General features: G+C 60.6%; 87 protein-coding genes, 9 pseudogenes and 1 other annotated feature. Of the genes and pseudogenes, 30 read left to right on the forward strand and 66 right to left on the reverse strand.

The genetic code is table 11. The annotated features are described in order from the left end of the window. Positions 1-183: transposase (locus tag NKI35_RS22770; protein WP_352741550.1), on the forward strand; the 183-nt coding region annotated here is incomplete at its 5' end. 126 nt (positions 184-309) lie between these two features. Here the strand turns inward: NKI35_RS22770 and NKI35_RS22775 are convergent. The 4 genes from NKI35_RS22775 to pdxR all read right to left on the reverse strand — a co-directional run bounded on the left by NKI35_RS22775 (position 310) and on the right by pdxR (position 5,872). After that, positions 310-2,706: a transketolase gene (locus tag NKI35_RS22775; RefSeq protein ID WP_352514721.1), complete on the reverse strand. Its 2,397-nt coding sequence runs from the start codon at positions 2,704-2,706 to the stop codon at positions 310-312. A gap of 51 nt (positions 2,707-2,757) precedes the next feature. After that, complete coding sequence (locus NKI35_RS22780) at positions 2,758-3,708, reverse strand: PDR/VanB family oxidoreductase (RefSeq protein WP_352514722.1); 951 nt, start codon at positions 3,706-3,708, stop codon at positions 2,758-2,760. Positions 3,709-3,714: 6 nt separating this feature from the next. Continuing rightward, entirely contained in the window at positions 3,715-4,206 is a 492-nt protein-coding gene (locus NKI35_RS22785) for an MOSC domain-containing protein (RefSeq protein ID WP_352514723.1), read from the reverse strand. A gap of 160 nt (positions 4,207-4,366) precedes the next feature. Further along, positions 4,367-5,872, reverse strand: coding sequence for a MocR-like pyridoxine biosynthesis transcription factor PdxR (gene pdxR, locus NKI35_RS22790; RefSeq protein ID WP_352741569.1), 1,506 nt, complete (start codon positions 5,870-5,872; stop codon positions 4,367-4,369). 74 nt (positions 5,873-5,946) lie between these two features. On the opposite strand from pdxR, the gene NKI35_RS22795 reads away from it, so the two are divergent. Next, positions 5,947-7,179: a trans-sulfuration enzyme family protein gene (locus tag NKI35_RS22795; RefSeq protein ID WP_023692489.1), complete on the forward strand. Its 1,233-nt coding sequence runs from the start codon at positions 5,947-5,949 to the stop codon at positions 7,177-7,179. A gap of 52 nt (positions 7,180-7,231) precedes the next feature. Further along, positions 7,232-8,134, forward strand: coding sequence for a dihydrodipicolinate synthase family protein (locus NKI35_RS22800; protein ID WP_352519756.1), 903 nt, complete (start codon positions 7,232-7,234; stop codon positions 8,132-8,134). A 34-nt stretch (positions 8,135-8,168) separates the two neighbouring features. On the opposite strand, the gene NKI35_RS22805 is transcribed toward NKI35_RS22800, so the two are convergent. Beyond that, positions 8,169-8,558, reverse strand: a complete 390-nt coding sequence (locus NKI35_RS22805) for a hypothetical protein (protein ID WP_352741551.1) — start codon at positions 8,556-8,558, stop codon at positions 8,169-8,171. 748 nt (positions 8,559-9,306) lie between these two features. On the opposite strand from NKI35_RS22805, the gene NKI35_RS22810 reads away from it, so the two are divergent. From NKI35_RS22810 to NKI35_RS22820, 3 genes are all read left to right on the forward strand, one after another. Further along, positions 9,307-9,765: a (2Fe-2S)-binding protein gene (locus tag NKI35_RS22810; protein WP_023708041.1), complete on the forward strand. Its 459-nt coding sequence runs from the start codon at positions 9,307-9,309 to the stop codon at positions 9,763-9,765. A gap of 3 nt (positions 9,766-9,768) precedes the next feature. Beyond that, on the forward strand, positions 9,769-11,979 hold the full coding sequence (locus NKI35_RS22815) for a xanthine dehydrogenase family protein molybdopterin-binding subunit (protein WP_352514725.1): 2,211 nt from the start codon (positions 9,769-9,771) through the stop codon (positions 11,977-11,979). A 1,139-nt stretch (positions 11,980-13,118) separates the two neighbouring features. Further along, positions 13,119-15,182 (forward strand): carbamoyltransferase family protein, encoded by a 2,064-nt coding sequence (locus NKI35_RS22820; RefSeq protein ID WP_352596297.1) that lies wholly within the window; start codon positions 13,119-13,121, stop codon positions 15,180-15,182. 149 nt (positions 15,183-15,331) lie between these two features. On the opposite strand, the pseudogene NKI35_RS22825 reads toward NKI35_RS22820, so the two are convergent. The 3 genes and pseudogenes from NKI35_RS22825 to NKI35_RS22835 all read right to left on the reverse strand — a co-directional run. Then, a pseudogene (locus NKI35_RS22825) lies at positions 15,332-15,993 on the reverse strand (transposase); the annotation flags it as partial. 798 nt (positions 15,994-16,791) lie between these two features. Next, complete coding sequence (locus NKI35_RS22830) at positions 16,792-17,430, reverse strand: FMN-binding negative transcriptional regulator (protein ID WP_023783766.1); 639 nt, start codon at positions 17,428-17,430, stop codon at positions 16,792-16,794. Positions 17,431-17,479: 49 nt separating this feature from the next. Next, the gene (locus tag NKI35_RS22835) at positions 17,480-18,124 is read right to left on the reverse strand and encodes a helix-turn-helix domain-containing protein (protein ID WP_352596190.1); all 645 of its coding nucleotides are present in this window, start codon (positions 18,122-18,124) and stop codon (positions 17,480-17,482) included. Positions 18,125-18,278: 154 nt separating this feature from the next. Here NKI35_RS22835 and NKI35_RS22840 point away from each other — a divergent pair, with 154 nt between their 5' ends. After that, the gene (locus tag NKI35_RS22840) at positions 18,279-19,358 is read left to right on the forward strand and encodes a trans-sulfuration enzyme family protein (RefSeq protein ID WP_352741552.1); all 1,080 of its coding nucleotides are present in this window, start codon (positions 18,279-18,281) and stop codon (positions 19,356-19,358) included. Positions 19,359-19,906: 548 nt separating this feature from the next. Further along, the gene (locus NKI35_RS22845) at positions 19,907-21,553 is read left to right on the forward strand and encodes an MFS transporter (RefSeq protein ID WP_352514727.1); all 1,647 of its coding nucleotides are present in this window, start codon (positions 19,907-19,909) and stop codon (positions 21,551-21,553) included. 159 nt (positions 21,554-21,712) lie between these two features. Here the strand turns inward: NKI35_RS22845 and rlxS are convergent, their stop codons facing one another. From rlxS to NKI35_RS22890, 9 genes are all read right to left on the reverse strand, one after another. Then, the gene (gene rlxS, locus NKI35_RS22850; RefSeq protein WP_352514728.1) at positions 21,713-23,683 is read right to left on the reverse strand and encodes a relaxase/mobilization nuclease RlxS; all 1,971 of its coding nucleotides are present in this window, start codon (positions 23,681-23,683) and stop codon (positions 21,713-21,715) included. A 187-nt stretch (positions 23,684-23,870) separates the two neighbouring features. Further along, the gene (locus NKI35_RS22855) at positions 23,871-24,557 is read right to left on the reverse strand and encodes a lytic transglycosylase domain-containing protein (protein ID WP_352514729.1); all 687 of its coding nucleotides are present in this window, start codon (positions 24,555-24,557) and stop codon (positions 23,871-23,873) included. Next, positions 24,545-25,093 (reverse strand): S26 family signal peptidase, encoded by a 549-nt coding sequence (locus tag NKI35_RS22860; RefSeq protein WP_352514730.1) that lies wholly within the window; start codon positions 25,091-25,093, stop codon positions 24,545-24,547. Before NKI35_RS22860 ends, NKI35_RS22855 begins: the two co-directional genes overlap by 13 nt. Beyond that, positions 25,090-25,359 carry a helix-turn-helix transcriptional regulator gene (locus tag NKI35_RS22865; protein WP_023672373.1) on the reverse strand — a complete coding sequence of 90 codons (270 nt, stop codon included), beginning with the start codon at positions 25,357-25,359 and terminating at the stop codon, positions 25,090-25,092. The genes NKI35_RS22860 and NKI35_RS22865 overlap by 4 nt, the downstream gene beginning before the upstream one ends. Before the next feature lie 170 nt (positions 25,360-25,529). Further along, complete coding sequence (locus NKI35_RS22870; RefSeq protein ID WP_023672372.1) at positions 25,530-25,853, reverse strand: DUF736 domain-containing protein; 324 nt, start codon at positions 25,851-25,853, stop codon at positions 25,530-25,532. Between the two features lie 547 nt (positions 25,854-26,400). Further along, a complete protein-coding gene (locus NKI35_RS22875; RefSeq protein WP_352562163.1) occupies positions 26,401-28,122 on the reverse strand; it encodes a ParB/RepB/Spo0J family partition protein in 1,722 nt (573 codons plus the stop codon). A gap of 79 nt (positions 28,123-28,201) precedes the next feature. Beyond that, entirely contained in the window at positions 28,202-28,621 is a 420-nt protein-coding gene (locus NKI35_RS22880) for a DUF2958 domain-containing protein (protein WP_023694855.1), read from the reverse strand. Positions 28,622-28,869: 248 nt separating this feature from the next. Then, complete coding sequence (locus tag NKI35_RS22885) at positions 28,870-29,832, reverse strand: ArdC family protein (RefSeq protein WP_352741553.1); 963 nt, start codon at positions 29,830-29,832, stop codon at positions 28,870-28,872. 372 nt (positions 29,833-30,204) lie between these two features. Further along, complete coding sequence (locus NKI35_RS22890; protein ID WP_352741554.1) at positions 30,205-30,438, reverse strand: helix-turn-helix domain-containing protein; 234 nt, start codon at positions 30,436-30,438, stop codon at positions 30,205-30,207. A gap of 104 nt (positions 30,439-30,542) precedes the next feature. On the opposite strand from NKI35_RS22890, the gene NKI35_RS22895 reads away from it, so the two are divergent. Next, entirely contained in the window at positions 30,543-30,824 is a 282-nt protein-coding gene (locus NKI35_RS22895; protein WP_352519782.1) for a DNA -binding domain-containing protein, read from the forward strand. Between the two features lie 94 nt (positions 30,825-30,918). On the opposite strand, the gene NKI35_RS22900 is transcribed toward NKI35_RS22895, so the two are convergent. The 13 genes from NKI35_RS22900 to NKI35_RS22960 all read right to left on the reverse strand — a co-directional run bounded on the left by NKI35_RS22900 (position 30,919) and on the right by NKI35_RS22960 (position 45,089). Next, positions 30,919-32,829, reverse strand: a complete 1,911-nt coding sequence (locus NKI35_RS22900) for a putative bifunctional diguanylate cyclase/phosphodiesterase (protein WP_352741555.1) — start codon at positions 32,827-32,829, stop codon at positions 30,919-30,921. Positions 32,830-33,121: 292 nt separating this feature from the next. After that, positions 33,122-34,303 (reverse strand): 5-demethoxyubiquinol-8 5-hydroxylase UbiM, encoded by a 1,182-nt coding sequence (gene ubiM, locus NKI35_RS22905; protein ID WP_352741556.1) that lies wholly within the window; start codon positions 34,301-34,303, stop codon positions 33,122-33,124. 418 nt (positions 34,304-34,721) lie between these two features. Continuing rightward, positions 34,722-34,838, reverse strand: a complete 117-nt coding sequence (gene ccoS, locus NKI35_RS22910) for a cbb3-type cytochrome oxidase assembly protein CcoS (protein ID WP_502896567.1) — start codon at positions 34,836-34,838, stop codon at positions 34,722-34,724. A 101-nt stretch (positions 34,839-34,939) separates the two neighbouring features. Continuing rightward, positions 34,940-35,707: a CBS domain-containing protein gene (locus NKI35_RS22915; protein WP_352741557.1), complete on the reverse strand. Its 768-nt coding sequence runs from the start codon at positions 35,705-35,707 to the stop codon at positions 34,940-34,942. Between the two features lie 66 nt (positions 35,708-35,773). After that, positions 35,774-35,944: a cbb3-type cytochrome oxidase assembly protein CcoS gene (gene ccoS / locus NKI35_RS22920; RefSeq protein ID WP_023697810.1), complete on the reverse strand. Its 171-nt coding sequence runs from the start codon at positions 35,942-35,944 to the stop codon at positions 35,774-35,776. Continuing rightward, a complete protein-coding gene (locus NKI35_RS22925; RefSeq protein WP_352741558.1) occupies positions 35,941-38,229 on the reverse strand; it encodes a cation-translocating P-type ATPase in 2,289 nt (762 codons plus the stop codon). The genes ccoS (NKI35_RS22920) and NKI35_RS22925 overlap by 4 nt, the downstream gene beginning before the upstream one ends. Then, positions 38,226-38,723, reverse strand: a complete 498-nt coding sequence (locus NKI35_RS22930) for a FixH family protein (RefSeq protein WP_352741559.1) — start codon at positions 38,721-38,723, stop codon at positions 38,226-38,228. Before NKI35_RS22930 ends, NKI35_RS22925 begins: the two co-directional genes overlap by 4 nt. Continuing rightward, positions 38,720-40,279, reverse strand: a complete 1,560-nt coding sequence (gene ccoG / locus NKI35_RS22935; protein WP_352741560.1) for a cytochrome c oxidase accessory protein CcoG — start codon at positions 40,277-40,279, stop codon at positions 38,720-38,722. The genes NKI35_RS22930 and ccoG overlap by 4 nt, the downstream gene beginning before the upstream one ends. Before the next feature lie 128 nt (positions 40,280-40,407). Next, a complete protein-coding gene (gene ccoP, locus NKI35_RS22940; RefSeq protein WP_023694866.1) occupies positions 40,408-41,271 on the reverse strand; it encodes a cytochrome-c oxidase, cbb3-type subunit III in 864 nt (287 codons plus the stop codon). A gap of 2 nt (positions 41,272-41,273) precedes the next feature. Further along, positions 41,274-41,423 (reverse strand): CcoQ/FixQ family Cbb3-type cytochrome c oxidase assembly chaperone, encoded by a 150-nt coding sequence (locus tag NKI35_RS22945; protein WP_023766610.1) that lies wholly within the window; start codon positions 41,421-41,423, stop codon positions 41,274-41,276. A gap of 11 nt (positions 41,424-41,434) precedes the next feature. Next, the gene (gene ccoO / locus NKI35_RS22950; protein ID WP_023808094.1) at positions 41,435-42,166 is read right to left on the reverse strand and encodes a cytochrome-c oxidase, cbb3-type subunit II; all 732 of its coding nucleotides are present in this window, start codon (positions 42,164-42,166) and stop codon (positions 41,435-41,437) included. 11 nt (positions 42,167-42,177) lie between these two features. After that, complete coding sequence (ccoN, locus tag NKI35_RS22955) at positions 42,178-43,788, reverse strand: cytochrome-c oxidase, cbb3-type subunit I (RefSeq protein ID WP_023808093.1); 1,611 nt, start codon at positions 43,786-43,788, stop codon at positions 42,178-42,180. A gap of 554 nt (positions 43,789-44,342) precedes the next feature. Beyond that, complete coding sequence (locus NKI35_RS22960) at positions 44,343-45,089, reverse strand: Crp/Fnr family transcriptional regulator (RefSeq protein ID WP_031209009.1); 747 nt, start codon at positions 45,087-45,089, stop codon at positions 44,343-44,345. 152 nt (positions 45,090-45,241) lie between these two features. Here NKI35_RS22960 and hemN point away from each other — a divergent pair, with 152 nt between their 5' ends. Continuing rightward, a complete protein-coding gene (gene hemN / locus NKI35_RS22965) occupies positions 45,242-46,591 on the forward strand; it encodes an oxygen-independent coproporphyrinogen III oxidase (protein ID WP_352652410.1) in 1,350 nt (449 codons plus the stop codon). Between the two features lie 236 nt (positions 46,592-46,827). On the opposite strand, the gene queE is transcribed toward hemN, so the two are convergent. From queE to queC, 3 genes are read right to left on the reverse strand one after another with little or no spacing between them, the layout of a single operon-like run. Further along, positions 46,828-47,562, reverse strand: coding sequence for a 7-carboxy-7-deazaguanine synthase QueE (gene queE / locus NKI35_RS22970; RefSeq protein WP_023713158.1), 735 nt, complete (start codon positions 47,560-47,562; stop codon positions 46,828-46,830). Beyond that, positions 47,559-47,915, reverse strand: a complete 357-nt coding sequence (gene queD / locus NKI35_RS22975; RefSeq protein ID WP_023807034.1) for a 6-carboxytetrahydropterin synthase QueD — start codon at positions 47,913-47,915, stop codon at positions 47,559-47,561. The genes queE and queD overlap by 4 nt, the downstream gene beginning before the upstream one ends. Further along, on the reverse strand, positions 47,915-48,613 hold the full coding sequence (gene queC, locus NKI35_RS22980; protein WP_023807035.1) for a 7-cyano-7-deazaguanine synthase QueC: 699 nt from the start codon (positions 48,611-48,613) through the stop codon (positions 47,915-47,917). The genes queD and queC overlap by 1 nt, the downstream gene beginning before the upstream one ends. Before the next feature lie 556 nt (positions 48,614-49,169). Between queC and NKI35_RS22985 the strand changes: the two genes are divergently transcribed. Further along, complete coding sequence (locus NKI35_RS22985) at positions 49,170-49,559, forward strand: hypothetical protein (protein WP_023747260.1); 390 nt, start codon at positions 49,170-49,172, stop codon at positions 49,557-49,559. 450 nt (positions 49,560-50,009) lie between these two features. Here the strand turns inward: NKI35_RS22985 and NKI35_RS22990 are convergent. Beyond that, a pseudogene (locus NKI35_RS22990) lies at positions 50,010-51,162 on the reverse strand (IS1380 family transposase). Between the two features lie 97 nt (positions 51,163-51,259). Next, positions 51,260-51,361 (reverse strand): annotated as a pseudogene (locus tag NKI35_RS22995) (LysR family transcriptional regulator); the annotation flags it as partial. A gap of 575 nt (positions 51,362-51,936) precedes the next feature. On the opposite strand from NKI35_RS22995, the gene NKI35_RS23000 reads away from it, so the two are divergent. Both NKI35_RS23000 and NKI35_RS23005 read left to right on the forward strand, forming a co-directional pair. Then, a complete protein-coding gene (locus NKI35_RS23000) occupies positions 51,937-52,212 on the forward strand; it encodes an acyl carrier protein (protein WP_031206078.1) in 276 nt (91 codons plus the stop codon). Next, on the forward strand, positions 52,213-53,418 hold the full coding sequence (locus NKI35_RS23005; RefSeq protein WP_023808085.1) for a beta-ketoacyl-[acyl-carrier-protein] synthase family protein: 1,206 nt from the start codon (positions 52,213-52,215) through the stop codon (positions 53,416-53,418). Here NKI35_RS23005 and NKI35_RS23010 read toward each other — a convergent pair. The 6 genes and pseudogenes from NKI35_RS23010 to bluB all read right to left on the reverse strand — a co-directional run. Continuing rightward, positions 53,405-53,569: pseudogene (locus NKI35_RS23010) on the reverse strand (LysR family transcriptional regulator); the annotation flags it as partial. The gene NKI35_RS23005 and the pseudogene NKI35_RS23010 sit on opposite strands and share 14 nt — an antisense overlap. Positions 53,570-53,737: 168 nt before the next feature. After that, positions 53,738-54,620: pseudogene (locus tag NKI35_RS23015) on the reverse strand (IS1380 family transposase); the annotation flags it as partial. A 684-nt stretch (positions 54,621-55,304) separates the two neighbouring features. After that, positions 55,305-55,559, reverse strand: coding sequence for a helix-turn-helix domain-containing protein (locus NKI35_RS23020; RefSeq protein ID WP_031197535.1), 255 nt, complete (start codon positions 55,557-55,559; stop codon positions 55,305-55,307). Between the two features lie 452 nt (positions 55,560-56,011). Further along, positions 56,012-57,832, reverse strand: a complete 1,821-nt coding sequence (glmS, locus tag NKI35_RS23025; RefSeq protein ID WP_352741561.1) for a glutamine--fructose-6-phosphate transaminase (isomerizing) — start codon at positions 57,830-57,832, stop codon at positions 56,012-56,014. A gap of 386 nt (positions 57,833-58,218) precedes the next feature. After that, positions 58,219-58,371 carry a class I SAM-dependent methyltransferase gene (locus NKI35_RS23030; protein ID WP_023807044.1) on the reverse strand — a complete coding sequence of 51 codons (153 nt, stop codon included), beginning with the start codon at positions 58,369-58,371 and terminating at the stop codon, positions 58,219-58,221. Positions 58,372-58,700: 329 nt separating this feature from the next. Beyond that, entirely contained in the window at positions 58,701-59,336 is a 636-nt protein-coding gene (gene bluB, locus NKI35_RS23035) for a 5,6-dimethylbenzimidazole synthase (protein ID WP_023808081.1), read from the reverse strand. Between the two features lie 1,031 nt (positions 59,337-60,367). On the opposite strand from bluB, the gene NKI35_RS23040 reads away from it, so the two are divergent. The 3 genes from NKI35_RS23040 to NKI35_RS23050 all read left to right on the forward strand — a co-directional run bounded on the left by NKI35_RS23040 (position 60,368) and on the right by NKI35_RS23050 (position 62,538). Further along, entirely contained in the window at positions 60,368-60,634 is a 267-nt protein-coding gene (locus NKI35_RS23040) for a hypothetical protein (protein WP_352741562.1), read from the forward strand. Between the two features lie 823 nt (positions 60,635-61,457). Beyond that, on the forward strand, positions 61,458-61,670 hold the full coding sequence (locus NKI35_RS23045) for a hypothetical protein (RefSeq protein WP_155921670.1): 213 nt from the start codon (positions 61,458-61,460) through the stop codon (positions 61,668-61,670). A 112-nt stretch (positions 61,671-61,782) separates the two neighbouring features. Continuing rightward, entirely contained in the window at positions 61,783-62,538 is a 756-nt protein-coding gene (locus NKI35_RS23050) for a Crp/Fnr family transcriptional regulator (RefSeq protein ID WP_286456141.1), read from the forward strand. Between the two features lie 437 nt (positions 62,539-62,975). On the opposite strand, the gene NKI35_RS23055 is transcribed toward NKI35_RS23050, so the two are convergent. The 7 genes from NKI35_RS23055 to panB all read right to left on the reverse strand — a co-directional run bounded on the left by NKI35_RS23055 (position 62,976) and on the right by panB (position 68,250). After that, entirely contained in the window at positions 62,976-63,950 is a 975-nt protein-coding gene (locus NKI35_RS23055) for a hypothetical protein (protein WP_023708080.1), read from the reverse strand. A gap of 169 nt (positions 63,951-64,119) precedes the next feature. After that, positions 64,120-64,530, reverse strand: a complete 411-nt coding sequence (locus NKI35_RS23060; RefSeq protein ID WP_023808079.1) for a DUF2285 domain-containing protein — start codon at positions 64,528-64,530, stop codon at positions 64,120-64,122. Between the two features lie 58 nt (positions 64,531-64,588). Continuing rightward, entirely contained in the window at positions 64,589-64,963 is a 375-nt protein-coding gene (locus NKI35_RS23065; protein ID WP_352627105.1) for a transcriptional regulator domain-containing protein, read from the reverse strand. Positions 64,964-64,985: 22 nt separating this feature from the next. After that, a complete protein-coding gene (locus NKI35_RS23070) occupies positions 64,986-65,618 on the reverse strand; it encodes an acyl-homoserine-lactone synthase (RefSeq protein ID WP_031206361.1) in 633 nt (210 codons plus the stop codon). 92 nt (positions 65,619-65,710) lie between these two features. Beyond that, entirely contained in the window at positions 65,711-66,436 is a 726-nt protein-coding gene (locus NKI35_RS23075; RefSeq protein WP_286456140.1) for a LuxR family transcriptional regulator, read from the reverse strand. 93 nt (positions 66,437-66,529) lie between these two features. Then, positions 66,530-67,393: a pantoate--beta-alanine ligase gene (gene panC, locus NKI35_RS23080; RefSeq protein ID WP_023808077.1), complete on the reverse strand. Its 864-nt coding sequence runs from the start codon at positions 67,391-67,393 to the stop codon at positions 66,530-66,532. After that, the gene (panB, locus tag NKI35_RS23085) at positions 67,390-68,250 is read right to left on the reverse strand and encodes a 3-methyl-2-oxobutanoate hydroxymethyltransferase (RefSeq protein WP_023707031.1); all 861 of its coding nucleotides are present in this window, start codon (positions 68,248-68,250) and stop codon (positions 67,390-67,392) included. The genes panC and panB overlap by 4 nt, the downstream gene beginning before the upstream one ends. Before the next feature lie 162 nt (positions 68,251-68,412). Between panB and NKI35_RS23090 the strand changes: the two genes are divergently transcribed. The 11 genes from NKI35_RS23090 (at position 68,413) to groL (ending at position 80,400) form a co-directional block, all read left to right on the forward strand. Next, positions 68,413-69,381, forward strand: a complete 969-nt coding sequence (locus NKI35_RS23090) for an NUDIX hydrolase (protein WP_023673634.1) — start codon at positions 68,413-68,415, stop codon at positions 69,379-69,381. 67 nt (positions 69,382-69,448) lie between these two features. After that, entirely contained in the window at positions 69,449-70,423 is a 975-nt protein-coding gene (gene nadA, locus NKI35_RS23095; RefSeq protein ID WP_352741563.1) for a quinolinate synthase NadA, read from the forward strand. Then, positions 70,420-71,961, forward strand: a complete 1,542-nt coding sequence (locus tag NKI35_RS23100; RefSeq protein WP_352741564.1) for an L-aspartate oxidase — start codon at positions 70,420-70,422, stop codon at positions 71,959-71,961. The genes nadA and NKI35_RS23100 overlap by 4 nt, the downstream gene beginning before the upstream one ends. Then, positions 71,961-72,815 (forward strand): carboxylating nicotinate-nucleotide diphosphorylase, encoded by an 855-nt coding sequence (gene nadC / locus NKI35_RS23105; RefSeq protein WP_352447893.1) that lies wholly within the window; start codon positions 71,961-71,963, stop codon positions 72,813-72,815. The genes NKI35_RS23100 and nadC overlap by 1 nt, the downstream gene beginning before the upstream one ends. Positions 72,816-72,907: 92 nt before the next feature. Beyond that, entirely contained in the window at positions 72,908-73,921 is a 1,014-nt protein-coding gene (gene bioB, locus NKI35_RS23110; protein WP_352741565.1) for a biotin synthase BioB, read from the forward strand. Next, complete coding sequence (locus NKI35_RS23115) at positions 73,918-75,069, forward strand: 8-amino-7-oxononanoate synthase (RefSeq protein WP_352445632.1); 1,152 nt, start codon at positions 73,918-73,920, stop codon at positions 75,067-75,069. Before bioB ends, NKI35_RS23115 begins: the two co-directional genes overlap by 4 nt. Continuing rightward, positions 75,066-75,701 (forward strand): dethiobiotin synthase, encoded by a 636-nt coding sequence (gene bioD / locus NKI35_RS23120; RefSeq protein WP_352447895.1) that lies wholly within the window; start codon positions 75,066-75,068, stop codon positions 75,699-75,701. Before NKI35_RS23115 ends, bioD begins: the two co-directional genes overlap by 4 nt. Then, entirely contained in the window at positions 75,701-76,966 is a 1,266-nt protein-coding gene (locus NKI35_RS23125; RefSeq protein ID WP_352741566.1) for an adenosylmethionine--8-amino-7-oxononanoate transaminase, read from the forward strand. Before bioD ends, NKI35_RS23125 begins: the two co-directional genes overlap by 1 nt. Continuing rightward, complete coding sequence (gene bioZ / locus NKI35_RS23130; protein WP_352741567.1) at positions 76,963-77,946, forward strand: 3-oxopimeloyl-[acyl-carrier-protein] synthase BioZ; 984 nt, start codon at positions 76,963-76,965, stop codon at positions 77,944-77,946. Before NKI35_RS23125 ends, bioZ begins: the two co-directional genes overlap by 4 nt. 429 nt (positions 77,947-78,375) lie before the next feature. Next, positions 78,376-78,672: a co-chaperone GroES gene (groES, locus tag NKI35_RS23135; protein ID WP_019863563.1), complete on the forward strand. Its 297-nt coding sequence runs from the start codon at positions 78,376-78,378 to the stop codon at positions 78,670-78,672. 63 nt (positions 78,673-78,735) lie between these two features. Then, positions 78,736-80,400 (forward strand): chaperonin GroEL, encoded by a 1,665-nt coding sequence (groL, locus tag NKI35_RS23140; RefSeq protein WP_286460910.1) that lies wholly within the window; start codon positions 78,736-78,738, stop codon positions 80,398-80,400. Positions 80,401-80,991: 591 nt separating this feature from the next. Here the strand turns inward: groL and NKI35_RS31365 are convergent. The 14 genes and pseudogenes from NKI35_RS31365 to NKI35_RS23215 all read right to left on the reverse strand — a co-directional run bounded on the left by NKI35_RS31365 (position 80,992) and on the right by NKI35_RS23215 (position 93,020). Further along, positions 80,992-81,156: a hypothetical protein gene (locus NKI35_RS31365; protein ID WP_502896854.1), complete on the reverse strand. Its 165-nt coding sequence runs from the start codon at positions 81,154-81,156 to the stop codon at positions 80,992-80,994. Between the two features lie 171 nt (positions 81,157-81,327). Then, positions 81,328-82,004 (reverse strand): annotated as a pseudogene (locus NKI35_RS23155) (IS6 family transposase). A 177-nt stretch (positions 82,005-82,181) separates the two neighbouring features. Beyond that, complete coding sequence (locus tag NKI35_RS23160) at positions 82,182-82,868, reverse strand: response regulator (protein WP_023679590.1); 687 nt, start codon at positions 82,866-82,868, stop codon at positions 82,182-82,184. A 718-nt stretch (positions 82,869-83,586) separates the two neighbouring features. Continuing rightward, complete coding sequence (gene virB11, locus NKI35_RS23165) at positions 83,587-84,627, reverse strand: P-type DNA transfer ATPase VirB11 (protein WP_352515378.1); 1,041 nt, start codon at positions 84,625-84,627, stop codon at positions 83,587-83,589. Beyond that, positions 84,611-85,750 (reverse strand): type IV secretion system protein VirB10, encoded by a 1,140-nt coding sequence (gene virB10 / locus NKI35_RS23170; RefSeq protein WP_352515379.1) that lies wholly within the window; start codon positions 85,748-85,750, stop codon positions 84,611-84,613. Before virB10 ends, virB11 begins: the two co-directional genes overlap by 17 nt. Further along, positions 85,743-86,627, reverse strand: coding sequence for a TrbG/VirB9 family P-type conjugative transfer protein (locus NKI35_RS23175; protein ID WP_352515380.1), 885 nt, complete (start codon positions 86,625-86,627; stop codon positions 85,743-85,745). Before NKI35_RS23175 ends, virB10 begins: the two co-directional genes overlap by 8 nt. After that, on the reverse strand, positions 86,624-87,337 hold the full coding sequence (locus tag NKI35_RS23180) for a type IV secretion system protein VirB8 (RefSeq protein ID WP_023785251.1): 714 nt from the start codon (positions 87,335-87,337) through the stop codon (positions 86,624-86,626). The genes NKI35_RS23175 and NKI35_RS23180 overlap by 4 nt, the downstream gene beginning before the upstream one ends. Next, complete coding sequence (locus NKI35_RS23185; protein WP_081726271.1) at positions 87,334-87,492, reverse strand: type IV secretion system lipoprotein VirB7; 159 nt, start codon at positions 87,490-87,492, stop codon at positions 87,334-87,336. The genes NKI35_RS23180 and NKI35_RS23185 overlap by 4 nt, the downstream gene beginning before the upstream one ends. Positions 87,493-87,519: 27 nt before the next feature. Continuing rightward, a complete protein-coding gene (locus NKI35_RS23190; protein WP_352515381.1) occupies positions 87,520-88,407 on the reverse strand; it encodes a type IV secretion system protein in 888 nt (295 codons plus the stop codon). 55 nt (positions 88,408-88,462) lie between these two features. After that, positions 88,463-89,146 (reverse strand): TrbJ/VirB5 family protein, encoded by a 684-nt coding sequence (locus tag NKI35_RS23195; protein ID WP_352652367.1) that lies wholly within the window; start codon positions 89,144-89,146, stop codon positions 88,463-88,465. Between the two features lie 13 nt (positions 89,147-89,159). Continuing rightward, positions 89,160-91,529 (reverse strand): type IV secretion/conjugal transfer ATPase VirB4, encoded by a 2,370-nt coding sequence (virB4, locus tag NKI35_RS23200; protein ID WP_352515383.1) that lies wholly within the window; start codon positions 91,527-91,529, stop codon positions 89,160-89,162. Beyond that, positions 91,529-91,855: a type IV secretion system protein VirB3 gene (locus NKI35_RS23205; protein WP_023679584.1), complete on the reverse strand. Its 327-nt coding sequence runs from the start codon at positions 91,853-91,855 to the stop codon at positions 91,529-91,531. Before NKI35_RS23205 ends, virB4 begins: the two co-directional genes overlap by 1 nt. Continuing rightward, complete coding sequence (gene virB2, locus NKI35_RS23210) at positions 91,855-92,160, reverse strand: pilin major subunit VirB2 (RefSeq protein ID WP_023673707.1); 306 nt, start codon at positions 92,158-92,160, stop codon at positions 91,855-91,857. Before virB2 ends, NKI35_RS23205 begins: the two co-directional genes overlap by 1 nt. A gap of 74 nt (positions 92,161-92,234) precedes the next feature. Further along, complete coding sequence (locus NKI35_RS23215; RefSeq protein WP_352515384.1) at positions 92,235-93,020, reverse strand: type IV secretion system lytic transglycosylase VirB1; 786 nt, start codon at positions 93,018-93,020, stop codon at positions 92,235-92,237. A gap of 1,293 nt (positions 93,021-94,313) precedes the next feature. Here NKI35_RS23215 and virG point away from each other — a divergent pair. Then, positions 94,314-95,039, forward strand: a complete 726-nt coding sequence (gene virG / locus NKI35_RS23220; RefSeq protein ID WP_023685159.1) for a two-component system response regulator VirG — start codon at positions 94,314-94,316, stop codon at positions 95,037-95,039. Positions 95,040-95,720: 681 nt separating this feature from the next. Here the strand turns inward: virG and virD4 are convergent. The 3 genes and pseudogenes from virD4 to NKI35_RS23235 all read right to left on the reverse strand — a co-directional run. Next, complete coding sequence (virD4, locus tag NKI35_RS23225) at positions 95,721-97,466, reverse strand: type IV secretion system ATPase VirD4 (protein ID WP_352653413.1); 1,746 nt, start codon at positions 97,464-97,466, stop codon at positions 95,721-95,723. Positions 97,467-97,712: 246 nt separating this feature from the next. Beyond that, positions 97,713-98,489 (reverse strand): hypothetical protein, encoded by a 777-nt coding sequence (locus NKI35_RS23230; RefSeq protein ID WP_352515483.1) that lies wholly within the window; start codon positions 98,487-98,489, stop codon positions 97,713-97,715. Between the two features lie 301 nt (positions 98,490-98,790). Continuing rightward, positions 98,791-99,093: pseudogene (locus NKI35_RS23235) on the reverse strand (integrase core domain-containing protein); the annotation flags it as partial. 30 nt (positions 99,094-99,123) lie between these two features. On the opposite strand from NKI35_RS23235, the pseudogene NKI35_RS31370 reads away from it, so the two are divergent. Beyond that, a pseudogene (locus tag NKI35_RS31370) lies at positions 99,124-100,554 on the forward strand (IS30 family transposase). Here the strand turns inward: NKI35_RS31370 and NKI35_RS23250 are convergent. After that, positions 100,533-101,456, reverse strand: a pseudogene (locus NKI35_RS23250) (IS3 family transposase); the annotation flags it as partial. The pseudogenes NKI35_RS31370 and NKI35_RS23250 sit on opposite strands and share 22 nt — an antisense overlap. Continuing rightward, positions 101,057-101,173: a sequence feature (AL1L pseudoknot), on the reverse strand. It overlaps the preceding pseudogene by 117 nt. 504 nt (positions 101,457-101,960) lie before the next feature. On the opposite strand from NKI35_RS23250, the gene NKI35_RS23255 reads away from it, so the two are divergent. Further along, positions 101,961-103,347: KUP/HAK/KT family potassium transporter (locus tag NKI35_RS23255; RefSeq protein WP_352741568.1), on the forward strand; the 1,387-nt coding region annotated here is incomplete at its 3' end.

Raw genomic sequence — 103,347 nt, forward strand, 5'->3', positions numbered from 1 at the left:
CCGCCTTACAGCCCCGACTTTAACCCGATCGAGAATGCCTTCTCCAAGCTGAAGTCGATCCTCAGGAAAGCCGCCGCACGCAACATCCCCGAGCTTTGGGACGCAATCCGCGACGCCTTGCCACGCTTCACCGCCGAGGAGTGCTCAAACTACTTCTGCGCCGCAGGATACGAGCCTGAGTGATCAGATTCTGCTCTAGCGCGATCAGAACGTCCACAGTGTCCCTGGCCCTGTCCGCTTTGAAGCGAACCGGAACGCCCGTGGAAACAGCCGATCCGTACCGGCCACTGACCGTCCGGTAGCTCATGGTCAAGGCAGCGCCTTCCGGTAGCGAACAGCCGGTCCCGCACTCACCGCCTGTGCCGCATGTACGATGGCGTTGGTGTCCAGGCCGTGGTGACGGTAGAGGTCCGCAATAGTCCCCGTCTGGCCGAACTGCTCGACCCCGAGCGCCTTCACGCGATGCCCGTGAACCCCACCGAGCCACGCGAGCGTCGCCGGGTGGCCGTCGATCACGGTGACGATGCCGCAGTCACGCGATAGCGGCGCGAGCAGCCGCTCGATATGACTCAGGGCGCCAATCGCGCCACGCTGCCGGGCTCGTTCCGCCGCCTGCCAGCCCGCATTAAGCCGGTCCGCGGAGGTGATCGCGAGCAGCCCGACATCGCGCCGGTCCTCCGCCAGAAGACCCGTCGCGGCAATCGCCTCCGGCGCGACAACGCCTTGATAAGCAATGACGACACTCGCGTTCGGCCCGGGCGGACGCAGCCAATAGGCGCCATTGACGATGTCCCGCGCGAGCGCCGGGTTCATGTCGCGCAGCGGCTGCTCGAGCGGCCGGGTTGACAGGCGAAGATAGACCGATCCTCCGGTCTGATCACGCAGCCACGTCGTCTCATCCGGATCCCCCTCGCCATTACGTTGCATGTAATCGAAGGCAAAGCGCATGATCACGGACAGTTCGTCGACGAAGGCCGGTTCGAAGGCGCAAAGCCCATCCTGCGCCATGCCGATCAATGGGGTGCCGATCGACTGGTGTGCCCCGCCCTCGGGCGCCAGCGTCACGCCCGAGGGCGTTGCGACCAGCATAAAGCGCGCATCCTGATAGCAGGCGTAGTTTAGCTGGTCGGCCGATCGGTAGATGAAGGGATCATAGACTGTCCCGATCGGCAGCAGGCGCACGCCATTGATCGAGTGCGAGAGACCGAGCGCCCCGAGCATGATCATCAGGTTCGACTCGGCGATACCGAGCTCGAGGTGCTGCCCCTTCGGCCCAAATTCCCAGGTAAAGGTCGACGGAATGCGTTCGGCCTTGAAGGTGTCCGCCATGGTCTCCCTGGCGAAAAGGCCGCGCCGGTTGACCCAGCCACCGAGATTGGTCGAGACCGTCACATCGGGCGAGGTGGTCACAATGCGGTCGGCAAGCAGACTGCGCTCGCGTGCGATGTCGTTCAGGATCTGGCCGAAGCCCATCTGGGTCGAGAGCGGCTTGCCGGGCTGCCCCGGTGACGGAAGGGTTTCGGGCACCGGCACCGAAGGCGCAGACAGCCTCCTACGCCCCTCACTGAAGAACGGCGCTTTTGCGAAGAAGGCGTCAAGTTCCGCTTCCGGCAAGGTGGCGGCCGCCCATTTGTCCCACTCCTCACCCCGCTTTACGCCCATCTGCAGGCGGTAGTCTTCCATCTGCGTGGGCGTCATCTGCCCCGCGTGGTTGTCCTTGTGTCCGGCAAGCGGCAGACCGTAGCCCTTGATGGTGTAACAGATGAAGCAGACGGGACGGTCATGCCTGGACGCCGCCTCGAAGGCTTCGAGGAGGCTCGGCATGTCATGCCCGCCAAGGTTCGTCATCAACGCCTGCAACTCGTCGTCGGAGCGGCGTTCGATCAGAGTGGTGACCGGCCCTTGGTCTCCGATCTCGTCGAGCAGCCGCTTGCGCCAGGCAGCCCCCCCTTGGAAGGTCAGCGCCGAATAGAGCTGGTTCGGACAGCGCTCTATCCACTCGAGCAGCTTCTCGCCCCCCGGCTCGGCAAAGGCAGCCTCTTGCAGAGCGCCGTGGCGCAGGACCATCACGTCCCAGCCGAAGTTGCGAAAAATCTGCTCGAACCGCTGCCAGAGGCCCTCCCGGATCACGGCGTCGAGCGACTGGCGATTGTAGTCGACCACCCACCAGCAGTTCCTGAGCCCGTGCTTCCAGCCTTCGATCAGGGCCTCGTAGATGTTGCCCTCATCCATCTCGGCGTCGCCGATCAGGCTGACCATTCGGCCCTCGGAACGCTCCTTCATCCAGCCGTGACCCGAGACGTAGTCCTGCACCAGCGACGAGAACAGCGTCTGAGCAACGCCGAGACCCACCGACCCGGTCGAGAAGTCGACATCGTCGACATCCTTCGTCCGCGAAGGATAGCTCTGCGCGCCCTTGTAGCCGCGGAAGTTCATGAGCTTTTCATGGGTCTGGTTGCCCGCCAGATACTGAAGTGCATGGAAGATCGGCGCCGCATGGGGTTTGACCGCCACCCGATCCTGCGGGCGCAGGACCGAACCGTAGAGCGCGGTCATGATGGTGCTCAGCGACGCGGACGAGGCCTGATGCCCCCCGACCTTGATCTCATCGCCCTCGCGGAGGTGGTTGGCGTGGTGGATCGTCCAGGCTGCGAGCCAGGAGACGCAGCGCTCGATCTCGTTCAGATATTCCAGTTTCCTCGTCATTCAGTTTCCCGCAAATCAGCTGCCGGTCTCACAGGACCCCCGCCCAAATGGTCAAAGATCGAGCTTCAACACACCTGTCGCGCGCGACACGCAGGGGATGAAGCGGTGGCCGCGTGCCTCTTTGGACAGGACGGCATCCCGATGGATCGGCTGTCCCGCCAGCATTGCGCATTCGCAGGTCCCGCACACCCCGTTCTCACACGAGGCCATCAACGGCACACCGGCCGCACGCAAGGCGGCCAGTGCCGTGGTCTCAGCCGAAACCTCAACCACCCTGCCCGCACGGAGTTCTATGACGAATGGTTCCGGTGGCGCGCCATCAAACTCGGGAGGCTGGAAAGTTTCGAAATGAACCGTGCCCTCGGGCCAGGGTTCAGCCGCCCGCCCCACGGCGGCCATGAATCCGGGCGGCCCGCAATAGTAAACCTGAGCCTCGGCCGAACGGTTCGCCAGCAGCGCGGCGATGTCCTGGCGGGTCGCCGGCTCGTCGTCGAAATGGAACCGAACATTATCGCCAGGAAGATCGTCCTCGATTACCTCCAAGAGTGGCGTGAGCGCCCGGCCGCGGGTGAAATAGTGCAACTCGAAGGGCTTGGCCTGCCGGGCGAGCGCGCGCGCCATGGCCAGAACCGGGGTGATCCCGATCCCCCCTGCCAGCAGCAAAGTCGGCCCCTCGCCTGGCTTGAGAGCAAAATGGTTGCGTGGCGTGGAGACAGGCAGTGTGGAGCCGACGACAATGGTTTCGTGGATCCACGCCGAGCCGCCACGGCCGTCATTCTCGCGCTTCACCGCGATGATGTAGCAGCTGAGCTCGGTCGGGTCGCCGCAAAGTGAATACTGACGTACCTTTCCTTCGGGAAGATGGACATCAACGTGAGAACCCGCTTCGAACGCCGGCAGCACAGGTTTGCGTGGGTGTTTCAGGTCGATGACCAGCACGTCGCCCGGCTCCTTGCGGACAGCGGTCACGGTCAGCTTCATGATAATACGCGGCGAGGCCATGGCGTTTCACTCGTCGATGGGCAAGATCAGATCACCGGGGCGGATCACGCCCCCGACCTCGATTGTGCAGTTCAGGCCGGAGCGGTTCAGAAGCCCCTCGTAGAGACCCGGAAGCCCCAGCAACTCCTCGATATACTTGCACGGCACATTCATCCGGGCGGCTCTGAGGATCGTTTCCCCGACCCGGAAGCGTTTGCCGACAAGATGGCCAAGCGGAACGCCTCGTGTCGTCAGATTGCGCCGGTGATCTTCGGGTGCGAGCTTGGCCTTGAAGCCCGGAATCCTGGGCTCGCCCTTCGCGATGGTGTCCAGAACTTCAGCTTCGATCAGTGTCACCTCCCGAACGTCAGGACGCGCCGAATAGGTCCCCGTCCCCAGGTAGTAGCGGTCTCCGACAATGCCTTGGCCGGCAATAAGCTGCGCCTGCGCCAGCTCCTCCATTTCATAGGAGGCAGCGGGCGCGATATGGATGTGAAGCAGCTTTCCTTGCCAGATCATGCATCGCTCTCGGAAATTCGTCTCGCACCAAAATCTGCCGCCAAACTGGCCTGATCAACAGCACCAGTTGCATGGCGTTTTCCCAGTCCAGTTGGCTTTGCCACGAAATGTGGGTGGGCCTTAGGATTGCTTGCAGCGCCAGCTTTCGACGTCCCCCGTCTCAGTTGTTCCGCACCGGCATCGCGTCTTGCACCTGCTTGACAACCTCTCGCAGGACCTCAACGCCCTTCCCGATCTGCCGAATGCTCAAGGCGGCATAGCCCATGACAAGTCCGACGCGATCGGTGCGGCCTTCGTCCGATGGCCGTTCGTAGAGCGGCGAGATCAGGTGTAGCCCCAGGCCAGCGTCGCGGGCGGATTCGACCAAGGCCGTTTCCCGCGATCGTGGCAGGTCATTGAACCAAATCGCGACGTGCAGTCCCGCATCAGCTCCCTGGACAGTGATGCGATCCCCGAAGCTGTGCTGCAAGGCATCCAACAACATTTCCCGACGCTCGCCGTTCAGCCTGCGCACACGGCGCACATGGCTTTCGTAGCCGCCGCTCTCGACCAAAGATGCCAGCGCTTCCTGTTCAGCGACCGGCGAATGCCGGTCTGCGAATTGTTTGGCGTTTGCGAAGACCTCCTGCAATTCGGGTGGGACGACGAGGTAGCCGATGCGCAGCATTGGCGAGAGCGTCTTGGATATCGTGCCGAGATAGATGACAGCCCCGTGGTCCTCGAGACTGTGCAGCGGTGGAACCGGATTGATGTCGTAGCGATATTCGCTGTCGTAGTCGTCCTCGATCACATAGGCGTTGTTGTGCCGCGCCCATTCCAAGAGTTGGTGGCGGCGCGCAATAGGCATAACGCCACCCAGCGGAAACTGATGCGATGGCGTGACATAAGCCAGTCGTGCCCCGATCCCCGCCAGCAACTCGGTCTTCATCCCGTCTTCGTCGACGATGACCGGGATGGGTGAGGCACCCGTACTGGCAAAGACCTGACGCGCCATCCTGTAGCACGGATCCTCGATGACGAAGCGGTCGGCGGGATCGAGAAGCAGGCGCGCGCACAGATCAAGGCCCTGCTGCGAACCGCTGACGATGATGATCTGGTCGAGGTCGCAGCTCAGGGTCCGGGCGCGCCAGAGATATCCTTGAAGCGCCTGGCGGAGCCGGCGCGAGCCGCGAGGATCGTCATAGGCAAGACGCAGCGGGCGCTGCCCCATCGCCTCGTTCATCGCGCGTTTCCAGACCAATGATGGGAAATCCGACGGTGCCAGGTCCCCATAGCGGAACTCGACCTTCAGCCCAGTCGGCAGATAATCTGGCCAGGGTGACGTCGCGCGCAGCCGCTCGCCATATGCGGACAGGTGGATTGGGCCGACCCGTTTCGCGTGAGTGCGGCCCGTCTCATGGCCAATCAACGAAGACGCAACGCGAGGTCGCGCGCCTTGACGGGCTTCGATGAAACCTTCCGCAGCCAGTTGCTCATAGGCGACCGTTACCGTGGTTCGCGAAACGCCGAGGTCATTTGCCAGGGCCCGGGAGGATGGCAACTGACTGCCGGTTTCGTAGACGCCGCCGAGGATTTGCTCGCGAAGGGCTTCGTATATCTGGCGTGCACCCATCGCGTGCGAGCGCGCTGCAGACCCGGCACTTGAAGACTGGACCATCTCTTTCATCGCCAACTGGATATTTCACATCGGCCAGTTTGCCGTCAATGTTTTCGGAGCCCAAGAAAGATCTCAGAGGCCGAATGACCCGCAAATATCAATCCGAAACCGATGCTCCAACGGGGTCTCTCAACCGCACCAGCCCCGGATTTGCCACCCGGGCGATCCATCATGGCTACGATCCGGCCGGCTTTTCTAATGCCGTCCAGCCGCCAGTGTTCCTGACGTCAACCTATGGGTTCGAAAGCGTGGCAGCAAACGAGGCCGCCGCCGCTCTTGGTGGACGGCTCTATGCGCGCGAATACAATCCGACGACCGAGATCCTCGAGCAGCGGCTCGCCAATCTGGAAGGAGCCGAGGCGGGGCTGGTTGTTGCCTCGGGGATGGCGGCCTTCGGCACGCTGATCCTGTCGCTCCTGTCCCAAGGCGATGAACTCATCGTCCACAAGACGCTTTATGCGAACACGCTTGCCATGGTCGAACAGGCGGTCCCCCGCTTCGGCATCAAGGTCGTCGCGGTCGATCTGTCCGATCCCCAAAATCTCGATGCCGCGATCACCGAGCGGACGCGGCTGGTTTTCTTCGAGACGCCGGTCAATCCGCTGAGCCGCATCCTCGACATCGCGGCAATTGCCGAGCGCGCTCACGAGCGCGGTGTAAGGGTTGCAGTCGACAGCACCTTCGCCTCGCCCGCGCTCCAGCGACCGCTTGAGCACGGGGCGGACATCGTGCTCCACTCGCTGACCAAGTACATCAATGGTCATGGCGATGCCCTTGGCGGAGCGCTTCTCGGCGACGCGCAAACGCTCCGCACGCTGCATGAAACCGGCCTGCGCTACATCACCGGCGCAGCGCTCTCGCCCATGTCAGCTTTCCTGATCCTGCGCGGTCTGAAGACGCTGACGCTGCGCATGGAACGGCACAGCGCCACGGCCCTTGCGGTGGCTCGGGCGCTGGAAGCGCACCCGGCAGTGGCATTTGTGAGTTATCCCTTCCTCGACTCGCACCCTGATCAGGTGACGGCGCGAAAACAGATGTCCAACGGATCGGGCATGTTGGCCTTTGGCCTCCACGCTGGATACGAAGGAGCGCGCCTGATGATGGACCGGCTCAACCTGATCACTCGCGCCGTCAGCCTCGGCGATGCCGACAGCCTTATCTATCATCCAGCAAGCCTCACCCGTGCTCGGCAGCCGATCCGCAAGGATGCCCATTTGGCCGATGGAGTGGGCGAGGACCTCATGCGTCTCTCGGTGGGTCTTGAAGACGCCGATGACCTCATCGCAGACCTGCGGCGCGGTCTGGACGGCTTATGATGACCTGTCGTGTGGCCACCCTTGCGCTCACGCATGAACCTGGAGCCTTGCCATGGCATTCCTGAGCGGTCTTTCCGCGTTCCCCATTACGCCGACCGATCGTGACGGCCGTGTCGATAGCGTTGGTCTGCGCAAGCTGATTTCTCGGCTTGGCGCCGCTCAGGTCCATTCAATCGGTCTTCTCGGCAGCACCGGCACATACATGTATCTGTCGCGGGAGCAACGGCGGCGGGCGCTCGCCGAGACCTTGGACGAAACCGCAGGGCGAATGCCGGTCGTGGTGGGTATAGGCGCGCTGCGCACCGACGAAGCCGTGAGGCTCGCGCAGGACGCCAAGGCCCTTGGAGCTGCCGCGGGTTTGCTTGCCGCCGCCTCCTACACCCCGCTTACTGATGACGAGGTGTTCGAACATTTCTCCACTGTGGCGCGCGAAAGTGGCCTGCCGATCGTCGTCTACGACAATCCAGGAACGACGCATTTCCATTTCAGTCCACCCCTTGTCAGCCGCCTGGCAAAGGTGGCTGGGATTGTCGCCATCAAGAATCCGACAGACAAAAGCGATGCGATCAAGAACCACCTGACCGCCCAGAGGCGCACACTGCCGGAAGGGTTCTCGATTGGCTACAGCGGCGACTGGAACGCCGCCGAGGCCATGATCGCCGGCGCCGACACATGGTACAGCGTCCTCGCGGGCATCCTGCCCGAGGTCTGCATGACGATCGTCACAGCGGCGCAACAGGGCGATGCGGCCGAAGCGCGACGGATCGATGCCGCGCTGGTCCCGATCTGGAGCCTCTTCAAGGAGTTCTCGAGCCTTCGCGTCGTCTATGCACTCGCTGAATTGCTCGACATTTGCCGCGCCGACCCCCCGCGTCCCATCCTGCCTCTGCCCCCAGCAGCGAAGCGCCAGATCGCCGCCGCGTTGGAACGCTTGCCATCGGATGCCAGCCGGTGAACAGCAAACCCCGTTCGGCAAGTGAAAGGAAGTGTCATGTATTTACCCGCTCATTTCGAGAACTGATCGAAAACAACGCACTCGGCGTGCTGATAGCCATGGCTGGAGCGGTCTCGACGCCAATCACACTCCCTTCGAACTCGACAATCGACTGCGGAGGTACAGACTGCGCAGGGCACTCCGCCCATGCCGCACCGTTCGCCTTCAAACTAGGAATCGGTGGTTTATCCATTGGAATGGCATCGAGCCGGCGCTTTACTTCCGGCCCGGTGCGCGCATTGAAGCCGGTGCCAATGCCGCCGGCGAACACCAGATTTCCGTCCTCGACATTCGCCAGAGCACGCTTCCCGACCGCCGTAATGTTGCCGGGTTCGCAGCCGATGACGATGAACTCATCACTCAGCACGCATTTTGTCTCACCCATTCTTGGCGCCGGCCGGATCGATATGGACTGACACGCAGCTTGGAGACGATGCCGTCGAGGCCGAACTGGGAGACTTGCGCGAGAATGTCGCTGCCGCCGCTGATCTCGTCGCTCAGAACGATGCCGTTTGGCGGCGTCTCAGCAGGTTAACTAGCGGTTTGCGCCGATCGACGAGTGGCCGATCGCGAAGACCCTCGCCGTCGATCTTGAGCAGGTCGAAGCCGGCAAGCATGGTCCTGACGTCTCCCGCCGCGGCCAAGAGCCCGCTGAAGACTAGGAATGCGCGACAAGCCTTCTGGTCAACGACGAACGCCTCACCGTCTATTATCGCGTCCGAGGCGCCGAGCTCGGCCACCGCCCGGGACGATAGCCGGAAACCTGAGGGTCCAGTCGTGGAGGTTGCGGGTCGAGGTAGGCCCCCATCGATAGTCGTCCCATTTCATTTCGTGTAGCCAATCAGGGCCCTGCCGGACGCGGCCGACCAGCGGTCGATGTTCGCGACGACCCGAATGTCCAGTCTCGTGTAACCCAGCCTAAAGCGGCCTGTCCGCCCAAAAAATGACATTCAGTTGCCTCCAGCCTTTCGACACGACCCACTTCACGATCTCGTAACTCGCCAACCTAGCGGCTTGTTGCTTGAGCTGCGCGTTCCTAGGGTGTGGTCGGCTAGGCCTCAGCAACAAGAGCTCGGTTGCCAGGCGGGCGGAGGCTCAACGAGATAGCCAGCTCAGGACAAGGAGAGCAAGCAATGGTCGCTTTTACCCTCAATGGCGAGGCGCGAACACTCGACGTCGATCCAGAGATGCCGCTGCTCTGGGCGGTCCGTGACGTCATCGGACTCACGGGAACGAAATTCGGTTGCGGGCTTGCCCAGTGCGGCGCTTGCACGGTTCACGTTAATGGCATGCCAACGCGCTCGTGCCAGACCGCAGTCGGCGACATCGAAGGAGCCTCGATCACCACCATTGAGGGTGTGTCGGGCAAGATAGGCGAAACGGTCCAGGCCGTATGGGCCGAGTTCGACGTACCTCAATGCGGCTATTGCCAGTCTGGCCAGATCATGTCGGCCGTGGCCCTCCTTACAGAGACGCCTAAGCCGTCGGACGATGATATTGATTCGGCGATGAGCGGCAATCTCTGCCGCTGCGCCACCTATCATCGCATCCGCGCGGCCATCCACGAGACCGCCAACCGGCTGGAGACTTGAGGCATGTCGCAGTTTCTCTCGAAGCATAACTCCGTGCGGCCCACGCGCCGCCGGTTCCTCGTCGGCGCGGGTGTCACCACCGCTGGCCTCGCCGTGGGCTACCGGCTAGTGCTGGCGGCGTCCGACATCGCACAAACGACTACTGCAAAGGTTCAGGCGAACCCCTTCCAGACCTATGTCGAGATCACAAAGGAGAACCGAATCATCATCTACTCCTCGCAGTTCGAGATGGGACAAGGCTCCTATTTCGGCATCGCCACCCTGGTTATGGAAGAGCTCGACGGCGACTGGGCGCAGGTGGACGTGGTCGGCGGATATGGCAATACCGCGCTCTACGGCAATCTCGCCTGGGGCGGGGCCGCACAGGCAACTGGTGGCTCCACGTCGATGAGTTCGTCGTGGGAACGCTACCGCAAGGCGGGTGCTGCCGCACGGGCCTTGCTGGTGGCAGCCGCGGCGCAGCGGTGGGATGTGCCAGCCGGCGAGATCAAAGTCGCTTCCGGGGTCGTGTCGCACGCCTCAGGGATGCAGGCGCGCTACGGTGACCTGGCTGAAGCCGCAGCGGGAATGCCGGTTCCCGACGACGTGCCGCTAAAGCCGCGCGACAAGTGGGTCCAGATCGGATCGGACAGCCTCAAGCGCTACGATTCCGCCGGCAAGACCAATGGCGCGCAGACCTACACGATCGACCTCATGATGGAGGGACTCCAGACGGCCGTTATGATCCATCCGCCGAAGTTCGGCGCCGAGATCGAGAGCTTCGACGCAACCAAGGCCAAGGCACTCGACGGCATTGTCGATGTCGTCCAGACGCCGCGAGGCATTGCCGTGGTTGGCAGGGACACCTGGACGGCGCTCAAGGGCCGCGACCTCGTGGAGGTGACCTGGAACGAGGAGAAGGCCGAAGGGCGCGGCACGGCCGAGATCATGGCCGAATACAACAAGGCAGCAGACGATCTGGGCGCGGCCACCGCGCGCGACGACGGTAACACTCCCGCAGCGTTCGCCAGTGCTGAGAAAATCATCGAGGGGCACTACGAATTCCCCTATCTTGTCCATGCTTCGATCGAGCCACTCAACGCGGCCGCCCGAATCAACGAAGACGGCACCATCGACGTCTGGGGCGGACACCAGATGCCCGACCTTTATCAGGCGGCTGCCGCTCAGGTAGGCGGCACCACGCCGGACAAGGTGAGGCTGCACGTGATGAAGACCGGCGGCAGTTTCGGCCGCCGCGCGGTCTTGGATGCAGATGTCATTATCGAAGCTGTTTCCACAGCGCGTGCACTGGGACGCGGCAAGCCAGTGAAGGTGCAGTGGACCCGCGAGAATGACATGCGGGGTGGGCGGTACCGGCCGGCCTATGTGCACGCAGTCAAGGCGGGGCTCGACAAGAAAGGCAATGTCGTCGCTCTCCATGACCACATCGTGGGCCAATCGGTCTTGGGCGGTTCGACCTCTGCGGCGATGATCAAGAACGGCATCGATCCAACCTCCGTAGAGGGCGCCACCAACCTGCCCTATGCGATCCCGAACCTGAAGGTCGAGCTGACCACCACGGACGTGAACATCCCGGTGCTGTGGTGGCGTTCGGTAGGCTCCACCCACACCGCTTACGCGGTGGAAACCCTGATCGATGAGCTCGCCGCCGCTGCGAACCGTGATCCGGTCGACTTCCGCTTGTCAATGCTCGGTCACCATCCACGGCATGCCGCCGTGCTTAAAGTGGCTGCTGAGAAGGCAGGCTGGGACAAGCCTCTGCCGGAAGGCCGTTTCCGCGGCGTGGCCCTGCATGAAAGCCTCTCGACCTATGTCGCCGATGTGGTGGAGATCACCCTCAACGATGAAAATGGTTTCAAGGTCGACCGCGTCGTCTGCGCGGTAGATTGCGGCACCGCGATAAATCCTGACCAGATTCGCGCTCAGATGGAGGGCGGTATCGGCTTCGGGCTAGGCGCGATCCTCCAGGAGGAGCTGACCCTGAAGGGCGGTGTCGTAGACCAAGAGAACTACGATACCTATACACCGCTCAGGATCGAGCAGATGCCGCGAGTCGAGGTGCACATTGTGCCGTCCGAGGAGCCGCCCACGGGAGTTGGTGAGCCAGGTGTGCCGCCGATCGGCCCGGCCGTCGCCAACGCGCTACGGGCGGCGACGGGCAAGACTATCCGCAAGCTGCCGATTATAAAGAACATGTCAGGAATGACACCATGAAACAGCCGCGATGAAGATCGCGCCGTTTTCGAACGCCTCCTGACAGGCGCTCATCTCCATGGGTCAAATTCCGGCGGCTGCCCGCTCCAATATCCGGTTTGGAGACGGCACCCCGTGTTCTGAACGACCACAGACGGGCCTTGGCGCCGGTTCCACTGAAGAACCGCTTTCGAGACGCAAATGCGTCCACTCCATGAAGAGCACAACCGTATAGCACCAGGAAGGCTAGCTACCTCCATCGCTTCGGAGACCCAGGAACCCTCAGAAAACCGAACCTCCCGAGCTCAGAGGCGCTCGTGATCACAATCGCGCTGGTGCGTGGATCATTGTTCAAGGGTTTGCCGATAGGCAGGCGAGATGGCCGATCGACATGATCTTCGCCCGATGCCCTACAAACACAATGCCAGCCGCTGTCACGGAGTCGCGAAGACGAAGGCAATGAGGGTCGACGCCGATACTCATCGTTTAGTTGACAGAGCGCTTGGAATGCCATGCGCTTCACATCGGAGTAGCCATCCGGGAAGCCTGAAGCGCTTTGAAACGCATTTGCTGCGGCTACTATTCATAGCGTGGATGACTTTGATCAAAACAATCGATTTCATCACTCTTCCGGAATCGTGCATGGACAAAAAAGAGCCTCACGCACCAATCACACGCTGCTCTATCGCGTGACGAAAGCTGCCTTAGGAATAATCCAAAGGAGAAAATCTTCGATGCGCCCTGACGTGCAGTGGAGGTCGTGCCGAGAAAGTGAGTTGCAACTGGCCGACAAAGTCGGGCGGTGCGACCATGGTCGCTTCGGAGAATGAAATCGGGCCAGTTCACGGGGGCGGTACTGTTATTCGTCGACGGCCGCCCTTCCCAAGAACAGGCGGCATCGCTAGTTGGTTCTGCCGATGAAAACGACATCGCCGGATACATGTCAGCAGCCGCTCAGGATTGGATGATCCAGCCAAGCTCTCGGCGTGATGGCACTGTAGGCGTCACAGTCGAAGCATCTCATTGATCGTTTATGAGGCTTTCTTCGATGCCGCTGATGCCTGACGGGCGGTCGCAGCTGCAGGCGACAACACGGCCTATTTAGTTGGAAACAGTCGAGGTAAGCCAATTTGGCTTCCCGTTACTATTTGGAGAAAGAAATGCTGTGCCTAGGAATCAGCGGCGGACTTGACCAAGTCCATGAAAACCGATTCGAGCGTCCGAACGCCTTTATGCACGATGGCGCCGCGGTGCTCGTCCGAGACGGAAAGGTGATAGCCGCCGTAGAAGAGGAACGCCTCAATCGAATCAAGCACTCGAACAAGCTGCCAAGTGGTTCGATTCAATACTGTCTCTCGACGGCCGGGGTTCAGCTCAGCGACATTGATCGTGTCGCGGTCTACGCCAGCGAGCCCTATGCCAACGCCATGCTTGAAGGTATGTCCGCTTCCCAACCGGACATTCTCTCCACTCCGTTGGATGCTAAAATGTTGGTGCAGAACCTGTTAGCGCGTGAGTTCGGCACTAAGTTGGACAGTTCGCGTATTTCATTCGTAGGTCATCATCAGGCGCACGCCGTGAGCGCCTTTGCAATGTCGGGCTTCGAACAAAGTCTCATTCTAGCGATTGATGGCTGTGGTGATTTCCTGTCGGGCCTTGTGGCGGTAGGGTCTGGCACAGAAATTACGCAAATCGAGGCTTTCCCGGAGGACAATTCTCTTGGGCTGTTTTATCTCGAGACGATCCGCTGTCTCGGCTACGGCATGTTCGACGAGTATAAGGTAATGGGACTCGCGCCCTATGGCGACCCCGCTCCCTATCGCGAGCTCTTCGAGCAGTTCTACGAGCTCTCCGCCAACGGTGGCTACCGTGTTCACCTCGACCGCATCGGTCCGGCGTTGCTCCGCAACATCGAGATCAGGCGAAAGGGAATGCCTTTCACCCAGCAGCATCGAGATGTGAGTGCGTCACTGCAGGAAGCGCTTGAGCGGATCGTGTTCCACATTCTCCGGCACCACCGTGAGGCCACCGGCATGAAGCGGTTGTGTCTGGCGGGAGGGGTAGCCCACAACTGCACGATGAACGGCAAGCTGCTGTATTCAGGGCTTTTCGAAGATATCTTCGTGCAACCCGCGTCTCACGACGCTGGCTGCGCATTGGGAGCTGCGCTGATAGTCTCTAACGAGATGGGCCGCCCCGCGCCGCGTGAGCGACTGCAGGAGGTCTATTGGGGTCCTGATCTCGGGAGCGACCGCGCCGTGGAACAGGAACTGAATGCATGGTCCGGACATCTCGAGGTTGAACGCTCTTATGACGTAGCGAGCAGTGCAGCCCACTGGATCACCAACGGCGCCGTGATCGGCTGGGTGCAGGGTCGTTCGGAGTTTGGGCCACGTGCGCTGGGCAACCGCAGCATTCTTGCCGACCCTCGGCCCGCTGCAAACAAGGACCGGATCAATGCCATGGTCAAGAAGCGCGAAGGCTATAGGCCTTTCGCACCATCTGTGCTGGAAGAGGATGCGAGCGAATTTTTCGACCTCCCGGACGGTAAGCACGAATTTCCATTCATGAATTTCGTCGTTCGCGTGCGTGACTCAAAGCGCGCCTTGTTGGGTGCCATTACGCACGTCGACGGTACGGCTCGGCTGCAAACAGTATCGCGCGATGCCAACCCCGCTTACTGGGAGGTCATCAATGCGTTCAAGAAGCGGACAGGCACTCCAATTCTGCTCAATACGTCCTTTAACAACAATGCTGAACCGATCGTGGATACGGTTGCAGACGCGATTGCCACATTTTTGACGACAGAGCTGGATGGACTTGTGGTCGGGCCCTTCTTGGTAAAAAAACGGGCTGCAACGCTGCAGGATTGGACTGCGCTTGCGATTTCATTGCCTCCCTCAGTCTCCCTCCATCAAACCCGTGCTTACACAGCGCGAGATCATCAGGAGACTGTCTGCGAGATTATTCCGAACCACTCCAGCATTGACAGTGTGCGAATTTCAAACGACCTGTTTAATCTGCTGATGCGGATTGAGGGCGAAGCCGTGTTAAGCGATCACCTCAATATAATTGCGCCGGATCAGGCTAAGCATGAAGCTCTGCTGGAGGACCTGCGAAGACTGTGGGAGCAGCGCCTGGTTCGGCTGCATCCCTCACAAGCTGCTCGGATGGATCATGGGTCCGATAAAACGCCGGACCAGCCTAATAGGCTATCAATGTGATAGAGATGCCGCTCAAGCTCGGCCAATCAATAGTGTTCATCGACCCCGCCTGCGAGCTCACCGCTGTGATTAGGGGGGTCGAGGTCGCCCTGGCCAGTATGCTTAGGAATGCTATTGAATGGGTCGTGTGCCTGGGTTGGAAAGGCGGGTCTGGCCTCACCGGACTTCTGTGTCGAGAGGTCCAGCCCGCAAAACTTTAGAAACTGGCGATGATGACCTAAGCGGCGAAGATCGCCGGCTTCGGCAATGACGGTCAATGCCTCGATCGGTCCGATGCCCGGGATTTGTCGCAGGAGCTGATAATCCTGGCTGTGCCGCAGCAGATCGTCGGCCTGTGCTTCGATCTCATTATGTTGCCGGATCAGGCTGCGTGCTTCGTCAATGACCATCTGGAACATGCGAATGGCAGGCGCATCAAGTCATCCAGTGGCAGCGGCAATCCGATCGATGGGCGCGCCGTCTCGAAAATATCCATCAGAATCTGTGTCTTGCTGACCTTGCGGCCGACGGCATCCCAAGCTGCTGCCACAAACTCCTCCTTCGTCAGCGCCGTGATGCTTGCTGGGGTCGGAAAGGCATGGAGGAAGGCAAAGAACCGATCGCTGCGGCTGTTCCCCCGGAAGCGATCGATCTCGGGAAAATACAGCGGCTGGTAGTGTGTCAGCATGCGGTGCTGGATCTCGGTCTTGGCCCTGGCGATCGCTTCATGTGTCTTCGACAGTTCATGCACTTCGTTGATGCCGGCTCGCAGCGGATCATGGTAGACCTGCGTCGCCTGTATCCTGAGCATGTGTAGGATCACCTGGGCATCGATCTTCTTGCCGAATATGACGCCGAAGGCCTTAAGAAGCCCAGGCATCTGTTCGCTGACGAGAAGGTCACGTGCCGACAGCAGCACCCGCACGACACAGGTGCCGTGGCTCTTGATGCGAACCTGCTTAAACCATCGGGTCCGTCCGATCTGAGCAAGGCCCGCCGCTCGTGGCGGCCCGATTTGTCCGGCATCATCGAGAGGGCGGCGCTTGACACGATCGGAAGTCCGCGCTTCCTTAACTCGTTCCAGAGCCAGATCGCAAGCGGTCACGGCTCCATGCCGATCCGCTCCGTCTCCGCAGCTCCACAGTCCCGCCCGCATCTCCCAGTCGCGCCCGGGTAGCCATTGCGCTGCAAGGCGGGTCTGATCGCTACGGCGGCGCCGCCACCATCTCCATCAGTCGGTTCGGCGACAAAGCCAATCATCTCCCGTAAGAGAAGTGCTTTCGGGCAAGTTCCGCAGGTTCAAGGAGATCGTTGACGGGGCCGCACTTGGAGCTGCGTCGAGCGCATGGTCGAGCTTGCCGCCCAAGGTACGTGGCTTCGAAACGCGTGCGATTGCGCCTCATAAACCGCTGCGCGGCTGGTCGCGGACATACGAGGGGGCGCAGGCGCCTGAAACGAACCCGTCGGTCACGACGGAGCAATCCTGCCGCCTGACCAGGCGCGTGGAAAAGTATCACAACGGTGACCACAGCGTCGCTTCAGGCCGTCAAAAGCTATTGCCGTGCGTCAAGGCGGGCTAGGTGACCCGTCGGAAGCCGGCACCAGCGGCTTTGTCGGGACAAGACACATGCTATTGGGATTTGGCCGCCGCAGCCGCGAGCATCGCTTCTCCCATCGCAATGGCCCCTTGGGCACGCAGCATTTCACCAGGGTTCTGAATGTCGCGCAAGTCTTTGTTCTGGCTGAGTTTTGATTTTCCAACCAGGCCGGTGATCTCGATCTCCAGGGCGACGATTGCCTTAACCATCGTGTCGATGAAGTCCTTCGGCGCGTCGCCCATCTTCCACGGGGCAGGCTGCGAGGCTTCTTGCATATGAGTGAGCTTCGCCACGTTACGGCGTACATACCGCTCATCATCCCGGACAGTGATGCGTCCGTGGGCGTGGACGACGAGATAGTTCCACGTCGGCACCTGCTTGTGGAGTTCGTGCTTGCTTGGATACCAGTTCGGCGAGATGTAAGCGTCGGCCGCACGGAAGATTACGAGAACCTCATCGCCATTGGCGACTTCCTCCCAGACTGGGTTCTTGCGAGCGACATGGCAATTGAGAACGCCCTTGTCTCCCTTCGAGCGGTCAAGCTCGAAGGGGAGGTGGTTCGCGTCCAGTGTGCCTTTGCTTTGGGTGACGAGGATACCAAGCGGGTGTTTCTCGATAAGCTCGAACAGGGCGTTCTGATCAGGGACGGCAAAATGAGGCGGAACGTACAACGGTTTATCTCCTGTCGCGAATGTGCGGTTGCTAGTAATCGGCGGAGCCTTACGGAACGGGCTCCTGAATCTTCGCTGCCGTCGACGAGTGCCCCGGATCTCGGTGTCCACCACGCTCAAGAACCGCCATCGAGAAATGGGCGGGCACATCAGATGCCGCCGCGTATGAGTGCGGTTGGTCAGTGACAAGCCGCGCACTCTCGCCTTCGCTTAAAATTACCACATGGGTACCTACCACAACGCTCAGGGCACCCTGACTGACCGAGATCAACTCGCGCGTATCCGGACTATGAGCATCCGCGGAAAACACGTCGCCCGGCATAATGACCCAGCTCCACAATTCGAACATCGTGCGTCCCGAGGTCGACGAATGCAGTTGTGCAGAGCTTCCCTTGGCGCTCGTCCAAAGCCTCCTGGTCTCTGTCCGCTCGATGGGAAGGCACACCGTGGAAGGGTGCTCGTTCAACAAATCGGCCACCGAGAGCGAAAACGCCGCCGCCAGCCGACACAGTATGCCGATACTGGGGTTCGCCCTACCCTGCTCCAGCGCGACCACGGTTCCCTTGGACAGGCCGCTCAGTTTTGCCAGTCGATCCAGGGTCAGATTTTGGTCGCGCCTCAAGTCTCGGATTCGAACCGCTATCGCTTTGCCAAGCACCTGCTCGGAACCCATCGCTGTCGTAACATCGGTCATTATATTGACTTAGGACCTCGGCTCACCTATTGCGGTCAGTATAATGACCGGGGCGAAATTGCAACTGCCCGTTAGGAAGGAAATAACCGATGCGTTTTGAGACGAAGGCGATACACTGCGGCCGAGGGGTCGACGAGTCCACGGGGCCGTATCCATGCCGCTGCACACCAGCACGACGTTCGAACGCGGTGTCAACGGGTCATTTCCGTCCGGCTTCGAATACACAAGGGATGGAAATCCTACACGCAATGCGTTCGAGGCGGCCATGGCGATGCTTGAGGGAGGGGAAGACGGCATCGCCTTCGCTTCGGGCATGGCCGCAATCGCTGCAGTTTTCGAGAGCCATCCGTCGGCGGGTCGGATCGTTCTGCCGGATGACATGTATTTCGGCATTCGTTCGCTGATCGAAGAGACCGACATTGGGTCTCGCTTCGACTTTGCCCCAGTCGACATGCGCGATTTGGACGCTTTGCGCGCCGCGGTGACATCGAAGCGGACTGGCCTCGTCTGGATCGAGACGCCGTCAAACCCGATGATCCGCGTTGTCGACATTGCGGCCATCTGCGCAATCGCGCACGAGGCCGGTGCCTTGGCGGTGGTGGACAACACCTGGGCCACCCCAGTGCTTCAACTGCCACTCGAAATCGGGGCAGACGCGGTAATGCACTCGGCGACAAAGTACATTGGCGGCCACTCGGATTTGATGGCCGGAGTAGTCATTGTCCCAAACGCGTCACCCCTCGGTCGCCCATTGCGGATGGTCCAGAAACACAAGGGCAGCGTCGCAGCGCCCTTCGACTGTTGGCTGGCGTTGCGGGGCCTGCAGACATTGCCGGTCCGCATGCGCGCCCATTGCGAAGGCGCCCAGAAAGTGGCCGAGGCCCTGGCGTCTCATCCGCGCGTCGAAAAAGTGCTCTTTCCTGGTCTGCAAACTGATCCGGGACACGATCTTGCTACGCGGCAAATGAGCCATTACGGAGCGATGCTATCCTTTATCGTCGAGGGCGGAGCCGATGCTGCAATGGCCGTGGCCGGCCGCCTGAAGATTGTTGTCCGGGCGACAAGCCTTGGCGGGACGCATTCTCTGATAGAGCATCGCGCATCCGTTGAAGGTGCGAAGTCCAAAGCGCCAGGCGGATTGCTGCGAATTTCTGTAGGGCTTGAACATCCTCAGGACATTATCGATGACCTGATGCAGGCCCTAGGCGAAACCTGCAAAGCGGGAGTCCAATGACGCGTGCAAGAACTCTGGCGCCGCTTTATGTGGCTGCTGGCGCAGCCGACGATCGGCAGAACAATGTTCCTGCTGAGCAGAACGCACGTCCTCTGGTGAACCGCTATCGCCGTGTCGCATCGTCTCGGGCGCGTGGTCGCATGGGTGATGAACGTCTTCGGGTTTCTGGACGATGGCCACGCGCTCGACCGGAAGCGGAAATACCCAGATTTGCCGTTGACCTACTGCTGCTCGACCTCGTCGGAGATCGCGTTCAACAGATGGGATGGATGTGCTGGCACTACGGCAGTTTGACAAGCCGGCCATCGGGGCGCTAGCACCGTCCAAAGCCAAGAGTCGCAGGGCAGAACCGACCGCACCAAGCGGGCTGCGGGACCCATCAGCTAACGGCCAGGTTGGTACCTCAACGCGCATCAGCACCGTGGATGCGACATTGTCCTTGTTGCGAGCGCGATCTCGGAACTTCGTTGTGACGCAGTCTGTGCAGAGAGCGCACCGCTGGTAAGCAAAATGAGCGGAAGAACGACACCCAGTGGAGGCGAGAAGTGATGCGGCGTCAAGATCCTCCGCGCTTTGCGGCAAACACACTGATCCCTCTTCACAACCCGGTCTTTCGTTCTATCTGGACAGCCACGCAGATATCCAGCCTTGGCTGGCTGGTGCAGAGCGTGGCTATAAGCTGGCTCATGGCCACGATTTCAGCCTCCGATCTGATGGTTGCGCTCGTACAGGCTGCATCGACACTGCCCGCGTTCTTCTTGTCGATCCTTGCTGGAGCCATTGCAGACAGCTTCAGCCGCCGTGGCGTGATGCTTGCCGGACACTGCCTGATCGCACTGGCATCCACGGCGCTGGCACTCTCTGTGGGACTGGGCTTTGCTAGTCCATGGCTAATCCTGGGACTGAGTTTCTTGGCCGGATGCGGCTTTGCCTTGAACGATCCAGCCTGGCACGCCTCGGTCGGCGATATCCTGGAAAAGCGCGACATACCCGCTGCAGTGACGCTGATGTCGGTGGGGTACAACGTGGTTCGCAGCATAGGACCGGCGCTGGGCGGTGTAATCTTAGCTTTGCTGGGCCCCCTTACGGCTTTCGCCCTCGCTGCGCTAAGTGACCTGGTCCCGTTGAGCGCTGTTCTGCGCTCACAATGGCAAGTTCGCTCTTCGCCTCTTCCGCGCGAGCGGATGACTACGGCCATTCATGATGGCATGCGATTCACGGCGATATCCTCAGAGATCAGAGTGGCGATCGTGCGTGCAACCCTGTTCGGGCTATCAAGCATCTCGATCCTTGCTTTGCTCCCCCTCCTGGTTCGCGACCAGCTGGCGGGAGGGCCAGTTGTGTACGGCGTGCTATTGGCCGGCTTCGGTACAGGCGCCTTCATCGCCGGCATTGGCAGCAGCTACTTGAGACGCATCACGTCCCAGAACCGATTGATCACGCTCGCATCCGTTGCTTGCGCAACGTGCTGCCTTTTGATGGCCCTCACATCGTCGGTGGCTGTGGCGGCGATCGCGCTTGCAATCGGTGGCGCTGGCTGGGTTGTCACCTGGACCGGAACCGACGTGTGTGTGCAGTTGGCAAGCCCAAGGTGGGTCGTTGGTCGCACCCTGTCCATCTATTACGCCCTGACCTACGGCGGCATGGCAGCGGGTAGCTGGATCTGGGGTGCTGTCGCGCAGTACTATTCGCTGACGTGGGCTTTGGAAGGTGCTGCAGCGGCACTGTTGCTGGTCGCGGCTGTGGGAAAGCTATTGCCGGTGCGGCTATGGGAGGAATCGGATCAAGCGGCCGTCGACTTCAGGCCACCAGAACTGGCCCTCCCTTTGAAGCCCAGGAGCGGTCCGATCGTGATCAAGATGGAGTACTCGATACTCGAGGAGAGTATCGATGAATTTCTGAGCTGCATGCGCGAAAGGCGGCGCGTTCAGAGCCGCGCCGGTGCGCGGGGCTGGACCCTCCAGCGCGACCTTCAGAAGTCGACGCTTTGGACCGAGACATTCCGCACGCCGACATGGACGGACTATCTTCGTCTAAACCATCGGCTAACGGTGAATGACAGGGAGGTAGGCGAGCGCCTTGCCGCTCTGCACATGGGTGATTCTCCGCCTCGCATCTCACTTTCCATCGAGCGGTCGACAAGCCCCGCCTCCGACAGCCAAGTCCAGCCTGTGCCTTTTGTATCGCGCCCGTGAGAAAACCAAGGCTTGTCTGGGCTTGGACACGGAACGAGCTACTCCTTAGTGCAGAACACTGACTCTCCGCCAAATGAATGCTGCGAGCAAGCAGCAGGCGGAGGAACTCCGTCTGGGCTGAGTATGTGTTTCAACGCGGACAAATAAATTGTAGCCAGTTCACGAAACGCCGGGCCCGCTCCTCTGGCGTCCGATCGTCCAGGAAATCCCCTCGGCGCGCACCACGCCAGACACCTCCTTACCGATATGATGCTCAAGCACCGGCCGCCAAGGCACCAGCGTGAACTCGCGCGATTTCTCGATGACACCGTATTTTCCGCCGGCGAGCTCGACGCAGCGGCGCAGCGTTCCGTCTATTCGATTGCCATGCTGCGCTTCAGAATACGAGAGCCCGAGTTCGTCCGAGAGCTGACTGGCAACACGGTTCAGCTCTCGTTGGCGCAGCATTGAAAGCATGTTGGCGCGATAGATGACCCGATCCTGCGCATCATGGGCAAGACCTTGCGCGATCAGCCACTGCTGTCGGCGGGCCTGGACCTGACGTACTTCGCGACCGAAGCCAGAGTCGCACAAGGGCTCAGGGTGGGCTGATACCAGCTCCTGGTCGATCCAGGTGGCGCCGTCGAAGCCTACTTGGCTCTCCAGCGGCATTGATGAGAGCTTGTCGACGACAACAGGCTGGGCCCTCGCTCGTTGACGCTCGTAATCCGCGACGCGGTTGAGATGGTCAGGCGCGACTGTCCATGTGCCGTCCGGCTCGCGCTCGACGCCACCGGTCGCACGGCGGATCGCCTCCAGTCGCCGCACGTGCGTTTCGGCAAAGCGTTCGGTGGCCGAGGGGTCATGCTTGAGATGGATATCGATGCTGTAGCGCCCGTCGTTGACCGTGGCGATGCCGGCAATTGTGCGGTCGACTTGCCTGGGCCCGGCGTCCCTCGGCCTGACCCGCACTATGCAGCCCTCTGGCGTGGGTTGGGTAGCCTCGCCTTTGCCGATATCAACATAGTGGCTTTTGCCGTCCACGCCGTCGACGACGAGGTAATGGCGGTCAGTGATTTCGTCGGCCAGCCCGCGCCCGACGACACGTCCGACCACGGTTTGGGCCGACCCGTCGGATCGATCGTGGATAAGATAGTCGGCGGCACTGCGGACGAGCCCCTTGCCGGTCAGCTCGCGATGGATGGTCTTGATAATGTCACCGCGCTCGCCGATGCGGCGTAGCGTGGCTTCGAGCTCATCCTCCAGGCGCCAGCGACCCGAAGGCATCTCCTCGGCGAGGCCCATCCGCTCGAGCTTGCGCAGGCGGCCCTGGTGCAGCGTCTGGCGAAAGGTGTCTCGGCTGGCTGGTGAGACATGCCCCTCATCGTCGCGCATGCGCATCAGCTGCCGGTCGATGCTGGTGAAGCGTTCCTGCTCCATCTCCTGGCGCAAGCGCTGCTCGATCTCGCGGTCGGTGCGCGGGCCAAGGTCGAGGCTAACCAGTTCGGCTGCGCGCTCGCGCAGGCCAGAGGAAATGTAGTCCCGCGCGATGACGAGGTTTTCGCCGTAATCGTCCCTGCCGCGCACGATGATGTGGGTGTGAGGATGGCCGGTGTTGAAATGGTCGACGGCCACCCAGTCTAGCCTGGTGCCGAGGTCTTCTTCCATTTGCGCCATGAGGCGCCGGGTGAGCGGCTTCAGGTCATCATACTCGATACCGTCTTCAGGGGCGACGATGAAGCGGAACTGATGACGGTCACCGTTCGCGCGATCGAGAAAGGCCCTGCCGTCGGCGCGGTCATTGTCGGCAGCGTAGAGCTCGCCACGCTCGCCTTCCCGGGTGACGCCGTCGCGCTGGAGGTAGCGGAGGTGCGCACGAGCTCCGTCGACTCCCTTGCCGGCCAGCTTGACGATGCGTGCCTTGACGACTGCGCGCCGCTGCCGAAACGCCGCGTGGCGGTCGCGCGCTCTAAGAACGGCGGCAGCAGCCCCGCCGCGCCCCACCCGGCTACCGATGAAGCGGCTGCCGCGTCCGCTCCTGCCGCCTGCTCGGTTGACCGCGGCCTGGACCTGGCCAGCGTAGCGTTTGCCCGCCTTCGAGCCGCGCCAGCCAATTTTGCCGAGCCTCGGCGTGAATTCGTCATCCTGCATGCGGCCTCCGATGAACCAGCAGCAAAATCAGAGGCTTGCGCGCCAGACCCTCCTGGACCCGCAGGCAACCTCCTGGGAAAACGATGTGCAGACAAACACTTCGCCGCCTCCAGGAGGCGATGCCTTTATCTTGCCTTCCGCGGACCTGCCTCCCTGCCCCCCGCCCGAACCACGGTAGCCGCCGCCCTCACCGGCCATCCGGCCGCCCTGACCTTGCTCGCTCCGATCCGAGCGGCACCAGGATTTGGCCATTCGGGCCGGTCACGGAAACACCGTTTCGGAGGAAAAACAGCGACTGCCCGGACGGGATTCCCGGCGCTTTTTCGGCACGGGATTTGCCGGTGAACGCGTCCATGTCGGCGGCCGAAATGCCCGCCGCCTTGACCTCTTCCAGATACGAAACCGTCTCGCTGGGCAGTGGCCGCCCACGCTGCAAATGCTGTTCGTAGCGCTCCGGCCCGGCGTTATAGGCTGCAAACAGGCCTGGAAATCCGAAGCGGTCATACATGGCGCGCAGATAGGCAGTGCCTGCCAGAATGTTGTCGCGAGGGTCGTGCGGGGCGGCTCCCAGGCCAAGCTCTGCGCGCAACTCCTCGTAGGTGCCTGGCATCACCTGCATCAGGCCAATGGCACCGGCGCTCGACGTGACCGGCCGCCCATTGAGCGTCGTCTGCCCCCGGCTTTCGGCATCCATGACGGCATAAATCCAGGTCTGTGGAATGCTGAAACGCCGGCTTGCTTCGGCTACGAAGGGCTGCCATCTTGCAAGCTGCGGACTATGGGAGATGACGACCGGCTTCGTGTTGGTCGCGGCGGAACAGGCGCATGGTGCGAGAGACACCATGCCCAGCATAAGGAGGGTCACTCGGTCCATAGCGGCACGAGCCTCCCGATGATATTTTTGGTCGGCACCGGCCCGAAATAGCGGCTGTCGAACGAGCGATTTTTATCGCTGCCGAGTAGGAAAACCTCGGCATCGGCGAGCTTTCGGCAGGCATTCCACCAAGGCAGCGGACGGTGCTGCGTGTCGGTTGCAAGCCGGCGCGCGACAATCTCGCCGCCGATGATGATGGCGTCGCCGAAGGCGCAGACATGCTCGCCAGCCAGCGCGGCAAGGTGCTTGACCAGCGGCACGTTGCTGGGCAGATAGAAGCGTTCGGCGGCCAGATCGACGACCGGTTTTGGCGGGCGGACGAGTACGAGATCACCAAGAGCCGGCGATCCGGACGCGACGCGATAGAGGCCGACCGGCGCACTCGCCGAGGCGTTCCAGACCAGCCAGGGCGATGGTTTGCCGAAGGCGGCGAAGCCGATCAGGGCAAGGCCCATCGTGGCCACGGCGATCGTCTTGCGGGCTCGAATGCGCCGCAGATGGCTGCCGATCAGATGGATGGTGGGACGCCGGCTCATGAGCGGCCTCCCTCGCCGGCCGAGCCGGAATCGTGCCCGCCGTCCTCGGGCCCGGTCTCCTGCGCGTGCCCCTTCGACCAATCGTCGAGTTCGTCGATGTGATAGCGGACATAGCGGCCGTGCTTGCGGAATTGCGGGCCGCCGCCTTTGAGGCGCATCTTCTCCAGCGTGCGCTGGGACAGCCCGATATAGAAGGCCGCCTGCGCGGTATTGAGAAACGGACTGCCCTTCTTGGCGCGGGCTGCGCGTTCGTTTTCGTCGTCCATGATGATCCTCGTTTCGCTACGGACAAGCGAAGGCGAGGATCGGCGAGCGAGATCGTTTTGGGGACGGGCGAAGAGTGGGGGGCGAGTTTTCGCCGCCCCCTTCGGCGGCCTCACGGGTCCTGAGAGAGGCCCCGCGCCGGTGGCGGCGCGGGGCTTTCCGGATCGGCCGGTCAGTCGACCGGGTTCCAGATGATGGCGTAAGTGTCGTCGTCATCCTGGCCGGCGGCGCGGCCGAGATTGGCGTAGAGCTTGCGGGGGCCAAACTCGGGGGCGGCAATCGACAGGCTCACATAGTCCTTGCCGGAGGTCTCGCCGGTGCGGATCCAGCCCGCACCCACTTCGACCCCTTGCGTCAGCACCCGGAAGTCGGGATGGGTGTCGGCGCTCTTTGCCTGATTGGGCACGATATCGATGTCGGCGCGGACGCTGAGCGTCTTGAGCTGGCCCTTGTAGCCGCCGTTTTCCTGTTTGGTGACGTATCCGATCGCGGTCATTTCCAGTCTCCTCTTGGTGCTCGCAGGGGACCATTCCCCTGCGATGGCGGACCGTGATGGGCGCGTCCGGACCGCCGGAACCGGGACGGCCGCAGCGATAGCGGAGGACCCGCGCGGGCAGCTTTTTTGAAGCGAAGCGGCGCGAGGAAGCCGCCGCAGGCGGCGGGGAAAAAAGCTGCCGGCGAGGGTTTCGGGCGGGCCGGATCCGCCCATAGGTCGACAAGCCAGCCGCAGGGGAATGGTCCCTGAGACACAATGGAGACAGGTGGCGCGATCGGTGACACAAGAAGCCGGCGGCAATGCAGAGCGCCGGCTGCGCGGGCTCTGTCGGCAACCGGATCGGACAATTGGCCCCATGCGCCTTTGGCGCCTCAGCAAGCAACCCGGCGCGGTGCGGGGCTGCCGAAATGGGGCGAACTGGCGTCGGAATTTCTCGCGCGCGGCACTGGCTCGACAAGACGCCCAATCGGCAGCCGGCGTGGCCCGTAGCGGCGCGCGCGACCTGAGCGGCGGTAATCGAGAGAACCGCCGCTCGGGCCCTGATCGACTATTCGCGCACGAACAGCGGCTGCACCTGTGTCCACTGATCGGCGGTGCGGAAGCCGCCGCGGCTGGTGTAGCTTTCGGCCGGGAATTTCATCCAGCGCGGCAGCCAGGTCTCGACCCTGGGGCGGCCATTCTCGCCCGCCAGGAAGTCGCGGATGATGTTCTTTTGCGTCTTGACCTTCTCGGCGACATTGCCGTCCGCGACCAGCTTGCCGCCGACGTCGGCCAGCATCGAATTGGCGATTTCCTTGTCGCGCAAGAGGTCGAAGAAGGCATCGTCCGGTTGCCACCATATGCCCATGTCGACGTTCAGGTGGTTGCCGAGCGCCTCGATGACGGCGCTGCCGGCTGCAAGCGTCTCGGCCATGACAAGGGTGAGAACGCGCATGACATCGTCGTCGCAGAGCGCCAAGAGGCGCGCGAACACGCCGGCGATAGCAACGGCGTCGCCATTGCCGCCGGCGACCAAGCTATCCTCATCCGGTGATCCGAGCAGGGCCAATACCTCGCGCCGCTTTTTGCCGAATGCGGCTTCAGCCTTGCAGCCGGCAAGGCTGGCAGTCACCGTCTCGTTGGCTGCGCGCTGCGGCTCGGGCCGCACCTGCCACAGGCCCGAACCGGTGATGGCGTGCGCCACCACGAGGCGCAGCGCCACGGCGGGATGGTCGAGCATGGCCGCGCGCACGGCGGCATGGCGATGCAGATCGATATAGTTCTGCATCGGGCCGGTGACTTCGGGGCGCGGCAGCTTGGCGGCTGTTTCTTCTTGCTCGCCGCCCTCGCGGGCGCGGCGGGCTTCCTTGCGTGACAGCCAGCCCTCGTGACACTCGACCTCGCCGCGATGCGAGACAGTGATGACGATCTTGCCGCCCTTCTTCTTCGGGGTCTTCTCGTGGTCCCATGCGTGGAAATACTGGCCCGGTTCCAGCAGCACAACCTCGCTCCAGCCCTCGTTGAGATAGGTGTCGCGTTTGGTGGCAATCGCTTCGTTCTGCTTTTGCCAGAACAGGTCGGCATCGGCGAAATAGCTGTCCTCGCCGAACAAGTCCGAGGTGATCAGGCCGGGATACTCCTCGATGGCAAACAGCGCCACCTTGGTGGAAATCGACTGGCCGCCGAACAGCCATTGCTTCAATTGATAGCCACGCGGCGCGTATTGATCGGGATCGGCACAGAGTGCCAGCCAGTCCTTCTGCTGCGCCTTGGAAGCCATGGTGAGATGGCGCACCGTCTCGGTATCGATCTCCTCGCGCCGATAGGCTTCGCGGATTTTGGGCAAGAGGTCGCCAAGCGCCAGAATGCGTTTGACCTTGAGATCAGTGATGCCGAAGGTCACAGCGATGTCGGGAACGGTGCGGCCTTGCCTGACAAGCCGCGAAAACGTCTCCCATTGCGATACTTCGTCAGGATCGAGGCGGGCGAGGTTTTCGATCAGCGAAGCTTCCAGCGCATCGGCGTCGTCACCGTCCTCCATGATGGCGCAGGGCAAGGGATCGCCTTCGCCGCGCTCGTCGGCAAGCGATTTCGCGGCGAAATAGCGCCGCCTGCCGGCGACGATCTCGAAGGTTTCCGGCTGGCCGTTCGGCCGCACAAGGAGTGGCACCAGCACGCCGCGCGCACGCACGGAGGGCAGGATGTCGGATATGTCGGGCGCGCGTTTTCCATGGCGCATGTTGAGCGCGGAAATGTTGAGCTGATCCAAGGGAATGTGGGCAAGCTGCATGGTTACTCTCCTTTTGCTTTGGTTAAGGTTGTCCCCGCCGCAGAGGCCGAAGGCCGGCACGGCGGGACGGTTTTTGCGCCTATCGGCGCTGCTGTTCCGCCGTGTCGGGCGGAAGCTCGGAATGGGGCTTTGATAGGGCGTCTGCTGCTTGCCGCAGCAGTCGCTCGGCCTCGCTGACGTGGCCGCAAATGCGGGCGGCTTCGGCATAGACGGAGAGCGGAAAGCGCGCTTGGAAATGCAGGTCGCGCTCTATGCCGAGGCCAAGCGGACCTTTTACGGATGCAAGCTCGGCCAGACTGACGCTGCCAAGTTCGGGGAAGCCGAAGCCGAGATCGCAAAGACCGAACAGAGTGTCGCCATCGGCGTCGAGTTCGCTCAGAAGCCAGGTCGCGGCACCTGTCGGATTAAACAGTTTCACAACGGGAAAATGGTCGATGTCGGCGCCGGCGGCGCCATGGGCGAGCAGTCGTGCGCGCAGTGGATTGGTGATCAGGATCATGGAAAGACTCCTTGTCAGAACGGGTCGCGTTGATTTCTTGCGTCCGGCGGGAGAAAGGCTCCCTGGACCTTCCTCTGATCCGCCTCACCATTAAGAGGCCGACTTCGAGCAGCTTTGCGCCGCGCGCGGACACATCGGCGCGTCCATCAGGAGGGTTTGCCCGCGTGGTGATGGGCTGGACGCCAGGAATGAGCATCTGCTCCTTTGCGGCGTCGGCTCGGTCGCGGCCAGTTGAGGATCGCGCATCGTCATGCCGCAATCCCTTCTTGCGCCTCGCCTTCGGCATCGGCCTGAAGGCCAAGCAGGAAATCGGCGGCCTTCGAGGCGAGGCTGGCGGCACGGAAGATGGCGCGGTTGTCCTCGCGCAGCACCTTCAGCCATGAGCCGATGTAATCGGCGTGACGCACGATCGGCTCGATACCGAGATTGCCGCAGACGAAGGCGGCAGCGATTTCGGCGACCAATTCTTCACGCGCGTAGGCCTTGGAGCCGAACGAGCCGGAGAGGTCGCGAGCAAGTCGCGTCGGGTGGCCGGTCCAGTGGCCAAGCTCGTGAAAGCATGTTCGGTAATAGTCGATCTGCTGATGGAACGCCGGCTGCGGCGGCACCTGAATGTGGTCGCTGCCCGGCATGTAGAAAGCGCGATCGCCGCCGACCCTGAAATCCGCACCGCTGGCGCGAATGAGCGTCTCGGCCTGCGGCACGATCTCGCACTGAGGCAGCGGCTCGGCGGCGGCATGGAGGTGTTCCGGAAGATTGTCGCACTGCGCGACATTGAAGACCGTGAAGCGCTTCAAAAAAGGCACCGCCTGTGGTGCATCGCCCTCGTGGCGTGCGCGCTCCTTCTCGTCCTTGGGGACAAAGCGGTCGGCATGCACGATGGTCGTGCCGCGCTCGCCCTTCCTGACATTGCCGCCAAGGGCAAGCGCCTGCCGGAAGGTCAGCCAGTTCTGGCTGGGATAGCTGCGCTCGATGACGGCGCCCCACAGGATGAGGATATTGATGCCGGAATAGGTGCGTCCCGTGGACGCATTCCTCGGCAGGCCAAGGCCTGCTTTTGCGCTGCCCCATGGCTTGACCCATGGCACGGTACCGCGCTCCAGCTCGGCAATGATGCGGTCGGTGATCTCCTGATAGAGGCTGCCGCCCGGGCGCCTGCCCTTGCCTGCGCCAGCCTCTGTGCTGGTGGTACGCTTGCTGTTTGCACGCATATGTTATCCTCCGCTCACCAATCGCCGCGCTTTCCCCGGAAGCGGGGTGGGCGGCGAGTCGCGACCGGAAAGGCCCGCCGTGGTAGGCGGACCGCATCCGAAGGACCGGAACGAAGAGGAGGACCCTGAGCGGCACGCGAAGGGTTGCGGGCTGCCGCGGCGGGCCTAGAAGGGAGTGCCGCCCACCCCGCGCCCACCGGGAAAGGCCAACCGACAAACCGCGCCGCCCGCAAGGGCGGCGGCCGTCTCAGCCCGAAGGGCTGCCCACGCCAAGGGGCGAAGCCGAATGGCCGAGACCGCCTGAGCTTGCCGAAGAAAAGCGGGCTCGGTTCACGAGCACCTGGTGCGCGTCGTCAGGCGCGCGGGCGCCCGCTAGGACCGGAGGCTGGACAGAATCTCGCACGGATCAGCGTCAAGGGCCGCAGTTATGTCGAGAAACTCGATGACGTCGAGACGCCGCTCTGCGCCCTCGTACTTGGCCACGAAGGATTGGGGACGACCAAGCTTGTCAGCCAGCTGCGCCTGGGTCAGGCCTTTGGCCTTGCGCAGCGAAACCAGCTGGGCCAGAAACCGCTGGTGGCGGGGCGATCGAAGGGATTTGGGCATGGAGGCGAACCGGTCGGGTAAAGACCGGATCAGCGACTAATCCCGGTTTCGGATTATCCCAGTTTGGGATATGCTGCGTGCGCTCACAGGCGAGATCCGCAGGCATGAATGGACCAATGGGAACAGATGAGACGCGAAGCTCAACTTTGAGCGATGAAGTCCCCTGGTCGGAGAACCTCACGAGCTACGACAGGGAGCATTTCAAGATCTACCTGCGGATCCTGGATGCCTGCGCCGACAATGCCAGCGAAAAGGAGATGGCCGAGCGCATTCTCGGCATAGACCCGTCCATTGACCCGGTCCGCGCCCGCAAAGCTCTTCGCAGCCATATCGACCGTGCGAACTGGATGGTGACGACCGGCTACAAGGAACTGTTCGCCGGCTGATGCACAGCGCCCACTGCCACGTGTTTCGAGCAGGCAAGTCTCTGTAGCCAAATTCGGCGGCGCACGGCCGCGACAGCCGGCGCTGCGGGAGCGGTCACAACTGGTTCGCGTGCTGTTTGACTGCCATTTCCAGTGCTTGCATCAAAGGCACAGCCTTGGAGAAGAGGAAGCCTTGAGCGGTTCGGCAGCCAAGCTTGTGCAGGGTTTGCCGATCCGCCTCTGTTTCGACGCCCTCGGCCATGACCTCGATCCCGAGCATGTCACCGAGTTCGATGACCGATTTGACAAGCAGTCGGTCCTCTCGGGACTTCGCCAGGCCGCGAATGAAGCCCTGGTCTATTTTCACCTTGCGTATCCGACGGTCCTTGAGAGATGCCAAGGTAGAAAAGCCGGTGCCGAAGTCATCGAGCGCGATGGAAATACCGGCATGTGAAAGCCGTCCGAGCTTTTCATCCACTCTGTCCGGGTCCACCGGCGATTCTTCGGTAATCTCGATTTCGAACATCGTTGCAGGCAGGCCTCTTGCCGCCAGACCATCCAGAACCATGTCGTCGATATCGCCGGCTTCCAGTTCGCGCGGGGAAACATTCATCGCCACACGAATGTTACGACAGTCAGCTTTCACCAAGCCGTCGATAAAAGCACAACAGTCGGCAAATACGGTTTGCGTCAGCAGCTGAAGCATTCCGGTTTCGCGTGCGGCTGTGATGATTTCGGGTGGAGAGATGGCACCATGCGTCGGATGGGACCATCTCAGCAAGGCTTCAAAACCGACCACGGTCTCGGTTTCGAGTTTCACGATCGGCTGGAACCAAGGTTGCAATCTTCCCGTCTTTATCGCCGAATGAAGATCCCGTTCGATGGACTGGCGACGTTGCAGTTCCCTGTCGAGTTCGGCATCGAACAGGCAAAATTCGTTCCTGCCATGGCGCTTGGCCGTATACAGGGCGATATCCGCCCGCAACAACATTTCAGTCAGACTCGGCGTCTGCGCCAAGTATATCCCTATCGATGCCCCGACCCGCACGGACGCGACCTCGATATAGGGGCGAGCAATTTTGGCTATGATATTGGAGGCGAGATCACTGGCAGAAAGCGAAGCTCTCGTTGAGGGAAAAACCAGCACGAATTCATCGCCGCCGATACGAGCGAGCGTTGAGCCTTCCGGTGCTTCCTGCTCTATGCGGCGGGCGATCATGACAAGCAGTTCATCACCGGTCCTGTGACCGTAGGTGTCGTTGACAGATTTAAAGCCGTCCAGATCAATCAGCATTGCCACGAATGGGCCATCCGCGGTCTTGAACCGACCGATGGCGTGTTCAAGGCCCCGCCTGTTGAGAAGGGCGGTCAGATGGTCCTCCCTGGAGTTGCGCTCCATTTCCGACGCAAGTCGCTCTGCCTCATGTCTCAGTCGGCTTGCTTCGCGGAAGCGCGCCTGCCCAACAAACGAAGCTCGGACCAAGCCGCCCATGAAGAGCAGAACGGTGAAAGCCAGAATGTAGCGTTCAAAATTGCCTTTCGCCAAAAGGCACGCCACCGTGATGAGGAGTGGAGGTGTGATGAAGCTGGTCGCCGCCGCGGCATACGAACTGCCATATGTAACCGCACCAGCTGAAATGCCCGCCAGTATGACCAGATGCATCGGTGCTTGTGGTGTTGTGTATCCAACAGTCAGCACGGCCGGGAAGGACCAGGCAAACCCTGCCAGAAGGGCAAGGACGCCAAACATGCGAAGGCGCGGCAAAACGCCAAGCAAATCCTGGTGGCGCCCCGTTTCCTTTAGCTGAAAACGGGCGAGGGCAAGCCGGACGGCATTTAGCGCATTGACGACCAGGAACCAGCTTGCAGCGGCAAAGCCGCCGCCAGAAAGGGCCTGCACCCCGCAAATCAGGCCTGACAGGATCGCGCTTATCGGCATCGACACGAACAGCCCGGCCCTCAGGTCAGCAAGCTGATCCTGACGGATTTTGGCCTCCAGCGATTCTTCTTTCTTTAGGGGTGCCATGAATGGATCAGCTTGCTTCCGTCATTGTTCGCGAGGACCAAACCTATGCAAGCCCACTGAAGGACGAGTTAACTACCAGCGAGGGTAACCAGTGCGCTCACCATGCTTCGGGTCACACCTTTGGCTTAGCATTGCCGAATCATCAAGGCTTCGCCCGCGCGCGTGCCTTGATCCGAATCATGCCATGATCGGCAACGTCACCAGGAAGCAACCTGGCCCGCGACGCCGCGGGCCAGCAAGACAAAGAGGCCGCGCCGAGACAGCGCTCCAGAGCGGTAGCGCTCTGTGCGATTCACCGCCTGAGCATGGCCGAAATGCCATGGCGGACAAAGGGAAGATGTTGGGCAAAGCGGAGCCCAGCATGTCTTGCAAGCCGTGCCGCCGGGTGCTCGCTTGAGTAAAGACCGACAAGCATGTTGGTGGCATGATAGAGCGGCGCCGCCGACAGCCGCAGCCGGCTTTCGTATCTGCCGAGCATGTCGGGATCGGCAATGTCGCGGCGGGCGCGACATGCTGTCAGTATTTTATGAGCGAGTTGCTTCTGGCCGCTGAGGCCGATGTTGAAGCCATGCGCGGTCACCGGGTGCATGCCGATGGCAGCGTCTCCTATCAGTGCCGCACTCGGTGCCGAGAACTTGTGCGCCCAGGTCGTGACCAGCGGATAGGCATGGCGTGTGCTTGCCAGGGTCATCTGCCCGAGGCGTCCTCGACACCGGTTCATCAATTCCATGAGGAACAATTCGTCATCGAGAACAGACAGTCTATCGGCCTCGATTGAGCGCAAAGTCAGAAGCAGCGACGACACGCCTTCCATGAGCGGCAACATCGCTATGGTCTGATGGTGGTCGAACCATTCGACCGCGATCTGGTGATGGAAGCGCTCGTGCCTCACTCGGCAAATCAGCATGGAGTGGCCAAGCGGATGGATGTTGGCGCCAATGCCGAGCAGGTCGCGCATCGCGGACAAACGCGAATCCGCTGCGACGAGCAGCCGAGCGGCCAATTGCCTGCCATCAGAAAGCGCTATGACCGCCTCGTCGTCGCTGGTTGTTGCATTGACGACCGAGTTGCCGCACAGCAGCCGGGCATGATCCTGGAAGTAGACAACTTTGAACAGGGCATCGCGGATCCGACAATTTGGGACCAGAAATCCGAGTGGTTCCCCAGATCCGCTGGGAGTATCGAAGCACAGGGCGAAAGGGCTCGATCCGTTGAGCACGCGCGCGCCATGAAGCGGTGATTTGTCCGATGCGGGGATGGCATCCCAGGCGCCGAGCTCGCGAAGGATTCTCACCGATGCGTGGGTCAGCGCGATCTCGCGACCGTCGAAAGCCGGATTCGCCAGGCTGTCGAGCGACTGCCGTTCAACCACTGCCACCTTGAGTCGGCTCCGGGCGAGCGATGCTGCGAAGGCAAGTCCGACCGGCCCAGCTCCGACGACAATGATGTCGAATGTCTCGACAGAGCCGGCCATCAGCGTGCCGCCATGGCGGCTATCTGCGATACGAAGCGCTCTTGAAGCATCGCAATCACCCACGGTTTGCCGCTCATCTCCCCATCGTCGATAGACATGCGTTCTCCGTTGGAAGCCTGGTCAATGAAACCACGCCGATGAAGAGATAACGCTGATCTGGATCAACCAGGCTCGACAAACCCGGCAACGGCGGGTTCACGGTCGAGTGGTCGATTGCCGCGAAAACGTTGCATGTCTAGTCATTCTGAATGGTCGGCTTCCCAATCGCGTGCCCCTCCTGGCCAAAGGTTCGGCAACGTATTGTGGCTGATCCGTTCTTCGCACGCGCGCCGATATCGTCATGATGCGGGCAATCGCCAGCAAAGATTCGGTCGACTGACGACCAGCATCCGCACAGTCGTTGGCGCCGCCAACCGGTTCAGCCTCGCGGCTCTTCCCGATCGATAAGGATCCGCTGGGCGGAGCCGTCGAGATCTTCGTATTGGCCGCTCATCAAGATCCACAGGAAGCCCCGGTCCAAGCCCCACCAAAACAGGCGGCGGCCATCGCATTCCCTCAGGACGGGCGTCTTCGCTGCCGACAGCGTGCTCGCCAACCATGACGGGCGCTATACGCCGAAGGAACTCGCCGACGGCCTCATGTCCAAGTGATGTGGGAAGGGAGCAGAACCAAAGGGACTCTGCTTGGCGTCCCCGCTTTTTTCGCAGCTATGAAACCGTCACCGAACGGATCCGTACTGAGGAGGAGGCCGTCCTTGACTTGCCCGACGCCGGCAACCTTCTCAGCCGCAACAATCGCTGCCTTCCGCTGACGCTCGTCGACAATCGCCCCCTTCAGTTCGACAAGGCCGTCGCTGACCCTCACATCGATCAAGTCACCACCGCTCCAGGTTTGTGACTGCAGTTCGGCAAGTATCGCGTTGCGGATCAGGTCGTCATCGGGTGGAGTGGTTCCCTGTTTCGGCATGGCGCGGATCAGGACAAGCAGCAAATCAGTTCGCGTGATGATGCCGACGACCCTTTCCCGATCGACAATCGGCACATTGTTGATGCGATGTTGCATCATCAAGTCGACAATATCTGCAATCGAGGCGCCAGGAGGCGCCGAGATGACGGGTGTGGTCATCACCTGATGGATGATCCGTCCGTTCGAGCGCACATAGTCATTAGCGGTTGTGCCCGGGCCAAGATCAAACTCCAGCCAGCGCGGACGCACACGCTGGGTTCCGAGTTCCTCTCGGCGCAAGAAGTCGCTTTTGCTTACAATGCCAATCAGGGTGCCGTCGCTGTTCGCTACCGGCAGGCAGCTGACCTTGTTTGAAAGCATGCGCTCGACCGCTTCGGCGATCGTCGCGTTCGCATGCGTCGTGATGACTGGCTTTGTCATGATGGATTCGGCTTGCATCCTCACCCTCCTGATCTTTCGTCGGACGACGATAGGACATCCCGACGCGCGGCGCGTTGATCTGAGTCACTTGGAACGAGGAGGATTCTCCGCGCCGTCGTCGCGGTCGATAAGAATGCGCTCCGCCGCGCCATCGAGATCGTCGTACTGGCCGCTTCTCAATGCCCACAGGAAGCCGGACAGGCCGAGTGCGCCAAGGAACAGCGCCACCGGAATGAGATAGGCGAGCGTCGTCATGAGGATTCGGCCAAGGCGCCGCCCCGCCCGGGCCTGTCTTGCCGCGCGGTTTTGGACGACGCGCCCATTGCGAAGCCTTGCAGGCGCATGGCATTTCCAATCACAAGCAATGACGAGGCAGACATCGCGACCGCCGCGATGAGAGGCGTAACATGACCCAGAATGGCGATCGGCACGGCAACAGCATTATAAACGATCGCAATTGTTATGTTCTGTCGGATCAGGCTTCCCGCCTTGCGCGACACGTCCAGCGCCAGCGGGATCGCCAAGCGGCTTTCGCGCAGAAAAACGAAGTCGGCTGCATTGCGGCCAATGTCGGCGGCCGTGGCGGGTGCGATCGAGACATGCGCGGCGCTCAGCGCTGGTGTGTCGTTGAGCCCGTCGCCAACCATCAAAACCTTGTGCCCGTCTCTCGCCAGGCTCTCGATGCATTCAACCTTGCCGGACGGTAGCAGGCAGGGAACGAAGTCATCGACACCAAGCATGTCGGCAACCTCGGCGCAGGCTTTCGCGGTATCGCCCGACAGCATTTCCACGCACATACCAGCGTTGCGCAGTTGATCGATCGCTGCCCTGGTGTCGAGGCGTAGCGCGTCCTCGAAAACGAAGGATGCGACAATCATGCCGTTTTTCGTCAGGACTGTTCCGCCATAGCCATGTTTGGCTTCGCCGCCGGTTCGAGCCTTCCAGCCAGCCCATCCGCGTCTACCCAGCCGCCAGGTGCTACCGGCGGCTGTGGCTTCGATCCCGAAACCCGGGTGCTCGGTCACCGCGTCGAATTTGTGCTGGCTGCTGCTGACGGAAAAGCTGGCAATGGCCTTTGAATATGGATGACGCGAATGCGCGGCCAAGTCGGCAGCGATTGCCAGCATGGCGGGATCGATCGACGACGTGTTGACGAGCCTGGGCTGGCCAAGCGTGAGCGTGCCGGTCTTGTCGAACACCGCCGTGTCGATTGTCGCCAGGCGTTCCATGGCCGAGCCATCCTTGACCATGATGCCGTTCTCGAACAGGCGCCGCGCGGCGACCACCTGAACGATTGGAACGGCGAGGCCAAGCGCGCACGGGCATGTGATGATGAGAACAGCGATGGCGATGGTCATCGCCCGGTGCCAGTCGCCAGTCACCGCCATCCAGCCCAGGAAGGTTGCCAAGGCGGTGAGATGAACCACGGGCGCGTAGAGTGCCGACACGCGGTCGGCGATACGGCGATACCGGGCGCGACCACCTTCGGCGGCCTCCATCAACCGAACCATTTCCGACAGGAATGAATCCTTGGCGGCCGCTGTCGCCTCAATCGTCAGCGGACCGGTGAGGTTGAGGACACCGGCCTGCACAATCTCCCCTGGCGCGACGTTTCGCGGCGTGCTCTCGCCAGTGACCAGTGAGCAGTCAAGATCCGACGCTCCATGAACGATCGTGCTGTCGACGGGGATTCTCTCGCCGGCTGCAATGAGCAGTTGCATCCCCGGTTCGATTTCGCCAACCGGCAAATAGTCCCGTGCGCCATCGCCGCGCAGCACCATCGCGCCACGCGCGGCCAACTGTGACAGGTTCTTTACCGCGGTCCGCGCGCGTTCGCGCATCACGTGATCGAGCGTGCGGCCGATCAGGAGGAAAAACAGCAGCGACACCGACGCATCGAAATAGGCGTGGTCGCCATGGGTGATCGTCTCATAGAGGCTCATTGCGTAGGCTAGCGCAACGCCGACGGCTATCGGCACGTCCATGTTCATGCGGGCATGGCGCAGTGCATTCCACGCCGACTTGAAGAAGATGCCGCCGGCGAAGGCCAGCGCAGGAATGGCGATCAGAGCCGAGACCCAGTGGAACAGGTCGCGGGTGGCGCCCTCGGCGCCGGACCAGACCGACACCGAGAGCAGCATGATGTTGCCCGCAGCAAAGCCGGCAACAGCGACGGCGCGGATAAGCTCCGAAAGCATCTTGTCCTTTGCATCAATCTCGGCTTCGAACAAATGCGCCTGATAGCCGAGCCGGCCGAGCACAGCGACCAAAGGTGGAGCCTCGTCGCCGCGCCAGCGGACTGAGACCCGCTTGGTTGACAGGTTCACGCGAGCTGCCTCGACGTGACCGAGTTTTCCCAAGGCCGTCTCGATCGTCTGGATGCAGGCGCCGCAATGAACGGTCGGCACCGAAAGGTCGATCTGATGAAGGTCGTCGCCAAGCGATCGGCTGGCCAGCCTGACCTCCTGGCTGGACGGCAGAACTGAAGTGGCGCTGACAAGATCCAGCGCGACTTCCGCGCCCGGTGCACAGCAGCTCATTTTAGCGCTCCATTGGAAATCATGACCCTGCGCACGTCGCGATAAGGTTTTGCCAGGCCGGCATCGGCGTCTATTTCGATGATCCAGACACCATTCCTTGGCACGTGTTGTGCTGCAAACTCCTGGCCAGAGACCAGGGCGAGCGTGACGGACTCATCCTCTTTCTCGTAAGCCGGATGGCGAAACAGCACCTTCACGCCATGCAGGGAAACCGGTTTGCCCGCGGCGTCGATGATGCGATAGCGGACTTCGCCCCATGCGATGGTCAACTGGCCGGTCCAGCCAAGCGCTGCCTGCGCACGGCCTTCCTCGGCCTTCTTGTTGAATTGCTGGCTCGCCACATAGGTATTTTCGACGACAAGGCCGGTCCAGCTTGTGTTGGCAAGCGTCGCCATCGTGAGATTGACCGCGATGACCACGCCGAAAAAGGCAAGGATGGTGGCCAACATGTGCCTGCCGGTGAACTCGCGGGGTTTTCGCGTGGTGGCGTTCATCTGGCGATCTCCGGCGAGTTGAAGGTGGCGGTGTATTCGTTGGACTCGAAGCTGACCTTGTCTTCGACCCGGAATGTGAAGGTCTGCGCCTGGCCATGAATCTGGTCGGCGGGCAGGCGCACGAAAACCTTCAACATCTTCAGCCGGTCGGGTTCGACCTGGACTGCAAAGGAGCGATCGGCGGGGAGATCGACGCCAACGATGCTCATCTCCGCGCCTGGCAAACCCCCGAGGGTGACGATAATCGTTCTCGGTTCGGGGATCATGTTTAAGAGCTTGACGGTATAGCCATTGCGGATCGAGCCGTCCGAGAGCGTCACGAATTGCGGGTTGCGGTCGTGTAGGACATTGATTTCGAGCCGGTCGCGCGTCAGCAGCGAAAAGAGCAGGCCCAGCCCGATCAGCGACCACATGGCCATGTAGACATAGGTTCGTGGCCGAAAGATCTTGCGGATATGGAAATGCGCCACCCTGTCCGAAAACAGGCCGTCATCCGTCCTGACCAGTGATGGATCGACCGAGCTGGCGCCGCCGGCGGTGGCCAGCATCATGTTGGCGTTGTAGTCGGAGAGCGTCGCGTAGGAGATCAGTCCTCGCGCTTTGCCGAGCTTGTCCATGACGCCGTCACAGGCATCGATGCAGAGCGCGCAGGTGATGCATTCGAGTTGCTGACCGTCGCGTATGTCGATCCCCATCGGACAGACGGCGACACAGGCATTGCAGTCGACGCAATCGCCGACGGGATGCCCTGCGGCAAGAACCTTCTTGGCGTGACGCGTGCGCGGTTCGCCGCGCCAGTCATTGTAGGTGACGGTGAGCGAGCTCTCGTCGAGCATGGCTGCCTGGATGCGCGGCCATGGGCACATATAGGTGCAGACCTGTTCGCGCATCAGCCCGCCAAACGTGTAGGTCGTCGCCGTCAGGACCGCGATGGTGATGTAGGCGACAGGCGCTGCCGTGCCGGTGAAGAGTTCGCCGAGCAGCGTCGGCGCATCGGCGAAATAGAAGATCCATGCGCCACCAGTCGCTACGGCTATGACCAGCCAGATGACGTGTTTCGATGCCCGCAGCACAAGCTTACGAGTGGTCCAAGGACCGGCATCGAGCTTGATGCGTGCGTTGCGGTCGCCCTCGATCGCGCGCTCGACGACCAGGAACAGATCGACCCATACGGTCTGTGGGCATGTGTAGCCACACCAGGCACGGCCAACAGTCGATGTGATCAGGAAAAGACCGACGCCGGCCATGACCAGAAGGCCGGCGACATAGTAGAATTCCTGGGGCCATATCTCGATGAAGAAGAAATAGAAGCGCCGGTTGGCGACATCGAGCAGCACCGCCTGGTCGGGGGCAAACGGACCGCGGTCCCAGCGCAGCCACGGCGTGAGATAGTAGATGCCGAGCGTGATCGCCATCACGATCCATTTGAATCGGCGAAAGCTGCCAGAGGCCCGCTTCGGGAAGATCTTCCTGCGCGCGGCATACATTGGCTGGCGCACCTGGGCGGAGTTGACCGTCGTGGGTTCGATCCGTTCTATTTGCGTGTTATCGAGCACGAGAAGCTCCAGTCACCAGCGACGATTTCGCCGGAAGCCGACTCATCGGTTCTGGATGATGCCGAGGCCCGGCTTGCGCCGGGCCTCGTCGCTTGGCGGGAGGGGGAGGACGAGAATAGGCTTCTTTCCTATTCTCCGCCGCCAAGCGAATGGATGTAGACCGCCAGTTCCTTGACCTTGATCTCGCCGAGGCGCGCGCCCCAAGCCGGCATCACGCCGTGTTTCGGTGCGGTTACCTGGGCGGCGATGGCCGCTTCGCCTGACCCGTAGAGCCAGATGGCGTCGGTCAGATCTGGAGCGCCGAGTTCCTTGTTGCCTTTTGCATTGTCGCCATGACAGGCCACGCAGTTTTCGGCAAAGACCTTTGCGCCCGGCGCGACCAATGCTTGATTGACGACGGCCCCCGACAGACTGGCGACGTAGGCGCTGACCTGTTTGATCTGGTCGGCGGTGATGATGTCGGCAAAAGCGGGCATTTCCGACAGGCGCGTATCCGGATCGGAGGCGAAGCGAATGCCATGGGTGATCGTCTGCTGAATCTGGTCCGCCTTGCCGCCCCACAGCCAGTCGTCGTCGTTAAGGTTGGGGAAGCCCTTGGAGCCCTGGGCGCCGGAACCATGGCACTGCACGCAATTGAGCTTGAACGCGGCACCGCCGGCGGCGACGGCGAATTCGCGCAGCGTGTCGTCCGCCGCGATCTCCGAAACACTTTTCGCTTCTATCGCGGCGACATATTTGCCCTTGGCCGCTTCAGCCGCGGACAACTCGTTCCCGACATCGTTGCGGCTGGAGTAGCCGAGCACCCCCTTGGTTGCCGTGTGCAGCAGAGGCCATGCCGGATAGGCGATGGTGTAGCCGATCGCCCAGACTATGGTGATGTAGAACGTCCAGATCCACCAGCGCGGAAGCGGGTTGTTGAGCTCCCGGATGCCGTCCCACTCATGACCGGTGGTTGAGATGCCGGAAACCTCGTCAATGTGATCGCTGCTCATGATCAGTCCTCCTTCAGAGGAATTTGAGCTGCTTCGCCGGCTTGCCTGCGGCTGCCGGGACGAAGTGCAAAGGCAACGGATCCGATGAAGAAAAGAGCCATGGCAAGTAGGCCCCAGCTGTCGGCAAACTCCCGCATGAAATTGTACGTCATCGCCATTGTCCTCAGCGGTAGCCGGCGGTCTCATCGTAGTTCTTGAAATCGACCAGCGTGCCCAGCATCTGGAGATAAGAAACCAGCGCGTCCATTTCGGTGACTTGCTGCGGGTTGCCGTCGAAGTCGCCGATCTTGGCCTTGGGGTAGCGGGCCTCGAGGCCGGACGTGTCGGCGTTGGGATCAGCCTGCGTCATCAGATCGGCGTTAGCATGCGCGATCATGTCATCGGTGTAAGGGGCACCGACACGCCGGTTTGCGACCAGATGCGTCGAGAAGTCCTTCACCGCGATCGGCTTGTCCTTCAGGAAGGCATAGCTCGGCATGATCGATTCCGGCACCACGGACCGTGGATCTGTCAGGTGATCCACGTGCCACAGGTTGGAATAGCGGTCGCCAACGCGGGCGAGATCCGGTCCGGTGCGCTTCGATCCCCACTGGAACGGGTGGTCGTACATCGACTCGGCCGCCAGGCTGTAGTGGCCGTAGCGCTCGACCTCGTCACGGAACGGCCTGATCATCTGGCTGTGGCAGAGGTAGCAGCCCTCGCGGACGTAGATGTTGCGCCCGACCAGTTCGAGCGGCGAGTAAGGCCGCATGCCTTCCACCTTCTCGATCGTGTTATCGAGATAGAAGAGAGGCGCGATCTCGACGATGCCGCCGATTGTCACGACCAGCAGCGACCCGAGGAGAAGAAGTGTAGCGTTCTTCTCGATCAGTGCGTGTCTGTTCATCAACCTCATTTTCTGTCTCATCATCGCGCAAGCTGGAGGGCGGGGGTGGAGCGCGGCAGCGGATCCTGCTCGCGCCGGTAGCCGAGGATGGTCATGGCAATGTTCCAGGCCATGATCAGGGCGCCGAAGAGGTACATGGCCCCACCGATGGCGCGCATGATGTAATAAGGATGCATGGCGGCCACGGTTTCGGCGAAGGAGTAGACCAGGAAGCCCTGCTCGTCGTATTCGCGCCACATCAGGCCCTGCATGATGCCGGACACCCACATCACCGCGGCGTAGACAACGATGCCAAGCGTCGCCAGCCAGAAGTGCCAGGTCACGAGGCGCAGCGAGTAGAGCCGTTCACGGTTCCACAGCTTCGGCACCATGAAGTAGATTGCGCCAAACGAGATCATGCCAACCCAGCCGAGTGCGCCCGAATGGACGTGCCCGATGGTCCAGTCGGTATAGTGCGACAGAGAATTGACCGTCTTGATTGACATCACCGGGCCCTCGAAGGTGGACATGCCGTAGAAGGCGATGGCCATCACCATCATGCGGATGATCGGGTCAGTGCGCAGCTTGTCCCAGGCGCCCGACAGCGTCATCAGGCCATTGATCATGCCGCCCCATGACGGCATCCACAGCATGATCGAGAACACCATGCCGAGTGTCTGCGCCCAGTCAGGCAAAGCGGTGTAGTGCAGGTGATGGGGCCCGGCCCAGATGTAGAGGAAGATGATTGCCCAGAAATGGACGATCGACAGGCGGTAGGAATAGACCGGCCGGTTGGCCTGCTTGGGCACGAAATAATACATCATGCCCAGGAAGCCGGCGGTCAGGAAGAACCCGACGGCATTGTGGCCGTACCACCACTGCGTCAGGGCGTCCTGGACGCCGGAAAATGCGGAATAGCTCTTGGATCCGAGGAAGGAGGCCGGCATCGAGAGGTTGTTGATCACATGCAGCATCGCGATGGTGACGATGAAGGAGAGATAGAACCAGTTGGCGACGTAGATGTGCGGTTCCTTGCGCTTCAAGATCGTGCCCAGGAAAAGGATCAGGTAGGCGACCCAGACGATGGTCAGCCAGATGTCGACATACCATTCGGGTTCCGCATATTCGCGGCTCTCGGTGATGCCGAGCAGATAACCGGTCGCGGCCATGACAATGAAGAGCTGGTAGCCCCAGAACACAAACCAGGCGAGATCGCCACCGAACAGCCGAGCGCGGCATGTGCGTTGGACGACATAGAGAGACGTGCAAAGCAACGCGTTGCCGCCGAAGGCAAAGACGACGCCCGAGGTGTGCAGAGGCCGCAAGCGGCCGAAGTTGAACCAGGGCTGTATGTTGAGATCGGGATAGGCAAGCTGCAGCGCGATGACCACGCCGACAAGCATGCCGATGACACCCCAGAACATGGTGGCGATGGCGCCATAGCGGATTGGACCATCCATGTAGGCGGACGGGTCGATCGGAGCGGCAGGCTTGAACTCAGTGTTACGCAGTAGGATCGCAGTGAAGCCAGCCAAGGCGAAGAACAAGACCCACATATGCTGGCGAAAGGGTTCATCCACCCCAGCGCCAGCCGCCACCAAAGCCGCGAATGCGAACAGGCTTAGAAGCACGATTTCTTTGCCGAATTTCATCGCAAGCCCCGATTTCCAATTCCGGCGGATGCCAAACCGCGGTGCCTTATTGCGCAGCCGTCGCCTGCTCGCCCTGATCCATGTCAGAGCCGCACCATTTTGCTCGAGCAGCATCGAGTTCGGTGCGATCAGACTGCGACGATCGAATGTGGAAGCGCACCACCGGCCGCCCGTTTATGGATGGGGCCTGGCGTCCCCGGTCGGGCCCCGGGTGAGGAGGCGACCGCGGGCGTGTGGGGGAGCGCACCTTCTGCGACGCTGGAAAGCAGGTCGACGCCTTACCGAACCCCGCGTTCAATGCCTTGGAACAGCCAGCGCCAGCGTTACGCTGCCGTCGTGACATTCATGGCTTTGGGGAGACGGCGATTTTCCCCTGCGGATGAGGCGTATTGACTTCGGCCAAGTGTGGATGCTTCGCCCACGAGCCGAAAGGCAACTGGCGCATACGATCGGATGGAGAACGGGCGTCGCTACGCGACTTCTTCTGAGCCCAACGCGAGCATGCCCTGCCCCCAATGAAGTAAGTGACGGGGGCCATGCAGCTTCTGCGTCATTCAAACGACTGTAGCGCCTCGGCCGCCGCAGCGCCGTTCCAGCCGGCTCATGCTGTCCACGGTGACGCGGCGGTTGTTCTCGATCCGAATCACGCCGTCCAACCTCAGGCTGGTCAGCTGACGGCTCACGGTCTCGTTTGTGATTCCAAGGAAATCAGAAATGTCGGCACGCGTCATCGGCAGCTCGAAGCACGTCGAGCTAGCCGTCGGGTCAACATTGGAGCCGATGTTCCGGGCAATCATGAGGAGAAAGCTCGCCACCTTCTCTGGTGCGGTCTTGCGCCCCAGAGTCACCATCCATTCGCGTGCCTCGTCAAGTTCGTTCAGCGCCTGCTTGAGCAGGCGATGCACAAATTCGGGTGACTGCTTCATCATCCGTTCGATGGCCGCTCTGGGAAACGAGCATAGCGAGACAGCTGTTGCCGCTTCCGCATTGATCGCACTTTTCATCTTGAAGGGCCGACCCAGAAAATCCGGGGCGAACTGCAGGCCGACAATCTGTTGGCGTCCATCTGACAGGCTCTTCGTGAGCTTCACCACGCCTGAAAGCACGTTCGAATAACAATCGACCGCCTCGGCGTCGCCGATCAGTTCGACCCCCGGCTCGATATTGTGCCGCGACGACGTCTTGGCGAGCTGAGCCAAATGGTCTGGCTCTAGCGCGCCACAGACACCGCGGCGCCGTGCCTCGCAAGACAGGCAAAGAACGGGGATGCCGGAACTGTGAATATCCTGCCGTAATGTCATTCGATCGCTCTACCGGTCCGTGCGGGCAGGATAGCATCCACGGTAGAAAAATCCTTGCGGCAGTTTGTCCGTGCTGAAGGTTGATCGAAATCAGGGCTTAGGCTCATCCAAGCATCCACAGTTCGGGCGACGCAAACACGGTGGACCACGACATGCGACAAAAGCTAGTTGCCAGATTTGGCGAGAACGTCCCGCGCTACACGAGCTACCCGACCGCGCCGCATTTCCATCCAGGCGTTGATGCTGCCGTTTGTCGTGGCTGGCTGCAAGCGCTCGGCGGTGGTGACGAGATCTCGCTCTATCTGCACATCCCTTACTGCGACAAGCTTTGCTGGTTCTGTGCCTGCCATACCAAGCAGACACGCCATTACGAACCGGTGACCACATATCTGCGCTCACTGCATGCCGAGATCGCCACCGTCGCCAGTCTTGTCGCAGGCAAGGGTCGCGTCCGTGCCGTCCATTTCGGTGGCGGTTCGCCGACCATCCTCAAACCCGAAGATATGGTGGCGCTGGGAACCGCCCTGCGCAACAGCTTCGGCTTTCTTCCCGGCGCCAAGATCAGCGTTGAAATCGAACCCAACGATATGGATGGAGCCCGCCTCGATGCGCTTGCCGAAATCGGCATGACTCGTGCGAGCCTCGGCGTCCAGGACTTCGATCCGAAGGTTCAGAAGGCAATCAACCGCGAGCAGAGCTTTTTGCAGACCAAAGCGGTAGTCGACGGTGTTCGTTCGCGCGGCGTCGAATCCGTCAATCTAGACCTGCTGTACGGCCTGCCGCACCAGACCAGGGCGAGTGTTTCCTCAACGGTCGCGCAGGCACTGACCCTGGAGCCGGACAGGATAGCGCTTTTTGGCTACGCCCATGTGCCGTGGTTCAAGAAACATCAGACGATGATAGACGAGGCATGGCTGCCCGGTCCCGCGGAGAGATTTGCTCAATCGCAACTGGCGGCGCGGGCGATCGTGGACCAGGGGTACGAAGCAATCGGCCTCGACCATTTCGCCAAACCCGGCGATGCCCTGGCCCTTGCCGCCCGCGCCGGAACACTGCACCGGAACTTTCAGGGTTACACCGACGATTGCTGCGAAACCTTGATTGGGTTAGGCCCATCGTCCATCAGCCAGTTTCGGCAGGGCTATGCGCAGAACATGCCTTCGACCAGCGAATATCGATGCACGGTTGATGACGGCGGGCTGGCCGCTGTTCGGGGTATCGCACTTTCCAACGACGACCGCGTTCGCGGCTGGATCATCGAGCGTTTGATGTGCGACTTCGCCTTCTCGGCCATCGATCTGGTGGAACGCTTCGGCGAGGCCGGCCAGAGGCTCCTCCTTCAGTCAAGTTCCATGGCCCTCCACGATCCGGTTCGATTGCTTGAACTTGATGGCGACAGATTCGTTGTGCCGGCTGAAAGTCGCCCTTTCGTCCGAAGCATCGCGGCCAGGTTCGACAAATATTTCGAAGCTGGAACGGCCAGGCACTCGGCGGCAGTCTGAGCACTCAGAGGAACGGTCATGCCTCTCAGTCGATCATGGACCGCGGTACGTTTGTTGATCGGCGACCGTCTATCGAGACAAGATTCGGAGCGGACCAGACGCGTCTTGGCGCAGCGACGATATCGTCCGCTCGAGCCCTGCCTGTCGGATCATGGTTGTAGGCGACAGCTCCCTTCGACCTGAACCACCCGTTCACCCGAATTCTGCCGGCGCAGTTCCAGTGGAACGGGCCTGGGCTAGACGGCTCTCTTGTTACCCCAGAGCACAACGTGCAGCTGCGGTAGCACGCGGGCCTCGAACCATCGGTCGCGGGTCACGCTGTCAACCAGCCACTCCATGCGCTTCAATATTCCGTCAAGGTCGACAGGCGCGTCATCATTTGTGGGGTGTGGCGGCGTGTGATTGCCAGGCTGCAGATAGATCGGAAGTTGCGGAAATTGCGCAGCGGCGTCTTTCGCGTAGGTGTAGTCCCTTTCGTCGAAAACAATGAGCTTGAGCACGACTTGGGGCTTGCCTTGTGCCGCCTGGAGGCACGCCTCGACAGCGGCCCAATCTGTCGTCATTTGGCTTGACGGCGGCTTTGGGCTGAGGATCAGCACGTCAAGCTGCGCAAACCAGTCCCTGGCAAGCGACCCTTGGGTTTCCAGCGCAAAACGGTAACCGTCACCATGGCCCCGGTCGATGAGCGCGCCGAGCGGCTGGATGGCCGGATTGCCGCCTGATAGCGACACCATCAGCGGGCGGCCACCGGAAAGGGCAAGCACATTTTTCCACACCGCGCCAACGGACATCATCTCCCATTCATGGCGGAATTGATTGTCCACAGCATGGAGGCTGTCGCACCAGGAACAGCGATAGTCACACCCGCCGGTTCTGACGAAGATCGTCGGCAAACCTATGAGCACGCCCTCGCCCTGGATCGTCGGCCCGAAAATCTCGCTAACGCGGATTGCGGGATGAGTATTCGTCATGGCCGGTATTCCGCCCAGGTTTTCGGCGTTTCGCTCACCCGCACGGCCGCGGTTTCGCTCAGGCGTGCCTTGCACCATTCGTAGAAATGTCTGGCCAGATATTCCGCCGTGACTTGCTCGTGTCCCAGCACGTCGTTGAGATGTCGGTGGTCGAAGCTCTCGTCGATGTAGCGTTTGAATGGCGCCAAGTCGTGGTAGTCGCGCACGAAGCCGTGATCGTCCAGTCCATCCGCTGAAAGCTCCACTTCGACGATGTAGTTATGTCCGTGCAGGCGCGCGCATTGGTGATCGGGTGGCAATGAGGTGAGCTGATGCGAGGCTGAGAAGTGGAATTCCTTGGTGATGCGGAACATTACGCGGTGGTCCTTCGCAGCGCTCCGAGCCAGAAGTCGGAGTCCTCATACTCCGTTGGGTCCGGGTGCCCAGCGATGTGAAACGCCTCACGCCGCTCGACGCAGGTCCCGCACCTCCCGCAATGACGCTCGGCGCCCTTGTAACAGGACCAGGTCTGCGCAAACGGCGTGCCGTATGTGGCTCCATCCGTAACAATGTCCGCCTTCGCCAAGTTCACATAGGGTGCATAAAGGCGAATCTGCGCGTAGCCGTCGAGCGCGTGGTCCTGCATCATCTGGAAAGCGTCGATGAAGGCCGGACGGCAATCGGGATAGACAACGTGATCCCCACCATGCACGGCCGTCGCCACTGCGTCAGCGTCTTGCGCTGCGGCGAGGCCGAAGGCAATGGCCAACATGATGGCGTTCCGGTTGGGCACCACGGTTATCTTCATCGTGTCTTCGGCATAGTGCCCGTCGGGCACGTCCACATTGTCGGTCAGCGCGGAGCCGGAAAGGCCGCCGCCGATCTCGTGGATATCGATGATTCGCTGCGGGACACTCAGGCGCTCCGCGCAAAGGGTGGCGAAGCCCAATTCCTTCCTATGCCGTTGGCCGTAATCGAACGATAGCAGGCCGGTAAGCTGGTGCTCCGCTGCCACCTTGTGGGCAAGAGTAACGGAATCCAATCCGCCGGAGCAGACGACGAGAGTCTTCATCGTTGGGTCCTTGTTTTAACCGGGTAGGCTGCGACCGGAGATTTCTCTGCGCTCAAGTACTTCAGGAAAACCATTTTGTGAAGTGAACGGAGACCAATTCGTGCGCTTGCGTGCGATGCGCAAAAAGCCTTCGCGGTGAGCTGCAAGGACACGGACGAGACGTCACCCTTGAGCGGAATGCTCAGAGTCGAACGCTTCTCGGGGACAAAGTTCTCGACGAGCAGAGCCTGGCGGTCCCGAGCGCCGAGCGACGCCGGTGCAACGGTTTCGGGGTACAAAGCCGAGATGGGCTTGCCGCAAACAGCTCACTAATCAGGGATGTTCAGCGATGCCGAAATCCAGATATTGGGGTGGATTATGAGGTCAATTGTCGCGACAGCTTGGCTGGCCTGCTCCTTGCGTTTCGTAGAAGCAGCGCATTCCACTTCAGGAGCATTTTGATGAGCACGCCCTCAATGGATGACCGGCGAACCCTGAATAACCGGTCGTGAGCCGACATCTGTGAACAAGCGGTGTGGTCGATTGCAATCACCCATGTCTTGCGCACAGGTACCTCATGGCAGTGGATGAACTGAACTTGATGGTTTTACAGATGGCAGTCGAAAGCGTCCGCTCGCTCTCGTTGAGCTTCGCTGAAAAAGCCGCCGAGATAGCCACCAGGAGCCGCGGCAGCCTGCTTTTCGACGTTCGGATCGACGGTGACGCGCAGGTCCAGCGGGTCGCAGCCATCCGATATCACGGCGGCCAATTCGGCGTGCTGGCGTTAGACGGACACGGCCTAGTTACCCACTATTGCATCGTTAACGGTATGTTCTCACATTACATTGCGGCCTTGGAGAGCTGGCACAGGATGCCCCTGTCGATGCAGGCCAAGATGGATGCCAACGGCAATGCCCGTCTTTTCGTAGCGGCGTTGCGGGATGCCGGACATATGCTGGGCACCTAGCATATGGCCAAGTGCATCTCTGAATTTGCATGTGCATCACTGCGATGGCGCCGGCATGATCGTGATGCTCGAAAAGGGCTGCGGCGGCCGTGGCAAAGCGGTCGCCGCGATGATGGTGTCAACGGCGTTGCATCGATGCGAGCGTTTAGACAGAGGTCTCCTCCTGGCATAGCGCGCATGCAAGGAGCTACGCAAGCGCAAATGTATCAAGTATTTTGAAGCGACGACCCCTCATGCCTATGGAGCTGCGATGCACGGGCGGCATAAGCCTCGTTGCCATCTAGCCGCCTTGATGCACGGCGATGAGCTTTCGGCGGCCTGCATCGGCGATCTGGCCGCCCTGTGCATTTTGACAAGCCTCGTCGGGTGCCGGCGATGATCCGTCGTGATGGCAGGCGGGGGTTTACAGGTTGCGGTCGGCGGGTTCGTTTCGGGCGCCTGCGCCCATCGTTATGTCGCGAGTTGGGGGATGCGATCGAGGACGATGCGCAGGATGCGCTGGTCGGGGCACGATGTCGGCAGGTGCAGGCGGATTTGCGATTTCATCTCGACCACCCGCGCAGCGATTTTGATGAGGCGCAATCGCAGCGTGTCGAATTGGGCGACGGCAAAGCTCGAGCGCCTCGGCATCGCGGCCCGCAAGCCCCACATCAACCAGTAAGCACCGGCATGCAGGAATAGCCGGAACTGGTTGGCCGTCGCTCTGGTGCAGGATGTGCGGTCGGCGGCAAGATGCGTCTTCCACGATGTGGTTCTCGGCCGCGCCGCGCCGGCAGTAGACATCCTCGTAGAGCGCCTTGGCCTTCCCACCGGCAAGGTTGGTGACGACGAAGCGGATATCGCCACCGTGGGCGCCGACCTCGACCCGCGCGATGATGCGCTCGACGCGGCTCCAACTAGCGGCGCCGTCAACGAACTCCTTGAACCTGCGGACCTTGCCTGTCTTGGCCGACGCTTCGAAGCGCGCCGTCGTGCTGGCATCCAGATCCGCGACATGCTTGCGCAGGGTCGTGGTGGACGCGAGGCTAAAGATGAAGTCGACGTCGTTGGCGCGGCACCAGTCGATGACCTGCGGGTTGCAATAATGGCTATCGCCGCGGAGCAGGATACGAATGTTCGGCCAGTTGATCCGGATCGCCCGCACCAGACGGCGCAGGTGGGGGCGGATCTCAGCCCCACTCGGCCGCTTGGCCGGTCGCAGGATCGCGCTGACGAACCGTCCCGCACCAACACGACGATCCGGCTGGAAGCCGTACTCGTTATGGTGGGCATTGAACAGGCGAAGCTGTTGGCCTCCGTGCACAGCGTCGAAGGTGTCGAGAGCGCGGCGCAGCCGGTTGGCGTCGTTGCCGTCCTCGTAGCCGGCGGCGATCATCTTCATGCGAAAGCCGATCATGTCCGCCAGGCTGTGGACGACCTGGTCCGGGCAGCGCGGATCGTCGATGCAACGCGGCAGACGCTCGGCCATCCGCAACCGCTTTTCCACCTCGGCCAAGGCCAGAACGCCGCTGTTGGACGACAGCATGCCGCCGTCGAAACGGGCGACGACGGACTTGCCGCCGACTGATGACAAACCGCTCAGCGGCAGCGCAAGATCGTTCATGGTGGGTGTGTTCTCGGGAAATGGTTCGGATCGGCTTAAGCAACCAAATCCTACGTCATTTCAACGGGCTTGCGCCACATCCACCAACCCCCATGAATTTGGCTAGGTTGATGCGGCGTGCCGCCGCCGTGAGGCTGCGCTCGCTCAGCAGCGCGTCGAGAACGACGAGAAGATTCAGATCGAGCCCTTTGAAACGCATGTCTTAGCTATCCATAGCGTGGATGAATTTGATTGAAACAAAGGATTTTACCAATTTTCCGGAATGTCGCATGGACCTGGCAGGATCTCAAGTGCGCCGATCACTGCCCCTATCGCGTGGCGAGTCCCTTGAGAAGAGCCCGAAAGAGGAAATCTGTCGCGTGCGGTGGAGATTGTACTGGAAATGAGAGGCAGCGCTCCGATCATGTCGAACTCTCCGACGAATGGCGGACCGGTACAATAGTTGATCGCAACTGGTCCGGAGCTATGAAACATCTCGATTACATATGAGGTGCCGAGTGAATACGCTGACAGCACCCACCGTCGCAGCGTTTAGCTGACGTTTGACGACGGTTCCTATCCATTTACACGCAGATTCTTGATGTGCTGGCGCAAAAGCGGGAGGCCGGCGACTTTTCTTCGTCATCGGGCTGACGCCGCAGAAGCCGGAACTCGTCCGGTTCCTATGGGCATTGGGCTTGGTCGGCGCACAGGGCTCCATGAGGGGCAATTTTGGCAACGCGACGCGACTCGGGTTTTGAACGACGCCGAAAACGCAAGCTGGAAAGGAACAAGATGGCAGATCAACTCGCCAACGAAATAATCGCCATGATCAAGAAGCGCGCCGCGTCGGAGGGCGGCATAGCGCCTGCCACAGGCGGCGAGATAACGGCTGCCACGAGACTGACTTCGCTCGGTATCGATTCACTGGGATTGGCGGACGTTCTCTGGGACCTGGAGCAGGCCTACGGCATCGAGATCGAGATGAATACGGCCGAGGCATGGTCGGATCTCCAGAATGTTGGGGACATGGTGGAAGCCGTGCGCAGCTTGCTCGCTACGGGGGTGTGAATGGACAGGCGCGTCGTGATTACTGGGATTGGCGGGATTTGCGGGCTTGGGACCAACACCGCCGCCATTTGGACAGAGATGCGAGAAGGCCGCTCCGCCATCGGCCCAATCGTCAACTCCGAGCTCCATGAATTGAGGGTCAGGATTGGTGCCGAGATCAAAGCGCTGCCGGAGCATGACATCGACCGCAAGCAACTCATCTCCATGGACCGCTTCAGCCTGCTCGCTGTTCTTGCGGCGCGCGAAGCCATGCGTCAGGCCGGACTTTCCTCCAAAGAGGGAAATAGCTATCGCTTCGGTGCGACGGTGGGCGTTGGCGGCTGCGGGTGGGATGCGATCGAGCAAACCTACCGCGCCATCCTGCTGGGCGGTAAGCGTGCCGCTCTCTTGACTGTACCCAAGGCGATGCCGGGTGCCGCTGCCGGCCAGGTCAGCATGAGTCTCGGCCTGCGCGGGCCGGTCTTCGGCGTCACGTCCGCCTGTTCCTCGGCAAACCATGCGATTGCCTGCGCGGTGGACCAGATCAGGCACGGCCGGGCCGACGTGATGCTTGCCGGCGGCAGCGAAGCGCCGCTCATATGGGGTGTGCTGAAGGCATGGGAAGCGATCCGCGTGCTTTCGCCCGATGCTTGCCGGCCATTCTCGGCCGATCGCCAGGGCCTATCGCTTGGTGAAGGCGCCGGCATGGCGGTGCTGGAAAGCTACGAGCATGCCCTGGCTCGGGGCGCCACCATCCTTGCCGAAATTGCCGGTGCCGGCCTTTCCGCCGATGCGTCCGACATCGTCGCGCCGACTGTCGAGGGGCCGGAGGCAGCAATGCGGGCCTGCCTTGCCGATGCCAGGCTGGACGCCGAGGATGTCGACTATCTCAACGCGCACGGCACCGGCACAAAGGCCAACGACCAGATCGAGACGGCGGCGATCAAGCGAGTCTTCGGTCAGCACGCCTTCTCAATGTCCATTTCTTCTACCAAGTCCATGCACGCGCATTGCCTCGGCGCGTCCGGCGCGCTCGAGTTGATCGCCTGCGTGATGGCTATCCGCGAGAGCGTCGTGCCGCCGACTGCCAATTATCGTGAGCTGGACCCCGATTGCGATCTCGACGTCACGCCCAATGTGGCACGCGAGCGCAAGGTGCGCGTGGCACTGAGCAACTCCTTCGCCTTTGGCGGCACGAACGCGGTTCTGGCGTTCAGGCAGGTGTAGAAGCCATGAGAGATGCCTCCGGCAACATTATCTCTCGCATCCAGATGCTTGCCAGATAACTATTGTGAAGGGCGGGTCATTGACCGCCTCGGCGAATGCGGGAAGTGGCAGCGGAAGCTCGACGATCCGGGGGTATCGTCTTTGCGAAATTCTTAACTGTTGAAGCGGCTTGGACGTACCGCCGCCCCGTAAAAGGTAAGCGAGGCCCTGCGGGCTCGGCTTGAGGGTCTGAAGCTGTACACGACAATGTCTGGAAGCCTCAGGGTCGGCTCTGCGCCCGTTATAGCCGCCTGAGTGCTGCCGGCCCGGCCGCGCCGCGGGCGCCGTCAACGAACTCCTTGAACCTGCGGACCTTGCCTGTCTTGGCCGACGCTTCCAAGCGTGCCGTCGTGCTGGCCTCCAGATCCGCGACATGCTTGCGCAGGGTCGTGGTGGGCGCGAGGCCAAAGATGAAGTCGACGTCGTTGGCGCGGCACCAGTCGATGACCTGCGGGTTGCAATAATGGCTATCGCCGCGGAGCAGGATTCGAATGTTCGGCCAGTTGATCCGGATCGCCCGCACCAGACGGCGCAGGTGGGGGCGGATCTCAGCCCCACTCGGCCGCTTGGCCGGTCGCAGGATCGCGCTGACGAACCGTCCCGCACCATCGAACACGACGATCGGCTGGAAGCCGTACTCGTCATGGTGGGCATTGAACAGGCGAAGCTGTTGGCCTCCGTGCACAGCGTCGAAGGTGTCGTCAATGTCGAGTACGATCCGCTTCGGCACCTGCCGGAACGAGGCGCAATAGAGATCGACCATCGCCCGTCCCATCGACCAACTCCCGCACGCCGGGTAGGTACTCCAGCCGGCACAGCGTCGATTTCGACGCCAGATCCCGACCCGACGGCAGCGCATCCTGGGCCATCTTGAAGACCGGATCGCGGTGCAGCCGGTTGGCGTCGTTGCCGTCCTCGTAGCCCGCGGCGATCATCTTCATGCGAAAGCCGATCATGTCCGCCAGGCTGTGGACGACCTGGTCCGGGCAGCGCGGATCGTCGATGCAACGCGCCAGACGCTCGGCCACCCGCAACCGCTTTTCCACCTCGGCCAAGGCCAGAACGCCGCTGTTGGACGACAGCATGCCGCCGTCGAAACGGGCGACGACGGACTTGCCGCCGACTGATGACAAACCGCTCAGCGGCAGCGCAAGATCGTTCATGGTGGGTGTGGTCTCCGGGAAATTTCGGATCGGCTTAAGCAACCAAATCCTACGTCATTTCAAGGCTTGCGCCACATCCACCAACCCCCATGAATTTTTCAGGCTAGCAGAGAGGGTGCTTGCGGTGCACTCACCGAACGAGATCGCAAATGGACGCGCGTAACCACCAGAACTGGCGACACCCATGGTGGTCCGCTGGACCCGCAGGAGGAACCACAAGGTGTGAGCGGGCAGAGCGCAAGCGAGTGCCTACTTCGATCTTTCTAGAAGCGCGCCGGCAGCCTGGGCGGGGGGCTTGGGGGTCAGACTGCCGGCGCACGCCACTCACGAAGAGCGGCCCCTTTTCGTGGTTCGAACGCCCATAGTCAACCCGGAAACGTCAGGATGCCCGCCATGTTAATTTCAGAGCGGCGCGACTCGCCATGTTGGACGATTCAGCCCGTAGGCCGAGTTGATGCTCAAGCCAGCATCGCCTTGCCGAACTAGGAAGAGTTCGCCGTTACAATCCTTCGTCGCGAGCCGATGCCGTCGTGCACGTTTCGTAGCACTCCGGGCGGCTATATCGCTTTGTTGTTCGGCGAGCTGCGCCAGAAGGCATTCGCATCCAATCGAATCAAGGGTCGACATCAGCCGCAAGCTTCACATCACAACAGCTAGTCCACCCATTGCAGATCATCCGACTGATCAGGCGGCGTCCGAAATGTCCAACTCCGACTCAAGAATTCCCACAGGTATGGAAAGCGATTTCGCTATCCGATCCCGATAGCCCTTGCTGTACCTCAGACCTCGCTCGATGTTTTGGATTTCCTCAGCGGCCAGCCCGCACGCGACCGCCAGGTCGTCGATCGAATATCCAAGGTGCTCGCGATAAGCGCGGACGATGTGGGTTCCCTGGGACATAGCCGTCAAGACTGGTTCGGGAATGCGCGAATCCTTCATAAACATCTCCAAGAACTGGGAGCTCCCTCGGAGATTCCTCCCCGCGGCGCACACCTAGCAAATAAAAAAAATGGTCGTCCATTCGGCCGAACCGGCCTCATGCATGGGATGGGCCGCTGAACTGGCCGGGCCGGAATATGGCGGCTCACCTGCTTCTGATCAAGTATCAAGGCTACCCGTGCTGAGAGCCTGGTCGGCGTAGCGCATGCGACCTGCGATCCTTCGTGGACCATTCTCGCCGATGGCTTTCTTGAACAGCAACTCGAACTTTCGGCACGGACACTGCCATCTTCGGCAATCTCCACCGGCGAGGCAGCGAAAGACCCGCTCGTAACCGCTACCGAGTTTCGCAATTGCAGCAAACAATGGTCATCTGGTTTGATCCGGGCTTCGGATCCAGACAAGGGGTACCGCTTTCCTGGAGGCGCATCGCCACCTGTACAGGTTCACAATCATTCGACCGTGACCGATTTTGCGAGATTGCGCGGCTGGTCTACATCCGTCCCCATGAAGAGCGCCGTGTGGTAGGCTAGAAGCTGTATCGGGAGCGAGAAGATCATTGGCGCGATAATCTCGTCGACAACCGGCAGTACGAGCGTGTGCATGGTTTCGAGTTTCGATACGGCTGCCCCTTTTTCATCGGTGATGAGGATAATCCGCCCTCCACGGGCAGCCACTTCCTGCATGTTGGAAACGGTCTTGTCGAAAAGACGGTCATGGGGCGCGATGACGATCACTGGCATGTTCTCGTCTATCAATGCGATCGGCCCGTGCTTCAATTCACCCGCTGCATAGCCCTCGGCATGGATGTAGGAAATCTCCTTGAGCTTCAGCGCACCTTCCATCGCTAGCGGGAAACTGGTGCCACGGCCGAGATACAGGACGTCACGACACTTTGACAGTTCGCGCGACAAGAACTCGATTTCCGGCTGGATGCTCTCGAGTACGTGGGCCATCACGCGCGGCAATTCGGCGAGGCTCCTGACGAGCCCCTGCAGCTCGTCTTCGGGGACGGTCCCGCGGGCTCTGGCCGCGCCGATGGCGAGTGCTGCTAGAACGGCAAGCTGGCAGGTAAAAGCCTTGGTAGAGGCGACGCCGATCTCCGGTCCGGCAAGGATCGGGAAAACCGTATCGGCCTCCCGAGCGATGGTCGATTCGCAGGCATTGACGATAGCGCCAATTTTCAGCCCACGCTCCTTGCAGTACCTCAATGACGCAAGCGTATCGGCGGTTTCGCCGGACTGCGAGATGAAAAGAGCCGCCGACTGCGGCGGCAACGGGATCTCGCGGTAACGGAATTCGGACGCAACGTCGATTTCAACCGTCAGGCGCGCATAGCGCTCGAACCAGTATTTTCCGATCAGTCCGGCGAAATAGGCGGTCCCGCAGGCAGAGATCGCCAAGCTCGGGACCTTGGCGAAATCAATGCCAGGAACCATGTCGCGACTGTCTATGATGTTAATGTAATGACGGAGAGCATGGGCGATGACCTCGGGCTGCTCGTAAATCTCCTTCTCCATGAAGTGGCGATGGTTGCCCTTGTTGGCCAGATCGGCCGCGGCCGTGGAGATATGGCGCGGACGCTCGACGGGACGGCCGTCGATATCGAAGATATGGGCGCCCGAATTGCCGACGAGGGCCCAGTCGCCGTCGATGAGATAGGTAATTTCATTGGTGAAAGGAGCAAGGGCGATCGCGTCGGAGCCCAGGAACATCTCGCCGTCGCCGTGACCGATCGCGAGCGGTGGTCCGTTGCGCGCCGCCGTGATGGTCGTCGGTTCATCTTCGAAGAGGATGGCAAGCGCATAGGCGCCCTTGACGCGTTTCAGCATGGCACGCGTGGCCTCTTGCGGCCTCATGCCCTCTCGGCGGTATCTTGCCAAGAGATGCCCAACGACCTCTGTGTCGGTGTCGGTCTGGAACTCGGCGCCATCCGCCGCCAATTCGTCCTTCAGCTCGGTGAAATTCTCGATGATGCCGTTATGGACTACGGCGACACCGTCGCTAAAGTGCGGGTGCGCATTGCGTTCGGTCGAGGCCCCGTGGGTTGCCCAACGCGTGTGGCCGATGCCGACGTTGCCGCTCAGCGGCTCTTCCTTCAGTCGCGTCTCGAGATTGACGAGCTTGCCCTCGGCGCGCCGGCGGTGCAAGGCACCCTCGATGATCGTCGCAACGCCGGCGGAATCATAGCCGCGATATTCCAAACCCTTCAACGCGCCGATCAACCGATCCGACACCGGCTGTTGCCCAACGATGCCAACAATCCCGCACATGTTCGTCTCCGCATCTTTGCGGGCAGCACCAGCCCACGCGAGACGGATACCCGTCCGGCCGCTTTAAGTGGCGGCCTTGTAGTAGTAATCCATAATATTGGTAAAATTGATTGTTGTGATAACTACCATCCACCCGATGGATAGGTCGGCCGCTGTGGGGCCACGACCCAAACTTCTATTCGCGCCTGACGCTCTTATGAGGATCGCAAACTCACACCCGCGGCAGGATCACGGCCTCAGAAAGGCCGGGAGGCCTTGGACAGTGGACGGACGACGGGCCTGCGGGTAGGAGCATTGTGCCGCCGACTTGGGCATCGGCGATGGTCTGTCTTGGCGACAGCCTGAGTTCGCTTCAGGACCGTCGTCGTCTCGCGCGGCTGCCGGTGTCAGTTGACGATAACAAAATGTCCGCCGGGGGCGAGCGCCTCGCGCACGGCACGTGCCAGCCGCGGTCGGTCCGGGACGCCGTCGAAGGCGTTGGCCGTGAAGACGAAGTCGACGGGGCGTGACACCACCAGAGTAGCGAGTTCATAGCGCATAGCCGGCGACGAATTCGCAATTGGTCGCGCCGGCGCCGGTCAGCCGGCGCTGCGCGGCCTCCAGCTGGTCGGCGTAGTGCGACGACATGGCGGGCGATTGTGGCGATCGGCACAGCCGCCCCGCAACAGAGGTCGACCACCTCCAAGCCCGGCTTCAGCCCGGTTGTCGCAAGCGCCATCTTCGCTGCGGTCGCGCTTGTCATGCTGCTCTTTCCTAGCCTTTGCAAGAACACGAACCTCGGCTTCGGTCGGAATGGCAACGTGGCGAAGGGCGACCCGATCTGCGTCAAGCTCATCGCCACGGAAGAGGCGAATGATAGGCAGCCCCACTACCGCCTGATCACCACCGGCGGCCGCCGATGTTCCCAGCATTCGCGTTCCAAGGTCGGCATGTCGTGCTCCTCGCTGGCATAGCCGAGGCAGAAATAGCCGATCAGCGTCCATTCGGGCGGCGTGTCGAGAATTTGGGCCATCTCGGTCGCATCGAGGATCGACACCCAGCCCATGCCGATGCCCTCCGCCCGCGCCGCCACCCACAGTGTGTGCACTGCCATGACGGCCGAATAGTCGATGGTCGCCGCCATGGTCATGCGACCGAGCCCATGGCCTTGTCGGGTCGTGTGGTCGGCGAAGACCGCGAATTGACAGGGCGCCTCGTCGAGCCCGGCAAGCTTCAGCCGGGCATAGAGTGCGGCGCGCTCTCCCGAAAAGCGCGTGAGCGCCTCGGCATTGCAGCGCTCGAAGCAGTCTCTCACGGCAGTGCGCCGCTTGAGGCTCTCGACCACTACGAAGCGCCAGGGCTGGCTGAGGCCAACGGAGGGCGCAATGCTGGCGAGCTCGAGCAGGCGTTCCAGCGTACCCTCTGGCAGAGCCGTTGGCTCGAAGCGCCGCACATCCCTGCGCCAGCGCAGCAGCGTGATCAGCCCGGAGCGAAAATCGTCGGTGAAATCTGGAGGTGACGGCATGGCGGTCTCGTTAGGTATGGATTGGGCACTAGGGAGTACAGTGTGGACAGCCTCTGCCTATTGCCAAGCTGGCTTGTTGCGTCCGACAATCGCGTCATGCGACCCCAACCGCAAACGATAGAAAAATCTTTCCTGGTGGGCGGCGCTATTACGATGCAATCGACCAAGCCAGTTCGATCAGCTCGCAGGGCGGTGAATCGTGTACCAGGCCGTTGCTAAATGCGCCATTGACACTCAGGCGCACCCGTATCGCTCACCAAGCCTCGGAACGAGGAGAACGTCGGCCTGGAACGCGGAGACGGCGACAGGCGTCTCAGCTTGCATATACTCGTTCCTACAGCACCGCCTGCAACTCAGTTTGCTTCCGACCACGACCGGCCTCGACGTCCCCGAAGATTCCCAGGTCATTCGGCAGATACCATCGTCTGACGTCATAGCGCCGCAGCGGACAGCACCAGCTGCCCAATTTCATTTGGGGCATCGCTGAGCTTCCAGTCGCCACCGCAATTTCGTCTTCCAGCAGCGTCAGGCATGACCCAAATTGGAGCTCATCCCTCTCACGGTCAATTCGCGCTTGAATTACATGTTCTACTTTCGTTCACTGTTCGGACGACACATTAGAAAGAGCTGGAATGGAGTCTATCATCAGCCCTACGACAGCCGCCAAAGGCGGCCGCTGTTCAAGCCCGCCGAAAAGTTTGGATGCCGTTCACAAGGGGAAAGCATTGGTGGGACCATGCCGGAACCATCTACCTCTTTGTTCTTCTCGGAGAAACATCGCCCGGGCCAGTGGTTCTCGGAGAGTAAAAATAACTGACGCGCATCAGGGCTCGCGCATGTGGAACGCGATGAGCATCCCCAGTTACTGGCACATTCTACAATCAGCTACCAACTGACAAACGTATGGCAGGAGACGGATGAGACGTGGACGGTGTTCGACCGTCGTACCGCAGAGTCGCCATAAGTCGCATTTACGAGGTCCTAATATTTGATGCAAATGGCTGGGAACGTTGCTCACCCTCAACTCGGAGATGACCGTTACCATCAACAGCGGATGGGCTGGTGCCGTCATGAAGTTGGAGGGCGACTTGCCTCCTCTAGCCGTTTTCGCAACCTATTCCGTCGCCGTCTCGGTCAAGATCATAGATATCGGTGCCTACGACAGAGACCGGCCCGTGTACGTATGCGGGACCATTGCCCTTTCCGGAGGAACAGTCGACATCGCTGGCGATTGGAACACAGGCGCCTGTGTAGTTAGGGTCGCAGGATTCTTGGCCATGAGCGCTGCTGATGAATAACGCCAGAACCAGAGCGACCGCGCCTAGACGACCAAACCCCATCAAATACCCGCCAGCTAACACCCAAGAAATCTTAGCGGGCATTTTAGCTCCATGCAATATTAGCGCTGGCTTGGGCGCCTATATATCACCACCAAGCTCCAAAGAGATGAGTTATTGCCCGACTGCAATGATCAAGATCGCGTTGAGGGTCGCGCGCTGGCGGGCTACTTGATTTCGGTTTGGCAGATGCGTGGCCAAAGACCGACGCGTGCTGCCAGGGATATGCATCTGCGGCGGGGTTTGACTTTTGGTATTGCTAGGCAGGAAGGTCGCTTGCTGTACAGAGGAGCTTATTGCCGAGGTTGAGAATCCTAGTACCGATCGATGGTGGTGCATCCCACAGCAGTCTGATTTGCGACAGCCGTCGTCGAGCCGGAGTGCGCATCGCCCTCTTCGGTGAGGCCTCCGTAAGCGTCTGCGACGACCGACAGAGTCGACAAGCACGCGCTTCGTTCAGCGCCCCGAGGTGATCATGGCTGAAAAGCGGTCCTACAAGGGCGGGCGATGTTAGCCTTCAAGGCCGACAAGAGGCAAACGCTATGGGATCGTGTGCAGGGCGAGGTCGGCGTCCCGGTCCCGAAGGAGCATAAGAAGGACAAGGCGGAATGGCTGAAGCCGGGACTGGTCGGCCGGGTCACGAGGAGAAGGGCGACGAGAAGCTGCGCCTCGCAAGGCTACTGGAGGCTAACCAAAGAGCGCGGCCAGTCTTGGGTATATTGTACGATTGTTACCCAAGCGGCGGCCGCATGGACTCTCATCATCGTGGAACTACATTGCCACAATGGCACAGCTCTTTGAATCCGCCCCAATGAGCGCTTCATTTCAGATGATCGTCGACCACTACGAGACAGCGGTTTCACTCCAGGAGCGCATTGTAACTCGCGCTCGACAAGTCGGCTTGGCGACCAAAAGCGATGACGAATTTCTGGAGCATTTGAATGCGGCGTTAGAGCGGGTGCGCCAAACCCTGGCTGGCGCCGATCAACGCAGTTAAAATGGGACATCCGCGGTCCGCAGGCGTACAGTGTGCCATCGACGGCAACTCTAAGGGCGTCCGTCGGCTGTGAGCGATCAACATGCTTCCGCCCCAATAGGGAGAGGGAGCTATGACAGATTCCAGTTCACAAACTCACACTGCCGCGCAATGCGACACAGGCCAAAATTCCATCTATCGCAATTCGCTGCTGCTTCGAATGTGCTCGGCAGATTTGGCCTTGCTGCAACCTCATTTGGAAAGCGTCTCCCTTGGACTGAAGACGCATCTCGAAGTGGCGGGGTCTCCAATCAGAACCGTGTACTTCTTCGAGAGCGGTCTCGGGTCAGTGGTGGGCGAACTGCGGCCTGGTATTGAAGCTGAGATCGGAATCATAGGTTGTGAGGGTATGACCGGCTCAGCGCTTATCATGGGCGATGACCGGTCAACGCACGATTGTTACGTCCAATTAGAAGCCCGAGCCTTTGTTATCGACGCGGGCCTCTTCACCAAGGCGCTTTTGACAAGCCCAACCCTGCGAAGTTTTCTGCTCCGCTACGTTCACTACTTTCACCTCCAGGCAAGCTTCACCGCGCTCAGCAATGCCCGGATGAACATCGTCGATAGGCTCTCAAGATGGCTGGTGATGTGTGATGATCGCGTCGAGGGGAACAGCTTTGCGATTACGCACGAGTTCTTATCAGTTATGCTCGGTGTCAGGCGGCCCGGCGTCACCATAGCGCTGCAAACCTTGGAGGGCCAAGGTCTGATACGCTCAAGGCGAGGAGAGGTAGTCATTCTTGATCGCGCGCGTCTAATTGCGCTGGCAGATGGGTCATATGGCAGGGCTGAAGCCGAATACGCTCGGCTAGTCGGCAAACTGCATTGACCGCAGGCGCCGCGGCGTCCGTAGCGCCGCGACGGTGATCGCCAACGAATGTGCTCGAACAGGAGATGGTCGATTTCCTGCATTGGAGTCATGTCCGGGTAAGCCGCCTAGACAGAGACTTCACCGCCGACGTTGCCGAGCATCGGGATCCAAGACGAAGCTGTCATGCCGGCACCGCTGCATGCGCCACGCGAGGAACAAACCGCCCCTCGCAGTCGTTCAGGATTGCGAAGCACGATACGGCTGTGCACCACCTTCCGGTGACTCCAAAGGAGACCCGAGATGACTCGGTCCGTAGAGGAGGTTTTCGAAGAGCATCTGAGGCTTCGCGCGGCAGGCGATCTCGAGGAAGCTGGAGCAATGGCGAGACTCATTGCGCCAGCCGCATAGCCTTATCTTGCCTCACAACGGGAAGGCTGTTTCGGGACTTTTCGAAATCAGCGGATCACAGGCTCGCCATGGAAGCGGCGGCGCGATGGAGGAGAAACGCCGAAGCCAACTTCCATCATCAGCCGTGGCCTGTGCGACGGCACGGTGCCCATATGGAACCCGAACGGATCCTCGACGAAACCGAAACCGGCCTTGCCGGTCAGCGTGACCGGACTCTGCTTGCCGTAGACGTCCAGAATCTCTTGCGCTGGATGGCCGACGACAAGCGTAAATTGGTGCTTGAGGGCGCGGCGATCATGGCTGCCGCGAACATAGATATGCGGGCCGGTCCCCTCGTCGACGGGCACTAGATAGAAAAAGAACTTCAGCATCCGCCAGTCGTCCAGGTCGAAATGGTATTTGCCGAGCGAAGCCAGGTTCTTGTCGGCGTCCGACGCCTGGCCGGTCGGGAAGCTCCACCAGACACGCGTCGTGATCAGCGTCGCCTGGCCGCCGAGATAGTGCGCGGCGATATCCATGAGCAGCGGATCGTTTTGGATGGCAACGGCCGACTTACAGCCCAGAATGCGCTCGAAATAATGGCCGCTGAGCAACGGACGGCCAAATCGCGCCTCAGCCTCCGCATGCTCCGCCGGCATGAATTCGAGTCGGCGATCGAAATTGCCGAAACAAGGTGTGCACCTTGCGAATGCGGCTACATCTTCAGCCACCATTGCAGGCAGGACAAGGCCGGGAAAAAGCCCATCCATCCGCAGCGCGTCGACAACGTCGTGGCAATTGACACCGGCAAACATCGTGTCCTGGGCTCTTTGCGGCCTTCGGACCGGCTTTGCACCACGCCAGTGCATTCTCCGTGCCGGCATGGTGCGCGCCAACATGAACATGGGCAGCCACGCCGGATTTTCGCGAATATCCGACAGGTAGGTCGGAATGCGTACGGCTATGCGACGCAGCATGCTGCCGTTTCGCGCGATTGTCTCAAGGCTTGCAGCGCCGGCTTTGTCGGAGTTCATAACGGTCATCGGGGTCCTCAGGTCATGAATGCACTTATCGACGAAGCTGGGTCCCGGTGTTTCGCCGAAACCCGATTCGCCGCGGAAGAACTAGGCGCTTGCCACGTTTTGTGCAACGCACCATTGCAGTGAGAAATGGAGGTTGCGCGTTCGGATAAGACAATCGCAACCACCCCAATTACCTCAGGAACTGTCTGTAGCCGCCGCCCATCAGGAAGCGGCCACGTTGGATGGCGCGGCGTACCTGATCGCGAAGATGGCCGCCTGGATGACGCCAATCTTCTTCGACACGGCGTCTCCCGAACAAGGCAATGGCGACCTCCTGATGAGATGCTCCCGCGAGCGAGCCATCCAAAGCCTGCAGTACAATACGCAGACGCGCTCCGCGGTGTTCCGGCGGAAAGCAAGCAGCTGACACGCGGCGGCAATCATTGATGTCGTTCAGGAACTGAAGGGCAGCGACATGGAACTTGAGGTGCTGCGGCTGAAGGATTGCGTCGACATATAGCCGCAACGGGCGGAGGACGGACGCACCGGAAACGGCGATCTGCAGACTCCGGCAGTTCTCCCTCAGCAGCACGTGCTGCATGCCCGCAGCTGTCAGCAGGATGTCCTTGCAGCATGAGAGCGATGAAAGGTGAAGCGGTTCAAAATCGTGGTCGAGCCCCAGCGGCTCCGCGGCCGCTCGTAGAATACAGGCGCAATCGCGCGGATCCCAAAAGACCCTCGCCGATGTAGCGTCCGACTGTGGCGCGTCCGCGAAAAAGGAGGCTCCATTGTCTTAGGAAAGCCGATTCTGTCGTCAACTCGATTATCTTCATGTCGGCCTGGGCTCCGACAAAGCAGGCGGAGGGTGCCATTTTGGCGTGGTCGCGCTGGAATTGTGGATTGCGCCGAAGAAACTCCCAGGCCCAGCCAGTCCGTGGCAATCGTCTGGCGTAGTGGTAAGCGTCCTGGCAACGCCAGTCCGGCCAGCATACAACGCCGACCGTCGCTTCCTTGGGCAAACCAGCATCCTTCATGGCACAGGTGTCCACAATGGCGCTATGCTGACGGGCCTAGAACCGGTTGCCACAGTACCGGTCCGCTCAGACGTCCCCTGCTGCGGATTCGCAAAAGGCTCGCGTGGGAAATCTCGAGAAACCCAGCCACCGCCTCCGTTTTGCCGACGCACTTGGGTTCTCCGATGCGCGACAATGGCCACGTAGCAAGGCGGAGGATCCGCTCCATGCGCGTGTCCGTCACCGTTACGATCCGGGTCAGATCCTTGGCCAAGCCGAACTCGATCATGCCCGCGAAGAGCTCGTAGGTCGCCTGGGCCAGCCCGCCCGCTGCCTTGGGCGCCGACGGAGGAAGATCGAGCGCGAAACGACTGCTCTCCCATATGTCGGTGGTCGAGGGCACGACGTCAGCACCCAGCAGCACCGGGAAGGTGTCGCGCAACATTGTGGGTCCGGTGCTGGGCAGAAGACGCACGCAACCGCGAATTCGCCAGTCGGATCCTTTGAGGAGCAGATAGACAGGCTTGAGAGCATCAAACGGATCGGATTCCATCTGGTCTTCGGTATCAACTTCCCAATCGAGCCTTTCCTTGAAGACCCGAAACCTGAGCCCATGCATCTCTTTGAGTTCGCCTGCAAACTCGTTGTAAAAGTCTGGTGCTATCAGTTGCATCATGGTCGCCTCCATGTGGGATGTGTTCCCGCCATCGAAGGGCAAAGCTGACATCGATGCAGCCTGTAGAGGTTTACAGGTATCGTGGCTGAGAATCAGGATCTCGTCAGGCCGGAGGCAGCCATTCGTGCAACGGCTTGGTTGATCGTTCGAACGCCAAACTTTGCCTTGGCGTTTTCCAGATGAAAGGTCACGGTGCGCTTTGAGACGCCGAGAAGCTGGCTAGTATCCCAAGCCGACTTGCCGCGCGCCGCCCATTTCAGGCACTCGAACTCCCGCGGGGTGAGCGTTACACCATCCACCACGCGATGATCGGCGAGCCTGCGCCGGACATGGATATGAAAGTTGATGGCCACCAGCTGCAATGCTTTTTCGTAACGTGCCAGTGACCGCAACAGAGGCGGACGGGACTCGTCGGAAGCAAAGGTCAGGGCAGCAAACCGGCCGAGATGATCATGCATGGACATCGTCAGGCCGCCGCAGATGCCAAACTCAGCCGCACTCTCTAGAATTTGTTGCTGCGAATTCGGCAGACAGTGCCGAGCGCGATCCACACCCCAATCGAATGTATCCCAGCCTTGCAGCCCGCGCAGGATGACCGGATCGAGACTGTGGTACCGCTGTTGCAGATAACGTGACGTCCAGGATGAAGGATAGTTTGAAATCAATTGGGGGGCGTCGCCGGAGGCTGACGGGTAGGTGAAATAGGCGAATAGCGGGAAGTCGAAGCCGGCTGCAGCGGAGGCCATTGCCTCACAGAGATCGGCAGCATCAACACTTGCAGACAGTTGCTCGACGAAGTTCTCAAACACGCGATGCATGTGTCCTGTGCGTAACCTCCGTAACGCTCAATGCCAGGCAGAGACCTTGTTTTAGATGATCCCGGACGAATACGGCGCGTGCCGAGAACGTGGCTAATCTGTTGAACCAATCCGAAATAGTCTGACGTTGTCTATGAGCCGTGTGCCGCCGAGCCAGGCGGCGGCAAGCAACCGTGCCGGTCGATCGAGGCTTGTTATCGGCTGCAGATCTGCCTCATCGCGGAGTTCCAGGTATTCGACCTCGCGATAGCCTGCAGTCAGAATTGCTGCGCGAGATTCTGCAAGCGTTGGCATGATGGGTGAGCCGCGCTCAAGCCGCTCAGCCGTCTTGAGCAGGACCGATGATAGCTTGGGAGCAACAGCGCGTTCCGCTGGCGAGAGCCGCACATTGCGCGATGATAGCGCAAGACCGTCGGCTTCACGGACTGTCGGACAGGCAACAATGGTGATTGGAATATCGAGATCCCGGGCCATGCGCCTGACCAGGTGAATTTGCTGAAAGTCCTTTTCGCCAAAGAAGCCGAAGTCAGCGCTGGTCTGCAGGAAGAGCTTGGCGACGACGGTCGCCACGCCGTCGAAATGCCCCGGCCGGAATGTACCGCACAGGCCTTCGCTGACACCGCAAACCGAAACGGTGGTGGCGAAGCCCGCCGGATACATCTCCTCTGCATCTGGCGCATAAAGCAGGTGCGCGCCAACCGGTGCCAGTTTGGCGGCATCCTCGTTCTCGGTGCGGGGATACGCGGCAAGATCGGCCTGGCTGTTGAATTGCTTCGGGTTGACGAAGAGCGTCACTATCACACGGTCTGCCTTCTCGAGTGCAGCGCGCACCAGGCTGAGATGGCCCTCATGCAGGACGCCCATCGTTGGCACCAGGGCTATCCTCACACCTTCGCAGCGCCATGCGGCGACGCTTTCGCGAAGCTGGTCAACGCTCCTGACGATCGGCACGCTCACGCTGCTTCTCCGCTCTTGGTGGCGTCCGTGTCGGCGGGCTTGGGCGCATCGGCAAACACGTGCTCTGCGGCGGGAAACTGGCGCTCCTTCACCTCGCGCGCATAGGAAGCGATCGCAGCCGCAGCCGCCTCCCGGAGTTCAGCATAACGCTTGACGAACTTGGGCCGGAAGTCGCCGAAGAGGCCCAGCATGTCGTCGACGACGAGAATCTGGCCGTCACAGGCTGCCGAGGCACCGATGCCAATGGTCGGGGTCGCCACCTCCTTGGTGATCCGGCGGGCGAGCGCCTCAGGAACCTTCTCCAGGACGACCGCAAAGGCGCCCGCTTCGCCCACCGCAATTGCGTCGCGCCTGATGCGCTCGGCATCCCCGCCCCTGCCCTGTACGCGGTAGCCACCGATGGTGTTGATGGCCTGCGGCGTCAATCCGACATGGGCCATGACGGGCACGCCGCGTGCGGCGAGGAAGCCGATCGTCTCTGCCATCGCTTCGCCGCCTTCGAGCTTGACGGCCGTGCAGCCGGTCTCGGCCATGACGCGCGCGGCATTGCGGAAAGCCTGCTCTGGGCTTTCCTCGTAGGAACCGAACGGCAGGTCGACCACCATCAGCGCCTGCTTGATGCCACGGCGCACCGCCTGGCCGTGCGTGATCATCATCTCCAGCGTGACACCGAGCGTCGAGGGCAGGCCGTGGAGAACCATGCCGACGCTGTCGCCGACGAGCACCACATCACAATGGGGATCGACAAGCCGGGCGACTGGGGTGGTGTAGGCGGTAAGGCAGACGAGCGGCGTCCCACCTTTGCGCGAACGAATATCCGGCGGTGTGATCGCCCTGGTGTCACCATAAGCGCTCATGGGACCCTCCTTCCCCTACGTTACCAGCTGCGGCTGTCGCCTTTGGCACATTTTTGTGCAGGTGCGAAGAGCAAAAAAATGGCCATGCAGCTGCGGGGTGTTGACGTGCCAATTGGCACGCTTACATTAAATCGATTAAGGTGCCCCCGAGCTGGCCAAATAATGGACGATCAGGCAATAGGACTCAGGAAAGACAGAGCCGCCGGCAAGGCCGACAACGTCAAAGTGGACTTGATCGCCTTTGTGGTCGCCGTAAACGGCAGTCAACCCTGTGTCCTCACCATCGGCCAGGCGGACACCTTGCCCTCCGGTCCCTTTGCGCTTGAGCACCGATCGCTGCAATCCGGCTTGAGGGGGTGGGTCGAGCAGCAAACCGGCCATCGGCTGGGGTACATTGAGCAACTCTACACGTTCGCGGATCGGGATCGCATCGGCGCCGAGCGCCAGCAGCGCGTCATCTCCATCAGCTATCTCGCATTGACGCGCAAGGAACAGGCAGCGGGCTCGCCCAAGTGCGGATGGCAGAGTTGGTATGAATATTTTCCATGGGAGGACCACCGCTCCGGCACGCCTGCGGTCGTGCTGGACGTTCTGCGGCCGCGCCTGATCGAATGGGCAAACGGCGTTGGCGATTCGGCCACGCGACGTGAACGCTGGCAGCGGGCGACGATAGCCTTTGGCTTCGACGACCGCCTTTGGAACGAGGAACTCACGCTTCAACGCTATGAGTTAGTCTACGAAGCAGGCCTGGTCCAAGAGGCCGTAAGAGGGCGGGACGCAGGACCCCCGCCGCTGGTGCCCAGCAAGTCCATGGTCGCCGATCATCGCCGCATCGTGGCGACCGGCATTGCGCGGCTGCGCTCCAAGATCAAATACCGCCCAGTCGTCTTTGAGCTGATGCCGCCGGTCTTCACGCTTTTGCAGCTGCAGCGAACCGTGGAGGCGCTCGCCGGCAGGCTCATCCACAAGCCGAACTTTCGCCGACTGATCGAACAGCAGGAGCTGGTCGAGGAGACCGGAGAGGCCACCACTGAGACCGGCGGCCGGCCAGCGAAGCTTTTCCGTTTCCGCCACGCCGTTCTCGACGATAGGCTCATCGCCGGGACAAAATTGCCGCTGGCGCGGGGTTGACATCCCTTATACTCACAGCAAGTATATGCTGGTTATTTTCAGTTAGAGTATAAGCGGGAGGGGGTCTATGGGCGCCATGCTGCCTACGGCCGCGTTGCTCTACGAGCGCGTCCGACGAGTGATCCCGCCGATCGAATGGCCGGCTTTCGCCGAGGATATCGAGGCGATCCTTGCGCTGAAGCGCGAGCGCAACGCGATCATTCTGGCGCACAACTATCAGACGCCCGAGATCTTCCACTGCGTGGCCGACATCGTCGGCGACAGCTTGGCACTAGCCCGCACGGCTGCGACGGTCGAGGCGCAAGTCATCGTGCTGGCCGGCGTCCATTTCATGGCCGAAACGGCCAAGCTCCTTAATCCGGGCAAGACCGTGCTCATTCCGGATCTCAGCGCCGGTTGCTCGTTGGCGGACTCAATCACGGCAGAAGACGTGCGCTTGATGCGCCAGCGTTATCCCGGCGTTCCGATCATCACTTATGTAAATACGTCCGCCGAAGTGAAGGCCGAGTCGGATATCTGCTGTACATCCGGCAACGCCAAGGCGGTCGTCGAATCCCTTGGGGTTCCCCGGGTGATCATGTTGCCGGACGAATATCTGGCCCAGAATATCGCCGCCCAGACAGATGTGCAGATCATCGCCTGGAAAGGGCGTTGCGAGGTGCATGAGCGCTTTACACCGGCCGACATCCGCGAGTTGCGCGAAAGCCATCCCGGCGTGGTCGTGCTCGCCCATCCCGAATGCCCGCCCGACGTCGTGGCTGAAGCAGATTTTTCCGGCTCGACGGCTGCCATGTCCGACTATGTCGAAAGGCAAAGGCCGCCACGTGTCGTGCTGATGACGGAATGCTCAATGAGCGACAACGTCGCGTTAGCGCACCCAAAGGTCGAGTTCATCCGGCCCTGCAATTTGTGCCCGCATATGAAGCGGATCACGCTTGCCAACATCCGCACGGCGCTCGAGCAGAACCACCATGACGTAACCGTCGAACCCGGGATCGCCGGGCGCGCGCGGCTAGCGGTCGAACGGATGCTGGCAGTTTGAGCGCCGACCTCCGCAGCTTCTTCGGGCGGCCCATCATCATCGGCGGCGGCATCGCCGGACTGATGACCGCGCTTCAACTGTCGCCGGAGCCGGTGCTTCTTCTGTCAAGGTCGCTGCTGGGAGCTGACAACTCGAGCACCTGGGCCCAGGGGGGCCTGGCTGCAAGTTTCGGCGAAGACGACGATCCGGCAATGCACCTGGCCGATACGGTTGCCGCCGGGGATGGTCTCTGCGACCGAGCCGTGGCGAGCCGCATCCTCCAAGCCGCGCCCAAGGCCATAGAGGGGCTTGCGGGCTTTGGGGTTCGCTTTGACCGCACGCCGGAAGGATCACTGTGCCTCGGATTGGAGGCCGCACACAGCCGACGTCGCATCGTTCATGCGCATGGGGACGGCACCGGGCGTGAGATCATGCGTGCGCTGATCGCGGCTGTGCGTTCCACTCCGTCGATAGTTGTCGTGGAGGGCGTGGAAGCGCGCCGGCTCGCCGTGCGAGAGAATGCGATCCGAGGCGTCTGGGCGAGCTGTTCGATCGCACCTTTCTTCTTCGGCTCACGGCGGGTCGTCCTCGCCACCGGTGGCATCGGGGGACTGTTTCTCGACACCACGAACCCTTGGGGCAGTTGCGGACAAGGCCTTGCGCTTGCGGCCCGCGCTGGAGCTGTCCTAGCCGACCTCGAATTCATCCAGTTCCACCCGACCGCCCTTGACGGCCCAGAACGCCCTATGGCGCTGGTCAGCGAGGCTGTGCGAGGCGAAGGTGCTGCCCTGATCGATGAAACCGGCCAGGCTTTTCTCCAGAGCGTGCCAGGGGCGGAACTTGCGCCTCGCGATGTCTTGGCCCGCGCCGTGTGGAACCATCTTGCGGACGGCCACCATGTTTTTCTCGATGCCCGACAACGGCCAGGCACAGCATTCGCTCGACATTTCCCGACAATCGCATCAGCCTGCCTTGGAGCGGGCATCAATCCCGCGCGCGATCTCATCCCCATTCGTCCGGCCCAACACTACCACATGGGTGGCGTTGCCGTGGACTGCTCGGGCAGGACCTCCGTCAAGGGGCTGTGGGCCTGCGGCGAAGTCGCTTCGACAGGACTGCATGGCGCCAACAGGCTCGCCAGCAATTCCTTGACCGAGGCAATCGTGTGCGCCCGCTGGGTCGCTGAAAGCGTCGCCGGAACGCCTGCGCGCAGAACAAGGCCTGCGTTTGCGAACGTTTACCCACCGCCCGCTCCGATAGCCGTGCGCGTTTTTCTGTCGCGCGCACTCGGCATCGTCCGGGATGGTCAAGGCTTGAAAGCAGCCGCGCGTGCCTTATTGCCGCTCGCCGAAAGCAAGGATGCGGTCTCGGATCCGGCGGCTGTCGGGCTAATGATTGCTGTTGCCGCCTTGTTGCGCGAAGAAAGCCGCGGCGCTCATTACCGGACAGATTTTCCTCATCATGCGACTGCCGCCCGACGGTCCGAAATCACGCTCGAAGCTGCCTTGGCGGCCGCGCGGGAACTCGGACACTCGCCAAGCTCCGAAGGTGCAAAGTGATGATGCTCTCACCGCTCCCCACGGTCCTGCTTGAGCCGCTTGTCCGGGCATCTCTTCTTGAAGACCTTGGCAGAGCCGGCGACTTGACCACGGACGCCATCGTCCCGAAGGAATACCAAGCGGGAACCGTGTTGGTGGCGCGACAGTCCGGAGTTGTCGCCGGCATCGATCTGGCGATGCTCGCTTTCGGCATGATTGATCCTGGTGTCGAAATCTCCGTGGAGCGGACAGACGGCTGCAATGTCGTGGATGGAGAGGTCATTGCATCAGTGGTTGGCCCGGCCCGAGCCATTCTCACAGCGGAAAGGACGGCACTCAATTTTTTGTGCCATCTGAGCGGCATCGCCACAGCAACGGCATCGATCGTCGCTGCGGTTCGTGGATATGGCGCGAAGATCGTCTGCACCCGCAAGACAACGCCCGGATTGCGGGCAGTCGAAAAGTATGCCGTGCGCGCAGGTGGCGGGTCCAATCACCGCTTCGGCCTGGACGATGCAATTTTGATCAAGGACAACCACATCGCCATCGCAGGCGGCGTCCGGCCAGCGCTCGAGCGAGCACGAAGAGCGGCCGGTCATCTCGTCAAGATCGAAGTCGAAGTCGATACTCTGGCCCAGCTGGAGGAGGTACTTGGCTTCGCTCCCGATGCGGTTCTGCTCGACAACATGTCCCTCCCCGATCTTCGCCGCGCCGTCGCAATGGTCGGTGGCCGCGCTATCACCGAGGCTTCTGGCGGGATCACGTCGCATACAGCGCGAGCGGTTGCCGCGACCGGCGTTGATCTGATTTCGGTCGGCCGACTCATCCACAGCGCGCCGATCCTGGATATCGGCCTCGACCATCGGGGCTCATGATTGTCTGAGTAACGAACAGGATTGGGTCAACTGTCCTTTCCGATCATCACAGTCAGATAGCAAAGACCCGCAAGACAGACCGGAGGAACAGCATGGAGATGCAAACGGCAAGTTCAACGCAGACATCGCCGCACGCTCAATCGCCTGACCCGCCTGACGCTGGAGCGTGGACCCTGGAAAAGGCTCAGGCACTTTACCATGCCCCCTTCAACAATCTCCTCTTCCTGGCGCAGACCGTGCACCGCCAGAATTTCGATCCAAACAAGGTCCAGCTCAGCCGGCTGCTCAGCATCAAGACCGGAGGATGCCCGGAGGATTGTGGCTATTGCAGCCAGTCGGCGCGTCACAAAACCGGGTTGGAGGCGTCCAAGCTGATGGAAGTCAGGCGCGTCATCGCCGAAGCGACCAAGGCGCGTGATGCCGGCGCCACCCGTTATTGCATGGGCGCGGCCTGGCGAAACCCCAAGGCGCGCGACATGGATGCGGTGGTGGCGATGGTCGAAGGCGTCAAGGCGCTGGGCCTGGAGACCTGCATGACACTCGGCATGCTCGATCTTGAGCAAGCCGTGCGACTGAAGCAGGCGGGTCTCGACTACTACAACCACAACATCGATACGTCAGAACGCTACTATAGCGAGATCATCGGTACGCGGAGCTTTGCCGAGCGGCTCGAGACGCTCGAGCACGTTCGCAAATCCGGCATCAATGTCTGCTGTGGAGGCATTGTCGGCATGGGCGAGGAGCCGGTGGACCGGATCGACATGCTGGTGACGCTGGCCAATCTGCCGGAACATCCGCAAAGCGTTCCGATCAACATGCTGATCCCGATCGCCGGCACGCCGCTTGCAGACGCCAAGCCCATTGAGCCGATCGAATTCGTGCGCGTGATCGCGCTGGCGCGCATCATGATGCCGAAATCGCATGTCCGTCTGTCCGCCGGCCGCACCGCGATGACCGACGAGATGCAGGCGCTGTGCTTTTTTGCCGGCGCCAACTCAATCTTCTTCGGCGACACGCTGCTGACGGCGGACAATCCAGGTGAGGACAAGGATACCCTGCTGTTCCGGCGCCTTGGCATCGATCCGATGGAACTCGAGGCGCAATGAACGGGGCGCCGCTTGCCCGTTATGATGCGACCTTGCAGGGCCTAGCGCGCAAGGACCGGCTGCGGACGCTTTCGCCCCGCGCCGGGCTGGACTTTTCGTCGAACGACTATCTCGGGCTGGCCGCGTCCAGAAGACTTGGCGATGCGGTTGTGGCGGCGATTGCGCGGGGCACGCCGGTTGGCGCCACCGGGTCGCGGCTGTTGCGCGGCAATGCACCGGAACACGAGCAGCTCGAGGCAGACGCGGCGGCATTCTTTGGAGCCGACCGCGCGCTGTTCTTCGGCAGCGGCTACATCGCCAACTTCGCTCTGCTGAGCGCCCTGCCGCAGAAGGGCGATCTTTTGGTCCTCGATGAGCTCGCCCATGCCAGCATGCATGAGGGTGCGCAGGCCGGGCGCGCACAGTTCGTGCTGGCCGCGCACAACGACGCCACCGCTGTCGAGGATGCGATTACACGTTGGCGCGTCGCAGGCGGCATGGGATGCGTCTGGATCGCGGTGGAAAGCCTTTACAGCATGGATGGCGACTGCGCGCCTTTGGAGAGCCTGGTCGCGCTTGCCGATCGGCACGGCGCATTCATCGTCATTGATGAGGCGCATGCCACCGGCGTCTGGGGACCGGACGGCCGGGGGCTTGCCGCCGCTTTCGAGGGCCGCGACAACATCATAGTGCTCCACACCTGCGGCAAGGCGCTCGGCGCATCTGGTGGGCTCGTGACCGGGCCGAGGGCACTGTGCGAATATCTGATCAACCGTTGCCGGCCATTCATCTACGCGACCGCGCCATCGCCACTGATGGCGGTCGTGGCGCGCGAGGCACTCGCAATGCTGGCCGACGAGCCTATGCGGCGTGTTCAGCTGCATGAACGCGTCGCCAGCGCCGGCCGGTTGGTCAATCGCTGGGGTGTGACACCAAGTGGCTCTCAGATCCAGCCCTTAGTAATCGGCGATGTCAGGCGCACCATGGCAGTGGCGGCGCGCCTGCAGGCCCGCGGCTTCGACATACGCGGCGTTCGTCCTCCGACCGTGCCCGAGGGCACGTCGCGGCTGCGCATCTCACTGACGCTCAATATTGGCGAAGCCGACATTTCCGCCATGGTCGAGGCGCTGGTCGAGGTGTTGGCCCAAACATCACCGGAGGCGATATGACTCAACGCATTGTCATCACCGGAACGGATACCGGAGTTGGCAAGACCGTGTTTGCGGCTGGGCTCGCCGGTTTGCTGGACGGCTTTTACTGGAAACCGGTGCAATCGGGCCTCGACGGCGAGACCGACAGCGAGGTGGTCGCGCGGCTTGCCGGCTTGCCCTCAGAGCGCGTGCTGCCGGAAGCCTACCGCTTGCGGAGCCCGCTGTCGCCGCATCGTTCGGCCGAGATCGACGGCGTGGCGATCAAGGCTGCCGATCTTGCTTTTCCCGTCCTACCGACGCCGCTCGTCATCGAAGGCTCCGGCGGCCTGATGGTGCCGCTCAACCGGCGCACAAGGTTCATCGACATCTTCGCTGAATGGCGGCTGCCCGTTATTCTGTGCGCCCGCACCACGCTCGGCACCATCAACCACACCTTGCTCTCGGTCGAGGCGCTCCGCGCCCGCTCCATCCCGTTGGCGGGCATCGCTTTCATCGGCGATGAGATGGCCGATACGCAACGGACCATCGTGGAATTCAGCGGTGCGCCGCAGCTCGGCAGGCTGCCGCACCTGGATGTGCTGACGGGCAAAACACTGAGGGACGCAATGGTTGCCGGCTTCGCCTTCGCCTCGATTGCTGGAGGTGACTGATGTCGCAGTCTCATGTGTGGCATCCCTTCACCCAGCACGCGCTCGAGCCTGCGACCCCAGAAATCGTCCTGACTGAGGGCGCCTATCTCCACAGGGCCGACGGCGCCCGCATCCTGGACGCCATCTCCTCCTGGTGGGTCGTCACACATGGCCACCGCCATCCCTGCATCATGAAGGCAATCGAGACAACCGCGTCGAGCCTCGACCAGATTATCTTTGCGGGCTTCACGCACGAGCCGGCAGAGCGCTTGGCCAAGGCGCTTGTCGGCCTCGCTCCCGCTGGACTCGACTGGGTGTTCTATTCCGACAGTGGCTCGACCTCAGTCGAAGTCGCGCTGAAGATGGCGCTCGGTTATTTCCGCAACATCGGCGCGCCGCGCTCGCGCATCGTCGTCATGGAGCACAGCTATCATGGTGACACGATCGGAACGATGAGCGTCGGTGCGCGTGGCGTGTTCAACGCCGCCTACGAACCCTTGCTGTTCGAGGTCGACATCATCCCCTTTCCGGCCGCGGGGCACGAGCAGGAGACGCTGGATCGTTTCCAGGCTGTGACCCGCGATCGACGAGCCGCAGCCTTGATCGTCGAGCCGCTGGTGCTGGGCGCCGGCGGCATGCTGATGTATCCAGCATCGGTTCTGGCCGAATTGAAGAAGATCACTGAGGCCTCCGGCACGCTGCTGATCGCCGACGAGGTGATGACCGGCTGGGGACGCACCGGAACCATGTTCGCCTGCGAGCAGGCATCGATTTCTCCAGATATCCTGTGCACCTCCAAAGGCTTGACCGGCGGCACCATCCCGCTGGCCGTAACGCTTGTCACCGATGCCATCTTCCGGGCGCACTATTCCGAGGACCGGAAGAAGACGTTTTTCCATTCGAGCTCCTACACCGCCAATCCGATTGCCTGTGCGGCAGCACTCGCCAATGTCGAGATCTGGCGCGACGAACCAGTGGCCGAGCGGATCACGGCCTTGAGCGTGATGCAGGCCGTCGGGCTGCAACGCTTTCGGGACAATCCATATTTTGCCGGCTGTCGAGCCACGGGAACGATCGCGGCGCTCGACCTGCGAACCGGTTCCGCAGGTTATCTCGCCGAGATTGGTCCGAAGCTGCGCGCTTTCTTCCTCGAGCGCGGCCTGCTTGTGCGCCCGCTCGGCAATGTCCTCTACCTTCTGCCACCCTATTGCATCGCAGACGACGAGCTCGAACGAGTCTATGACGCCATCGAGGAGGCCGGGGAACGCTTCGGGTCCAGGCCATGAGCAAGTCGTCGCGCATTCTCGGACTTGGCCATCACGTGCCTGGGCGCAGGGTGGCCAATGCCGAGATCGAGAGCAATCTCGGCCTCGAGCCGGGCTGGATCGAAAGGCGTACCGGAATCCGTTCGCGCTTCTGGGCAACGGACGAAGACACGCTGTCGGGTCTTGCCACCCGGGCTGGCGACATGGCGCTGGTGAACGCCGGTATTGCGCGCCACGACATCGGTCTGCTGTTGCTTGCCACCTCGACACCCGACCATCTTCTGCCGCCCAGCGCGCCGCTGGTCGCACACAAGCTTGGCCTTGGCCGCGCAGGCGCGGTCGATCTGACCGGCGCCTGCGCTGGCTTCATCTATGCGCTCATGTTTGCGGACGGGTTCACCCGCCTGCATGGCAAACCAGCGCTGGTCATCGCCGCCAACATTCTCAGCCGCCGCATCAATCCAGCCGAGCGCGCGAGCTCAGTCTTGTTCGCCGATGCCGCCGGCGCCCTGGTGATCGGTCAGTGCGATGATGCTGATCGGGGCATTCTCGGTGCCTCGGTGGCTTCGGACGGCTCGCGCTACGGGCTGATCCAGATTCCCGCAGGAGGAAGCAACACGCCGTTCCATGGCGACCTCGACCTCGGGCAGACCCGGATGACGATGACCGACGGGCCCGAAATATTCGCAAAGGCCGTCGAGATGATGACCGATTGCTCGAGAACCGCGCTAGCCGCTGCGGGAGTGCGGCCACACAATGTCGGCCGGTTTGTGCCGCATCAGGCCAATACTCGGATTTTCGGCGCGGTCGCAAGAAACCTCGGCATTGCGGACCAAGCAATTGTCAAGACGATTGCCGAATACGGCAACTCTTCGGCCGCGACGGTCCCGCTGTCGCTCTCGCTCGCCAACCAGATGAAGCCATTCCAGCCAGGAGAGAAAATCCTTCTGGCGGCGGCGGGTGCGGGTCTCAGCGGCGGCGCTCTCGTGGTTGGAATCTAGCCGGCCGGCTCACGCGCGCAGGATTGGTCATGAATGGCAATAGGAGCAACAGAACCAATGCCAAATGGCCTTCTGAAGCTCGACATGACCAAGCTGACGCAGCACGACCCGTGCGAGCCTCTGGATGAGTTCAAATGCAACACCCGTTGCACAAATCGTACCATCTGAATAAAGCTCAATTACAAAGGGTGAGCCGCCCCATATATGTCGGATACCCGACATTGTTCACATAAAAGGCTCGATGCTTACACGCTCTTTGCTGGCTGCTCTTTGCTGTCTTCTCTTTTCTCTTTGCTCTTTGCTCTTCCGTCTTGACTAGCAGGAGCCTGCGGCTTATCTCATTGCCGCGTTATCACTCGCTTCGGCTGAGTGCTAGGCATGCTCGGGCAACGGAGCACCGTTCAACATCCGCACCAAGGAAATCCAAAAATGGCAAAGTCGAATTTCCGGCCGCTGCATGACCGCGTGGTCGTACGCCGGGTCGAATCCGAATCCAAGACCGCCGGCGGGATCATCATCCCGGATACGGCGAAGGAAAAGCCGCAGGAAGGCGAGATCATCGCCGTCGGCTCCGGCGCTCGCGACGAAGCCGGCAAGCTGGTCCCGCTGGACGTCAAGGCCGGCGACCGCATCCTGTTCGGCAAGTGGTCGGGCACCGAAGTCAAGCTCAATGGCGAAGACCTTCTGATCATGAAGGAATCCGACATTATGGGCATCATCGGCTGATTATCGGCCTCACCGTCAACTGAATTTCGGGCTTGATCGCAAGCCCCTGCCAGGAGCTAAAAAATGGCTGCCAAAGACGTAAAATTCTCCCGCGACGCCCGCGAGCGCATGCTTCACGGCATCAACATCCTCGCCGACGCGGTGAAGGTGACCCTCGGTCCCAAGGGCCGCAACGTCGTCATCGACAAGTCGTTCGGCGCTCCGCGCATCACCAAGGACGGCGTCACCGTCGCCAAGGAAATCGAACTTTCCGACAAGTTCGAAAACATGGGCGCGCAGATGATCCGCGAAGTTGCTTCGAAGACCAACGACATCGCCGGTGATGGCACCACGACCGCGACCGTCCTGGCGCAGTCGATCGTCCAGGAAGGTAACAAGGCGGTTGCCGCCGGCATGAACCCGATGGACCTGAAGCGCGGCATCGACCTGGCCGTGACCGAAGTCGTCGCGGCTCTCGGCAACGCTGCCAAGAAGATCAAGACTTCCGAGGAAGTTGCCCAGGTCGGCACGATCGCCGGCAATGGCGACGAGTCGGTCGGCAAGATGATCGCCGAAGCGATGCAGAAGGTCGGCAATGAAGGCGTCATCACGGTTGAGGAAGCCAAGACCGCCGAGACCGAGCTGGAAGTCGTCGAAGGCATGCAGTTCGACCGCGGCTATCTCTCGCCCTACTTCGTCACCAACGCCGACAAGATGGTTGCCGAGCTCGAGGACGTCTACATCCTCCTGCACGAGAAGAAGCTGTCCAACCTCCAGGCCATGCTGCCGGTTCTCGAAGCCGTCGTGCAGACCTCCAAGCCGCTGCTCATCATCTCGGAAGACGTCGAAGGCGAGGCTCTGGCCACGCTGGTCGTCAACAAGCTGCGCGGTGGCCTGAAGATCGCCGCCGTCAAGGCGCCGGGCTTCGGTGATCGCCGCAAGGCCATGCTGGAAGACATCGCCATCCTCACCGGTGGCCAGGTCATTTCGGAAGACCTCGGCATCAAGCTCGAGAATGTCGGCCTCAACATGCTCGGCCGCGCCAAGAAGGTGTCGATCTCCAAGGAGAACACCACCATTGTCGACGGCGCCGGCAAGAAGGACGAGATCCAGGGCCGCGTTGCCCAGATCAAGCAGCAGATCGAAGAGACCACGTCGGACTACGACAAGGAGAAGCTGCAGGAACGTCTGGCGAAGCTCGCGGGCGGCGTCGCGGTGATCCGCGTCGGCGGCGCGACGGAAGTCGAAGTCAAGGAAAAGAAGGACCGCGTCGACGACGCCCTCAACGCGACCCGCGCGGCCGTGGAAGAAGGCATCGTTGCAGGCGGCGGCGTCGCACTGCTGCGCGCTTCGGCCAACATCAAGGTCACCGGCGTCAATGCCGACCAGGCTGCCGGCATCAACATCGTTCGTCGTGCACTGCAGGCTCCGGCCCGTCAGATCGCTTCGAACGCAGGTGCGGAAGCTTCGATCGTTGCCGGCAAGATCCTTGACAACAAGGGTGCGACCTACGGCTACAACGCCCAGACCGGCGAGTATGGCGACATGATCGCCATGGGTATCGTCGACCCGGTCAAGGTCGTTCGCACCGCTCTCCAGGACGCGGCCTCGGTCGCCGGCCTGCTCGTCACCACCGAAGCCATGATCGCGGAGGCTCCCAAGAAGGAGTCGGCTGGCGGCGGCATGCCTGGCGGCATGGGCGGCGGCGGTATGGGCGGCATGGGCGGGATGGGCGGTATGGATTTTTAATCCAGCCCCTATCAACTTACAGCGGACAGGGCGGCAGCAATGCCGCCCTTTCCTTGTGTGCCGAATATGATCGAAACCTTGGAGTGCGTCCCGAGGATCTCGTTCGAGCCTCACCGCATGGTCGAGAATTAGGATCTTGTCCGATCGAGCAATTCGCGGGCTCAACCTGGTCAAACCGGCGCCCCCTACGAACTGCCCGATCCTTGAGGATTCCGCTGCGCGACAATCACGATGATTCATTCAGTTGGTAGCTATAGGCGGTGAATCATGAGGGGTATTGAGGAGCGTGGCAAGGCGCCCATCTCGGCATTTAACTCCATCGAGCGTGATATCAGGGACAATTCTCTCATCGGAACCTGGCGGCTGGCGTTGAAGGACCCGGTGAATCATCCTGATCTATAGTGGAGCAGACGCGCTCTGAGCCTCAAGAGCGTTTCCTCCTCTGAGTATCCTTGATCTGCCGCTGGACATTCTCGTTGATATTGCTGAGCGGCTCAGCCCGATGGATCTGCTGAGGATTTCGCACACAAATCAAGAGCTGCGTGTCGCCGCGATGATAGTCGCAACGCCTCAAGAAAGGCGGATTCAGGTTCAGGCCATCTGTGGCAGCCCTTGCAACCGGGCTCCAGCAGCGTCGCGGACAAACGGGAACTGCGCGATCTTGCTCGACATGAGCGTGTCGAGCTGGTCGCGGATCGCCGTCAACTTCAGCCGATCCAGGATTGCGATCAGCAGGTCATGATCTAGGGTCGTCATCACCAGCTCCCTCCGGCCGCCGCTTCGTACTCGGCGAGTGGCCGCACCAAGGTGGCCGGGGGTGATCTTGATCCGCTCGGCGCGCACCGGCCCCTCGAAGCCGGCAACGCCGACAAAAGGCTCTGTCGCAAACCTGAAATGGGGTTGTGAACGGCCATTTTGGCCTGTCCGTCAGCCAGCGAGGATATCGCAACAGCGATCGACAGACTTGTAGGCATACCTCGCCTGTCGCTTGCCCATCATGTGGATCATCTTGATGCCGGAGAGGATAACCACGTCGTTCGCATGCGACTTGAACCCGAGCATGGATCGAATGCGGCTTGATACGCCGGTGATCCTGTTCGATCCGATTGTTTAGATGCCGGCTATTGTGGAGCGGATCGGCTTCAGCGGTCGCCGCGATCGCTGCCGCAGCCGGCTTTCAGCGTCGCAGGAAAGGATTGCTTCGTAATTGGTCTGGCTGCCGTCGATGACGATGCGCTCCGGCCGGCCATGGCGCGTCAGCGCCTTGCGGAGGAAGCGTTGGGCCGCCACCTGGTTACGGTTTTCGCTAAAGAAGAACTCGACCGTATCGCCGAGGATGTCGATAGCGCGGTAGAGATACCGCCGCGGACCTTGATGTACGTCTCGTCCAATGCCACTTGCTGCCGACCACACGCTTGCGCCGGTTGAAGCGCTCCAGCAGCTGCGGCGAGAAGTGGGCGACCCAGCGATGCACAGTGGAGTGGTCGACCTCCAACGCGTTAGGCCATCATCTCTTCCAGATCGCGCAGGCTCAGAGTGTAGGCCAGGTACCAGCGCACGCACAGCAGGATCACCGACTGGTCGAAATGGCGGCCCTTGAACATCACGTGCTCCTCCACAGCTGAGGCGTTTTTCTTGCCATGCTCGCTTACAAAAAGGTTTGCGACAGAGCCGTTCGAACCGCATGCCGACACCATCGTCAAGGGCGGCCGCGGTGTCCATTATGGCCACAAGCTCAACCTGACGACGGGCAGGCAGTCTGTTCTTTCAATTTAGACCAACTATGCGGATGCCGCCTCAGTCAATTCAAGAATGTAACCAATGCCGCGCATGGTCGTGATACGTGGCGTTGCACCTGACCTACTCAGGTGTCCACGTAAGCGATAGATTCCGACTTCAAGCGCGTTGGCAGATACCTCGTCGTTGAACGAATAGAGGTGATCTTCCAACTGCGCACGAGGCACGATGCGGCCTGCACGGATAAGCAGATGCTCTAAAATACATAGTTCGCGGCGTGCGATCTTCAGAGGATGACCCGAGACGGAAACCTGTCGGCCGATCGGATCGAAATTGAGATTGCCAAATACAACGATGGGGTCGGTCACCTGTGTCGACCGGCGCAGAATGGCTCTCATTCTGGCGATGAGCTCATCGAAAGAGACGGGCTTGAGCAGAAAGTCGTCCGCGCCACCGTTGAAAATTGCAATCCGCTTCTCGAGATCGTTGATGCTACTCATAATGAGGGTTGGAACTGAATGCCCGTTGCTCCTTAGCTGTCTCAGCCAGCCCAAGCCATCGCCATCTGGCAGAGCCAACTCCAGCAGGAGAATTTCATAGGTTGCGCAACAAAATGCCCTCGACGCCTGTTCCAGGTTGCCAACTACATCAACGGCAAAACCGCTATCCCCGAGCGCAACTCGCACAGCGCGCGTAAGATCCACATGATGATCAATGAGCAGCGTTCGCATTTCACGTCCTATCAAGGTCGGACAGGTCACCGTCCGCTGTAAGACCGGGGCGACAGCGGAAGTCGCGCAACTCTTCGTAGTGTTCGTAACGCTCTTTCCGATGGGTGATCGCGGGAGCATGCAAGCCGCACGCCTGCAATAGTCGGGGATGGAACACGTGAAGACCTGTTGACGGGCTGAAACCGTCGGTCGGCCAGCCCACAATGCCACCGACTCTGCCTGCGATTTCTCTGCGCATCGATCCTCCTATGGGTTGCGTCGCAAACTCCAGCTGAGGTCGCAAGGGCAGGTTGCGGCTTTGTTCATTGAGAGGACCCCCTGGAGGCAATACCAGGAGGATTCCCTATATGGCACTTCCCGATTTACCACCGGTCATTCCGAACCACGTTCGGCGGCTTTGAAGACCTTCATTGAGCGCGGCTACGTAAATCAAGGGTACGACCTGCCGGGTGTCGATGCCGCTTTTGAAGCAGGCATCGGCACCAGCTCGGTGAGCGTCGCCCGCGCAATTCAGCGGACGCGCTCGATACACCCAGTCGAATCGTGCCGCGACTTGCCGCGCCGACAGGGCGCCCGAAGACTTCAGACTTGTGACCGAAGGTCTACGCTCAGTCCTCCTCCCATTATCCACCTCCCTCAAATCAAAGTGGACGTTCAATCTGAACAAATTACGCCATCGTATCACAAACGACTTACCGATCCCCGACGTGCTCTAGCCTTAGTGCTTGTTAAGAAGGTCGGCTACTGTCTCTCCGCGTCGCCGGACATCGGCGGCGAGCCACACCTCCCCCACCTCATACACGTCGCCTTGGGTACGGAACGGCACAATGACGTCAATGGCAGCCGACAGCAGGTCAAGAAGCGTGTGGTCTTCCACAGCAGCTCCTTGCGGGCTGCTCTTGACGAGTGAAAAGAGCTTTTTAAAGCCTTGGACCGGATCCGCCCCATGAATCGTTGATATTGATCCCGCATGGCCGGAGACGACTTCGCTAAGGTAGGCCCAAGCAGCATCATCGCGCATCTCGCCAAGCAATATTCGATCAGGGCGCATGCGCAAGCTGGCTTGCAACAGTTGCTCGGCTGTCACCGCACCTACGCCTGCTCGGTCCTTCGGATAGAGTAACCGGACATGGTTCTCGTGCGGGATTGCAAGTTCGAGCGTGTCCTCGATACTTATCAGTCTCTCTTGCGGGGGTATAGCGTTGATCAAAGTCTTGCTCATTGTCGTTTTGCCGCTTCCAGTAGGTCCGCAAAGCAGCATCGTGAGCCGCCCGCAAACGCACGCTCGCAAAAATTGCTCCAAGTCACCATTGTCGTAGTGCTGAAGAATCGTTTCGTCCTGCCGCTCTTGACGCTCCTTTCGTGACCGCCATTGATTCCAACGCGAGTATTCGTAGCGAGAGGAAACTTCCTTGAGTTCGGTCACACGACTTGAGGGACGCCGTATCGTCAGGCTTATTGTTCCTGAGGGAACAGCGGGCGGCAAACAGATCTGCAGCCGCTCTCCGTTCGGCAGCTCAGTCGCACAGAGGGGGCTTTGCGGTCCGACATCTTGCTTGCGCAGCGCTCCAGCGAGGATCGCGATGTCCTCCAGATCGTCATAAGATAGCGGTAGCGGATGTTTCGTGAAAACGCCGGCCTGTCGGACAAAGGCTTCCCCAGGCCGGTTGATAGCGACCTCTTCGGTCCTTGGCTCCTCAAGCCATTTCAAAACAGGGTTGAGAAGCAAACGCAATTGAGGGTCAGCCTCCGGTCGCATTGTTGTCTCTCCGGCGTTCGCGATGTTGGGGGGCTGGCGCCACGGCGGTCGCTCTAAGATCGTATACATCCGAGAAATCGAGGTCCCGAGCCACAAAGATGGATACAGCATCTCCCTGGTTTTTCTTTAGAGTTGGCGGAACGTTGATCGTTGCTCTAAGGGTCGTGTCAACGGCTTGTCCAGCGTTGCTCTGGAAGCTGTTGATGCCGCTTCCTCCACCTGAGCTGCCAGCGTTTTGACCGGCGGCCTGAAACGCGCCTTGAATGACGCTCATGAGCATTGCTCCGCCAAAGCGCTGCCAGAAGTGATTATCCACCGTGCCAGGCATTCCGGAGCGGCCGAGCTCGTCAGCGCCCGGCGATGCTAGCGAAACGAGGGCATGGTCAGGCGTTTCGATGCGCGTCCACAGCACGAAGACACGCGCATCCCCCTGTTGGAGACCACGCTGGATCTCGCCAATCACGGTCGTCCCGCGATCCAAAAGCACCACGTTGTTGGTGGCGCCGCGGACGTCTTTAGGTAAGACGCACTTCACATAACCCGGTAAGTTTGTGTCGACTGCCGTTTGCAAAATGCAGGGAATTATCGTTCCTTGAGTAATCACGAGATCAGGGTGCGGCAAAAGTGTGGCCCGGCTCGCCTCCTGTATATCTGGCTTCAATCGCCCCGACAGATCGCCAGCGTCTGAAATCTCATCCGAGGTTGCGGGAGCATCCCTATGGTTGTCTTCGCTCCGCTGACCGTCGTTGGGCATTTGACTGCTGCCACTGTAGGCGAAAATTGGTGTTTCCTCCGGCGGCGGATCAGCTGGCGCCGGAGGCGGCGTAGATGGCGCAGGATCTCCTGCCTGCGCCGCCTGTACGGGTGCTGGAGCTTCGGGAGCAATCTCAATCGGCACGGGGCGGAATGGCTCGGCGTCGGCGACAATTGGAGGTTTTGGCTGAGTTGGCTCGTCTTGTGTGCTGGGACGACCGCCGAGCCAGATGAGCGATAGAGATGAGATGAGAACAAGTGCAGCGACGGCCAACTTCTGCAGTCCCGAAACATGCCGGCGGGCCGGCTCCGAGACCATCGATCCGGAGGCATGGACATCATGTCCCGACTGTGGGCCGGTTTCATTCATCGGCCGAGCCTTTCAAAACGCGCCACACGTCGGGTGTCACTGTACCGGTCCCTGGCGCTCGTCCCACAGGGTCATAAGCCCTGTTGAAAATGGACAAGACCGTATTGCCATCTCTCAGACGCCATTCCCGGGCGACTGCGGATACTTCAACATAGTCCCCTTTGACCGTGTAATTGGCAGCGGCTTCCTTGCCGTCGGGATTGATAATGTAGAGGGAGGGTATGCGGGAATTGCTTGCGAAGCCAAATACGGTGGTAAAGCCATTATCGAAAACTTCCAGCGGCGACAGCGATCGATCGCCCTTTGCGACGTAGTGAAAATTGCTTTCGTCCGGACTGGTAGTTGCGGCGGGCCGATTCAACAAATCCTGAACTCTCTCGTCGTGCAGCACTTTCGCCCGGGCCTGACCAAGAATCGAGCGCCTTTCTGCGTCCTTTCTCTGAGCAGCAGCCTCATCAGCAGGATAGGTGAACTGCACGCTGTAGTATAGGTCAGGTTGCTGCTCATCGAGTTTTGGCATCGCTCTCGTTGAAATACTGAAGACGTATCTCCGTGTACCGGACTCACTCTCGGCCAGCACGATGACCGGCTGCGGCGGGAGCATCCGGCTAGCCTTAAAAAAGAGATAGTTGGCGCGCGGGAGCGCAGCCAGGTCTTTGCTATTGGAAACGGCCACGGCTGCGACTGTCTCGTTGGCCGCGAATGTGACAACCAGCGTTGCCCCCACTGCGGTAGACAGGCGCACCACTTCGTCGGGACGGTAAGCCAGGTAGCGCATGCGCGCATCATGCTTGCCGGCAAGTGGTGTGTCTTCCGCGGACGCTTCCATCGTTAAGAAGAGTGAACAGACCAGCGCGAGAAACGCTCTTTTTGTCATGGCTGCACATAGCCCAGGTTCGATACGCTATCTTCCGAGCCTTGATAGGAAGTGACGAGTAGACCTCCCGGATTGGTGAGCCTCGATTGCCCAGGCAGACCCGTCAAGCGCTCGTAGCGGATGGTAGCTGTCCAGGTGGTCACTATCGGCATCTGCCCATCGACAACAAGCGTACGTTTGTAACGGATCTGTTGAACGTCCGGACTGATGTCGTTTGAGGAAATATGCCCGACCTCGAGCTTGCCGCGCTTGCCGACCGTGACTTGCGGCGAGGTGGGATTCGGATAGTTGAAGAAATCTTGATATTGCTGTCGCACAGCCGGCGCGCTGAAACTGGATACGAGGTCATAGGCGTATTGGGCTGTATCTGCTGTGTACCCCTCGCGCAGGCGTACATATTCCCACAGCGAAGCATTTATGACGGCTCGGTCTTGGGTTGCCGGCAGTCGAGAGACTGACACTTCGCTGTCGACGGTCCCATCCGGCCGGACCCAGAGGAACACAGGTACGAGCTTGGCCAACGGGACCATGGCAGCGATGGTAAATGCCTGGGCAACATTTCCTAGGACCGCCGCTGCGGCAAAGGCTATCAGGGCCTTTGACAGGCGCCGCGCAGACTTCGCTCGTGAAGTTTGAAACGCTTCCACCTTCTTATAGTGGGCGGCTAGCGTTTCTCTCTCCACCAGAAGGGCATGTTCAGGAAATTTCACTTTGGCTCTTCCGCGCATTCGACCCGAAGATCCTCAGGGGTGGTTTCCCATTGTCCCACGTTCAGTTGGAATGGGGCACCCGCGCACGTCGCAAGCCCATGGCTTGTCTTGCAGGCGGCCAAAGCGAGGATTGACAGAAGTAGGCAATATTTCATGTTTTTGGCACCGAGCTTGTCGATTGATTAACCACCCGCCGTTTTGGCAAAGTGGCGATTGAGGCTGTTAAGAGGTCGGTTCGCACCTCCCCAAGAGCCGCCGGCGATGCTGCTGGCGATCGTCGGAAGCGCGACGATCAGAGCGTCACCAGCTAGGAAAAGCATGTCGAGCTCGTAAAGCCCGATGATCTTGGCTGCTGTCGTGCCCGAGAATTTGATCATCAAAAGCATGGCTGCCAGCGAGACTGCTTCGGCAGCGATTACTATCGTTGCCACGATGTTGAGGAGGAGAAGCAGCAGCCCGTACGAGAGCAGTTGGCCGATCCATCTGGTGGCTATGTCTCGAGTGTGGTCAAAAAGGTAGCCTACAAGGACCAGGGGGCCGATCGTCAAGAGCACCTTCGTCAGAATTCCAACGGCATCGTAGATCTCGAACGCTGTCCACAGCGCGCCATAGAAAATCCATTGCGCTCCCTCGAAAGCAAGTATGTCCTGGCCGTTCATAGGCCCAATTTCGGAAGCAATCAGCTGAAAGACATACTGGCTTGAAGCAAACATGAGATCGAGCTTCTGGGGGATTCCGGTGAAGGGCAAGTCGCTGCCACTGATGTCGTGAGCCAACCTCGGAATCGTGTCGTCGAAGAGCGCTTCAATGTACAACTGATAGTTGGCCTGCCCTAAGATAAGGGCGACGACAATCGACACCATGATTACGCGCGAGATACCCCCGCGCGCATCGACTTGACCACGCATGACCAGAAAGCCTTGGATTATTATCCAAAGCGTGACACACGCCACCAGAGGCGCACTGACCGCCTCTTGGATCTTTCCAAGCACTTTGTGCAGCCCCAACGTGAAGGCCCCATGAAAGATCGCGTGTATAGTCGTGAATGGCGCGGGAATTTTGAAATTCATGGCGTGAGCCTGATGTGTCCCTGATCAGCGCAGCTGAGCCTGATGAACTCAGCGTTCACGGGAGGGGGTCAAAAATGCGAGCGGTGTCCCGATGTTCGCGACGCTGCGTGGCGGCCTCCTCAGCGGCGTGAAGGCTCCCTTGTGCAGTGGCCATCGTCAGCAGACTCGTGGCCTGGACATTTTGGATCATCGCATCGTGAATCTGCTTGAGGACCAGACCGTTGGTCACGGTGGCCTGCATAATATTTCCCGAGCGGGAAAGCTGACCAAGCGTGCCGGCGTTATCCTTAAGGCGCTTGTCCATTATGCCCAAAGTGTCGGCTGCAATAGCTGCGGCATTGGCGGCCCCAGCGATTTGTCCCTGTAACAGTTTCGCTTCTGAATCGGTGCCGTTGACTATCCGATTCGGGTCCTGCGCAATGTTACGGGCCATAATCGAAGCTGGCGCCCGAGCATCAAACATCTGCCCCTCCAGCTTATTGCTCGACGGGTAGTGATTTCCTTGGTTCAGTGAGCTTAGCAGTCCCGTGACAGCGAATGACGACGTTAGCATTGTCACCATTTCGATCGTGGTAGCGAGCGTCTCGATTGACCTCTCAAGGATCGCCGCATTGGAAATCGCTGTTAAGGTCGTTTGTATTTCTGTTCCAGGGTCGGTGACGATAAATTGCGACCGGGCCTGTCCGTGAAGCAGAAGGGAAGCAGCAAGGGTCGTTACTGCAAGTTTGGCAAGTTTCATGAATATTCCTCCGTCAGTCTTGAACTTCATGGTACCGGGCCATGAACTTGTCGAGCCACCCACTTGGGGCGTCTCCGTGCTGGTTACGAAGCTGGTCGGCAAAGCGCACTGTGTTGGCCCGCCCCGAGAGTACGGCTACGTACTCGCGCATCTGCCCAAGATCGAATTCGCAAACAATACTCCCGCTATCGCGCTTGAGCAAAAACTTGCGGCTGCCGATTGCCATTCCCTGGCGGATTGCCTCGAACTCCTGCGCAGTGCACTTCAAGCCATCGACATACGCAGAGCGGTCCGCCGTCGGTGATGGGTAGAAAATTTTCGTCATACATTGCGCAACGAGACTAGCTCCGAGAGGCGATTCCAGAACGTGTTCAGGCTGCTGCGTTGCGAGTATCAACATGCCGTTGTTTTTGCGGACCGTGAGCAAGAACTTGTCGATAGTGGCCGAGAATTGGGGGTTGAGTAGATAGAATCGAAATTCGTCGCAGCTCATGACGAACCGACGACCATCGACGATAGCGCCCACTCGATGCAGAAGGTATGCGGCGGCCGGTGCACAGACCTCCTCATATTCCAGGAGCTGCGTCATGTCGAAGCCCGTAATGGAGGCATCCAGCCTTACTTCGTCCACGTCGCCGTCAAAGGCCCATCCAAGCGCCCCCCCTCTACACCACCGCTGCAGCCGTGCTCCTGCGCCCTCGGAGGGGCTGTGCAATAGGAACTCGCGCAGGCCCGCAAGTGAGCGCATAGGGGGTTCGAACGAAAGCTGACGAACAATGCCGCGTTCCAGCCGACGGCTTTCCTCCGGCGAGATCGGACCACGGCCGTCACTCTCGATCAGGGCCATCAACCACTCGCGCAGAAAGTCCCGAGAGGCGGAGGTGTTGTCCAGTCCACGCAGAGGGGCCAAGCCGCTCGGAGCGCCTCTGCGCAACGCAAGATATGTCCCTCCCGTGGCTCGCACCAGCAGTTCACCACCCCGATCCTTGTCGAAGAAGACGATCGCACCATTGCGATCGACCAAGCTTTGCTCAAGCATCGCGAGGACAAAGGTCATTAGCGTCGTCTTGCCTTTGCCAACGGGCCCGAATATTGCCGTCATGCCGACGTCATTCTCATGGGGGATGTAGTCGAAAGAAGTTCCACCGTTTGTGCGAAAGCGCGCAACAGCATTGCCCCAGTGGCCGGAACTGGAACCGCTTGGGAAGTTCTCAAATGAGACGAGCCCGGCAAAATTGTGTGAGGTGATCGCCCCCGGGCGCGTGCGCCACCTGTTGTTCCCCGGAAGTTGGGACCAATATGCGGCCTCCATGCCGATGCCCTCTTGGACGATAACGGCGCCCGCGTCGGCCAGCCGTGCGCGGGCACTTGCTGCGCGATCTGCAAGGCTATTGAGGCTGTCGGCATAGACGCACAGGCTCAGATGATGCGAACCCATCACGAATTCGTTGCTTGCCAGTGCGTCCTCTGCCTCGGCAAGTTCATTGATCTGGGTGAGAGCCTTGTCGCCGGCACTCGTCATCTGGCTGGACTTAAGGCTTAGTTTGGCATGAGCTTGTGGGCGAGTGAGGAAGGAAAAGCTCTGGCTCAGGACAAGCGGGAAGTTGGCGGACAGCAAGGAATTTAGCATGCCCGGCCGCGTCGTCGCCGGATATTCACGGAACGAAAACAACGATCCGACGGAGCTATCCCCGGGCCTTCGAATCTCAAGCGCCCGCTTCCCGCAGATGACCTGGTCAGTGTAGATCGAGGCGCCAAGTGAGCCGGTAACCATCGGAACCGGAAGAAACCGGCAAGTCATCATGAGCCGAAGCGCCTCGCCGATTTCCGTGAAGAGCACGTTGCCTTTCTCACGAATGCCCAACCGGCGCAGACCGTAACCGCCGAGTGCGCCAGCAATGATGTGCCAGAGGTCTTCCAGGCTCCGTATTTGGGTGGCTAGATCGTGCTCATTCCGTCTGCGGGACTTGGCAATCCGCAAGCCGATCTTGCCGATTGCGGTGCGGGGGGACACGATCAAAGTGAGGAAGTGATCGTTGCGAAAGAGCTTTCCCGACAGCACACGACGCTCGTAGGCCTCGCTCAGACTGCCAGCGAATGCACTTTGAAACTGGCGCGGCGCCGGCGCCGGCACATCGTTGTGTCTCACAAGATGAGCGTATATCGAGACATTGTCATCGGCGATGTTGCGCAAGAGAGTGTTGAACGCGCGGCAGCGCGAGTTGCGCATCTCAGCGTCTTCCAAATCAAAGGGCACACCGTTCACATGTGCCATGGCCATGATCGATCCGTCTTCCAGAAGGACAACCTTATCGCTTACGTGACCAACATACGGAAGGTAGATCTCGCCAGACCTCTCGGTCCGGCCGCTGGCGCCGAACATTACACCATTCCTCTTCCGCGTTTCGGCACTCTGATCGGATTGGCGCTGACGCTTGCGCCTCCCCAGACCGGCCCGTCCACGCTTCTGCCGGCCGTCTGCAAATAGAGCAGCACGACGCTTGCCGCGTTATAGTCACGCTCAACAACCAGCCGTGCTCCGAACCAGAGTGGCGCGAGAACGATTTCGTAGAGCGGGTTCTGAAGGATAATGATAACAAGCCCAGCCAACATCATGAGCAATCCGGCCAGCGTCAGCGGCACCCCCAGAAACAGTGCGGGGCGCGTCGCCGCCACATAGAGGGTGCTCACTTCCAACCGGTCGCTCATCAGCCACCGCCTATGAGCGCCTTGCCCAGGAAGCTGGCCCCGAACATGATGACGATCCCTCCAACGACACCCGCAACCAGGCCAAGCGAAGCACGACCGAACATCCAAGAGATACCGATGGCTACGAGCCCGAGCACGGCCAGTGATTGTCCAAAGGGGCCAAGGATGAACGTGCAGATATTCTGGACCATCTTGGCAGGATCCGTCCCTCCGGTCACCTGAGCCGCGGCTGGCCCGCTGTAGAAGACCGTCCACGCCGCGCCTGCAGCAGCGGCCGGTACATATTCAGCCGCCATGCGCAGCATGGAAAAAGGCGAAGGAACACGCGTTTTAAGCGCACGAAGTATCTTGAGTGGCGTCATCATTGCATCTCCATGTTTCAATCGAATACGAGTTTGTTCGGGTTCGCGGGTTCCCGTGCTTTCGCAGCCTGGCTGCCTGTCGGACCGGAGGGATCGGCCCCGGAGCGGTCTGGCTGATACGAGCCCCAAATGTCCCAAGAATCTTGGTTGGGCTGCTTCTTTCTATTGGCCTGTTGGCTCTGCTGGAGCAGAGGCGGCACGGCTTTCCGACCGGGTGCCTCAAGGTGCGGCACATCTCGAGCAGTCGGCTCCAGCGTTCGCTCAAGGAGACTTGAGATGTCCTTTGCGGCCGACTCGACCTTGCGTACATAACCGTTGGCGAAGCCACGCGTGACGTCGCCCGTGTTATAGGCCGAGATGGCACGGCGAAGCGCCAGTTGCTGTGCCACAGCAGTGGTGCCGCCGGCATACCGGCTTTCAAGCAAGTGGGCGGCAGCCGAAAGCGAGGCGCAGGGCTCGAAAGCCCTTTCCGGCGTAAGATTGAGCATGGCAAAGTTCTTGCTGTTTATCTGCATCAATCCAACATCGACAGAATGTTGTGCTTCGAGGCGTTCCTTGATGCCCCGCGTGGCTGCCAGGTGGTCTATCCAGCGAAGCTGCTCACCTGTGGTGTTGTCATGAGCCACCAGCGTGTCAAAGCCACTTTCAATCTTGGCAATCGCGGCGAGGGTGGACGGCGCAACCCAGGGAGCGCATTTGCGCGACAGGCTGTGGAACTCACGCGGAGAAAGTGGCGCGGGCTCGGCTGGGAGTGACATGGATGTCAACAGGACGATGGCCAGCGGCCAAGCTGCAATAAACATTCCCTATCACCTACCTTTCCAAGCCGCCGGACGGGTTCTGGCCCTGTCCGGCACGCGCTTATCGGGGAGGTTTGTTACCGTGTGATGTTCAAGTTCAGCTTTTCGGTTTCAACTGAAGCAAAGACCGTGTTCGTATCAGTTGGGTGAGCATCTTGCGCATGCGTGGGTGGCGCGGGCCCGATCAGCCAGCGACATCCGGAGCATCTTGGTACAATGACTCCTGTACAGGATTGCTCGTCCCGGCCGTCCGTTGCTCCTAGACTGTGGGCCGCGACTTCGGCGTCATGGATGGTACTTCTGTCAGCGCCAAGCCAAGGACAAAATGGGGAGCTTGGCGGGTTTGTTCAGGCTCGGGATCACCGTGGGGAATCGACGAAGGCGATAAAGCAGCCCAACTTTGCCGGTATGCTGCCGGTGCTTAAAGAGCAGCCATGCGCGGCCCTGCACACTCAGATCATTGCTTTAGACGCGAGCTCGTCCGCGAAGCTGGCTCGAAGGCGCAAATCCGCGGGGGGGCGAGGGTCAACTGGGAAGACGTGGCGGCGCAGCCCATCCTGGTGCGAGCCTCGTTCAGCTGTTCGGCCGCCGCCGCCAAAGGGTGGATCATGCACAGTCCCATCGGCAGATAACGGCACGTCATTGACGGAGTCCGACGGCGCAATGGACAAGCATAGTGACACGCTCAGGATGGAGGAGTTGCAGTAACTGAGAAATGTTAGCCCGGACGTTCACCGCAACCGGCGACCTGCCGGTCGCCGAACAGCATTTGAGGCCGCCGGCCACCTTGGACGAAACCGGCTTGGCAGGAGACACACTATTTTGCACAAGGCCGCTGCAGCGAATCACGGTCTTCTTCCGCCGACCGCCTCTCCGATCAAGCCAAACGCCGCGCTGCTCAACCATGTCCGAGCTGGATCCACGAGCCGGAGGATATCGAGATGATCCAGGTCCGCAAACTCCAGGATGACCAGGATGCAAGGGCATAGCAGGAAACTTGGCATCCATGAGGTCGAACTTGAGTCGATATTGGCAGGCCTGCACCAACGGGGGAGCTCGAATCGAAAAAGCGAAGGACCACACGGCAGGGTCATGTCGGCGCTTGGACCTGTCTGGTGGCCACGGGCTGCCTTGGTGCGGTCAATTCGCTGGGGATGAAAAGAACAGGACGAGCACGGCCTCACATTGGCCGCACGCAACGGCGAGTGGTATCAAGGAGCAGCTGTTCTGGGTCGGTGCCCCAGGGTTGCTCGGCAACAGGTTTAGACAAGGGGATTCAAGATTGAAGGTGTGCCGTTGAAACATGTTCTTGTCATTGACGATGATGCCGCAATGCGGCGCCTCATCGCCGAGTATCTCACGATGCATGCCCTGAAGGTAACCGCAGTCCACGATAGCAAGCAGTTTGACTATGTTCTTTCACGTGAGCCAGTCGATCTCGTGGTTGTCGACCTTAACCTAGGCCGGGAGGATGGACTTGCGATCGTCCGCAATCTGGCGACAAAATCGGATGTTCCTATCATAGTGATCAGCGGCGACCGGCTTGATGAGGCGGAAAAAGTGGTTGCACTGGAGCTCGGCGCAACCGATTTCATTCCCAAGCCTTTCGGGATGCGCGAATTCTTGGCCCGCATTCGAGTAGCGCTACGCCAGCGCATTTCTAGTCCGCGAACCAGAGAGCAGCGCTCATTTCGCTTTGGGGCCTGGAAGCTCAGCGTGAAGCAGCGGCGACTGATCTGTGCGGAGCGTGGCGAGGTCAAGCTTACCGCATGTGAGTTCAATCTGTTGATCGCATTTCTGGAGAACCCCCGCAACGTGCTATCCAGAGAACGGCTTTTGCTCGCGAGCCGAGTGCGTGGAGAAGAGGTGTACGATCGAAGTATTGATGTCCTAATCATGCGCTTGCGCCGAAAGCTGGAGGCTGATGCGGCCAACCCTCGCCTGGTCAAAACATCCCGTGGCGCAGGGTACTTCTTCAACGCTGACGTAGATGTTAGCTACGGAGGCACGTTGGCCGCGTGACAGTGAGCTATGCTGGAGATTGGGGTGACGAGGCTGATCAAGCCTTCCAACAGTACCAGCCTGATCAATTACGGCGAGAGCTACCGGTCCGGAGATCGCATCAGCCCCTCTCTGCATATGCACGCGGCCGCCTGAATTGCCGATTTCGCTCAGCTGCTGCTGAATGGCGACGGCTTGCGGCGCATTCAGGGCCCTCTGCGTCTCCGCTGGCCACAACAGCGCTGGTGAATGTTCATTGTTGGGACGACTCACTCGGGTGGCAGGTGGTTGCTTTGGTCAAGCTCATCCGGCGAAGGGCGGATCTGCTGTTGGCCAAGACTGGGGGCGGCGGCCCGAACTCCGGCGTCCCAGAGCTTGCGAAAGCCTCCGACACGCTTCTGTTGAGGTCATCCCGTCCATCGGGCATCCCTGGGTTGCTGAAAAAAGATGAGGCGGCTTGATGATCCTGCCCTCGCTGAAGCACCTCGCGAAACCCCTGTTCCGGTCGCAGAAGCTCCTCTGGACCGGTAGGCGGCTCGTCAGCTCGACCATCGAACAGCGGCCGGAGCGCCTCGGACACGTGCTGCTCAAAGCCCACTCGCCGGGCTTGGCCCGCTTGCCCCTCTTCCAAGCCGGCGTCCTGCACCTGCGACAAAGCTGTTACACGGGATGGATTTTTTCGCGGGGTCCACACCAGCCTCATCAAACTGTATCGGCAAAGTCCTGCGCCAATTCACACTGCGGGTCATCGAGTTGAGATTCTACGGAGAGCGCCTCCTCTGCTCCCGTCAAGGGCGCCGGCTCCGGGAGGGCGCCTGTCTGGCTTTCAAAGATGCGTTTCAGAATGCGATCCGAGAAATAACGCACCTTCCTCAATTTTAATGGTGGCAGACCTTTGATAAGAACAATCTCGTAGTCGTCATCGAGCAGCCGAACCTGTTCGGGACGCAATAGCGGTGCACCTTGATGTGAATTCTGAATGGTCCAGTCGAACGTTCGCGCCTGGCTGTGGGAAATCGATTTGGCTTCAAACGTGTATTCACCGATGGCCTTGGAAATGTAGTTCGGAGTCTCGTCATCAGCCGTGGCCATGAACACTTGCAGTCCGGTATTGCTGAGAAAATTCTGCTTGCCAGCCTCTCCATAAGCCCCCGTCAGTGCCGAAAGGCTTTGGATGATGAGCATGAAACGCCCCTTGTAGCCCGCGATAGTCGTGATTGCGGTCTCGATCGCCTCCAGCTTACCCAAGTGCTTGAACTCGTCGAGCAGGAAGAGAACCTCGTGCTTTTCATCCCGACGGGCCAGCGACCGCTGCAGAATTGAAACGATTTGCTGAAAAAACAAGCGTATCAAAGGCGCGATCACCTCAAGGTCGTTCGGACCAACGCAAAGATAGATGCACGTTCTGCGACGGCGAAGATCATAGACCGAAAAGTCCGAGCGACTTGTGGCCGCCTTTACAGCGGGATCCGCCCACAGGTTGAGCCCGCCATCGCCGAGCACGGAAGTGTAGGAGGTTAGGATTTTCGTATCGTTCCCCGCCATGTCGTCGAAGATGCGTTGTGCCTCTTTGTTCTGGGTCTCCATGGCGAGTCGCGCGAAGAGCTTAAACTTCTCCCCCGGCTGGGCGAAGAGGTCATAGACGGCGCCGATTGTTGGCGTGCCCCGCTCGATGCAGGCAAGGATTCCCGCGACAAAGATATCTCGCGCGCCGCTGATGAAACCTTCCGCGCCCTCCCCCTTGGCCGTAATCAGGTTTGCGGCCAAGCGGCGGGCTTCGGTGAATTGCTGCTGTGGAGGCAACGCTATAAGATCCAACAGCGGATTGTAGCAGTTTGTGCGCCGCTCCGAATCCAGCGGCGCGAATTTAAACACGTCGTCACCTGCGGCTTTGCGCGCCCTCGAGGTGAGCTCAAAGAGCTCCCCCTTGACGTCCAGAGCTATCACCGAGCCTTTGAATGTAAGTAGCGTTGGAATGACTATGCCGACGCCCTTGCCAGCGCGGGTCGGTGCAACGATGAGGCTGTGAGGCTGCTCGCCATTGGTCAGGTAGTAGCCAGGCCAGAAAGGGCCACTTGTCTTCCCAAACACCGGCCCTGTCACGCCACGGTATCGTCGCAGATATCCCGTGCGTCGCATTTCATCCACTCGAGCCCAACGAGCCGTCCCGTGGTGTTCGAGCTTGCGGCGCAATACGATCTGCTGAATCAGCAAGACGACCGCGGACGTCGAGAGCACGATAGCCGCGCCCCGATAGAAAACGGGGGTTGCGAAACCCAAATACAAGGGCGTCTCAAACCAAAAGGCACGGACATCAAACGCCATCAGAGCCTCGCCGCTGCCGCCGTGGCGGAAGGTTGCGTAAAGACTTGCCGCACAGAAGCCCACGGCGAGTGAGCACGCGATGCTAATGGCTATGTTGGGGGGCGTCGTTTTTGTTGAAAGCATTGTTCCATTGCCGGATTAGCCGTAGCTAATGCTGCGCGTGCTTCAGAGACCGAACCGGCGTCGCGCGATGTCGCCGCTCGACAGATCGATGCCGCAGTGGGTGGTGCGATGCTTGCAGCGCATCACCCGGCAGATTGGTTTTTGAAAGTTACGCTAAGCAGGTACGTCAACGGCCAGCGAATTGGAAACGGCAAGGCCGTAAACGGATTTCGGGAGAGAAAGCGTCACTGTACCATGGCCGAGACCTCAACGGCCGGAGCGATCTCTGCTTCTGGTGGCCTCCATTAGGTCCTCTCGGGCGTGATTGAAGGCGTGGTTTATGGACCGCCCGATTTGAGCACCCCGCTGCAGCTGTTCATAGGAGGTTTGCGGGCCTACTGTATCACGGACTGCAGCCTCAATACCTGCTATATGGCCGTCCAGATTCGCACTCCGTTCCTCTGCTGCATGCTGCGGTGGCGGCATGTGCGGCAAGATGTCTTGCATGCCGGGAAAAACTGAGTGAGCTTGGGCCTGTTGATTTGCGTCTAACTGGGGATACATGTTGAGAATAGCATTGGATGCCATGTTTCTGACATTGCCATCCGGATCAGAAGAAGCCAATCCAATGGCCTGATCAAGAATGCGAGATTTATTTTCGTCAGTAAACTTACTGAAGTGTGGCGCAACGTAATAAGCTCCGAGAGCTTGCGACGGCGGATCCATGTTGCCAATGCGATTAACAATAGCATCTTGCAGCCCTGGCGTTAGGTAATCGCCTAGATTACTGGCCGCTCCGACTTTCTGCAATGCTATGTCATCCGTGCTGTACCCCAATTCGGCTGTTAATGTCGCGGCCAGATTGATGGCTGATCGTCCAAGCCGATTGGTCCGCCTTTCAAATCTCGCGAGGTCGGTTTCTGGCCCGGGTTGAGTGCCCCGAACGGCTGTTCGCTCGTGCGTCCCGAGGCCTTTGAAGCCCCCAAGATTTCGCGCTGTATCGCGCGGGTTAGCGGTTACCAGCCGTTCTGCAACATCGCTCAATGGCCCCTCTGGAACGTCACGGAGGCTACTGCTCCCCACGCCTTGAGATGATCTTGCAGCTGCACGTGCCCGTTTGTTATCGCGATCCATTGCTCGCCTCCAAAGTAGTTATTCTACCAAATGAGGTTACCACCGAAGCTTGACCTGCTAAACCGATATGATGTTACAGTTGTAGTATGGCAAAGGGTTCCCAGCTCTGTGGGTCTGCCAAGTGCCCGTCCAAGCCGAAGAAAATACGATGAAGCTGGCATCAAATGCGATGTGAACTGCCCTGGGCATTCCGGAGGCCGTTTCGTTTGAGTCACGCGGCTATGGCTGGTTCATCCAACATGGCGTAGTAGCGTTCCTCGGCTTCGGCCGGCGGGATGTTGCCGATGGGCTCCAGCAGCCAGCGATTGTTGAAGCAGTCGACCCATTCGAGCGTGGCGAACTCGACGGCCTCGAATGAGCGCCAGGGTCCGCGTCGATGGATCACCTCGGCCTTGTAAAGACCGTTGATCGTTTCGGCGAGAGCATTATCGAAAGAGTCGCCGACACTGCCCACTGCGGGTTCGACGCCGGCCTCCGCCAAGCGCTCGGTGTATTGAATGCTGACGTGTTGGGCGGATTCAACCGGTCGTCGCAACACCAAGGGATTGGAGGTTGCAATGACGGTTCACTAACGCGCTTAGATCGGTGCACTCGAAAGAAGCTGGATTCGCCCGGGCGTCCGCCTGCCTGGCAGCGTGAGAATCGCTTCCGGTTCTGGCAAGCTATTGCCTTGGGACATTCGAGCGAGGAGGCCGCACTGGATGCCGGTACATCAACGCCTCTTGGTCCGCGCTGGTTTCGGAGTGCAGGAGGGATGCCACCAACGCATTTGGCGCCGTGGGCGAAGCCGCCTTCGGGGCGATATCTTTCTTTCGGGAGCGCGAGGATATTGCGCTTGAGCTTGCCAAGGGAATCGGCATCCGGGCCATTGCTCGTAAGCTAGGTCGGCCGCCGAGCACAATCTCGCGGGAGGTCAGGCGCAATGCCGCGACGCGCAGCGGCAATCTGGATTACCGGCCAGTGCCGCCCAATGGCACGCCGATCGTGAGTCCCGCCGGCCTCCTGGCAAGCTGGCGGTCAATCCGGCTCTGCGTGAATATGTTGAGGAGCGCTTGGCCGGCAAAGTCACCAATCCCAATGGCGCCTCATTCGAGGGCCCCAAGGTGGGTATGGAAAAAACGACAGAGCCGGAGGTGGTCGGCAGCCTGGAGCCCCGAGCAGATCGCTAAATCGGCTTCAGATCGATTACCCACAGGATCAAACCATGCGGATCAGCCAAGAGACGATCTATCAGTCCTTGTACATTCAAGGACGCGGAGCATTGCGCCGAGGACTTACCGCATGTCTGCGTTCAGGCCGAGCGTTGCGCGTACCGCGCGAACGGGCCCGAGTTCGCAACAAGTCCTTCGTTGGAGACGCCCTTATAATAAGCGACCGTCCGGCCGAAATTGCCGATCGGGCTGTCCCCGGACATTGGGAAGGCGACCTCATCCTTGGCCTCGGAAGCTAGGCGATCGGTACGCTCGTGGAACGAAGTTCACGCTTCACAATGCGTGCTTCACCTGCCGCGCATGCATGGCTATCAGCAGAGCATGCGCATCAAGAACGGTCCACCACTTGCCGGCCACGGCGCTGAAGCAGTCCGCAGAGCCATAGCCCGATCCATGGGCAAACTTCCCGAGCAACTGCGTCAGTCGCTGACTTGGGACCATGGAGCGGAAATGGCGCAGCAGCCGACCTGCGCATCGACACCGGGCTCGAGATTTTCTTCTGCGATCCCCAAGCCCGTGGCAGCGAGACTCCAACGAAAACACCAAACGGCTTGCTGAGACAGTACTTTCCAAAGGGCACGGATCTCAGTCGGCACACAGCCCGGGAACTGGACGCAGTCGCCCATGCTATCAACACAAGACCGCGCAAAACGCTCGGCTGGAAAACACCTGCCGAACTCCTCGACCAACTCCTTGGGGGACAGTATGATGCCGGTGTTGCGACGATCCGGTTGAATCCGCCTTGGCTGCCTCTATCGCTGTGATGGATGAGCCCGCCTCCCTGCACGGGCCGCCGATCATGGAGAGCCTGTTCCAGGGCATCGAGAACGAAGGCTGCATGCGCCGTCCGGCTCACCCGCCAGCCGACGATCCGACGGGCATAGGTGTCGATGACAAAGGCGACATAGACGAAGCCCGTCCAGGTCGCGACGCAGGTGAAGTCGGAGACCCGCAGCATGTTCGGCGCGGAGCAGTGGAACTGGCGGTTGACGTGGTCGAGAGGGCAAGGTGCGGCCTTGTTGCTCACCGTAGTGCGGATCGGCGGACGATGCCTTCGAGGCCCATGGCCTTCATCAAGCGGGCAACCGTGCAGCGGGCGACGTCGAAGCCCTCGCGACGCAACCGCCGCCAGACCTTGCGAACGCCGTAGACGCGGAAGTTCGCCTCAAACCGTCGGACCTCATCCTTCGAGGCTGTATCCCATCTTGCCCGAGCCGACAGCCGGCAGGGGTCGACGCGCTTGGCGACATGGTCGTGGTAGGTCGACCGGGCGATCGGCAGCACCTTGCAGATCGGCTCGACCCCATGCGCCTTGCGGTGAGCGTCGATGAACGCGATCGTGGCCTGAACCGGCGGTCGAGCTTCGCCTGGGCAAAATACGCGGAAGCCTTGCGAAGGATCTCGTTGGCCTGGCGAAGCTCGCGGCTCTCGTTTCCAGAGCCTTGAGTTTCGTCGCCACATCCGTAGGCACACCGACTTGCACGCCACTGTCGCGCTCGGCCTTCTCCACCCCCTCATGCAGCGTCTGCGCCGTGCAGCCGATCTTGGCGGCGATCGATGAAACCGCCGCCCACCGCGACGTATGCTCGCGTTCGTGATCCAGAACCAGCCGCACCGCGCGGGCCCGGACCTCGGGAGAGAACTTGTTGGTCGTCTTGCTTGTCATGGTTCCACCTTCTCAGGAGTTGGAGCCTCCGATCAACCCGGCGCGGTTCACAACAAGGGTCACGGATCAATCTGGGCGGGAACCCTAGAGAATCAGCCCTCAGAGCCTTTGGTAATAGACCGACCCCTCGCACCTGTTTGGGCTGGGTGTACAAGTCAGGTTTTCATCAGGTTGGACGAGTATGTCTGGCAGCCAGAGCGCGACCACTTCCGTGCCCGCCCGCTCGTCTGGCAGACACACAAAGTAGAAAGATATGCCGTCAGCTACAAGCAGCGCCATCGTTTCCTGCCGCAGATCATCGCCCATCCGGTCTGGCCCTCCTTCAGGTCCCCTTGAGCCTGTGTCTCGTCGAGGAAATGGCCCGGGAGCGGGATCGTGGTTTCGTATGAGACAATCCGCCGGTTGCGGCAACAAATGCGGTCCGCATACGGAGCCATTACGTCGCGGCACTTGATATTGCAGTGCAGCAAAGGTAGAGGGCCGCCCCTTATCGGAGTGTCGTCCATGGCCCTTACCAATGCTGATAGCGAGGCAGAACCCGTCGAACAATCGAGCCATCCCGAAATCGAACAGCACAGCACCAAGGTGCTGATGCTAGGCGCGCTCGGCGTTGTCTATGGCGATATTGGCACCAGCCCGATCTACGCGTTCCGTGAGGCGCTGGTGGCGTCGTCGGGCGGCAATGTCGCCGAGCGCGGCGATATCCTCGGCGTGCTGTCGCTGATCATCTGGTCGCTGACTATCATCGTCACCATCAAGTACATCATGTTCGTGCTGCGCGCCGATAACGGCGGCGAGGGCGGCGTGCTGTCGCTGATGGCGCTAGCGCGCGGCAGTTTCCCCAAGCGGTCGGCGGTGATCCTGGGCATCGGCATCGTCGGCGCCTCGCTGTTTTTCGGCGACGCGGTCATCACGCCCGCGATTTCGGTGCTGTCGGCGGTCGAGGGTATGAACGTCGTTACCCCGACCTTCCAGCCCTATGTGGTGCCGCTGACACTGGTCATCCTGGCCATGGTGTTCGCGGTGCAGCGCTTTGGCACCGGCGGGGTGGGATTGGTGTTCGGCCCGGTGACCGCCGTATGGTTCCTGGCAATTGGCCTTTCCGGTCTCAACCACATCATCGCCGATCCAGAAATCCTGTGGGCGGTGAGCCCGCACTACATCGTCGCCTTCCTGATCAATTCGCCCGACATCGCTTTCGTGACCATCGGAGCCATCTTCCTCGCCGTCACCGGCGCCGAAGCACTCTATGCCGATCTCGGCCATTTCGGCCGCAAGCCGATCGTGCTGGCCTGGCTGGCGATCGTGTTTCCCTGCCTGCTGCTCAATTATGCCGGGCAAGGCGCCTTCGTGCTGGCCAAGAACGGCGTCGTCGGCCATCCATTCTTCGAGATGAACGAAGGCTGGACGCTGATCCCGATGGTGGTATTGGCAACCGCGGCGACGGTTATCGCTAGCCAGGCGGTCATCTCCGGCGCCTTCTCGCTGACCCGGCAGGCGGTGCAGCTCAATATGCTGCCGCGCCTCGAAATCCTGCACACGTCGGAACGGCAGTCGGGCCAGATCTACATGCCGCGCGTCAATCTGTTGCTGGCGTTGGCGGTGATGTTGCTGGTCGTCGGTTTCGGCGAATCGAGTAAGCTGGCCTCCGCCTATGGCATCTCGGTGACCGGCAACATGCTGGTGACGACGGTGCTGCTGTTCGTCGTCATGACGCGCATCTGGAAATGGCGCCTGTGGGTGGCGGTGGCGATGACGGCGGTGTTCGCGTTCATCGACATCGGCTTCTTTGCCTCCAACATCGTCAAGGTGTTCGAGGGCGGCTGGGCGTCGCTTGCGGTGGCCTTCACCATCGTTCTGGCGATGTGGACCTGGGTGCGCGGCAGCCGCT

It is taken from the genome of Mesorhizobium sp. M0676 (assembly GCF_040320535.1).
GTDB lineage: Bacteria > Pseudomonadota > Alphaproteobacteria > Rhizobiales > Rhizobiaceae > Mesorhizobium.

Bases quoted from the DNA above. Each gene is read 5' to 3' on its own strand.
- NKI35_RS22775 (WP_352514721.1), bottom strand. From the start codon at position 2,706: ATGACGAGGAAACTGGAATATCTGAACGAGATCGAGCGCTGCGTCTCC.
- NKI35_RS22780 (WP_352514722.1), bottom strand. From the start codon at position 3,708: ATGGCCTCGCCGCGTATTATCATGAAGCTGACCGTGACCGCTGTCCGC.
- NKI35_RS22785 (WP_352514723.1), bottom strand. From the start codon at position 4,206: ATGATCTGGCAAGGAAAGCTGCTTCACATCCATATCGCGCCCGCTGCC.
- pdxR (WP_352741569.1), bottom strand. From the start codon at position 5,872: ATGAAAGAGATGGTCCAGTCTTCAAGTGCCGGGTCTGCAGCGCGCTCG.
- NKI35_RS22795 (WP_023692489.1), top strand. From the start codon at position 5,947: ATGACCCGCAAATATCAATCCGAAACCGATGCTCCAACGGGGTCTCTC.
- NKI35_RS22800 (WP_352519756.1), top strand. From the start codon at position 7,232: ATGGCATTCCTGAGCGGTCTTTCCGCGTTCCCCATTACGCCGACCGAT.
- NKI35_RS22805 (WP_352741551.1), bottom strand. From the start codon at position 8,558: ATGGGTGAGACAAAATGCGTGCTGAGTGATGAGTTCATCGTCATCGGC.
- NKI35_RS22810 (WP_023708041.1), top strand. From the start codon at position 9,307: ATGGTCGCTTTTACCCTCAATGGCGAGGCGCGAACACTCGACGTCGAT.
- NKI35_RS22815 (WP_352514725.1), top strand. From the start codon at position 9,769: ATGTCGCAGTTTCTCTCGAAGCATAACTCCGTGCGGCCCACGCGCCGC.
- NKI35_RS22820 (WP_352596297.1), top strand. From the start codon at position 13,119: ATGCTGTGCCTAGGAATCAGCGGCGGACTTGACCAAGTCCATGAAAAC.
- NKI35_RS22835 (WP_352596190.1), bottom strand. From the start codon at position 18,124: ATGACCGATGTTACGACAGCGATGGGTTCCGAGCAGGTGCTTGGCAAA.
- NKI35_RS22840 (WP_352741552.1), top strand. From the start codon at position 18,279: ATGCCGCTGCACACCAGCACGACGTTCGAACGCGGTGTCAACGGGTCA.
- NKI35_RS22845 (WP_352514727.1), top strand. From the start codon at position 19,907: ATGCGGCGTCAAGATCCTCCGCGCTTTGCGGCAAACACACTGATCCCT.
- rlxS (WP_352514728.1), bottom strand. From the start codon at position 23,683: ATGCAGGATGACGAATTCACGCCGAGGCTCGGCAAAATTGGCTGGCGC.
- NKI35_RS22855 (WP_352514729.1), bottom strand. From the start codon at position 24,557: ATGGACCGAGTGACCCTCCTTATGCTGGGCATGGTGTCTCTCGCACCA.
- NKI35_RS22860 (WP_352514730.1), bottom strand. From the start codon at position 25,093: ATGAGCCGGCGTCCCACCATCCATCTGATCGGCAGCCATCTGCGGCGC.
- NKI35_RS22865 (WP_023672373.1), bottom strand. From the start codon at position 25,359: ATGGACGACGAAAACGAACGCGCAGCCCGCGCCAAGAAGGGCAGTCCG.
- NKI35_RS22870 (WP_023672372.1), bottom strand. From the start codon at position 25,853: ATGACCGCGATCGGATACGTCACCAAACAGGAAAACGGCGGCTACAAG.
- NKI35_RS22875 (WP_352562163.1), bottom strand. From the start codon at position 28,122: ATGCAGCTTGCCCACATTCCCTTGGATCAGCTCAACATTTCCGCGCTC.
- NKI35_RS22880 (WP_023694855.1), bottom strand. From the start codon at position 28,621: ATGATCCTGATCACCAATCCACTGCGCGCACGACTGCTCGCCCATGGC.
- NKI35_RS22885 (WP_352741553.1), bottom strand. From the start codon at position 29,832: ATGCGTGCAAACAGCAAGCGTACCACCAGCACAGAGGCTGGCGCAGGC.
- NKI35_RS22890 (WP_352741554.1), bottom strand. From the start codon at position 30,438: ATGCCCAAATCCCTTCGATCGCCCCGCCACCAGCGGTTTCTGGCCCAG.
- NKI35_RS22895 (WP_352519782.1), top strand. From the start codon at position 30,543: ATGAATGGACCAATGGGAACAGATGAGACGCGAAGCTCAACTTTGAGC.
- NKI35_RS22900 (WP_352741555.1), bottom strand. From the start codon at position 32,829: ATGGCACCCCTAAAGAAAGAAGAATCGCTGGAGGCCAAAATCCGTCAG.
- ubiM (WP_352741556.1), bottom strand. From the start codon at position 34,303: ATGGCCGGCTCTGTCGAGACATTCGACATCATTGTCGTCGGAGCTGGG.
- NKI35_RS22915 (WP_352741557.1), bottom strand. From the start codon at position 35,707: ATGCAAGCCGAATCCATCATGACAAAGCCAGTCATCACGACGCATGCG.
- ccoS (WP_023697810.1), bottom strand. From the start codon at position 35,944: ATGACGACGCTCGCCTATCTCATTCCGGTGGCGCTGTTCCTTGGCGCA.
- NKI35_RS22925 (WP_352741558.1), bottom strand. From the start codon at position 38,229: ATGAGCTGCTGTGCACCGGGCGCGGAAGTCGCGCTGGATCTTGTCAGC.
- NKI35_RS22930 (WP_352741559.1), bottom strand. From the start codon at position 38,723: ATGAACGCCACCACGCGAAAACCCCGCGAGTTCACCGGCAGGCACATG.
- ccoP (WP_023694866.1), bottom strand. From the start codon at position 41,271: ATGAGCAGCGATCACATTGACGAGGTTTCCGGCATCTCAACCACCGGT.
- NKI35_RS22945 (WP_023766610.1), bottom strand. From the start codon at position 41,423: ATGACGTACAATTTCATGCGGGAGTTTGCCGACAGCTGGGGCCTACTT.
- ccoO (WP_023808094.1), bottom strand. From the start codon at position 42,166: ATGAGGTTGATGAACAGACACGCACTGATCGAGAAGAACGCTACACTT.
- ccoN (WP_023808093.1), bottom strand. From the start codon at position 43,788: ATGAAATTCGGCAAAGAAATCGTGCTTCTAAGCCTGTTCGCATTCGCG.
- NKI35_RS22960 (WP_031209009.1), bottom strand. From the start codon at position 45,089: ATGACATTACGGCAGGATATTCACAGTTCCGGCATCCCCGTTCTTTGC.
- hemN (WP_352652410.1), top strand. From the start codon at position 45,242: ATGCGACAAAAGCTAGTTGCCAGATTTGGCGAGAACGTCCCGCGCTAC.
- queE (WP_023713158.1), bottom strand. From the start codon at position 47,562: ATGACGAATACTCATCCCGCAATCCGCGTTAGCGAGATTTTCGGGCCG.
- queD (WP_023807034.1), bottom strand. From the start codon at position 47,915: ATGTTCCGCATCACCAAGGAATTCCACTTCTCAGCCTCGCATCAGCTC.
- queC (WP_023807035.1), bottom strand. From the start codon at position 48,613: ATGAAGACTCTCGTCGTCTGCTCCGGCGGATTGGATTCCGTTACTCTT.
- NKI35_RS22985 (WP_023747260.1), top strand. From the start codon at position 49,170: ATGGCAGTGGATGAACTGAACTTGATGGTTTTACAGATGGCAGTCGAA.
- NKI35_RS23000 (WP_031206078.1), top strand. From the start codon at position 51,937: ATGGCAGATCAACTCGCCAACGAAATAATCGCCATGATCAAGAAGCGC.
- NKI35_RS23005 (WP_023808085.1), top strand. From the start codon at position 52,213: ATGGACAGGCGCGTCGTGATTACTGGGATTGGCGGGATTTGCGGGCTT.
- NKI35_RS23020 (WP_031197535.1), bottom strand. From the start codon at position 55,559: ATGAAGGATTCGCGCATTCCCGAACCAGTCTTGACGGCTATGTCCCAG.
- glmS (WP_352741561.1), bottom strand. From the start codon at position 57,832: ATGTGCGGGATTGTTGGCATCGTTGGGCAACAGCCGGTGTCGGATCGG.
- NKI35_RS23030 (WP_023807044.1), bottom strand. From the start codon at position 58,371: ATGCGCTATGAACTCGCTACTCTGGTGGTGTCACGCCCCGTCGACTTC.
- bluB (WP_023808081.1), bottom strand. From the start codon at position 59,336: ATGCCGTCACCTCCAGATTTCACCGACGATTTTCGCTCCGGGCTGATC.
- NKI35_RS23040 (WP_352741562.1), top strand. From the start codon at position 60,368: ATGACCGTTACCATCAACAGCGGATGGGCTGGTGCCGTCATGAAGTTG.
- NKI35_RS23045 (WP_155921670.1), top strand. From the start codon at position 61,458: ATGGCACAGCTCTTTGAATCCGCCCCAATGAGCGCTTCATTTCAGATG.
- NKI35_RS23050 (WP_286456141.1), top strand. From the start codon at position 61,783: ATGACAGATTCCAGTTCACAAACTCACACTGCCGCGCAATGCGACACA.
- NKI35_RS23055 (WP_023708080.1), bottom strand. From the start codon at position 63,950: ATGACCGTTATGAACTCCGACAAAGCCGGCGCTGCAAGCCTTGAGACA.
- NKI35_RS23060 (WP_023808079.1), bottom strand. From the start codon at position 64,530: ATGCAGCACGTGCTGCTGAGGGAGAACTGCCGGAGTCTGCAGATCGCC.
- NKI35_RS23065 (WP_352627105.1), bottom strand. From the start codon at position 64,963: ATGAAGGATGCTGGTTTGCCCAAGGAAGCGACGGTCGGCGTTGTATGC.
- NKI35_RS23070 (WP_031206361.1), bottom strand. From the start codon at position 65,618: ATGATGCAACTGATAGCACCAGACTTTTACAACGAGTTTGCAGGCGAA.
- NKI35_RS23075 (WP_286456140.1), bottom strand. From the start codon at position 66,436: ATGCATCGCGTGTTTGAGAACTTCGTCGAGCAACTGTCTGCAAGTGTT.
- panB (WP_023707031.1), bottom strand. From the start codon at position 68,250: ATGAGCGCTTATGGTGACACCAGGGCGATCACACCGCCGGATATTCGT.
- NKI35_RS23090 (WP_023673634.1), top strand. From the start codon at position 68,413: ATGGACGATCAGGCAATAGGACTCAGGAAAGACAGAGCCGCCGGCAAG.
- nadA (WP_352741563.1), top strand. From the start codon at position 69,449: ATGGGCGCCATGCTGCCTACGGCCGCGTTGCTCTACGAGCGCGTCCGA.
- nadC (WP_352447893.1), top strand. From the start codon at position 71,961: ATGATGCTCTCACCGCTCCCCACGGTCCTGCTTGAGCCGCTTGTCCGG.
- bioB (WP_352741565.1), top strand. From the start codon at position 72,908: ATGGAGATGCAAACGGCAAGTTCAACGCAGACATCGCCGCACGCTCAA.
- NKI35_RS23115 (WP_352445632.1), top strand. From the start codon at position 73,918: ATGAACGGGGCGCCGCTTGCCCGTTATGATGCGACCTTGCAGGGCCTA.
- bioD (WP_352447895.1), top strand. From the start codon at position 75,066: ATGACTCAACGCATTGTCATCACCGGAACGGATACCGGAGTTGGCAAG.
- NKI35_RS23125 (WP_352741566.1), top strand. From the start codon at position 75,701: ATGTCGCAGTCTCATGTGTGGCATCCCTTCACCCAGCACGCGCTCGAG.
- bioZ (WP_352741567.1), top strand. From the start codon at position 76,963: ATGAGCAAGTCGTCGCGCATTCTCGGACTTGGCCATCACGTGCCTGGG.
- groES (WP_019863563.1), top strand. From the start codon at position 78,376: ATGGCAAAGTCGAATTTCCGGCCGCTGCATGACCGCGTGGTCGTACGC.
- groL (WP_286460910.1), top strand. From the start codon at position 78,736: ATGGCTGCCAAAGACGTAAAATTCTCCCGCGACGCCCGCGAGCGCATG.
- NKI35_RS31365 (WP_502896854.1), bottom strand. From the start codon at position 81,156: ATGACGACCCTAGATCATGACCTGCTGATCGCAATCCTGGATCGGCTG.
- NKI35_RS23160 (WP_023679590.1), bottom strand. From the start codon at position 82,868: ATGCGAACGCTGCTCATTGATCATCATGTGGATCTTACGCGCGCTGTG.
- virB11 (WP_352515378.1), bottom strand. From the start codon at position 84,627: ATGCGACCGGAGGCTGACCCTCAATTGCGTTTGCTTCTCAACCCTGTT.
- virB10 (WP_352515379.1), bottom strand. From the start codon at position 85,750: ATGAATGAAACCGGCCCACAGTCGGGACATGATGTCCATGCCTCCGGA.
- NKI35_RS23175 (WP_352515380.1), bottom strand. From the start codon at position 86,627: ATGACAAAAAGAGCGTTTCTCGCGCTGGTCTGTTCACTCTTCTTAACG.
- NKI35_RS23185 (WP_081726271.1), bottom strand. From the start codon at position 87,492: ATGAAATATTGCCTACTTCTGTCAATCCTCGCTTTGGCCGCCTGCAAG.
- NKI35_RS23190 (WP_352515381.1), bottom strand. From the start codon at position 88,407: ATGAATTTCAAAATTCCCGCGCCATTCACGACTATACACGCGATCTTT.
- NKI35_RS23195 (WP_352652367.1), bottom strand. From the start codon at position 89,146: ATGAAACTTGCCAAACTTGCAGTAACGACCCTTGCTGCTTCCCTTCTG.
- virB4 (WP_352515383.1), bottom strand. From the start codon at position 91,529: ATGTTCGGCGCCAGCGGCCGGACCGAGAGGTCTGGCGAGATCTACCTT.
- NKI35_RS23205 (WP_023679584.1), bottom strand. From the start codon at position 91,855: ATGAGCGACCGGTTGGAAGTGAGCACCCTCTATGTGGCGGCGACGCGC.
- virB2 (WP_023673707.1), bottom strand. From the start codon at position 92,160: ATGCTGCGCATGGCGGCTGAATATGTACCGGCCGCTGCTGCAGGCGCG.
- NKI35_RS23215 (WP_352515384.1), bottom strand. From the start codon at position 93,020: ATGTTTATTGCAGCTTGGCCGCTGGCCATCGTCCTGTTGACATCCATG.
- virD4 (WP_352653413.1), bottom strand. From the start codon at position 97,466: ATGCTTTCAACAAAAACGACGCCCCCCAACATAGCCATTAGCATCGCG.